Here is a 98,123-nt window from a genome sequence, read left to right as displayed (position 1 = left end):
AATGGACACTTCTCATTTTTAATTTTCTAGGATTTATGCGGAATTCGAGCTGGCCATTGGCTCCATACTTGTCCGTACCAGTGAGTTGAACAGCACCTGGATGAGGATGGGCACCGCCAGCAGGGCAATCACCAGGGGCTGGGCCAGGATGGCTTCGCCCTGGAAGGCGAAGAGCAGCACCAGGGTGGCCAGCAGGGCGGCGATGGACCAGGGGCCGATGCGGGCCATGGCGGCGGCGAAGGCCGCCTCGCCCCGGGCCAGCAGGCGGCGGCGCCAGGCCTGGGCCAGGATCACCGGGATGACGATGTAAAGCACTACCGAGGTGAGCAGGGTGTCCCAGGGCACGGTGATGGCCGAGAGCCCCAGCAGGAAGGCTACCAGGGGCGCGAAGGCGAAGACCATGATGGTGTCGTTGAGGGCCACCTGGGAGAGGGTGAACAGGGGGTCGCCGTTGGACAGCCGGCTCCACACGAAGACCATGGCAGTGCAGGGCGCCGCCGCCAACAGGATGAGGCCGGCGATGTAGCTGTCCAGCTGTTCCGCCGGCAGCAGGGGGGCGAACAGCTGGCGGATGAAGAGCCAGCCCAGGAAGGCCATGGAGAAGGGCTTCACCAGCCAGTTCACCAACAGGGTCACGGCGATGCCCCGGCCGTGCTGCTTGACCTCATGCAGGGCGCCGAAATCCACCTTCACCAGCATGGGGATGATCATCACCCAGATGAGCAGGCCTACCGGCAGATTGACCCGGGCCACCTCCAGCTTGCCGATGGCCTGGAACAGGCCGGGAGCCAGTTGGCCGAGGAGGATGCCGGCGACGATGCAGCAGAATACCCACAGACTGAGAAAGCGTTCAAAGACGCCCATGGGCGCAGGCGTTCCAGCATTCACTTCGCCAGCGCTCACTTCACATGGGACGGACACGGTGGCTCCTTACAGATTCAGGGCAGCCCGCACGGCGGGCACCAGGCGATTGCGGATGTCGTCCCGCACGGCGATGAAACTTTCCAGCGGCTCGCCGTGGGGATCGTGGAAAGGCAGATGCAGCCGGGGCACGGGCCGGGGGAACACCGGGCAGGTTTCCCGGGCGTTGTCGCAGACGCTCACCACCAGGTCGATGGGGGTCTCCAGCAAGCTGTCCACATCCTTGGGATGGAGTCCCGCTGTGGGCAGCCCGGCCAGGCGCAGGGCCTCCAGGGCGCCTTCCGCCACCCGCGGCTGGGGCCGGGTGCCGGCGGAGACGGCATGAACCAGTCCTGCCAGATCATGGTTGAGGATGGCCTCCCCCATCTGGGAGCGGCAGGAGTTTCCGGTGCACAGCACCAGCACGGTCTTGCGTGTCGACATCAGGAGGACTCCCCGGCCCGGGCGCGACGCTTGGCCGTGGTATCACAGCAGGCCGTCTGGGGCAGGCAAACTTCGCCCTGACAGCAGTTGCGGGTGAGGAAGGCGATCAGATCGTCCATGGTGGGGTAGCTGGCGCCATAGCGGATGAAACGCCCCTCCCGCGCTCCGGTGATCAGTCCCACCCGGCTGAGATGGGCCAGATGGAAGGAAAGGGTAGCCGGCGCCATCTCCAGCCGTTCACCGATGGCGCTGGCGACCACGCCCTCGGGGCCGGCTTCCACCAGCAGTCGGAAAATGGCCAGCCGGGATTCATGCCCCAGGGCGGCCAGCAGCTCGGCAGCGTTCAAGGTTTCCATAGTTCGAGTATTGTCGAAATATAAGAGGAAGTCCAGAAGCTGCCTCCCGTCTGACAAAGGGCGGGAGAAAGGGCGGCGAAGGGGGGGAAGGAGCGGGGAGGGGCTGCGGGACTACAGCGGAATGCCCGGGGATTATCTGGAGGGGGCTAGCCGACGCTGGGCTGGAGCGGTTTCGCAGACCTGGCTGATGCCCCTCCGGGACGGGGCCGGAGGACGAGGGGAGATCAGGATTCAGGCCGCGGCGAGCCGCCACAGCGAGGTGATTTCCTTTGCCCGGGCGATGTGCAGCGGGTCGCTGGCGTCCTGGCTTTTCGGGTGGCGGGGGCGGATGTCCCGGCGTTCCAGCACTTGCAGGCCGGCGGCGGCGATCCAGCTGAGCAGTTCTTCCCGGGAGCGCAGGCCCAGGTGTTCGGCCAGGTCGGAAATGATCAGCCAGCCTTCGCCGCCGGGGCAAAGGTGTGCTGCCAGACCGGCGAGAAAGCCCCGCAACATGCGGCTGTCGGGGTCGAAGACGGCGTATTCCACCGGCGAGGTGGGCTTGGCCGGTACCCAGGGCGGGTTGCACACCACCAGGGGGGCTTGGCCGGGGGGAAAGAGGTCCTGGGTCTGCAATTCCACCTGGGGGGCGACGCCGAGGCGTTCCAGGTTTTCCCCGGCGCAGCCCAAGGCCCGGGGGGAAAGGTCGGTGGCGATGACCCGGGCGATGCCTCGCCGGGCCAGCAGAGCAGCGATGACGCCAGTGCCGGTGCCGATGTCGAAGGCTCGGGAATCAGTTGCCAGGGCTGGTGGCAGGGGCGCAGCGGCGAGCAGGTCCAGGTACTCGCCACGCAGGGGGGAGAAGACCCCGTACCAAGGGTGGATGCGCCCACCCAGGGCCGCTACCTCAATGCCCTTCTTGCGCCATTCGTGGGCCCCCACCAGGGCCTGGATTTCCCGCAGGGAAACGACGAAGTCGCCCTCCGCCGGGCCGTAGGCTTCGACGCAGGCCTGGGCCACATCCGGCGCCCGGCGCAGGGGAATGCGATAGTCAGCCGTGACGGGGATCAGCACCATGCCGAGCACCCGGGCGCGCTGGCCCTGGGTCTGGCGGTGCTGGTGGAAGGCTTCCCGGGCGGAGGCGGCGGGCCGGGCCGGCTTCTTGCCGCCGCTGCGGTCCAGGCGCCGGGCCAGGGCCTGCAGCAATTGCCGGGCGTTGTGGTAATCGCCGCGCCAGAGCAGGGCCGTACCTTCGCAGGCCAGGCGGTAGGCCTGGTCCGCCGGCAGGGTGTCGTCCACCGCCTGCACCTTGCGGGGTGGCGGCAGACCCGCTTCGGATTGCCAGCGGGCGCTGTGCTGCTGGCCGTCTTCGTTCCAGGTGAGATCGGTGGCGGGACTCATGGCATTCCTTGGTGGCGGGGAAGTGGGGCGGGCGATCAGGCTGCCTGCTTGTTGCGGGGCTGGGCCGCTTCTTCCCGGGTGCGTTTGGCTTCTTCCAGCAGGTAACGCTGGTAATCCTCCAGGTCGCCGTCGAAGGGGGAAATGCCGCCGCGGGAAACCAGCCAGAATTCGTCGCAGACCGAGCGCAGCAGGGCTCGGTCGTGGCTGACCAGCATCACCGTGCCTTCGAACTCGTTGAGGGCCACGCCCAGGGCTTCCCGGGTGGACAGGTCCAGGTGGTTGGTGGGCTCGTCGAGCAGCAGCAGATTGGGGCGTTGCCAGACGATCATGCACAGCACCAGGCGGGCCTTTTCGCCGCCGCTCATGGTGCCCACGGGCTGCTTCACCATGTCGCCGCTGAAATTGAAGGTGCCGAGGAAGTTGCGCAGGTCCTGCTCCCGGCCGGCCACGTAGCCGCTGCGGCCGGCGGCGATGGTTTCCTTGGCCAGGCGGATCATGTGTTCCAGGGGCGTATCCAGGGGACGCAGCACGTCCAGTTCCTGCTGGGCGAAGTAGCCGATGTTGAGGCCCTTGCCTTCGGTGACTTCGCCGCCCAGGGGCGCCAGGTCCCGGGCGATGGTCTTCACCAGGGTGGATTTGCCCTGGCCGTTGGCCCCCAGGATGCCGATGCGCTGGCCGGCCTGGACGGAGCGGTTGATGCCCCGGGCGATGACCTTGGGGGGCGTCTCGGCGGCAGCGTCCTCCGGGGGCGGGTAGCCGATGCTCACGTCCACCATGGATAGCATGGGGTTGGGCAGGTTCTGGGGCTCCTGGAACTCGAAGGTGAATTCGGCATCGGCCAGCACCGGAGCGATCTTCTCCATGCGCTCCAGGGCCTTGACCCGGCTCTGGGCCTGCTTGGCCTTGCTGGCCTTGGCCTTGAAGCGGTTGATGAAGCTTTGCAGGTGGGCGATCTTTTCCTGCTGCCGGGCCATGGCGGCCTGTTGCAGCAGCATCTGTTCCGCCCGCATGTCCTCGAAGGTGCTGTAGTTGCCGCCGTAGCGCACCAGCTTGGCGTTGTCGATGTGCAGGGTGACGTTGGTGATGGCGTCGAGGAATTCCCGGTCGTGGCTGATGACGATGAGGGTGCCGGCATAGCGCTTGAGCCAGGCTTCGAGCCAGACCAGGGCGTCCAGGTCCAGGTGGTTGGTGGGTTCGTCGAGCAGCAGGATGTCCGAGGGGCACATCAGGGCCCGGGCCAGTTGCAGGCGCATCCGCCAGCCGCCGGAAAAGCTGTTCACCGGCCGGCTCAGCTCCGCCACCTGGAAGCCGAGGCCGAGAATCAGGGCCTGGGCCCGGGCTTCGGCGTCATGGGCGCCGGCATCGTGCAGGGCCATGTAGGCGTGGGCCATGCGCATCCCGTCGTCGCTGGCCTCGGCGGCCGTCACTTCGGCCTGGGCTGCCAGCAGGGCGGTGTCGCCCTGGATGACGAAATCCGTGGCGCTGTCTTCCGTCTCCGGCATGTCCTGGGCCACCTGGGCCATGCGCCACTGGCTGGGCATGGAAAAATCCCCCGCATCTTCGTGCAGGGTGCCGTTAAGCAGGCCGAACAGGGTGGATTTGCCGGCGCCGTTGCGGCCGACCAGGCCGACTTTCTCCCCCGGGTTGAGGGTGACGGAGGTGCTGTCGAGCAGCACCTTGACGCCGCGGCGCAGGGTGACGTTTTTCAGGGTAATCATGGGGCAGGGCTTTCTTGAAGTGGGCGGATGATAGCCACGGAAGGCCCGGGTGCCTATGACTATTTGCGGGAATATGGCCGGAACATGGCCGGAAATGCAGGAATGTGGGGGGGGGCACAGCGCGGCGGCCGGAAAAACAAAACAGCCCGGCCAAAGCCGGGCTGTCGCAGGTCGGGGACGGGTGGGCAGGCTTCAGTGCTTGGCCGCTTCCTTGGGGGCCTCGCCTTCCTTCGGCGCTTCGCCGGCCGGGGCGGCCTCGCCTTCCTTGGGGGCTTCGCCGTCGGCCTTCTTCTTTTTCTTCTTCTTGGCGGCCGGGTCTTCCGGCGGCGGCGCCGGCGGCAACACCGGGGCGATGGTCTCGATCTGGTTTTCCCGCATGTAGACGTCCATCTCGCGCCAGCCGGCGTAGACCGAATCCTTGGGCAGCCAGCTATAGACGCTGTAGCAATCCTCGATGGCCCGGCCGGACTGGCGGCAGGCGCCGCCGACGGCCTTGCCTTCGGCTTCCTGCTTGGCGGCCTTGGCCGCCGGGTCTTCGATACCCAGCTTGCTCTGGATCTGGTCGCAGCCTCCCAGCAGCAGCGGGGAAGCGAGAAGGGCGATGGCGATGGCGATGGCGCTTCTTTTCATGGTCGGCCTTTGTTGTCGTCCCGTGATTCTATCCCAGCCGCTTAATTGGCGAAGGCGGCGATGCCGGTCTGGGCCCGCCCGAGAATGAGGGCGTGGATGTCGTGGGTGCCCTCGTAGGTGTTCACCACCTCCAGGTTGAGCATGTGGCGCACCACGTGGAATTCGTCGCTGATGCCATTGCCGCCGTGCATGTCCCGGGCCGTCCGGGCGATCTCCAGGGCCTTGCCGCAGGAGTTGCGCTTGAGGAGGGAGGTCATTTCCGGCGCATCCTTGCCCTCGTCCTTGAGCCGGCCCAGGCGCAGGCAACCCTGCAGACCCAGGGCGATCTCGGTCTGCATGTCCGCCAGCTTTTTCTGGATCAGTTGGTTGGCCGCCAGGGGGCGGCCGAACTGGGGCCGGTCCAGGGTGTATTGGCGTGCCGCGTGCCAGCAGGCTTCGGCGGCGCCGAGGGCGCCCCAGGCAATGCCGTAGCGGGCCTGGTTGAGACAGGCGAAGGGGCCCTTGAGGCCCTTCACCTTGGGCAGCAGGTTCTCTTCCGGCACGAACACCTTGTCCATGACGATCTCACCGGTGACCGAGGCCCGCAGGCCCATCTTGCCCTGGATGACCGGGGCGGAAAGGCCCTTCATGCCCTTCTCCAGCACGAAGCCGCGGATGTCGCCGCCGTCGTCACCCTGGCCATCCTTGGCCCAGACCACGAAGACGTCGGCGATGGGGGAATTGGTGATCCACATCTTGGCTCCCGTCAGCTCCCAGCCGCCCGGCACCGCCTTGGCGCGGCTCTCCATGGCGCCGGGGTCGGAGCCGTGGTTGGGCTCGGTGAGGCCGAAGCAGCCGATCAACTCGCCGGTCGCCATCTTCGGCAATAGCCGTTCCTTCAGGGCATCGCTGCCGAAGGCCTGAATGGGGTACATGGCCAGGGAGGACTGCACCGAGACCATGGAGCGGTAGCCCGAATCCACCCGCTCGATCTCCCGGGCTAGCAGGCCGTAGGAAACGTAGCTGGCGCCGGCGCAGCCGTAGCCCTGGAGGGTGGCGCCGAGCAGGCCCAGTTCCCCCAGTTCGCGGAAGATGGCCGGATCGGTCTGTTCGTGGCGAAAGGCCTGGACAATGCGTGGCAGCAACTTGTCCTGGCTGTATTGGCGGGCGCTGTCCCGCACCTGGCGCTCTTCGGCGCTGAGCTGGTCGTCCAGCAGCAGGGGGTCTTGCCAGTTGAAACGGCTCATGTCGTTCCCATTCCTCCTTGGTGGAATGGCGATTCTAACCGCATTCCCCCGGGGGTTTGGCGCCAGACCCGGGGCTCAGGGTTGTTCCGCGTGGCGTGCGTGGACCTCGGGGGCCTCGTGGCCCCGGTTGCCGTGGTCGTCATGCTCGTCCGGGTTGCTGTGGCGACGTTCGCCGTGGCGCCGCTCTTCCTCGTGGTAATCCGGGTCCGCCTGCTGGCGGCGGTCCTCGCCGCGCCCCAGCTGGGCGTCCACGTGCCGGGCGGCGACTTCGTCCACCTTGCGCCGGGCCGCATCCTCGCTACGCCGCACTGCGTTGAAGAGCAGCCAGCAGGCCAGGGCATTCACCGCCACGAAGACCGATTCCAGATACAGCAGGGGCACGAAGACCGGCCGCTGGGAGCGGTCGCCGAAGACGAAGTAAAAGCTCTCGAAGCCGGAACTGGCGGCCTGGCGGAGCAGGGATGGATAGGGCTCGAAGGGCGGGAAGAGGAAAACGATGGCCAGGTTTACCGCCGCAAACAGGCCGATGGCCCGGTGGTAGCGGAAGGCCGGGATGTCCTGGGGCTGTTCCTGGCGCAGCAGCAGCCAGGCCACCAGGCCGTTGGCGGCGACGAACATCAGTTGCAGGGCCAGCAGCACCTGGTGGATGGGCTTCTTGCCCAGGTGGGTGAGCAGGGGGTAGAAGCCGTCGAAGGAGGGTAGGGCGCCCCGGGTCAGGGGGACGTTGTTGAAGGGCGGGAAGAGCACCATCACCAGGGCGTCGAGGAGGGCGACGATGAGGACCAGTCTTTGATATTTATTCATGGCTCTTGGCTCTCGCGGGGGGAGGGCGGATTGCCCACCATGCACGGGTCATTATGGTGGCTGGCACCGGGCCTGACAAGGCAATCCCGTAAGGGGGATGGCGTAGTGGCGCGCCTGGGCGGAGATGTCGGTGCTGTCGTCCGGCGGTCATCTTTCCGGCGCTATAATGGCCCGCTTTCGCACTGCTTGAGGATCGGCGATGTCTTTTTCCGCCCTGCGCGCTTCCCAGCGTATTTCCATGATTTCCCTCTCCCTGGCCGCCCTTTGCGCGGTGGCCGCACCGGCCCACGCCGCCAAGGCGGCCAAGGCCCCGGCGGCAGCTCCGGCCAAGGCCGCGCCCCAGCCCCAGGGCCCGATCGAACTGTCCATCTCCCACCAGCTTGACGCCGCCCACGCCGCCCGCCTGCAGGAAGTGCTGGACCGCTTCAATGCCCAGCAGAAGGACTACAAGGTGCAGCTGGTGGCCCGTGGCGAAACCGCCGTGCCCCACCACATGCACCTGGCCGTGCGCGACGAGCTGTCCCAGTTCGTCAGCGGCAAGGAATCCTTCCGCCCCCTCTTTCAGGTCATTGCCGACAGCAAGGAAAAAGTTGATGCCGCCCGTCTGGCGCCCGAACTGCGCAGCGGCGTGACCGACGGCAAGGGCCGCCTGCTGGCCCTGCCCGTGGCTTTCTCCACCCCCGTGCTGTTCTACAGCAAGAGCGCCTTCCGCCGCGCCGGCCTGGACCCGGAAACCCCGCCCAAGACCTGGTGGGAAGTGCAGGCCACCGCCGGCAAGCTCTTCGATTCCGGCCTCAAGTGCCCCTACACCACCTCCTGGCCCACCTGGGTGCACATCGACAACCTGGCCGCCCGCAACAATGTGGAAACCGTGGGCGACAAGGGTGAGATGGCCTTCAACGGCATGATGCAGGTGAAGCACGTGGCCCTGCTCAATTCCTGGTACAAGGCCCGCTACTTCCACACCTTCGGCCCGAAGAACGAGGCGGATAGCCACTTTGCCAGCGGCGAGTGCGGCATGATCACCACCTCCTCCGACCGCTTCGTCGCCTTCCGCGACAACAAGGACCTGGACGTGGGCGTGGCGCCGCTGCCCTATTACGACGAAGCCTACGGCGCCCCGCGCCAGGCCCTCGCCGACGGTGCCTCCCTGTGGGTGGAACCGGGCCGCAAGCCAGCCGAATACAAGGGTGTGGCCCGCTTCGTGGCCTTCCTCATGGCCCCCGACATGCAGGTGGAAATCGCCCGCTCCGGCGGCTATCTGCCCCTCACCGCCGCCGCCCAGTCCGCCGCCAAGAGCAAGCTGCTCAAGGACGACATGCGCAACATCGACGTGGCCCAGGCCCAGCTTGGTTCCGTGGTGCCCCGCACCGCCGTGAGCAAGGCCGCTGCCCTGACCCCGGTGATTTCCCGCATCGAGCCGGTGCGCCGCATCATCGAGGAAGAGCTGGAACAGGTGTGGGCCAACAAGAAGCCCGCCAAGCTGGCCCTGGATAATGCCGTGACCCGGGCCAACGCGATCCTGCGCTCCGGCGCCGCGCCCCGCCTGGCCGAGGCCGCCGCGCCCACCAAGGTGCGCTGAGGCCCCGCCGCCATGGGCGGTACGCCCACTTCAGCAACGCCGGCCCCGGAGGCCGGCGTTGTCGTTTCCACCCTGGGCTATCCCCGCCTCATCGCCCACCGGGGCGGCGGTAGCCGCGCCCCGGAAAACACCCTGGCCGCCATTCGCGCCGGCCATGCTGCCGGGTTCCGTGGCGTCGAGTTCGACGCCATGCTGAGCCGGGACGGCGTGCCTTTCCTCATCCACGACGACACCCTGGAGCGCACCAGCAACGGCCATGGGCCGGTGGCCCAGGCCAGCGCGGCGGCACTGGCCCGGCTGGATGCGGGCAGCTGGCATTCCCCGGCCTTTCGCGGCGAACCCCTGCCGACCCTCGCCGATGCCCTGGCCCTGTGCCGCCAGCTGGACCTGTGGGTCAATTTGGAAATCAAGCCCGGCCCGGGCCGGGAGGCGGAAACCGGCGCTGCCGTGGCTCAGGTGGCCCGGGTGGCGGGGGCATCACTGGTGTGCCGGGTACCTCGGAATATGTCGTCAGCCGAGCCTTGCCCCGCAGCGACAGAGGCGCTCCCGCCCGCCAGGGGCCTGGTGCTCTCCTCCTTTTCCACGGCGGCCCTCAAGTCTGCCCGCCAGGTGGCTCCCGAACTGCCCCGGGCCTGGTTGGTGGAACGGGTGCCCGAGGATTGGCAACAGACCCTGCAAGCCCTCGGGGCCGTAGCCCTGCATTGCCATCATGAGGCGCTGACGCCGGCCCTGGCAGCGGAAATTATCGCTGCCGGATACGCCCTGGCCTGCTATACCGTCAACGAGCAGGCGCGCATGATGACGCTGGCCCAATGGGGCGTCACGGCGCTGTTTACCGATCGCCTCGACCTGGCCGGTGCCTTCTGAAACACCCGCTTACCGTTATTTACTCGTGGCTTACCCCTTGCGGTCCCCCGGCCAGAGCAGAGGGGCGTTAATCGGAGCATGGGGAGCCTTCCCCGCACCCTTCAACCCAAGGAGCGCCATCATGAAAACCCTCAAGCCTTTCATCGCCGCCTGTCTCTTTGCCACCCTCTCCGCCCCCCTGCTGGCCCAGACCGCCATGCCCCGGGTGGAGCAGCGCCAGGCCAACCAGGAACGCCGCATCGAACAGGGTGAGCGTTCCGGCGCCCTGACCAACCGGGAAGCCGCCCGTCTGGAGCGGGGTCAGGCCCATGTGGAGCGCATGGAAAACCGTGCCGCCGCCGACGGCAAGGTGACGCCCCGGGAACGCGCCCGCCTGGACCAGGCCCAGGACCGCGAGAACCGCCGTATCGCCGAGCAGAAGCGGGATCGCCAGCATGACCTCAACCACGATGGCCGCAACGACAACCAGGGCCGCCGGGTCGGCCGCTGGGAGGGCCAGGGCGAAGCCCGCCATGTCGGCCCTCGGGAAGGGCGGGGCCGCCGCTGATGCCGGCCGGGTGATCCCTTCGCCTGCAGTCGTTTGTCCTGGTATTGCCGAGGCCCGCACCACGCGGGCCTCGTGGCTTTGAGGGAGGCATTTTTTGCACCGCGGAAGCGGCCCAGTTCGATGATAAAATGCGCGTTTTTCCAATTCAGCCGCCCTTGCCAAGCGCCGGGGCCAAGGATGCAACGACGATGAAAAGCGCCGAAATCCGCCAGAAGTTTCTCGACTTCTTCGCCTCCAAGGGCCACCAGATTGTTTCTTCCAGCTCCCTGGTGCCCCACGAAGACCCTACCCTGCTGTTCACCAACGCTGGCATGAACCAGTTCAAGGATGTCTTCCTCGGTTTCGACAAGCGTCCCTACACCCGGGCCACCACTTCCCAGAAGTGCGTGCGCGCCGGCGGCAAGCACAACGACCTGGAGAACGTGGGCTACACCGCCCGCCACCACACCTTCTTCGAGATGCTGGGCAACTTCAGCTTCGGCGACTACTTCAAGCGCGATGCCATCAGCTACGCCTGGGAACTGCTCACCGAAGTTTTCAAGCTGCCCAAGGACAAGCTCACCGTCACCGTCTATGCGGAAGACGACGAGGCCTACGACATCTGGACCAAGGAAATCGGCGTGCCCGTGGAGCGGGTCATCCGCATCGGCGACAACAAGGGTTCCCGCTATGCCTCCGACAACTTCTGGATGATGGGCGACACCGGTCCTTGCGGCCCCTGCACCGAAATTTTCTACGACCACGGCGAGCACATCTGGGGCGGCCCTCCCGGATCCCCCGAGGAAGACGGCGACCGCTTCATCGAAATCTGGAACAACGTCTTCATGCAGTTCAACCGGGACGAAGCCGGGGTCATGCACCCGCTGCCCAAGCCCAGCGTGGACACCGGCATGGGCCTGGAGCGCATCGCCGCCGTGCTGCAGGGCGTGCACGCCAACTACGAGATCGACCTGTTCCAGCGTCTGATCGCCGCTGCCGCCCGGGAAACCTCCGGCGCCGACATGGATAGCCCGTCCCTGAAGGTGCTGGCCGACCACATCCGCGCCTGTTCCTTCCTCATCGCCGACGGCGTCATCCCGGGCAATGAAGGCCGGGGCTATGTCCTGCGCCGCATCATCCGCCGCGCCATCCGCCACGGCTATAAGCTGGGTGCCCGTGCTGCCTTCTTCCACAAGATGGTGCCGGACCTGGTGGCCGAAATGGGAGCCGCCTATCCCGAGCTGGCCTCCGGCGAAAAGCGCGTCATGGACGTGCTGAAGCAGGAAGAGGAACGCTTCTTCGCCACCATCGAACACGGCATGGCCATTCTCGAAGCCGAACTGGCTGGCATGGTGGAAGCCGGTAGCACCGTCTTCAACGGCGAGACCGCCTTCAAGCTGCACGACACCTACGGCTTCCCCCTGGACCTCACCGCCGACATCTGCCGCGAGCGCAGCTTCACCGTGGACTCCGCCGCCTTCGATGCCGCCATGGCCCGCCAGAAGGAACAGGCCCGCGCCGCCGGCAAGTTCAAGATGGCCGCCAACCTGGAATACGACGGCCCCGCCACCACCTTCCACGGCTACGACACCCTGGAGTTCAAGGGCAACGTGCTGGCCTTGTACAAGGACGGCGTCGCGGTCAATGAACTGCACGAAGGCGACATGGGCGTGGTGGTGCTGGACAACACCCCCTTCTACGCCGAATCCGGCGGCCAGGTGGGCGACCGGGGCGCGCTGCAGAGCGTGCACGGCATCTTTGCGGTGGAAGACACCCAGAAGATCCAGGCCACCGTTTTCGGCCACCACGGCGTGGTCAAGACCGGCACCCTGACGGTGGGCAACAACGTCACCGCCAAGGTGGACATCCAGGCCCGTGGCCGCACCGTGCGCAACCACTCCGCCACCCACCTGATGCACAAGGCCCTGCGCGAAGTGCTGGGCGGCCACGTGCAGCAGAAGGGCTCCCAGGTGGACCCGGACAAGACCCGCTTCGACTTCGCCCACAACGCCCCCATGAGCGATGAGGAAATCCGCAAGGTGGAAGCCATCGTCAATGCGGAAGTACTGGCCAACGCGGCCACCGAAGCCCAGGTCATGGGCATCGACGATGCCCAGAAGAGCGGCGCCATGATGCTCTTCGGCGAGAAATACGGCGACGAGGTGCGGGTGCTTTCCATCGGCTCCTCCAAGGAACTGTGCGGCGGCACCCACGTCACCCGCACCGGCGACATCGGCCTCTTCAAGATCGTCGCCGAATCCGGCGTGGCCGCCGGCGTGCGCCGTCTCGAAGCCGTTACCGGCGACAACGCCCTGGCCCTGGTGCAGCAGCAGCAGGCCGTGCTGGCCCAGGCCGCCGCCGCCTTCAAGGCCCCAGTAGCCGAGCTGCCCGCCAAGATCGCCCAGACCCAGGAGGCCGTGAAGGCCCTGGAAAAGGAGCTGGCCAAGCTGAAGTCCAAGCTGGCTTCCAGCCAGGGCGACGACCTGGTGAACCAGGCTGTGGAAGTGAAGGGTGCCAAGGTCCTCGCCGCCACCCTGGAAGGGGCCGATGTCACCGCTCTGCGGGAGACCATGGACAAGCTGAAGGACAAGCTCAAGTCCGCTGCCATCGTCCTGGCCTCCAGCGCCGAAGGCAAGGTCACCCTGATCGCCGGCGTCACCGCCGACCTCACCGCCAAGGTCAAGGCCGGCGAGCTGGTCAACCAGGTGGCCCAGCAGGTGGGCGGCAAGGGCGGTGGCCGTCCCGACATGGCCCAGGCTGGCGGCACCCAGCCGGAAAACCTGCCGGCCGCCCTGGCCTCCGTGGCCGCCTGGGTGGAAGGCAAGCTCTAAGCAAGCACGCGTCGTCTTTGCCGTGCCGCTGCTTGTGCATTGGCACCTGAAATGAAAAAGCCCCCGGGGATTTCTCCGGGGGCTTTGTTTTTGGCACGAGGGCCACGGCTTCGGCAGGTCCGGGTGCGCGATACGTCAGGGCGTATTGCTACCGGGGCCAGATACCGGGGGGGACGGCGATGGCGGCAAGGTCGGCGCTGAAGGGGGCGATGCGGTGGATGTATCGGCCCCCGCCGTACCCTCAGCCGGGCCCGCCGTGCTCGTCGGAGTCGTTGGATTGGCTGTATTTGCCGACGGCTGGAAGGCCTGCTGCATCAGGCCGGTATCGCTTTCGCCGGAGAGCCCGCCGGATTCCCGTGGCTCTTGCTCTGCTGGCAACTGGGGCGCCTCCGGCGGCAGGATGGGGGCCGGGGCCGGGGTGGTGGGCGGCGGTGGCGGGGGCGTGGTGCCGGTGAGGCGTTGCCAGACGCGCAGCAGCCAGTCGGGCCAGGTCCATTGGCCCGGGCCTTGCAGCCAGCTTGGGGCGTGGGCGGCCCACCATTGGGGCCACTGCTGCACATTGCGCCAGGCGGTGCTGAAGCCCCCTTCCGGCGGTTCGGCGAAGCGGGCCTTGGGGTCGATGAGGCGGTGGCGCAGGGCCTGCTGCACCACCAGGCCCACCATGGGCAGGGCGCTGTGGGCGCCCTGGCCCCAGTAGTCGCTGCCCAGGGTGATGCGGCTGTCGTTGAAACCGACCCAGGCGCCGGCCACCAGCTCCGGGTGCATGAGGATGAACCAGCCGTCGGCGTTGTCCTGGGTGGTGCCGGTCTTGCCCGCCACGTCGGCGCGGACGCCATAGCGGCTGCGGATGGCGACGCCGGTGCCCCGGTCCACCACATTGCGCAGCACCTCCACCAGGGTATAGGCGGTGCGGGGCGGCATGGCCTGTTCCGGCTCGGCCGGGGTGAACTCCGCCAGCACCCGGCCCTGGCGGTCTTCGATGCGGGTCACCAGCAGTGGCGCCTGGTAGGCGCCGCCGTTGGCCAGGGCGGCGTAGGCGCTGACCATTTCCTTGAGGCTCACCGGGCTGGTGCCCAGGGCCAGGGAGGGCACCGCTTCCAGCTTGCTTTGGCGCACCCCCAGGCTGCGCGCCAGGCGGATCACCCGGGCCGGCCCCACCTGCTGCATGAGCTGGGCGGTGATGCGGTTGCGGGAATAGGTGAGGCCGTCCCGCAGGGTCATGGGCTCGCCGGTGGGGGGCTGGGGGTCGCTGGGGCGCCAGATGTCGCTGCCGCCGAGGGGGATTTCCACCGCCTGATCCACCAGGGTGTCGTCGGGGCGGGCGCCCTGGAGAAAGGCGGCGCCATAGACGAAGGGCTTGAAGGTGGAGCCGGGCTGGCGCCGGGCCTGGGCCACGTGGTCGAAGCCGTCCTGGGCGTAGTCCCGGCTGCCGACCCAGGCCCGCACCTGGCCGTTGCGCGGGTCCAGGGCCAGAAACCCGGCCTGGATCTGCAACTTCTGCCGGCGCAGGGCGGTGATGAAGGCGCTGTCGCCGCGCAGCTTCTTTTGCGCCTGGGCCGCCGTCAGGCCGCCGGCCACGGCATTGCGGTATTCCGGCGTTTCCCGGATCAGGTTGGCCAGGCGGTCGCCCCCCTTGCCGCCGCGGCTGCGCCAGGTGCTGTCGGCCACCGTCTGCAGCAGGGCGGTCTGCCGCGCCACCGCCTGGTTGGCCAGGGCCTGCAGGCGGGAATCCAGGGTGGTGCGAATGATCAGGCCGTCGGCGTAGAGGTTGTAGCCCTCCCGGTCGGCCCAGTCGATGAGCCAGGGGCGCAGCTGTTGCAGGAAGTGGGGGGCCGGGCCAGCCGGTTCGCTCTGACGCTCGAAATCCAGCCCCAGGGGGCGCTGCTCCAGGGCCGCCAACTGGGCTTGCGGCAGTTCGCCGCGCTTGACCATCTGGGCCAGCACCACGTTGCGGCGCTGCTGGGCCCGCTCCGGGTTGAGCACCGGGTTGTAGTAGCTATTGCCCTTCAACATTCCCACCAGGGTGGCGCTTTGCAGCACGTCAAGGCGGCGGGCCGAGGTATCGAAATAGGTGCGGGCCGCCATCTCGATGCCGTAGGCGTTGTAGAGGAAGGGCACCGTGTTGAGGTAGGTCTCGAGGATTTCCTCCTTGCTGTAGAGGGCCTCGATCTTCAGGGCGGTGACGGCTTCCTTGAGCTTGCGCGTCAGGGTGGGGGCCCGGCCGATGTCCTCCGGGTAGAGGTTGCGGGCCAGCTGCTGGGTCAGGGTGGAGCCGCCCTGGCGGTCGCCGGAGAAGGTGCGCAGGGCGGCGCCGCCAGTGCGCCACCAGTCGATGCCGTGGTGTTCGTAGAAACGGTGGTCTTCGGTGGCCACCAGGGCCCGCACCACCAGGGGGGAAATGTCCGCCAGGCGCACCCATTCCCGGTTGCTGCGCTTTAGCTGGGCCAGCTCCCGGCCATCGGCGGAGAGTACCTGGGCCGGCTGTTCCGTCTTGGCCTTGCGCAGGTCGCTGATGCCCGGGGTGAAGGGCAGCAACAGCAGCACGGTGAGCAGCAGGGCCGCGAGCAGCAGCAGGGGCGGCACCGCCAGGGCCAGCAGCCAGCGCTGGCGGCGGCTCAGGGCGGCCAGCTTGGCGACGCAATGGCCGGTAACGCTGGCGGTACGGGCGTGCAGCGGCGCAAAGCGCATCGCCAGAAAGGCCAACAGGCGGGCCAGGGGCCGGGGCAGGGCGGGCATGGTCGGCAGGAGAAAAACGGCAGAGGAAAGCCGGAAGGGGCGGTTTTAACACAAAGCCCCGGCGGCGTCCGTGGCTTTACTGTGTCCACGCCGTAAGGCATCGCCCCGGGGCGTGGCCTGGGCTATGCTCTCGTCTTTGCCTGACTTTGCCGACCCTTCGCCATGCCACTTTCCGCCTTCTCCCGCCGTACTTCCCTGCTGCTCCTGGCCGTCGCCGCCTGCCTGCTGAGCAGCGCTGCCCGGGCCGAGCCCCTGCCCGACCGCACCCCCCTGGAGGCCACCACCGCCCAGGGCGAGCGGGTGCTGCTCCACCCCACCGGCAAGTGGGAATACGTGGACGCCCAGAAGGCCGCCGAAGCCCGCCGGGTGGCGGAGCAATTCCCCGAGAACAAGGTGCGCCCGGTGGATGCCCAGGGCGGCTGGGTGCCCGGCTCCCGCACCCTGATGCCCGGCGACAAGGATTACAACCGCGGCAGCCTGGGGCGGCGCTGATGGAATCCGGCTTCCGCTTCTGTCCCCGCTGCGCCGGCCCCCTGGCGCCCCGCGACATCGGCGGCGCTACCCGCCTGGCCTGTGAGGATACGGCCTGCGGCCATGTCTTCTGGGGTAATCCGGTGCCCGTGGTGGCGGCCCTGGTGGAGTGGGATGGCCACCTCATCCTGGCCCGCAATGCCGCCTGGCCCGAAGGCCAGTTCGGCCTGGTGACCGGCTTTCTCGAACGGGAGGAAAGCCCGGCCGACGCCGCCTGCCGGGAAGTGGCGGAGGAACTGGGCCTGCTGGCCAGCGCCGCCCACCTCATCGGCGTCTACCCCTTTGCCCGCAAGAACGAAGTGATCATGGCCTTCCACGTGCCGGCCACGGGGGAACTGCGCCTCAACGAGGAACTGGCCGAAGTCCGCCTGATTGCGCCGGATCGCCTCAAGGCCTGGGATTACGGCACCGGCCTGGCGGTGGCCGACTGGCTGGGCCGGCGCCTGGCGCAAGTCGGCGGCTGAGGGATTGCGGTAGGCAGCCTGGCCCGGGGTGGCCGGGGTGGCTGCTTGCTTGAGCGGCCGCTTGCACTGATCGTTTGAAGCGGCCGGCCTGCCCCGGGGGGCGGCAACCCGGAGCGTGGCGCCAGCGGGCGGGAATGTACGTGGGAAAGTGATGGGGCGATGCCGGGAAGGTGGTCGGAAGATCGCCAGAAAATGCGCCGGCGACACCGCGCCAATTCCGCCATCAGGAGCCGGGACGAGGAATGCCCCGGGAATTTTGACCTGCATCATATTGAGATCGGTTCTCAACAAGATAAGCTGCGGGCTTCCTTTCAACCCGCCGCGATCCAGCCAGCGACTGTCTGCCAGCCAGGTGCGGGGATTCCTTCCCGGAGCCCGTTCATGTCCCAGCTGTCGCCTCGCCGTTCCCCCTTGTCCATCCTGCGTACCGTCGCCCCTTCCGCCTCTCCGGCCTCGGGGCGGCGAGGCCGTTCTTCGCTGGCGTGTGCTGCGCCGCCTTTCCCCCTGGCGATGCTGGCCCTCAGCCTGGTCTCCGGCCTGGCGGTGGCGGCGGATGGGGAGAGGCCGGCGGGGGCCGAAGTGGCCCTGGCCCCGGTCAGCGTCACCGCCAAGGGCTATGCCGCCGACGAGCTGGAAACGCCCCTCAGCACCCGCTCCCTGGATCGGGAAGCCATCGTCCGCCGCGCTGCCAACAACCCCGGCGAGCTGCTGCGCGGCGAGCCCGGCATGGCTGTGGCCAGCGACGGCGCCCAGGGCCAGAACCCGGTGCTGCGCGGCCTGAAGAAGGAAAGCGTGGTGCTGCTGGTGGATGGCATCCGCCTCAACTCGGCCCAGCCCCAGGGCGCCATTGCCTCCTTCCTCTCCCTCGGCCTGGCGGAACGGGTGGAGGTGGTGAAAGGTCCGTCCTCCGTGCTCTACGGCAGCGGCGCCCTGGGCGGCGTGGTCAATGTGCGCCTGCCCCAGGCCCAGTTCAAGGCCGGCACCAGCGGTTCCGCCCAGGCCTCCTGGGATAGCGCCAGCAACGGCCTGCGGGCCACCGGCGTGGTCAATTTCTCCGCCGGCGACCACGCCCTGATGCTCGGCACCTCCAGCGCCCGCATCGGTGACTATCGCGCCCCCGACGGCAAGGTGGCCAAGACCGGCTACGATTCCGACAGCCTCATCGGCCAGTACCGCTTGCGCATCGACGCCGCCCAGCAGCTGCGGGTGTCGCTGCAGGAGCAGACGGACGAGGATGTCTGGTACCCCGGCTCCACCAAGGCCGCCGCCAATCCCATCCGTTCCACCACCATTTATTCGCCGAAGCAGAGCCGCCGCCTCATGGAAGCCGGCTATTCCCGCCAGGGTTCGGGCGAGGCGCCGCTGAACGTGGATTTCCGCGTCTATCGCCAGGAAATGGAGCGGCAGATCTACTCCTGGGCCAGCGGCATCCGGCGCAACAATGCGGAAACCCAGGTCAGCTTCGTCACCGAAGGCTGGGACGCCAAGGCCGACTGGCTGGTGCATCCCCAGCACCTGCTCTCCTTCGGCATCAATGCCTGGGAAATGGAGGCCTCGCCCAACCGCCGCCTCTTCCAGGGCGGCGCCCTGGTGCGCAACAACCCCTTCGCCGACGGCCGCATCGAATCCCTGGGGGCCTACCTGCAGGACGACATGCGCTTCGGCAAGCTCAACGTGCTGGCCGGCCTGCGCCACGACACGGTGAAGGGCAGCGCCGCCTCCATGAACAACGGCGCCATCAAGAACGGCCTTTCCCGCAGCGACAGCGCCACCTCCGGCAGCCTCGGCGCCATCTATGAAGCGGCGCCCCTGCTGCGGCCCTACGCCAACCTCTCCCGCGCCTTCCGCGCCGGCGAAATGCGGGAACGCTACGAATCCTCCCCTCGGGGCGACGGCTACTATTACGTCGGCAATCCCCAGATCAAGCCGGAAGAGGCCACCCAGTTCGAACTGGGCCTGAAGGGTGCCAGCGCCGATTTCCACTACCAGCTGGCGGCCTACCGCAACCACATCGACAACTACATCACCGGCCGCACGACCGGCGCCGTCATCAGCGGCCTGCCGGTGAAGGCCACGGTGAACCTGGGCCGGGCGGTGATCAACGGCGTCGAGGCTTCCGCTGGCTGGCAGGTGCGTTCCGGTCAGTGGCTGAACGCCGGCTTCTCCCGCCTGCGCGGCGAGAACAAGGATCTGGACGAACCCCTCTTCCAGATGCCGGCGGATGAACTCTCCCTCGGCTGGGACGGCGCCGTGGCCCAGGGCTGGCGCGCCGACGCCACCCTGCGCCTGGTGGCCCGGCAGGACCGCATCGCCACCGTCTTCAGCCGCGGCAGCGAAAATGCCACCGCCGGCTTTGCCACCGCGGACCTGGGCGCCACCTACCGCTGGGCCCGGCAGAGCTTCCGCGTTGCCCTGAAGAACCTGGCCGACAAGCGTTACCACGAACACCTCACCGAGGGCATCAGCGGCGCCGAAATCAAGGCGCCGGGCCGCTCCCTCGTTCTTACCTGGAAAGGAGACTTTTGATGTTCCTGCGCCCCCTCGCCCTGGGCCTGCTGCTGGCCGCCGTTGCCGGCGGCAGCCCGGCCCTGGCCCACGACGACCCCGGCATCGCCAGCACCGACCAGCGCCAGGTGATCCGCCTGACGCCGGCGGAAAAACACTTCCTGCTCTCGGAAATGCGGGGCTTTGTCGCCATCACCCAGAAGATCGTCAGCGCCGCCGCCGCCAACGACCTGGCGGCGGTGGCCGAGGCCGCCCGGGTCGGCGGCCTGAAGGCCCATCAAAAGGATTTCGCCAACCCGGAAAGCCTGGTGCACGGCATCCGCAAGAAGGCCCCGGCGGCCTTCTTCCCCCTGGGCAAGGAAACCCATCTCAGCTTCGACCGCATCGCCGAGCTGGCCACCGAACTGAAAGACCGGGACGTGGTGCTCAACACCCTGGCCGACACCCTCAACAACTGCATCGCCTGCCACAGCGCCTACCGGGTGGAATAGGTGGAACAGGTGGAATCAGCGGAATAGGTGGGTGAGGGTTGGCCGCGGTTCGTTGGCTTCCCCGGGGTTTCCTTGGGGGGCCAGGCCCCTGAGAGGGTATGGCAACGCTTCACCCCGCGGGGTGCTGCCCCTGGCCCATCGCCTGGCTTTGGCAATATCGGCTTTTCAAGGACTGCCCTGGGAGGCAATAGGGACGCCACTCTTCCTCATGACAGCCCGGAGATCGGCCAGGGGCGGGCATGACAGGGCATGTCCGCGCCCCGCCTGGGGTTTGGCCCGGTTTTGGGGCGTTTCCTGGGCCAGGGCGGCCTGTCGGCAACTTGACCGCGTCATGGCCGCCGGAGATACTGCGGCCCGAACTTTTCCTTCCCCCGCGAGACACCATGGCCGCCTCCAAGACACGCATCGACTGGTCCCTTTTCCTGCTGCGCCTGGCGGTGGGGGGCATGGCCCTGCTGGCGGGGTTGGAGCCCCTGCTGGGCGCCCGCATTCCCGGCAGCTTCCAGCAACTGGCCCACTGGGGCCTGCATCTGGCGGAAATGCTGTGCGGTGTCTTCATGCTGCTGGGGCTGTGGATGCCGGTGGCCAGCCTGGGCCTGACCCTCATCATCGGCTGGCCCCTGGTCCATGGCTGGCTCCACGGCGCCCCCTTCTTCGGCAACCTGCATGGCCTCTTCCTGCTGCTGGTGGCCCTGGCCTCGGCCCTGGGCGGTGCCGGCAAGTGGAGCGTGGGCCGGGGCTGACGGGTCCATGAACTGATGGCCGCCGCCCATTGCGGCGATGCCAGGAAAAAGGCCGGGGAAACCCGGCCTTTTTTTGTGCCTGTAGCCCGCGATCCGCCGGCTGGCGCTGTTCCCCCGCGCTTCAAGGCGAGGGCGGGGTGGCGCGCCTCAATACACGTCGCGCCGGTAGCGCCCGGCGGCCAGCAGATCGTCCAGGGCGTCGCGCCCCAGGATGGCGGCCAGGGTGTCGTCCACCGCTTTACCCATGGTGGCGGCGCTGCCGCTGACGTAGAGGGCGGCGCCGTCGGCCACCCAGGTGCGCAGTTCGTCCGCCGCCTGGGCCAGCTTGTGCTGCACGTAGACCTTCTCGGCCTGGTCCCGGGAGAAGGCCAGGTCCACGCGGCTGAGGTGGCCGCTCCTGATCCAGTGGCCCAGGGTTTCCGGGTAGGGCAGGTCGGTGGCGGCCTGGCGCTCGCCGTAGATCAACCAGTTGCGCCCCTGACCCCGGGCTTCCCGGGCCTGCAGCAGGGCCTTGAGGCCGGCCAGGCCGGTGCCGTTGCCGATGAGGATGAGGGGCCGTGCGGCGTTGTCCCCCAGGTGGAAATTGGCGTGGGACTTGAGCCGCAGGGCCACTTGGCCCCCCACGGGCAGGCCTTCGGTGAGCCAGCCGGAGGCCAGGCCGGGGCGCCCGTCCGGGTGGCGCTGCTGGCGTACCAGCAGGTGCAGCTGGCCGTCTTCCGGCAGGGAGGCGATGGAATAGTCCCGGGGCGGGGCGAGGGCGGTGCTGTCGCCGCCGTCGCTGCCATTGCTGTCGCCGCCGTCCATGACCGGCGCCTGCACCTGCACCAGATCCCCCGCCTGCCAGGTGGGCAGGGGCGCGTGGGGCAGGGTCAGGGCCAGGTGGTACACCGGCTGGCCGGTGCTGCCCGGGTTGAGGTGCTGGCGGTGCACCAGGGTCCAGGGAGCAAAGGCGGGGCCGCGCCAGTCAGGTTCCTCGCCGCTGCCTGCTAGGTGGGCGACGCGGTGCTGCCAGTCGCCCAGGGCTTCGGGGTCGCCGTTGTCCACCTCGAGGGGGGCAAACAACCAGGGCGCGCCCCGGGCCGTGAGCCAGGCGGCGAGGCGCCGGCCGAAGCCACAGTAGTGGGTGTAGCTGCTGTCCCCAGGCTGAGCAGGGCGACGTGGAGATGGGGGAAATCGGGCGGGGCCGCTTCGGCCATGAGGCGGCGCTCGAAGAGGGCGCCGTTGTCCGGCGCATCCCCCTCGCCGCAGGTGCTGACGATGAAGAGGGCCTGCTCCGCCGCCGCCAGGTCTTCGGGGCGCAGCAGGTTGAGGGCCAGCAGGCGCACCGGCAGCCCGACGGCTCCCAGGGCCCGGGCCGTCTGGCCAGCCAGGGCTTCCGCCTGGCCGCCCTGGCTGGCGTAGGCCACCAGAAGCGGCTTGCGGGCAGCCCCGTCCTGCGACGCCAGGGGGGCGATGGCAATATGCCGGCGCCGCCGGTGGCGCAGATAGACGGCGGCGCACAGGCCGCCGTAAGCCAGGGTGGCGCCCCAGGCAGTCAGAAGTCGCAGGGTGTCGGGCATGAAAGGGAGCGGAATCGGGGAGGAGAGTGGCTTGCGGGAACGGGGATGCAGGGGGGCTGCTTACCCCGGGCCGCCCTCAACGGCAGGCCCGGAGCATCCGGGGCACAGCAAGCTCGGTGATCGCTGTGCCCTCTGTGGCTGAATGCCTTTGTACGCCCTTACTGAGGCAGCACTTCCAGGGTGGCCGCGTAGGTGACGCGGCGTTCCTTGGCGGCCTTGATGCTGGTCTTGTTGTCCTTCAGTTCTGCTTCCAGCCAATACATGCCGGCTTCGGGGAAGGTGACGCTGAATTTGCCGTCGGCGCCGGCCTTCAGCTTCATTTCGCCCAGCTGGTTGCGGTAGCGGGTGGCGCCCTTGGTGATGGTGACTTCCAGGCCGGAGGCGGGCTTGCCGTCCAGCAGCATCTGGAAGGTGGCAGCTTCGCCGTTCACCAGGTCGTTGGGGTGGGTCACCGGCACCAGTTCCAGGCCCTTGCCGATGGGAGCCAGGGCGGAGGGCTTGCCGACGGTGACGAAGGTCTCGTTGCGGCCGGCCATTTCATTGACGTTCAACTCTTCCGCCTCGGCCGGGATTTCCTTGGCGAAGGCTTCCGCCGTGCCGCGCCAGCGCTTGGGCTCGCCCTTCAGCTTGTAGCTGGCCATGATGCCGGCGTTGACCACGGCGACGCGGTAGGTACCGGCCTGGGTCAGGTTGAGGTCGAAGACACTGCGCAGCTTGCCCTTGGCCAGGTTTTCCGGCGCCAGCTTGCTGCCGTCGGGGGCGGTGACGGTCAGGTTGTCCAGGTTGAGGGCGTTGTGGTTGAAGAAGAAGAGGTCGTTGGCCACGGCCGCATCCACGGTGATCCACTGGGCCTTGGAGAGCACGGTGGAAGAGGGCAGCAGCCAGGCGTTGTGGGCCTGGGCGGCAGGGACGAGGGCGGCAGCCAGGAGGGCGGCGATGGTCAGGGGGCGCAGCAGTTTCATGGGGAATCCTTTGCGGTGGGGATGGGGGAGTTTTAAAAGCTAGCCACAGAGGGCACAGAGATCACCGAGGGGGGCGGAGTGATCCACCCTGCCTCGGGCTCAGGGCTTGAGGTCCAGGGTGATGTGGCCCAGTTCGCTCTGGCCCTGGGCGGTGGCTTGCTGGGCCTGCTTGGGCGGCCACTGGAAGGGGATGTAGAGCAGCTCACGGCCCCCCACTTCCCGGGCGGCTTCGATGCCCAGCTTGTAGTCGCCGGGGGGCAGGTCGCCCAAGGGCGCCTTGCCCTGGGCGAAGCGCAGCTTCTGCTTGCCCACGGTGGGGGTGGCGCCGGTGATGCCGTCCAGCGGCATGGCCAGGTCGCGGCCACCACGGCGCCACCACTGGCGCAGGTCCTTCAGCCACTTGGTGCCTTCGCCGTTTTTCATCTTGGCGTCGTAGAGCACGGCCAGATGGGCGGCCACGGAGTTGTCGGCCCGCTCCACCCACACGGCCACATAGGGGCGGTGGTATTCGGCCACGTTGAGGCGGGGAATTTCCACTTCCACCGCCAGGTCGGCGGCCAGGGTCGGCAGGGCGAGGCCGCAGCCGAGGAGCAGGGAAAGCAGGCGTTTCTTGGCGAACGTCATGGTCGGAGGCTTTCGTGAAGGGTTGGGGGAGGGTCAGTGGATCAGCAGCAGGGCCAGCAGCAGGGGCACCAGGGCGCCGAGGCCCACCAGGGGCCAGGTGCCGGGCCGGTTGCCGGCGTGGTGTTGCAGGATGAGCAGGCCGGTGGCGGAAAAGATCAGGCAGGCGACGGAGAAAATGTCGATGAACCAGCGCCAGGCCCCCCCGGTGTGGCGGCCCTTGTGCAGGTCGTTGAGGTAGGAGATCCAGCCCCGGTCGGTGATTTCCACTTCGGCCTCGCCGCTTTCCCGGTCGATGCGCAGCCAGGCGTCGCCGCCGGGCCGGGGCAGGGCCAGGTACACCTCTTCCGGCGACCATTCGGCGTCCTTTTCGGCGGCTTCGATGGCCAGGGTGGCGGCAATCCAGTCCGTCAGGGAATGGGGCAGGGGCGCCAGCCGGGGCTCGTCGGCGCTGGCGGCCAGGGCCGGGCGCAGGGTGTCGGGTACGACGGCCTGGCGACGGCTGACCTCGGGCTTGCTGCCAATGTCTGCTGCGTGGTTGAGGGTGATGCCGGTGATGGCGAAGAGCAACATGCCCATGAGGCAGACGGCGGAGCTGATCCAGTGCCATTGGTGCAGGGTTTTCAGCCAGCCGGGCCGGCGGGCCGGCGGCGGGCTGGCGACAGGGGTTGTGCGGGTCGTGCGGGGCGTCATGGGGCGCTTACATCTCCGCCCATTGGCGCAGCAGGTTGTGATAGTGGGCGGTGAGGGAGACCACCTCCTCGCTGTCGCCCACCTGCTGGCGGAGCTTCTGGATGGTGCAGTCCAGCTCGAACATCATGGTGCGCTTCCAGTCGTCCCGGATCATGCTCTGGGTCCACAGGAAGGAGCAGATGCGGGCGCCCTTGGTCACGGGCTCGACCCGGTGCAGGCTGGTGGAGGGATAGACGATGGCGTCGCCAGCCGGCAGCTTGGCCTGGTGGCTGCCGTAGGTGTCGTCCACGAACAGGTCGCCGCCCTCGTATTCGTCCGGGTCGGTGAAGAAGATGGTGGTGGAGACGTCGGTGCGGATACCCTGCTGGCTGCCGTGGGGGTAGCGGATGGCGTTGTCCACGTGGTTGCCGTAGAAGCCGCCGCCTTCGTAGTGGTTGAAGAAGGGCGGCAGGATGCGCTGGGGCAGGGCGGCGGAGAAGAAGAGGGGGTTGTTCAGGAGGGCGCCGGTGACGATTTCCCGCAGACGGGCGATTTCCGGGGTGCCTTCCGGCAGTTGCAGGTTCTGCTTGCGTTGGGCCGCCTGAATGCCGGCGGTGGTGAGACCGTCCTGCCAAGTGGCGTTGGCCAGGATGTGACGGCATTCGGCCACCTGGTCCCGGGTCAGCAGTTCGGGGATGTGCAGCATCATGGTGCGGGGCTCCTTGGCGATGGGCTAGGCCCGGAAATGGAAACCGCCCGGTGGCGAGAACGCCGCCGGGCGGGGTGCAGCGCTTAGAACTTGTAGGTGGCGGTCAGCGTGGCCTGGCGACCCGGTGCCACGCCTACCATGTGGGTGGAGTAGGCCTTGTCGTAGTAGGTCTCGTCGAACAGGTTCTGCACGTTGAGGCGCAGGGACAGGGCCTTGTCCACCTGGTAGGTGGCCATGGCGTCGGCACGCCAGTAGGAGGGCACCCACTTGGTGTTGGCGGCATCGCCGTAAATCTTCGAGACGTAGTAGGCACCGCCACCCACGGTCAGCTGGGGCAGCACGCGGTAGCTGGTCCACAGGCTGAGGGCGTGTTCAGGCGTGTTGGGGAACTGGTTCCCCTTGTTCTCCGCATTGGCGTTGTAGCGCCAATTAGTGCCGCTCTTGCTCCAGTAGGAGGGCCCGGTTTCCAGCAGGCTGGAATCCATGTAGGTGTAGCCGCCAAAGACCTGCCACTTGTCGGTCAGGGCGCCGGCAAAGCCCAGTTCGATACCGTTGATGCGCTGCTTGCCAACGGTGGCCATGGTGTTGGCGTCGAGGCTGATCTTGGCGTTGGTCTTCTCGATGTTGAAGAGGGCGGCATTGACCCCCAGCTTGTTGTTGAACAGGTTCCATTTGGTGCCGAACTCGATGCTGCGCACTTCTTCCGGCTCCAGGTCCTTGTTGGTCAGGGAGAGGTTGTCGGAACCGTCGCTGGCGGTGATGCCAGAGGGGTTGGCGGCGGTGGCGTAGTTGGCGTAGATGCTGCCGTTGTCGCGGGGCTTGAAGACCACGCCGGCCTGGTAGCTCATGAAGCTCTTGTCGCTGCGCAGGGTGGCGGTGGTGGGGGCGGCGCCGTTGGTGCTGTAGCCATCCACGCCGGTACGGAACTGGTCGTCACGCAGGCCCAGGTTGAGCAGCCACTGCTTGTTCAGGGTCACCGTATCGAAGACGTAGATGCCGCGGGAGGTGGTGCGAGTGACGGAACCCTGGGGGTTGCGGGCCACGGTGCCGGTCCAGGCATCGCTTGGGTTGGGGTTGCGGATGTTGGCGTTGGAGGTGCCGGTGACCACGTAACCCCGGCTATCCACCTCGTTGTGGGCGAATTCGAGGCCCACGGCGATGTTGTGCTTGATCTCGCCGGTCATGATTTCGCCGACGATTTCGGTGGCGTTCACGATGCCGTCGCTGGTGGAGTAGCGGTTCTTGGAGCTGCGCGGCAGGGTGGTGCCGGTGACGATGGAGGCGTTGGAATCCCCCGGGTTGGTCACCACGTAGTCGTTCAGGGTCTGGGTGAAGCGGGTGGTGTTGCGCAGGGTGAACTTGTCGTTCAGGTCGTGCTCGATCTTCAGGGTCTGGCTATCCACTTCCGTGTTGCGGAAATCCCGGGCGTTGAGGCCATAGAAATTGTCGCGGTTCACGTTGAGGGGGCCGCCGTCGCCGTTGCGGGCCCGGGCCGTGGCGTTGAGGGTGGGGGCCACGGTGGGCGGGGTGGTGGCGGTGGAGCCGCCGCTGCCCTGGGCCACCGTGTTGTACTTGGCGATGGGGTTGTTGTAGGGAATGCCGTAGTCCGGCATGCCTTCGGTTTCGTAGTGGTAGATGCCCAGGCTGGCGCGGGTGGGGGTGCCCAGGCCAACGGCGAGGGAGGCGGAAACGCCTTCCTTCTTGTTCCACACCGCATTGCGGCCGGCCACATCGCTGTCTTCCTTGAGCAGGGAGATGCGGGCGGCCACGTGGTCGCCCAGCTGGCGGTTGAGGTCGGCGGTGGCCCGCTTGTAGTCGGCGGTGCCGACCCCCAGGCTGACGTCGCCGAAGTTGCCCAGGCGGGCGTTCTTGGTGGTCATGTTGATGCTGCCGCCCACGGCGCCGCCGCCGCTATAGGCTGAGTCCGGGCCCTTGACCACGTCGATCTGCTCGACCGCGAACATGTCGCGGGACTGGGAACCGGGGTCCCGCAGGCCGTCGATGAACATGTTGGCCTGGGAGTTGAAACCGCGAATGATGGGGATGTCGCCGGAGGGATTGCCGCCTTCGCCCATGCCGAAGGTGATGCCCGGGGTGGTGCGCAGGGCTTCCTGGAGGGTGGTGGCGTTGGTCTGTTGCAGCACTTCCTTGGTGATCACGGCGACCGACTTGGAAACATCCACCAGGGGCGCGGTGAACTTGCTGGAAGCGGCGGCATCGGCCTTGAAATTGGCTTCGCCGGCAGCGGTCACGCTGACCGTCGGCAGGGTCTGTTCCTGGGCCATGGCGGCGCCGGGAACGGCGAGAGCCAGGGCGGTGATGGCGGCGCTGCGCTTCAGGCGGGGTTGTTGCGTGAGGGGGTGCTTGTGGCTCTGGATATAGGCCATCGGTCAATCTCCGTGGGGATGGGGGAAGTCATGGGGCTGGCTTCCTGACCGACGACGCCGGAGCGTCTAGCAGGTGGCTGGCAAAATTATGGGGAAAATCCCGTAACAAAACTAATGATAATTGTTTTCATTTGTAAGTGGCAAGATGGAATTTGTAAAGAAACGGGCATTGAATCAAGGGCTTTTACGTAAGTTAAAGCTGATTTTTATTGAAATTCAATGCGCTAACGATGGTCTGCGAGTGTTGTGCTCAGCGTGGGAAGTTGCTCTGAAACAACAGGTCAGGGCTGATGCTTGCCAGGTCCCGGCAGCCGCATAGGGCCATGGTGACCTCCAGCTCCTCCCGCAACAGCTTCAGGCAGTGAGCCACGCCCAGGGGGCCGGCAGCGGCCAGGGCATAGACCCAGGGGCGGCCCACCAGCACGGCGCTGGCACCCAGGGCGAGGGCCTTGAAAATGTCGCTGCCGCGGCGGATGCCGCTATCCAGCAGCACCGGCAGCCTCCCTTCCAGGGCATGGACGATGCCGGGCAGGGCCGCAATGCTGGAGGGCAGGGTATCCAGGCTGCGCCCGCCGTGGTTCGAAACGATCAGGCCGTCGGCCCCCAGTTCGGCAGCCTGCCGGGCATCGGCCGGATGGGTGATGCCCTTGAGGATGAGAGGCAGACGGGTCAGCGATTTCAGCCAGACGATGTCGTCCCAGGTCGGGGCACTGGCCATTATGCCGTCGAAGACCACACTCTGGCCCGGCGCCAGGGGCGGCGGAGGCGGGGGCACCATGCCCCGTAGATTGACCGGTTCGACGCCGGTCGGCAGGTGAAAGCCGGCCCGTTGTTCCCGGTTGCGCAGGCCGAAGATGGGCGCATCCACCGTTACCACCAGGGCCTGGTAGCCGGCCGCCTCGGCCCGCTGCACCAACTGCCGGGTGAAGCCCCGGTCCGGCTGAATATAAAGCTGAAACCAGAGGGGGATTTCGGCCTGGGCTGCAATGTCCTCCAGGGAACGGCTGGCCAGGGTGGAGACCGTCATGCCCGCCTGCAGGGCGCCGGCCCCCAGTATGGTGGCCAGCTCACCTTCGGGGTGAAAGAGCCCCTGATGGGCTACCGGGGCCAGAAAGACCGGGTGTTCCCAGGTATGGCCGAACAGCTGCAGCCGGGTATGGCCCCCCGCCACCTGGCCCAGGACCCGGGCATTGAGGCGCAACTGGTCGAAATCCTCCCGGTTCCGGCGAAAAGTCAGTTCGTCGGCGCTGCCACTGTGCAGATAGGCCCAGGCATTGTCGTCCAGACGGTGGCGGGCGTAGGGCAGGTAGTCGCTGACGGCAGCGATGTCCTGGGGAATGCGCTCCAGGAGCGGGGCGTGGAAGGCCATGGCGTTATTCTCGTCAGGGGATTTCAGGGGGCGGCACGGCAGAAGCGTTCGCGGAAGAGAAAGCCCTGGACCAGGTCGAAGCCCAGGCGCCGGGCCAGCTTCAGGTCATTGGGTGTTTCCACGCCCTCGAGCACGGTGCGCACGCCGAGGCTGCGGGCGGCCGGCAGGGTCCAGGCGAGGATGGCGGTACGCCGTTCCCGTTCTGGCGAGTCGGCCAGCCAGGAGCGGTCGAACTTGAGGTAGGCCGAATCGTTGAGGGCGGCGAAAGAGATGAGGCCGCGGGAGGCGGCCAGATCGTCCATGGCCAGGCGGATGCCGGCGGCCTTCAGTTCTTCCACCAGGCGGTGGGAGAGGGCCACGTCGCCCATGTCCAAGTTCTCGATCACTTCCACCACCAGGCGCTTTTCGTAGGGCCGGAATAGCTCGGTGAAGGCATTGTGGCCGGTGGGGGCGTAGCCGGCGGCGAAACTGTCCGGGTCAAGATTGACGAACAGCAGTCCATCCGGCGGGGCCAGGGCCAGTTGCAGGCGCTTGGTCTCCAGCTCGGCGTGGTACAGCAGCAGGGGATTGTGGTGCAGGGCCTGGAAGACCTGGTCCGGTACCAGGGCGCTGCCGTCGGCGGCGGTGAAGCGAGCCAGGGCTTCCCAGCCCAGGGTGTCGCCACTGGTCGGGCAAACCAGGGGCTGGTATTCGACGGCGAAACGGCGGGAGAGGAGGGATTCGAGAATCTGGTGTGGGTGCATGGTGAAGGCTGGCCCGGCGCCGGTGACGCCGGGCCGGAACGGCTACAGTCGGGTGGCGTAGTACTCCACGACCCGCTGCAGATCCAGGGGGAAGGGGGCGGATTCGCCGTCCGGCAGGTGGGTCAGCCGGGCGGTCGTGTGGGCCTCGTCGAAGGCGATCCACTCCGGCCGCTCCAGGGCCGGCTCGGCCAGGGCGGCGCGGATGGCCAGCAGGTTGCGGCTCTTTTCCGTCGGGCCGAAGGCGTCGCCGGCCTTGAGGCGCATGGAGGGAATGGTGGCGCGGCGGCCGTTGAGGGCGATATGGCCGTGGCTCACCAGTTGCCGGGCGGCAGGAATGGTGGGGGCGAGGCCGGCGCGGAAGACCAGGTTGTCCAGGCGACGTTCGAGGAATTCGACAATCTTGCTGCCGGTGGCACCCTGCTTGCGGCGGGCATCGACGACGATGCGCCGCAGCTGGGTTTCGGAAACGCCGTAGTTGAAGCGCAGCTTCTGCTTTTCCATGAGCTGCAGGCCGAATTCGGATTTGCGGCCGGCGGCCTTGCGGGCGCCGTGCTGGCCGGGGGGCTGGTTGCGCTCACCCATGGATTTGCGGGAGAGGCCGGGCAGGTCGGTGCCCAGGGCACGCATGATCTTGAGGCGGGGGCCGGTGTGGCGGGACATAGGTTCTTTCTCCAGGTGGGGCGCGGGGCTTTAGTGCAGGGCAAGGCCGGCGGTGGCCAGGGGCGGGTGGCTGACGGCGATGGAGGCCGGATGGCAGTCGACGGCTTCCCAGCTGTCGAGGGCCTCCAGGAGGACCTCCCGCAAGTGGGGGTTGAGGCCGTCGGCGGCCGCGATGCCGCGCAGATGGCTGCGCAGGGCGTCGGTCTTGGCCGGGGTGGCGCCGCGCAGCGCCGAGGAGGAAAGAAGGTGGATGACGGCAGCCAGCTGCAGGTCCATTGGCATTTCAGGGATGTCCATGGCCATGGAAATACTCCGAAAACAATCGCTGGCTGGCCGGGCCGCAGGGCGCCGGTGGGGCTGGCTGGGTGAAAGAAAAGGACGCTCGTTCCTGCGGAAAAAAGGGAGCTGGCTGGCCCGAGGGTTGGCTGGCCGCAAGAGGGTGATGCGTCGAGAGTGACGGATTCCTTTGGGGTTACTTTGGGGTTACTTGGTGAGGATCAGCTTGTTCTCGCGGGTCAGGCGCAGCAGGTAGCACTGGCCGGCGTGCTCGATGCACACCGTGTTGTTGCCGCGGAAGAGCTGACGGCTGGCCAGCACCGGGGCCTGTCCCGGCGGAGGGGAGTCCACCGTGACCACTGCCAGGGTGGGTTTGATCTCGTTGCCGTGGTTCATGGACGCGCTCCTGGGAGGGTGACAAAACCGAGTTTGACGATGCCGGCTTCCTTGGCCGCCGCCATCAGCTCGGCGACGCGCTGGTAGCGGGTTTCCTTGTCGGCGGAAAGGTGCACTTCCGGCTGGGGCTGCTGGGCGGCGCTGGCGGCCAGACGGCGGACCAGTTCCTCCTGCTGGATTTCGCTCTGGTTCCAGTACAGCTTGCCGGCTGCATCCAGGGCCAGGTTCACTGTATCGGGCTTGGGGTCTGCCGGGGCGGCGCTGGCCTGGGGCAAATCCACCTTGACGGCCTGGGTCATCAGGGGGGCGCAGACGATGAAGATAATCAGCAGGACCAGCATCACATCCACCAAGGGCGTGGTGTTGATGTCGGCCATGGGCTGGGAGGGGCCCGATTCGAAGCCGCCGAATGCCATTTACGCCACCTCTGCCAGCTTGCGGGTCGCTGCAGTGCTGCGACCTTGGGGGACGACGGGGGATTCGGCCATAGGGTGGCCGGTGGTCAGGAAGGTGTGGAGGTCGTGGGCAAAGGCATCCAGATCGCCGCCGATGACGCGCAGGCTGCGGTTGAAGGTGTTGTAGGCCAGCACGGCGGGAATGGCGACGAAGAGGCCGGCAGCGGTCATGATCAGGGCTTCGCCGACGGGGCCAGCCACCTTGTCGAGGCTGGATTGGCCGGTCATGCCGATGGTGGCCAGGGCGTGGTAGATGCCCCAGACGGTGCCGAAGAGGCCGATGAAGGGAGCGGTGGAGCCGATGGAAGCGAGCAGGGTCTGGCCGCCTTCCAGGTGGCTGGAGGTGCGGGCGATGCCCTGGCGCAGGGCACGGGTCACCAGTTCGCTGGCGGAAAGGTGGGAATCCAGGTGGGGCGCGCTACCGGCATGGCTCTGGAAGTGGCTGACGGCCTGGCTGCCGCGGCGGGCCAGTTCGGCAAAGGGTGCGGCCGGTTCCAGGCGCTCCAGGCCTTCCTGCAGGTTGGCGGCGTGCCAGAAGCTATCCATGGCCACCGGCGCCGTGCGGCGCAGGTTCCAGATTTTCCAGCCCTTGCCGAGTATCACCGCCCAGCTGGCCACGGACAGGCCCAGCAGCAGGATGGCGATGGCGTGGGAAACGAAGTCCCCCTGGGCCCAGAAAGTGGCGAAATCGAAATTGGCTTGCATGGGGTTTAGCTTTCCAAACTGAATGAAATGGGAATGACAACCCAGGAGGAGACCGCCTCGCCACCCTGGCGGGCCGGCACGAAGCGCCAGCGCTTCACGGCTTCCAGCGCAGCGCTATCGAGGCGCGGGCTGCCTGAGGTCTGCTTGAGTTCCACGTTGTCCGTATTGCCGTTGGGCAATACGTGGGCCCGTAGCCACACCTTGCCCTGTTCGCCCATGCGGCGGGCGGCCGGCGGGTAGATGGGGCGGGGGTTCTGCAGGTAATCGGCATCAAAACGGGCTTCCACCACCGGTGCCGGCGCGGCGGAGGCCGGTGCTGCGGCCGCCGGGGCGGGCGGTGGCGGTGCCGCCGTGGTGATGGAGGCGGGCGTGGGGGCCGGGGCCGGCTCGCTCTTGGTGGGGCGAGGCGCCGGGGTTTGCTGCTTGACCACGGGTTGGGGCTTCGGCGGGGGCGGCAGCGGCTTGGCCGCGGGTTCGGGTGCTGGCGCCAGAAGGGCGACGCTCAGCACCTGGGGCGGCTCGATAGGCGTTGGCTGTGCCGTGCCGGAAACCCACGCCAGGGCGGCGCCGTGCAGCAGCACGGCGGCTCCGATCCAGTAGCTCCGGCTTTGCCAGTTACTGTCCGAATCACTGGCATATGGCATGGCTGAAACCAGCATGGCGGGTTGCTTTCTGAGAATTGGTGTTAAATAGCAATGGTTCTTATTCTCTAGATAATGAGAATGGCTGTCAACATCGATCGAAGTGCACTGCTTTCTTTCTCGACCGCCCCGCCTATCCTCATGAAACCCTCTGTGGGCGGGTCCCTGACGTATAATTAAGGACTTTTATAAGGAGACTGATTCATGAATATCGAAGCCCTGTCCATTGGTAAGGACATCCCCAACGATTTCAACGTGGTCATCGAAATCCCGGCCCGCGCCCCCGGCATCAAGTACGAACTGGACAAGGATTCCGGCGCCGTGCTGGTGGACCGTTTCATGTCCACCCCCATGCACTACCCCTGTAACTACGGCTTTGTGCCCCACACCCTGTCCGACGATGGCGATCCCGTGGACGTACTGGTGGTCACCCCCTACCCGCTGCACCCCGGCGTGGTCGTGCGCTGCCGCCCCGTCGGCATCCTGCACATGGAAGACGAAGCCGGTATGGACGCCAAGGTCCTGGCCGTGCCCGTTTCCAAGCTGACCTCCCTCTACGACAACGTCAAGGAAGTGGCCGACCTGCCCGACCTGCTGCCGAAGATGATTGGACACTTCTTCGAGCACTACAAGGATCTGGAACCCAACAAGTGGGTGAAGGTGAAGGGCTGGGGCGACGTGGAAGCCGCCAAGAAGGAAATCACCGAAGGCGTGGCCCGTTACGAGGCCTCCGGCGACAAGCCCGCTTTCTGAACGGCATGAGGCCGGGGGGACGCTGGTTCCCCCGCCCTTTGTCTTTTGGTTGTCGCTGTCGCTGTTGTTGTTGCTGCTCCTGTTGTTGTTTCCTGCTGTTGTACTTCCGTTTTTCCCGCCGATTTCCGGCTGCGCCGCGCTACTGCGCCGATTTCGTTCATTTCGCTCATTTCGCCCATGTCCTCCGTGTTTCCCCAGTCCTCCCTGACGGTCGCCGTCCTCCAGTGCAATGCCGTGGTCGGCGATCTGGCCGCCAACCGCGCCCGTCTTGCCGCTGCCGCCCGGACCGCCCTGGAACGGGGGGCCGACCTGCTGCTGACGCCGGAGTTGGGCCTCTGCGGCTATCCGCCGGAAGACCTGTTGCTGCGCCCCGATTTCTACCGGGCTTGCGCCCGCGAACTGCAGGCTCTGGCAGCCGAGGTGCCGGATATCGGCCTGATCGTCGGCCACCCCCTAGAGGCTGACGGCCGCCGCTACAACGCCGCCTCCTTCCTGAAGGATGGGCGCATTCAGGCCACCTACCGCAAGCACCGTCTGCCCAATTACGAGGTGTTCGACGAAGAGCGCTACTTCGATCCAGGCAGCGAGGCGTGCCTCATCGAGGTCAAGGGCTGGACCCTGGGCCTCAACATCTGCGCCGACGTCTGGGAAGCCGGTGCCGCCGAGCAGGCTGCCGCCGCCGGCGCCCAGGCCCTGCTGGTGCTCAATGCTTCCCCCTATCACATGCACAAGGAGCGCGACCGCCTGGCCGTGTTGCGCGACCGGATTGCCGCTACCGGCATTCCCCTGATTTACGCCAATCTGGTGGGCGGCCAGGACGAATTGGTGTTCGACGGCGCCTCCCTGGCCCTGTCGGCTGACGGCAGCGTCGGCGCCAGCCTGCCCCGTTTTGAAGAGGCGCTGGAGCTGGTACAGCTGCAACCTGGTGGCCGGGTCGCCGGCCTGCTGCTGCCCGAACCGTGCGTTGAGGAACAGGTGTACCGCGCCCTGGTACTCGGAGTGCGGGACTACATCGGCAAGAACGGCTTCAAGGGCGCCGTCATCGGCCTCTCCGGCGGCATCGACTCAGCCCTGACCCTGGTGGTGGCTGCCGAGGCTCTGGGGGCCGACAAGGTGCGGGCCATCATGATGCCATCGCCCTACACCGCCCAGATGAGCCTGGACGATTCTCGCCAGCTCGTCGAAACCCTGGGCGTGCGCTACGACGAAATTGCCATTGCCCCGGCCATGGGCGTCTATGGCGAGATGCTGGCCCAGGAATTCGCCGGCACCGCCGCGGATACGACGGAGGAAAACCTCCAGGCCCGCATTCGCGGCAACATCCTCATGGCCGTTTCCAATAAAAGCGGCAGCCTAGTGCTGACCACCGGCAACAAGTCCGAAATGGCCGTGGGCTACTGCACTCTTTACGGCGACATGGCCGGCGGCTTCGCCGTCATCAAGGATCTGGCCAAGACCTTTGTTTACCGCCTGTGCCGCTGGATCAACCGGGAACGGGAGATCATTCCCGACAACATCATCGTCCGCCCCCCTTCCGCCGAGCTCAAGCCGGACCAGAAGGACCAGGACAGCCTGCCGCCCTACGAGGTGCTGGACGCCATCATGGAAGCCTATATGGAGCAGGACCTTTCCCCCCGGGAGATCCTGGCCCTGGGCTACAGCGAGGCCGACGTGCGGCGGGTGGTGCGGCTGCTCAAGATCAGCGAATACAAACGTCGCCAGTCCCCGGTTGGCATCCGCGTCACCCAGCGGGGCTTCGGCAAGGACTGGCGTTACCCGATCACCAACCGTTATGCTGACGAATGGTGAAACCGGCGCACGGTTCCGGCATTCGGTTGGGAATGCCCGGCGGCGGCACAGAATTTAAATAAGGAGAGTCCATGAAAAAGATCGAAGCCATCATCAAGCCCTTCAAGCTGGACGAAGTGCGCGAAGCCCTGTCCGAAATCGGCGTGACCGGCCTGACCGTCACCGAGGTCAAGGGCTTTGGCCGCCAGAAGGGCCACACCGAGCTGTACCGCGGCGCCGAATACGTCGTGGACTTCCTGCCCAAGATCAAGGTGGAACTGATCGTTTCCGACAACACCGTGGAGCCGGCCATCGACGCCATCGTCAAGGCTGCCCATACCGGCAAGATCGGCGACGGCAAGATTTTCGTCATGCCCGTCGAGCAGGTGGTGCGCATCCGTACCGGCGAGACCGACGAAGCCGCCATCTGAACGTTGCCTCGGACAGCGCCGACAACGTGGCCGGCGCCAGGCTTCCTGGTCCTGTACGCATACTGTCTGGCACCTGGCAAAAAGGCCATCCGTGAGGATGGCCTTTTTGTTTTCTACGCTCGTCTTGGTTGTCGCCCTGATTGTCGCCTTGGTCGCCCGCTGAGGCTTGCTGGATGCGCTTCTCTGTGGGGTAGGGCTGGAGAACAAGGCGGGGCGCGGCTTCACGGGGATGAGTAGGCGAGATGCCCCCCCTGCTTGCCTCTCCAGGCAATGCCTGGAAAGCGGAGGACTCGGGGCGACATGCCGTAAAGACAACAGCAGCCGGCCCCGGGCGATGATCCTGCGCCTGCGCCCCGGCATTGCCGGTTGGTGTTCAGACCGGCTTTGGGTTCGACGCCCCGTCGCTGCTGCCGGCGCCGCCTTCCCGGTGGGGATTGCGCAACAGCACCAGCAGGGCGCCGCTGCCGCCATCTGCCGGCTTGGCTTCGCAGAAGGCCAGCACTTCCGGGTGCTGGGCCAGCCAGTTGCGGGTGAGATGCTTCAGCAGGGATTCGCCGCCGGGGGAACTGAGGCCCTTGCCGTGGATGATACGCAGGCAGCGCTGGCCCCGCCGGCCGCAGCGGGCCAGGGCAGCGGTGAGGAATTCCCGGGCTTCATCCCGCGTGTAGCCGTGCAGGTCGATTTCCGTTTCCACCGTGATACGGCCGCGGCGCAGGTCCGCCAGCAGGCGGCCGGGCGCGCCGGGGCGCAGGTGATCACCCTCGGCCGGCGCATCGGCCCGGTCCGACAGGGGCGGCGGTGCGGGCTGCCCGGCCGATGGCTTGGGTATTTCTTCCATCTGGGGCTGGGGCTGGGGCCGGGGGCGTGGCGGCGGCCGGGGGCGGTCGATATCCGCCTGGTTCTTGTCCGGCAGCGGGGTAGTGCCGCCGACAGCGCGGCGAAAGAGGGCGGTCGGGTCGTTGTCCGGCAGATCCGCCAGAAAGGCTTCCAGGGTATCGGGGCCGGCCTTCGCTTCGGCAGCCTGGGCGCGGCGTTTCTGTCGCGACAGCCGGGGGCCGACTTCGGCCCGGCCGCCGTCCTTGATGGGCGTGACGTCGCCGACGCTGGCCTGGAACAGGGCAGCGGGGTCGTTGGGGTCGAAGGCCCGGGGCCGCGGCGGGGTCGGTTCCAGAGTTTCCTCAACCGTGCGGGGCCGGGGGCGGGGTGCCGGTGGGGCCTTCTTCAGCTGGGCCCGGTTGTCCGCCGCCATGGGCGTGGTGCCGGCGAAGGCTTCGGCCAGCAGGCTGGCCATGTCTTCTTCCGCCGCAGCGGGGGCGAGCGGTGTAGCAGCAACCTGGGGTTGGGGCGTGGGGGAGTTCTTGGCGGGCGCCGGGCGGGTTTTCAGGTCCCGCAGGGCCTGAAAGGGGGAGCCGGGCGCCGCCGGGGGGCGGCGCACCATGGAACGATCAGGCCTGGGTGGTTTCCAGGCTGTCTAGGTAGCGTTCGGCGTCCAGGGCGGCCATGCAGCCGGTGCCGGCGGAGGTGCAGGCCTGGCGGTAGATGTGGTCTTGCACGTCGCCGGCAGCGAAAACGCCGGTGATGCTGGTCTGGGTGGCGTTGCCGGCACGGCCGGCCTGGGTCACGATGTAGCCGTTTTCCAGTTCCAGCTGGCCTTCAAAGAGTTCGGTGTTGGGCTTGTGGCCGATGGCGATGAAGACGCCCATCACCGGTACTTCCTTGGTTTCGCCGGTATTCACGTGCTTCACCTTGAGGCCGGTGACGCCGCTGTCGTCGCCCAGCACTTCTTCCAGGGTCGAATCCCACAGCACGGTGACCTTGCCTTCTTCCACCTTCTTCATCAGCTTGTCCTGGAGAATCTTCTCGGACTTGAACTTGTTGCGGCGGTGGATGACGGTGACGTGGCTGGCGATGTTGGCCAGATACAGAGCCTCTTCCACGGCGGTATTGCCGCCGCCGACCACGGCCACGGCCTGGTTGCGGTAGAAGAAACCGTCGCAGGTGGCGCAGGCGGAAACGCCGCGGCCGGCGAACTTCTCTTCGGAAGGCAGGCCCAGGTACTGGGCGGAGGCGCCGGTGGCGATGATCAGGGCGTCGCAGGTGTATTCGCCGGAGTCGCCGATGAGGCGGAAGGGCTTTTCCTGCAGCTTGGCGGTGTGGATGTGGTCGAAGATGATCTCGGTCTCGAAGCGCCGGGCATGTTCCTCGAAGCGCTGCATCAGTTCGGGGCCCTGGATGCCTTCGGCGGCGGCGGGCCAGTTATCCACTTCGGTGGTGGTCATCAGCTGGCCGCCCTGGGCCAGACCGGTAATGAGCACAGGTTTCAGGTTGGCGCGGGCGGCATAGACGGCGGCGGTGTAGCCGGCGGGGCCGGAACCGAGAATGAGCAGGCGGCTGTGGCGCTGGGTGGTCATGGCGTTTCTCTCTTGGGTCGGTTTCAGGTCGGAGGGAAATTATAGCGAAAGCGCCGTTTCTGCACCCAAAGTGTCCGTGACGAATTTGGCATATGGAATTTGGCATATAATTGCGAGCCAATATTGAACGTACAAAGACAACAAGGGCGAATATGCAGGTTGGGAGAGGGCTGAGCCTGGCAACGTTGCGCAACGTACCGATGTTCGAACGGGTGCCTGACACTGAACTGGAGCATCTGGCACGGGTGGCCTGCTACCGCAAGGTACCGCGCGGCACTACCATCGTGCGCGCCGGTGACAGCACGGATTCCTTCTACATTCTCATTTCCGGCAGCATCAAGGTGCTGAACAGCGACGAGGAAGGGCGGGAGGTCATCCTGGCCATTCTCGGTGCCGGCGAGTTCTTCGGCGAAATGGGGGTGATTGACGGTTCTCCCCGCTCCGCCGACGTGCTGGCCATTGAGCCCTGCGAACTGCTGGTCATCGCCAAGCCCGATTTCCGCCGCATGCTCACCGAACATGCGGACGTGGCCCTCTACCTCATGCGCAGCCTGGTGCAGCGCCTGCGTGAGGCCGACCGCAAGATCGAAAGCCTGGCCCTGATGGATGTCTTCGGCCGGGTGGCCAACCTGCTGCTGGAGTTCTCCGAGGTGCAGGAAGGCCGCCGCATCGTCACCCGCAAGCTGACCAAGCAGGACATCGCCAAGATGATCGGCGCCTCTCGGGAAATGGTCAGCCGGGTGATGAAGGACCTGGAAACCTCCGGTTACATCGAAATTCAGGACGGCCGCATCGTCCTCAACGAAACCTGAACGCCCGGTGCCGCTATAATCGGGCGGAAGACCAACTGCTTCCCTGCCCATGGCCGTTCCCCAATCCGCCCGCCGCAACTCCGAAAAAGCCCCCAGCCCCCTGCCGGAAAAGATAGCCATCATCCTGCAGGAATCCCGCTGGCTGGCCCTGGTGGTGTTTGCCGGGTTCCTTTCCCTGGCCCTCTGGGGCTATGACCGGACCGACCCGGGCTGGTCCCACGCCGCCCAGGTAGATGCCCTGCGCAATCCGGCGGGCCGTTTCGGCGCCTGGATTTCCGATCTGCTGCTCTACCTCTTCGGCGCCTCCGCCTGGTGGTGGGTCACCCTCATGCTGGCCCTGGTCTGGTGGGGCTACCGCCGCCTGGATGGGCTGCGGGGCAACGGCGACCGTCGCCCCCTGATCGTTGCCGCCATCGGCTTCCTCATCCTGCTCATTGCCAGTTGCGGCCTTGAGGCCATTCGTTTCTACACCCTGCGCACCCCGCTGCCCCTGGTGCCCGGCGGCATGCTGGGCCTGGAGCTGGGCAACGCCGCGGTCGGCGCCCTGGGCTACACCGGCGCCACCCTGGTGCTGCTCACCGGCGTGGTGCTGGGCTGGAGCCTTTTTTCCGGCATGAGCTGGCTCACTGCTTTCGAGCGCCTCGGCACCCTGGTGGAGGGCAGCTATTTCGGCGTGCGCAGCCTGGTGGAGCGCTGGCAGGACCAGCGCATCGGCCGTGAAGTGGCCCGGGAGCGGGAAGCAGTGGTGGAAGTGGAGCGGGCCCGGGTGGAAGACCACGAGCCCATCCGCATCGAAATCGTCGAGCCGGAAATCGAAGTTTCCACCAAGGTGGAAAAGCGCATCGAACGGGAGCGCCAGACGCCTCTTTTCCCCGAAGCGGTGGAAGGCGGCCAGTTGCCGCCCCTGCACCTGCTGGACCCGGCACCGCCCCAGACCGACATGCCGGCGGCGGATACCCTGGAATTCACCTCCCGCCTCATCGAACGCAAGCTGGCCGACTTCGGCGTCCAGGTCAAAGTGCTGGCAGCCTATCCTGGCCCGGTCATCACCCGCTATGAAATCGAGCCGGCGGTGGGCGTCAAGGGCGCCCAGATCGTCAATCTGGCGCGGGACCTGGCCCGGGCCCTGGCGCTCATTTCGGTGCGGGTGGTGGAAACGGTGCCCGGCAAGTCCTGCATGGCCCTGGAACTGCCCAACCCCAAGCGCCAGGCCGTGCGCCTCTCGGAGATTCTCTCCAGCAAGGCCTATTACGATTCCGCCTCGCCCCTCACCGTGGCCCTGGGCAAGGACATCGGCGGCCAGTCCACCGTGGCCGACCTGGCCAAGATGCCCCACCTGCTGGTGGCCGGTACCACCGGCTCCGGCAAGTCGGTGGGTATCAACGCCATGATTCTCTCCCTGCTCTACAAATCCACCGCCAAGGACGTGCGCCTGATTCTGGTGGATCCGAAGATGCTGGAGCTTTCCATCTACGAAGGCATTCCCCACCTGCTGGCACCGGTGGTGACCGACATGCGCCAGGCTGCCAACGCGCTCAACTGGTGCGTCGGCGAGATGGAAAAACGCTACAAGCTGATGAGCGCCATGGGCGTGCGCAACCTGGCAGGCTTCAACGCCAAGATCAAGGAAGCGGCGAAGAACGAGGTGAAGATTCCCAACCCGCTCTCAATCACCCCCGAATCTCCCGAGCCGCTGACCGAGCTGCCCTACATCGTGGTGGTTATCGACGAGCTGGCCGACCTGATGATGGTGGTGGGCAAGAAGGTGGAAGAACTCATCGCCCGCCTCGCCCAGAAGGCCCGGGCTGCCGGCATCCACCTGGTGCTGGCCACCCAGCGGCCGAGCGTGGACGTGATCACCGGCCTGATCAAGGCCAACATTCCCACCCGCATCTCCTTCCAGGTCTCCAGCAAGATCGACTCCCGCACCATCCTCGACCAGATGGGCGCAGAAGCCCTGCTGGGCCAGGGTGACATGCTCCACCTGACCCCGGGCAGCGGCTACCCCAACCGGGTGCACGGTGCCTTCGTCGCCGACGATGAAGTGCATCACGTGGTGGAATACCTGAAGAAGACCGGCGCCCCCGATTACGTGGAAGACGTGCTCACCGGTGCCGGCAGCGATGACGAGGGCGGCGACGGCGAAGGCGGCGACGATCCCGAAAACGACCCCATGTACGATCAGGCCGTGGAAATCGTCCTCAAGACCCGCCGGGCCTCCATTTCCTTGGTCCAGCGCAACCTGCGCATCGGCTACAACCGGGCTTCCCGCCTCATCGAAGCCATGGAAAAGGCCGGCCTCGTTTCCGCCATGGATGGCCGCGGCGGGCGCGAAGTGCTGGGCCGCAAGACGGAAGAATGATGAAAATCTCCTCCAAGAAGTTCCTCCTGGCTGTACTCCTGTCCGCTTCCCTGCTGCCCGCCGCCGCCCAGGCCGCCGGCGTGGCCAAGCTGAAGAGCTTTCTCGACGGCACTCGTAGTATGCGGGCTGAATTTACCCAGACTGTGGTGGCAAAAAGTGGCCGCAAGCCCCAGAACTCCACCGGCCTGATGATGTTTCAGCGCCCCGGAAAATTCCGCTGGCAGGTGGAAAAGCCCTATCCCCAGCTGATGGTGGGGGATGGTGAAAAATTCTGGATCTACGACCCGGAATTGAAGCAGGTCACGGTAAAGAAGATGGGCAAGGCCCTTGGCGCCACCCCGGCCGCCCTGCTGGCCGGTGATGGTTCCGCCACGCTGGAAAAGAACTTCACCCTCAGCGAAGGCGGGGAGAAGGATGGCCTGGAATGGGCCGAGGCCACGCCCAAGACGGCTGACTCCGGCTTTGAGAAGGTGCGCCTGGGCTTTGCCGGCGACCAGCTGCGGGCCATGGAGCTGCTGGATAGCTTCGGCCAGACCACTTCCCTCGTGTTCTCCCGCAGCGAGCGCAATCCCGCCCTGGCTCCCGGCCTGTTCCGCTTCACCCCGCCTCCCGGGGCTGATGTGGCCGGCGAGTAAGCGCCCGGGCGGCGGCTAGCGCGGGCCGGCCGCCTTCCGTTTTTATTGACGCGTTCAGCCTAGGGCTGGGCCTCATCCATCACGTAGCGTTGTGCCTCACCGTGGGCCAATGCACGCACCTGCCGCCAGCGTCGCCAGAAAACCGCCAAGGGAACCAGCAGGGTGATGGCGACAATCGCGGGCGGGGCATGGAACACATACATCGCCACCACGGGCGCCCCCCACATCAGCCCATCGTACTTTCCCATCGGCACCTGATTGCTGTCGCGCAGAAAGGTGTGGCAGTGGGGGCACTGGGGTTTCATTTTCTGTGGCCAAAACCAGCGCGCCGCTGGGGGCCATCCCACCCATAGGGGCTGCTCGAAACGCTGCGCGCAGCGGGGGCAATGGTGGCGGCCACGGGGTGGCTCCGGCATCAGCGCGCTGTCGCAGCATGAGCAGACATCAAGGGGCGTGGTGAGCGCCCGCCCGCAATTTGCGCAGGCGGCATGGGTATCGTGGGTCATGGCAACTGCTGGAGTGGTATCGCTATTCCGAGTCCCTTGATGCAGACGCGGCGGGGGTGTGCGTCGGCCCTCATTGGGCGCGCTCCTCGAAGCTCGGGGGGCAAGCCGTGCGGCGGGTACGTCGAGCCCGGAAATGCCGGATTGCCACGGAGAGCAGCAGGCCAGCCGAAAGCGGACTCAAGACCCAAAGCAGCAACTGGCACCAAAACAGCCCCAGGCCCAGCCAGGGCAACAGGTTGAAGGTGCCAATGAAACAGGGCTGCAGGCCCTTGAGGCCACCTTGGCAGCCAAAAAACGCGTAAGCCCAGAGGGCAAGCTGCCATCCCCCCAGGGGGACCAGGGTCGGCGCAGCAGCGAGAAGGTAGCGAACAAGCCAAGGCATGGCTCACCCAAACTCAGCACAGCCCAGCCGTGCGACAAGGCTCGGTAGGTAGGGAGAATGCCGGGGGGCAGGCATGGGGCGTTGTCTGGCCGTCGGGTTCAAGGTCGTACCGCTGCATCGCCAATGGAGCATTCCTTCTCGCGAAGGGCAAGGACTCGGCTCGCCAGCCATCCGCTGATAGCGCCGAAAAGGTAGCCGGCCAGCACATCGGCCGGGAAATGAGCGCCGACACTGATACGAGAAACACCAACCCATACCACGCACAGCGCCAGCAGTGCCTTCCACCGCCTTTGGCAATAGGGCCAGAAAACCCAGGCAACGAGCATGGCAAATGCGGAATGTCCGCTGGGGAAGCTATGGGGCTCCTTGAGTTCGGCCAGCACCGCCACACTGCCGCTTGGCAAGGCCATGAAGGGGCGAGGCATGTGGAAAGCGGCTTTGGCGGAAAACACCAAGAGCGCCGTGATCGCGCAGCCCACGACGAAGACAAGCAGCAAATCGGCAACCCGGCGCGCGTCGGGAAGGCGGGCAAGGCGCGGGCTTCGCCGCAACAGCCGGCTACTGACGAGCACCAGCAACAGCGCCAGCGCAATCCACAAGGCATTCCAGACATCGCCCAGTTGCGTGCCGGTCAGCATCAACAGATCAATGACAGGGCCACGGAAACCATTGATGGCGGAGAAAAGCTCGCGGTTAAAACCGCCCCATTCGTAAAGCACGGTAAGGGTCACGCTCGGGCCTTAACGTTGGAGGTAAGCAGATGGCCAACAACGAAATGCTCTGGCGGTCCGATTGACGGACTTGTTATGCATGGTGTGATTGTGCCAAAGCGATGGCTGCCTGAATGGCAGCACGAGCCTGAGGGCTGTTCTTCCAGCAAGTGGAGCCGACGATGGCCGAGGCTTGCGAAACGATGTCCAAAGCGTTGGCTTTGCTCAGGTGGGCCAGTGACTCAAACCCCATTTGTTCGAGGCGGGCCACGACCGTTGGGCCAACCCCCTTTACTCCCAGCAATGCCCGGCGTTCTTCCGGTGGGAATGGCATAGATGTCCTCCAGTGATGCATAGCGAAGTTGAGAAAAAGCCCCTGGTCGTCCGGTCGGAAGTGGGCGTCACGGCCAGCCTTTAGCTAAAGGCGTGCCACTTGCTGCGCGTCCAAGCGACCGAAGGAAGCCAATGATCTGTTCTTCGGTGAATCGCTTCTTCATGTCCAATCTCCTTGTCGAGAAAGATTGGACTCTAAAGTCAGACGCTACTCAATTCCGGGGGGACGTCGCAACGACCAAACTTTCTTTCTCTCCCATTGCGAGGGTTTAGGTCGCCTTTTCGCCAGCAATCTGTTGATTCGACGCCTACTTCGCTAGAGATTTGAGCCGGATCTAGCTCGGGTGCAGCGATTGAGAAATATGCGTACGTTTCGTTTGGCTCGGACATAAATAGAGGTGCCTAACGTGAAGGTAACCGGCCTGCGCGGCTCTTTGCGCAGGTCCGGTTGACCGCCAGGTTAGCCATAGCCGATGGCATAACTGACGTTAGCCCATATTCAACATGTCATTCAACTCAGACCAACGCAAGCAGCCTTCGGCTGCCTTATAGGCCGTTACCGCCTTTGCAAACCGAATACCGTATTTTTCAAAATCACCAATGTCTATTTTATTTTTACCGGCCGCAATAACATCTTGGTAAACCATGCGCAACATTTTTGCTATAAACCATGGGTTTCCCTCGCAGACAGAGTATATAAGATCACAGTTTCCATCAATGAAGTCAATGTCATCAATCTGGTGGGCAGCAAAGCAATTGTCGACGTAATCCTTTACTTCGTTTCTTGAGCCAAAACCAACTAGATTCATCCATAAGCTGAAAGATTTCAATAGGATTTCAGTGTCTACCCTATCTTCAAATCCCTTTTCATTCTTAATATTTTCCGCTGACACAACAAAAGTAATCTTCTTTGACGCTAGCACGTCAATATTTTGTCTCAACAAATCATAATTGGCTTTCGGTGGAAGATGGTTCAATTGATCACACACTACAATTATTTTTGTGTAGCCAAATTCACTTATTACACCCAATATTTCATCGAGTAACGCGAGGAATTCAAAAGGCATCAATGGCTTTCTAACCAAAGATAAGCTATTTGATTCTGTCGTGCTTCCTGATGCGATCATCTTTGCACCAACGGTGCTGGTCTTGCTACCGGACGACGCGATATTTTCGCTTGTCACTACTCTAAATATCCGCTTAAGAGTCTTCTTCGCTGCCGATGTTGCGTCAGTATTTCTCGGGTAACGTAGTGAATCCTCCAATAGTTCTGAGTAACTTTCCTTAAATACGTCAGTCCAAACGGAAGCGCACAATTTATGCGTTAGAACAGCAAGAAAATCCCCATAGATGAAATGAAATAACAAACCATCCGAAATTCTCAATATAAATGTGGTCGATTGTTCTCTGCCAAACTTCTCCAAACTAGTCAGTATCAGGCTACTTTTTCCGATACCGTATGAGCCACTGATGGATATGCTTTCATTGCTATGGCGCAATGCATATTCCATCTTTTCCAATTCAGCCTTTCGCGCAGTAAAAATTGGAGGTGTAACAGGATTATTGTGATCAAAGGGGTTAACTCGATCAATCATTTACGTCCTCTTCGTGAGTGGCTCTGGCTAACTAGTAGTAGACGACAAAAACGTCCAATAAAACGGGGACGTGTCCAATAAGCTGGAAAACCGGACAGCATTTTCCCTTGTGTGGCAATGGATTTGGATATATAACTGTTTATCCATACAGTATTTGGTTACCATGAAACCGGACATTCCTGACAAAGTGGTTGCAGCGGGCCCCCGTTTGGTCGATCAGGTGCGGGCGGCGGTACGCATTCGTCATTACAGCATACGGACCGAAGAGGCCTATGTCCATTGGGTGGTCCGCTATATCCGATTCAATGGCATGCGTCATCCGGGGGAGATGGGCGCGCGTGAGGTGACGGCCTTTCTCTCCCATCTGGCGGTCGAAAGGGATATCGCCGCAGCGACCCAGCAACAGGCCTTGTCAGCCTTGCTTTTCCTGTATCGGCAGGTGTTGGAGCTGGATCTGCCGTGGCTGACCGATCTGGTTCGTCCTAAGAAACCGGCGCGGTTGCCGACGGTTTTGAATCGGGATGAAGTGAAGCGGCTGCTGGACGTCATGCCTGTCGGGCAGGCTTTGATGGCCCGGCTGCTCTACGGGACAGGTATGCGGCTGATGGAGTGCCTGCGACTGCGAGTGAAGGACGTGGATTTCGACCGCGGAGAAATTCTGGTCCGCGAGGGCAAGGGGGCCAAGGATCGGGTCACCATGCTCCCCCGCACGCTGGAGCTTCCCTTGCGGGAGCAACTGGCCAGAGCCAGGACGTTGTTTGAACATGACCGGGAGAATGGCTTTCCTGGTGTGTATTTACCCCATGCACTGGAGCGCAAATACCCCCAGGCGGGAGCGACCTGGCCCTGGTTCTGGGTATTCCCTGCTGCCGGATTGTCGGTGGACCCGCGCTCGGGGATCGAGCGGCGGCACCATGCCCACGAAAAGGCCCTGCAACGGGCCATGAAGGAGGCAGCACGCCGGGCGGTTTTGTCCAAGCCCGTTTCTGTGCATACCCTGAGGCATTCCTTTGCCACCCATTTGCTGGATGCTGGCTACGACATTCGCACGGTGCAGGAACTGCTGGGCCATGCCGACGTTTCCACCACCATGATCTACACCCACGTGCTCAACCGGGGCGGGCGGGGCGTGGCTTCTCCCCTGGACAGGGCATGAAAGGCTGTCGTGCCCTTGAGGTAAACTGCGGCTTTTGCACGGGCAGTCCTGCTGCCGATGGATTCTGAGTGAGCGATCTTTTTTCCCAAGGTACGGTGGATGCCGGGGCACCCCTGGCGGAGCAACTGCGGCCCCGCTCGCCCGACGAGGTGATCGGCCAGCAGCATCTATTGGGGCCGGGCAAGCCTCTGCGTCTGGCCTTCGCGTCGGGCCAGCCCCATTCCATGATCCTGTGGGGGCCGCCCGGGGTGGGCAAGACCACCCTGGCGCGGATGATGGCGACCCAGTTCCACTGTGAGTTCATCGCGCTTTCCGCCGTCTTCTCCGGCATCAAGGAGGTGCGGGAGGCGGTGGCCCAGGCCGAGATGTGGAAGGCCCAGGGCAAGCGCACCATTCTCTTCGTCGATGAAATCCACCGCTTCAACAAGGCCCAGCAGGACGGCTTTTTGCCCTTTGTGGAAAGCGGCCTGTTCACCTTCATCGGCGCCACCACCGAGAACCCTTCCTTCGAGGTCAATTCGGCCCTGCTTTCCCGGGCTTCGGTCTATGTACTGAAGTCCCTGGACGAGGCCGAGATGGGCCAGCTGTTCGATCGGGCCCGAGAAAAAGCCCTGGCGGACCTGGATTTCGATGACGAGGCCCGCACCCGCCTGATCGGCCTGGCCGACGGCGATGCCCGGCGCTTCCTCAACCTGCTGGAGCAGGTGCGCACGGCGGCCCGCACCGCCAAGCTGGCCAAGGTGGACGGGGCTTTCATCGAAGCCACCATGGCCCAGAGCCTGCGCCGCTTCGACAAGGGCGGCGATGCCTTCTACGACCAGATTTCGGCCCTGCACAAGTCGGTGCGGGGCTCCAATCCGGACGGCGCCCTCTACTGGTTCTGCCGCATGCTGGATGGCGGCGCCGACCCCCGTTACCTGGCCCGGCGCATCGTGCGCATGGCCTGGGAAGACATCGGCCTGGCCGACCCCCGGGGCAGCGAGATCGCCATGAACGCGGCCCAGACCTACGAGCGCCTGGGCTCGCCGGAAGGGGAGCTGGCCCTGGCCCAGGCGGTGATCTACCTGGCCTGCGCCGCCAAATCGAATGCTGCCTACAACGCGTATAATGCGGCACGCGCCTTCGTCGCCAAGGACGGCTCCCGCCCGGTGCCCGAGCACCTGCGCAACGCCCCCACCAAGCTGATGAAGGATCTGGGCTACGGCAAGGATTACCGCTACGCCCACGACGAGGCCGAAGGCTACGCCGCCGGTGAGAACTACTTCCCCGACGGCATGGCGCCCGCCACCTGGTATCAGCCGGTGGAGCGGGGCCTGGAAATCAAGATCGGCGAAAAGCTCGCCCACCTGCGGGACCTGGATGCCCAGGCCGCCCGCAAAGGCAAAAAAGGCTAGCCACAGAGGGCGCAGAGGACACCGAGTGTCATGGCAGACCAACTGACCCAGCAGATTATCGGCGCCGCCATCGAGGTGCATCGTCTGCTGGGGCCGGGGCTGCTGGAGAGTGTCTATGAGGAGGCCCTCTGCCATGAAATGTCCCTGCGGGATATTCCCTTTGCCCGGCCAGCGCCTTGATCTGGTGGTGGCCGATGCCGTGGTGGTGGAGCTGAAGTCCCAACGGGCGCTGCCCGAAGCAGTATCGGCCCAGGTCTTGTCCTACCTGAAGGCAACTGGCTTGAAACGTGGTTTACTTATCAACTTTGGCGAGCCCAGGCTTGCCGACGGCGTGAAACGATTTTCTCTGTGATCTCTGTGCCCTCTGTGGCAAAAAGGTTTTGATTCCATGCTCGACATTCAACTGCTCCGCAACGACCTCGATGCCGTGGCTGCCCGCCTGGCGACCCGCGGCAAGGCTATCGACTTCACCCAGTTCTCCGCCCTGGAGGCCGAGCGCAAGACCCTGCAGACCCGCACCCAGGAGCTGCAGGCCAGCCGCAATTCCCTTTCCAAGCAGATCGGCATGTTGAAGGGCAAGGGCGAGGATGCTTCCGAGGTGATGGCCCAGGTGGCCGCCATGAAGACCGAGCTGGAGCAGGCCGAGGCCCGCCTCACCGAGCTGCTGGGCGAGTTCAACGCCATCGTCGCCGCCATTCCCAACCTGCCCAATGAAACCGTGCCGGTGGGCAAGGACGAAACCGATAATGTGGAAGTGAAGCGCTGGGGCACGCCCCGCACTTTCGACTTCGAGGTCAAGGATCACACCGACGTGGGCGAATCCCTCGGCCAGCTGGATTTCGCCGTGGCCGCCAAGATTTCCGGCGCCCGCTTCTCCGTCATGAAGGGCCAGCTGGCCCGCCTGCACCGGGCCCTTGCCCAGTTCATGCTCGACACCCACACCGGCGAGCACGGCTACACCGAGGTCTACACCCCCTACCTGGTGAACGCCGCCAGCCTCTTCGGCACCGGCCAGCTGCCCAAGTTCGAGGAAGACCTGTTCAAGATCGCCCGGGCCGATGCCGAGCCCCTGTACCTGATCCCCACCGCCGAAGTGCCGGTGACCAACATCGTGCGCGACGAAATCCTCGCCGCCGAGGCCCTGCCCCTGAAACTGGTCTGCCACACCCCCTGCTTCCGTTCCGAAGCCGGCTCCTACGGCCGCGACACCCGGGGCATGATCCGCCAGCACCAGTTCGACAAGGTGGAGCTGGTGCAGATCGTGGCCCCCGAGAAGTCCGCCGAGGCCCATGAAGAACTGACCCGCCACGCCGAAACGATCCTGGAAAAGCTGGAACTGCCCTACCGCCGCGTCACCCTGTGCAGCGGCGACATGGGCTTCTCTGCCGCCAAGACCTACGATCTGGAAGTGTGGCTGCCGGCCCAGAACACCTACCGGGAAATCTCCTCCTGCTCCAATTTCGAGTCCTTCCAGGCCCGCCGCCTGCAGGCCCGTTTCCGCAACGAGAAGAACAAGCCGGAGCTGGTGCACACCCTCAACGGTTCTGGCCTGGCCGTGGGCCGCACCCTGGTGGCCATTCTGGAAAACTTCCAGAACGCCGATGGCTCCGTCACCGTGCCGGCCGTGCTGCGTCCCTACATGGGTGGTCTGGAGAAGATCGCCGCCGCTTGAGCGGAGTCGCTTCCTCAATAAAAAAGCCGGGAGTTTCCCGGCTTTTTTATTGCCCTGATTTTGAGATGGCCCTGAGAGGCAAGCAGGACGGGCATCCGCATCATGCCTGCCCGCCACTTGGCGTCCCTATTGCCTCTCCGGTAGGGTGGGGCGGAGATGCCCGTTTTTATTGCCTCTCCGGCCTGTCTTCGGCTCAGTGCCTTTTCTTGCCTTTCTTGTCGCCCTTCCGGTCGGGCGGGGGCAGGGGCGGGAAGTAGGGCGGCTCGTGGCGGTTGAGGATGTCGTAGAAGATGCGGATGTTTTCCACCATGATCACCGCCTCGCCCCCCCGGGCGCGGCCGCTTTTCAGGCGACGGTAATAGTCGGGGCGGGAGAGCAGGGGCAGCACCCGCTTCATCTCGAACCAGGAATCCGGGTCCGCCTCGGTGCTGGGGGCGATGGCCAGGCCGCCCTTCATGTGGCCCAGCCCCAGGTTGTAGGCCGCCAGGGCCATCCAGGTGCGGTCGGGCTCCTTCAGGGTGGCGGGCAACTGGTCGCGGATATCGGCCAGATAGCGGGCCCCGGCGCTGATGCTCTGCTTCGGGTCGAGCCGGTTGCCGACGCCGAGGCGGTCCGCGGTTTCTTCCGTCAGCATCATCATGCCCCGCACCCCGGTGGGGCTGGTGGCCAGCGGGTCCCATTGGGATTCCTGGTAGGCCAGGGCGGCGATGAGGCGCCAGTCGATGCCGGTGCGGGCCTGGGCCGATTCAAAGAGGGGGCGGTAATCCGGCAGCAGGCTGCGGGTGCGTTCCAGGAACTGCACCACGTCCAGCTGCTTGAGGCGGCGCACGTGGCCGAAGTAGCGGTCCTTCAGGCGGGTCAGGGTGCCGTCCCGGTGAATACGGCCCAGGAAGGCTTCGGCCTTGGAAACCAGTTCCGGGTCGGCGTCACTGGGGAACATCCAGGTGATGGGCTGGGCTTCGCCGACTTCAAGGCTGGAGGTGAGCTGGGGGTAGTAGTTCTGGGCGATGTCCAGCACTGGGCCGTCGGTCAGGGCCAGTTCGATGCGCTGTTCGGCCACGGCCTGGAGCAGGTCCAGGTCGCTCCATTCCGGGTGCTCCTGCACCAGCACCGGCGGCGTCAGGGCCGGCAGGCTGGCCAGCAGGTCGGCATGGCGGCTGCGGGCCACCACGTGCACGGTGCGCCCGGCCAGTTGCTCGGTGGTGGTGATGGGCAGGGAGGCTTCGTGCTGCACCAGCAGGTGACTGCTGTGGAAGAAGGGGGTGGTGGTCTGGAATTCGCTGTTGCTGCTGCCCGGGTGCCAGACCAGCCAGGCGGCGGCCATGTGGCCTTTGCCCCGGCGCAGGGCCTGGGGCACTTCCCGGTAGTTGCCCACCACTTCCAGGCGCAGCTTGCGGCCCAGCTCGGCGGCGAAGAGGCTGACCAGGTCGTGTTCGAAGCCCAGGCCGGCATCCGCCTTGTCTTCCTTGGCATCCTTGCCGTCTTTGGCGTCGCCGGTATAGGTCAGGGGGCCGGGGCTGGTCAGCACCACCAGCTCGTCGCTTTCCCGCCATGGCGCAGCCTTCCTTTCCCCACAGGCCTGCAGCAGGGGAAGGGAACACAGGACAAGCAGCAGCCAGCGGACCAGCGGTTGATGCATCCTCGCCTTTCCGGAGAAACCCGGGGAAAAAGTTCCCGGATTGTGCCATGGAGCCGTCAGGCCAAAAAGAGGTCGGACCATGCTAGAATTCGCCTCCCCGGTGAGGTACCGAAGTGGCCATAACGGCGCTGACTCGAAATCAGATGGTCAGGGAAACCTGGCACGTGGGTTCGAATCCCACCCTCACCGCCACCCTCTTGCAGCATCCCGTCTCCGGACGTCGCTAAAGCCCGCGCTCTGCGGGCTTTTTGCTTTTCCGGCGTTAGATTTTCGCCAGCAGGGCATGGTAGCGGGCCAGATCCTCGGCCGAGAAGCAGCAGAAGATCACTTCCTGGAGCGGGTGGTTGTGGTGGGCAAGCCATTCGCTGACGTGCTGTACGGCGATGGCGGCTGCGGCTTCCGGCGGAAAACGGTACACGCCGGTGCTGATGCAGGGGAAGGCCAGGGAAGTGCAGCCCGCATCCGTCGCGATCTCCAGGCAGCGCCGATAGCAGGCGGCGAGCAGGGCGGCCTCGTTCTGCCCGCCGCCGTGCCAGATGGGCCCGACGGTGTGGATGACGTGGCGGGCCGGCAGCCGGAAGCCGGGCGTCAGCTTGGCATCGCCGGTGGCGCAACCGCCGAGGGGGCGGCAGGCGGACAGGAGTTCGGGGCCGGCGGCTCGGTGGATGGCGCCATCCACACCGCCACCGCCCAGCAGGGTGGTATTGGCGGCATTCACGATGGCATCCACCGGCAGGGTGGTGATGTCGGCCTGGCAGGCAGTCAAACGGGTCGGCATGGGCGGAGATCGGGGTTGGGGGCGATGGGGGCGGTGGGCGGAAAAGCCGGGGTGGAGGAGGGCAGCTTAAAGCATCCGTGAAATCCGTGGTCGCCCATGGCAACATGCCCCTTCTCCCGTTGCCTTGATTCGACACCTTCCATGACCACGCCCCGCCTGTTCAGCACTTACGCCGATGTCACGCCCTATGTCACCAAGGATGGTTCGGTCATCCGCGAACTGATGCACCCCCTGGTGCAGGGCAACCAGGCCCAGAGCCTGGCGGAGGCAACGCTGCCCCCTGGTGGCCGCACCCTGCGGCATCGGCATCGCCTGACGGAGGAGCTTTACCATTTCACCGCCGGCCAGGGCGTCATGATTCTGGGCGAGGAGCGTTTTGCCGTGGTGGCGGGGGATACGGTAGCCATTCCACCGGGCACCGCCCATGGGCTGGAAAATCCAGGCCCCCAGCCCCTGGTGCTGCTCTGCGCCTGCACTCCCGCCTATGCCCACGACGACACGGAACTCCTGGAGGTGCAGCCATGAGCGGGGCGTTTGATTTCGATACGCCGGTGGAGCGGCGGGGTAGCGACAGCTTCAAGTGGGGGCGCTATGCCGGTCGGGAGGTGTTGCCCCTGTGGGTGGCCGACATGGATTTCGCCTCGCCGCCGGAGGTGCTGGCAGCGCTGCACGCCCGGGTGGATCACGGCGTCTTCGGTTACGGCGGCCCCACCGAGGCGGTGGTCGAATCGGTACGGGCGGCCCTGGTGCGGGACTACGGTTGGGCGGTGGAGGCGGACTGGCTCGTCTGGCTACCGGGCCTGGTGACCGGCCTCAATGTGGCCTGCCGCGCCCTGGCCGGGCCGGGGGAGGCGGTGGCCACGGCGGTGCCGGTGTATCCGCCCTTTCTTTCGGCGCCGGTCTTGTCGGAGCGGTCCCTGGTACGCGTTCCCCTGGCGTGCCGGGAGGGGCGCTGGGCTTGGGACTGGGATGCCCTGGAAGCCGTGCTGCAGGCCGATCCGCGGCCCCGCCTGCTGCTCCTCTGCCATCCCCACAACCCGGTAGGGCGGGCCTGGCAGCGGGAGGAGCTGGAGACCCTGGCCGATCTGTGCGAACGCTACGACGTGCTGGTGTGTTCCGACGAAATCCATGCCGACCTGCAATTGACGCCTGGGGCCCGGCACCTGCCCTTCGCCTGCCTGGAGCGGGAGGTTGCCCGCCGCAGCGTCACGCTCATGGCGCCTTCCAAGACCTACAACATTCCCGGCCTGTCCTGCGCCTTCGCAGTGGTTCCCGATGGTGCCATCCGTCGTCGCTTCACCCGGGCCATGGCCGGTATCGTGCCCCATGTGAATGTGCTGGGCCTGGCGGCCTGCGCTGCGGCCTATGCCCATGGCGGTCCCTGGCGCAGCGCCCTGCTGGATTACCTGCGGGGCAACCGGGATGCGGTGGCCCAGGCCGTGGCCGCCCTGCCTGGCATGGCCATGACCCTGCCGGAGGCCACCTATCTGGCCTGGATCGACCTGCGGGAAAAAGGGCTGGCCGACCCGGCCGCCGCCTGCGAGGCAGCGGGGATCGGTTTGTCAGACGGTCGGGAATTCGGGGCGCCAGGCTTTGTGCGGCTGAATTTTGCCTGCCCCCGCAGCACGCTGGAGCAGGCCCTGGCGCGCCTGGCTAGGGTTTGAGGGCGGGGTTGAGGCTGTAGGTGCCGGTAATGCTGGCCTGGGCGAGGATGTGCCCGGCCATGGCCTGCCGCGCATCGGCACCGGTAAAGGGGCCATCCAGGGGCAGTTGGGCGACATCCAGGGCAAACAGGGTGAAAATGTAGCGGTGGCGCAACGCGTCGTTCCAGGGCGGGCAGGGGCCGTCGTAGCCGAAGTAGTGGCCGCTCATGTCCCGGTCGCCGGCAAACCAGTGGGTGTAATCGTTGATGCCGTGGCTGGCGCCGTTACGGCTGGCGGGGCCGCTTTTGCCCCGGGGAGTGACGTCGCCGGAGTATTCACCGGCGGCAATCTCCCGGGTGTCCGGGGACAGGTTGATCAGCACCCAGTGGAAGAAATCCACCCGCGGCAGGCTGGCGGGCACGCTGCGTCCTTCCTGATTGACGTCGTCCCCCTGGGAGGGAACGTCTGGGTCGTGGCAGATGAGGGCGAAGGAGCGGGTGCCCTCGGGCACCTCCCGCCATTGCAGTTGGGGATTGCGGTTGCCGCCCAGGCAGACGTGGTGGCTGTCATGGGGAATGCAGAAGGCGAATTCGCCGGGAATGGGGGCGCCGTCCGTGAAGCTCTTGCTTTCCAGTATCACCTCGATCTCCTCCTGTAGGCAGCCGGGCCGCTGGGCGGCCGGCCTTTTATGGAATCCCGGAGCGAGGGGGCGTCTGGCGCCCCGGCCAGTGCGGCCCGTAGCCTATTCGGCCGCCCGGCGCCGGAAGTCCTTCATTCTAAAACCAAGCAGGGCCAGGGTGGCAAAGTAGGCGAAGATGCCGCCGCCCACCAGCAGGGAAAGGCGGATCAATCGTTGCAGGCCGCCGAAGGCCAGCCAGTCCGCTTCCCGGCCCATGCCGAACCAGAGGGCGGCCCCCAGGGCGGCCAGGGCCACCAGCAGCTTGAGCAGGAAACCAGCCCAGCCGGGCCGGGGGGTGTAAATGGCGTGGCGGCGTAAGCCCTGGAAAAGCAGGGCGGCGTTGAGGCAGGCCGCGAGGCCGATGGAGAGGGCGAGGCCAGCGTGGCGCAGGTCGAGGAAAACTACGAAGAGCAGGTTCATGGCCTGGGTGGCGAAGAGGGAGATCAGGGCGATCTTCACCGGGGTGCGGATGTTCTGCCGGGCGTAGAAGCCCGGGGCCAGCACCTTCACCAGGATCAGGCCGGTGAGGCCGACGGCGTAGGCAGCCAGGGCCTCCCGGGTGCGCAGCACGTCGGCGCCGGTGAAGGCGCCATGGTGGAAGAGGGTGGAGATGAGGGGGACACCGAGAATGGCCAGGGCCAGGGCGGCGGGCAGGGTGAGCAGCAGGCAGAGGCGGAGGCCCCAGTCGAGCAGATGGGCGTAGTCCTCAGTTTTGCCATCCGCGTGGTATTTGGCCAGGGAGGGCAGGAGGATGGTGCCGAGGGCAGCCCCCAGCAGGCCGGAGGGGAACTCCATCAGCCGGTCAGCGTAATAGAGCCAGGAGACGGCACCGTTTTCCAGGAAGGAGGCGAAGATGGTGTTGATGAGCAAGCTCACCTGGCTGACGGAAACGCCGAGCACGGCCGGGGCCATGAGCTTGAGGACGCGGCGTACCCCTTCATCCTTCCAGTCCAGGCGGAAGCGGGGCAGCATGCCGATCTTTTTCAGGGCCGGCAGTTGCAGGGCCAGTTGCAGCACCCCGCCGAGGAAGACGGCCCAGCCCAGCACCAGGGCCGGCTGGTCGAACCAGGGCGTGGCGAACAGGGCCAAGCCAATGAAGCTGATATTGAGCAGCACCGGCGTGAAGGCGGGCAGGGCGAAGCGGCTCCAGGTATTGAGCACGCCGCCAGCCAAGGCCACCAGGGACATGAACAATATGTAAGGGAAGGTGATGCGGGTCAGGCTCACCGTCAGTTCGAACTTGTCCGGCTCGGCGGCAAAGCCGGGAGCCGAGAGGTATACAAGAATAGGGGCGCCGGCCACACCCAGGGCGGTGACGACGGTGAGGGCCAGGAACAGCAAGGTAGCCACCCGGTCCACCAGATGGCGGGCTTCCTCGGTGCCGCGACGATTCTTGTATTCCCCCAGGATGGGGACGAAGGCCTGGGAAAAGGCGCCTTCCGCAAACAGGCGGCGCAGCAGGTTGGGCAACTTGAAGGCGACAAAAAAGGCGTCAGTGGCCAGGCCGGCACCGAAGGCTCGGGCGATGACGAAATCCCGGACGAAGCCGAGGATGCGGGAAAGCAGCGTCATGCCGCTGACGGTGACGAGGGCGCGAAGCAGGTTCATGGCTATTGTTATATAGGTGGGCCGGTGGTGGCGTTGGCTGGGGTGGCGCGGATTCGGTCGGACGCTGAAAGCATCGGCGGCGGAAGCGCCTGGAGATGCAAGCGTGCCACCGTCGCAGCCAGGGGGCGAAGGCGCCATATTAGCGGCATCGCCGGTGGAACGCTAAGAGTGGGGAAATATGGGCTTGGCAATATTCCCCTTGCCTTTTTTTTGATCTGCCGGTAAACTCGCGCGCTTTCGATCAACACCGTTTCAGGAAGAATTCCATGGCCAACAGCGCTCAAGCCCGCAAACGCGCGCGCCAGTCCGAGAAGCAACGCGCTCACAATGCCAGCCTGCGCTCCACGCTGCGTACGGCTATCAAGCGCGTCCAAAAGGCCGTTCTGGCCGGCGACAAGGCTGCTGCACAAACCGTTTTCCAGCAATCCGTCGGTACCATCGACCGCATCGCTGACAAGAAAATCATCCACAAGAACAAGGCTGCTCGCCACAAGAGCCGCCTGACCGCTGCGATCAAGGCCCTGGCTGCCTAATAGATCCTCCGGTCTGCGGATGTGAAAAACGGCACCTTCGGGTGCCGTTTTCTTTTGTGTGCTACCGGGGTCCTGGGATGGGTGCTTGAGTATTTTCCTGCGACTGCGGGATGTTCCGGGGTGGGGGGCTGGTGCTGGGTTGTGGCTTGGCCGAGGCAGCTCAGTTGCTGGGGCGTTCCACGCCTTCCACGACCTGCAGCTCATTGTCGTTGGCGAAGTTCAGCATGAACTTGTAAGCCATGGGTTCCAGCCGGCCCAGCTGGGCATCGACAAAAACGGCTTTTTCACCTTGAAAGGTGCAGGGGCCGACGAAAGGGGAGTATTTCATCTTCTTCTCGGCGCCGAAGGCTGACATGACGCCACAAAGGCGTTCCGCCCAGTCGCTGGGACGAAATTTCCGTCCCTCCCGGGTCAGGCCAACGATGACGAAGTTGGGGGCCAGTTCTGTTGTCATGTCTCCACGTATTCTTATCGACTCGCTCGAACCTTGCGGGTGGCGGGCGGGGTGGTGTGGATGTCGGCGTGTTGCCGACTGTTTGGCGCAGGGAGAGTCCTCCCAGCGCCGCGGAGCATTCTAGCAGAAATGCCACGGCCGTCGTGGATCTCGGAAGGGGATTTCGTCATGCGGAAAGCGTGCCTGGGTGTCGGGGCTGATTTTGCTGGGAAGGGTGGCAGAAGGGCGCCACAAAGTGGACTCGGAGCGTTGACCTGGGGCTACTGAGATGTCGGATGTGAGAGCCGGTGTTCGCCAGCTTTGGTTAGATAATGTCTAATAAAAAGAATCTACTACATTGCATTCCTAAATTCTGGTGCATATACTGAAGCTATCCCATTGAATTAAAGGGGCTGAAGGTGACGCCCGTTTTCTTTACCAAATTCAGTTTCCGTATCCGTACCCGCAGTGGCTCGGTGGTGGACAATCTGACCATTCAGGGGCGGGATGAAGGCGAGGCGCAACGCAAGCTGCGCCAGATGTATCGTGATTGCGAAGTGCTGGAAGCGCGTCGCCTGGCAGTGACCGGGCGGGCCGGAGCCAGCTTCGAGGAAGTGGTGGATTTGCTTTCCGGTTGAGGAAGAGATTCCGTCATTGCCAAGGGCGCCATAGGCGCCCTTTTTTTGCGTCTAGCGGGTGGGGTGGTGAGGCATGTCGGGTATTGCGGGTTGTGCTTATCCTGCGGTTGCAGTGCGGGGTCAGAGAAAGCCGCAGGTCCGCAGTTCGTCATGCAGGGCCAGATAGTCCTGGGCGCCGTTGCTGGCAAAGGCGTGGGTGAAGACGTCCCGGTTGAGGGAGGGGCTTTCGGCGACAGCCACGTTTTCAGAGATCGCCGTTTTGCACACTTCCTCGCCAAATGCTTCGGTCAGTCGGCTGCGGATGTCTTCGCTCATGCGGCGGCGGCGGTCGAAGCGGGTGAGGACGTAACGCTGGGCGACCCGGCGCTTGATGACCGGCTCCAGGATGTCCAGGGTGCGGGCCATATGGTGGGCGGCCTGGAGGGAAAGGAAGTCGGTGGAGACGGGGATGAGCACCCGCTCGACGGCAAAGATGGCATTCAGGGAAAGGACGCCGACGTAAGGGCAGCAGTCGATCAGGGTGGTGCGTTCCCCCTGTTCGCTTTCCAGGTGCTCCAGTCCCTGGCGTAGCTTGTTGAGGATGGTGGGGCCCTTGCCGTAGATGGAATCCACCTTGATCAGTTGCTGGTGGGAGGGGATGAGCTGGCCGATGTTCTGCCAGGGAATCTCCAGTTCGGCCAGGGAACGGTGATCCTGGTAAAAGGCAAAGAGGCTGTGCTCCGCTGCGGCAGGGGCGGCGCCGTGGATGCCGGAAAGGTGTCCCTGGGGGTCCAGGTCGAGGAGCAGGGGAGGGCGATTGTGGCGGATGCTGGCCGCCGCAAGATTGAGCGTGGTGGTCGTCTTGCCGACGCCGCCTTTCTGGTTGAATATCGCCAGCCGAGCCATGGTCAGGTCCTGTCTGATCTAGGTTTTACGGTCCTCTCGGGGCCGGTGTCGCCTATACAAGGGCGGGTTTTTCGCTTAATATTCAGCCTTCAGCAACCCCGTACTGTGGCCTTTTTCAATACAGTACTGCTTTGGGTACGGGGGCGCCAACAAGGCGGCGGCGTTTGCCGCCGTTTGTCATTCTCGCGCCCCTCGCCCGTCACTTCAAGGCAAGGTCCATGCCCCATCTGATGAATACCTACGCCCGTCTGCCGGTGGCTTTCAGCCATGGCGAGGGTAACTGGATTTTCGATACCGACGGCAAGCGTTATCTCGATGCCCTCTCCGGCATCGCCGTGAATACCCTTGGCCACAACCACCCCAAGCTGGTGGCTGCCATCGCCGGCCAGGCCGCCCGGGTGTTGCATACCTCCAATCTCTACCGTATTCCCCAGCAGGAAGAACTGGCCGATCGTCTGGCCGGGCTGTCCCGCATGGAAGAAGTGTTTTTCTGCAATTCCGGTTGCGAGGCCAACGAGGCGGCCATCAAGCTGGCCCGTTTCTTCGGCCACAAAAAGGGCGTGGATAACCCGGTCGTCATCGTCATGGAAAAGGCCTTCCATGGCCGTACCCTGGCGACCCTTTCTGCCACCGGCAACCGCAAGGCCCAGGCCGGCTTTGAGCCCCTGGTTTCCGGCTTCGTGCGGGTGCCTTACAACGACCTGCCCGCCATCCGCGCTGTCGCCGAGCAGAATCCCAATGTGGTGGCTGTGCTGCTGGAGATGGTCCAGGGTGAAGGTGGCATCCATGTAGCCGACCCCGAATTCCAACGTGGCCTGCGCAGCCTGTGCGACGAAAAGGACTGGCTGCTGATGTGCGACGAGGTGCAATGCGGCATGGGCCGTACCGGCACCTGGTTCGGCTTCCAGCATTCCGGCATCCTGCCTGACGTGGCGACCCTGGCCAAGGGCCTGGGCTCCGGCGTGCCGGTGGGCGCCTGCATGACCGCCGGCAAGGCGGCCGGCCTGTTCGGGCCGGGCAATCACGGTTCCACTTTTGGTGGCAATCCGCTGGCCTGCACGGCTGCCCTGACCACCATTGCCTGCATCGAAGAAGACCAGCTGCTGGCCAATGCCGTGACCCAGGGCGATGCCATCCGCAGCGGCCTGGCCGAGGCGCTGGCCGGTGTGGCCGGCATTGTCGATATCCGTGGCAAGGGCCTGATGATCGGTATCGAACTGGATCGCCCCTGCGGCGAACTGGTGGCCAAGGGCCTGGCAGCCGGTCTGCTGATCAACGTCACCGCCGACAAGGTGGTGCGCCTGCTGCCGGCGCTGACCTTCAGCGTGGCCGATACCCAGGAGCTGGTGCAACGCCTGGCCGCCCTGATCAAGGAGTTCCTGACGGCCTGAGGCAGTTGGGGAGGGGAGATCGCTATGTCGTCTATCAAGCACTTTCTGCAATTCAAGGACTTCACCCGGGATGAGTTCGACTATCTGTTCGCACGCACCCGCTGGATCAAGGACCAGTTCAAGAACTACAAGCAGTACTGGCCCCTGACCGACCGCACCCTGGTGATGATTTTCGAGAAGGCCAGCACCCGTACCCGCCTTTCCTTCGAGGCCGGTATGCAACAGCTGGGTGGTTCCGCCATTTACCTCAATACCCGCGATTCCCAGCTGGGCCGCGGCGAGCCGGTGGAAGACGCAGCCCAGGTCATCTCCCGCATGAGCGACATCGTCATGATCCGTACCTTTGAGCAGGAGATCATTGAGCGCTTCGCCGCCAACTCCCGGGTGCCGGTGATCAACGGCCTGACCAACGAATACCACCCGTGCCAGATCATGGCCGACATCTTTACCTACATCGAGCACCGGGGCCCCATCCAGGGCAAGACCGTGGCCTGGATCGGCGATTCCAACAACGTCTGCAACACCTGGCTGCAGGCGGCCGAAGTGCTGGATTTCAACGTCCACGTCTCCACGCCTCCCGGCTACGAGGTGGAAGCGGAACGGGCGGGCCTCTACGGCACCGCCAATTTCGAGCAATTTAGCGATCCCATGGAAGCGGCCAAGGGGGCCGACATCGTCACCACCGACGTGTGGACCTCCATGGGTTTCGAAGCTGAAAACGAGGAACGCCTGAAGGACTTCGCCGATTGGCAGGTCGACGGCGACATGATGCGTATCGCCAAGTCCGACGCCATTTTCCTCCATTGCCTGCCGGCCCACCGTGGCGAGGAAGTGACCGCTGAAGTGATCGACGGTCCCCAGTCCGCTGTCTGGGATGAGGCGGAGAACCGGCTGCACACCCAGAAGGCCCTGATGGAGTATCTGCTCCTGGGCCGCGTCAATTCTTAATCTTTGCAGGGAAGCATCATGAGCGACATCAAGAAAGTGGTTCTCGCCTACTCCGGCGGCCTCGACACCTCCGTCATCCTCAAGTGGCTGCAGGATACCTACCAGTGCGAAGTGGTGACCTTCACCGCCGACCTGGGCCAGGGCGAGGAGCTGGAACCGGCCCGCACCAAGGCCCTGAAGTTCGGCATCAAACCCGAGAACATCTTCATCGACGACCTGCGCGAAGAGTTCGTGCGCGACTTCGTCTTCCCCATGTTCCGCGCCAACACCGTCTATGAAGGCGAGTACCTGCTGGGCACCTCCATCGCCCGCCCCCTGATCGCCAAGCGCCTGATCGAGATCACCAACCTGACCGGCGCCGATGCCATCTCCCACGGCGCCACCGGCAAGGGCAACGACCAGGTGCGCTTCGAGCTCGGTGCCTACGCCCTCAAGCCCGGCGTCAAGGTCATCGCCCCCTGGCGCGAATGGGATCTGCTGTCCCGCGAGAAGCTGCTGGCCTATGCCGAGCAGCACGGCATCCCCGTCGAGATGAAGCACAAGCAGGGCGGTTCTCCCTACTCCATGGACGCCAACCTGCTGCACATCTCCTACGAAGGCCGTCACCTGGAGAACCCCGCCGCCGAGGCCGAGGAAGACATGTGGCGCTGGACCGTCTCCCCGGAGAACGCTCCCGATGCCGCTGAATACCTGGACCTGGAATTCGTCCAGGGTGACCTGGTGGCCATCAACGGCCAGAAGATGAAGGCCCACGAACTGCTGGCCAAGCTCAACGAGCTGGGTGGCAAGCACGGTATCGGCCGCCTGGACCTGGTGGAAAACCGCTACGTCGGCATGAAGTCCCGCGGCTGTTACGAAACCCCGGGGGGCACCATCCTGCTGCGTGCCCACCGCGCCATTGAATCCATCACCCTGGACCGCGAAGTCGCCCACCTCAAGGACGACCTCATGCCTCGCTACGCCAGCCTGGTGTACAACGGCTACTGGTGGGCACCGGAGCGCAAGGCCCTGCAGACCCTGATCGACTACACCCAGCAGACCGTGAACGGTTCCGTGCGCCTCAAGCTGTACAAGGGCAACGTCATCGTCGTCGGCCGCGATTCCAAGACCGACTCCCTGTTCGACCCGACCATTGCCACCTTCGAGGACGATGCCGGTGCCTACGACCAGAAGGATGCGGGCGGCTTCATCAAGCTCAACGCCCTGCGCATGCGTATCGCTGCCAACCTGAAGGCACGCAAGGCTTAAGCGGAGAATTCGGTGGAAAACACCCTCTTCGGCTTCACGGAAGCCCAGATTTCCGATTTCGGCGTCACTTTCGGGATCGGGGCTTTCATCATCTACATGCTGTTCATCATCGGCGAACTGGCCTACAAGTCCAAAGCGGGCAAGGTCGGCACGTTCGTGCTCTTTTTCGTTCTGTCTCTGGGGATGCTCGGTTTCATCTCCAAGACCATCATCCAGAAAATTTGGGGTATCTGATGTCTCAATTCGATAACGTTTCCGTCGTCAAGGCCGCCAACGTCTACTTTGACGGCAAGTGTGTCAGCCACACCGTAATCTTTGCCGACGGCTCCAAGAAGACCGTAGGCGTGATCCTGCCCGCCAGCCTGACCTTCAACACCGGCGCGCCCGAAGTCATGGAAACCGTGGCCGGTGCCTGCCGCTATCGCCTCAAGGGCGAGAGTGAATGGAAGACTTCCGGTGCCGGTGAGTCCTTCAATGTGCCGGGCAACTCCAGCTTCGACATCGAAGTCAGCGGCGAGCCCTACCACTACGTCTGCTACTTCGGTTAAGGGAAGCCGGAATGCCGTCTTTCGACTTTTCCTCCGAAGTGGATATGGTGGCGCTGAAGAATGCCATTGATTCCACCGGCAAGAAGATCGTCGGCCGCCATGACTTCAAGGGCACCACCGCCAAGGTGGAGCTCAACGAGAAAGACAAGGTCATCACGGTCTTTGGCGATTCCGACTTCCAGTTGGACCAGATCAAGACCATCCTCTTCCCCGAAATGGAGAAGAAGGAGCCCGATTGCGTCAAGCGCCTGGATCAGCAGGCTGTGCAGAAGGTTTCCGGCGACAAGGTGAAGCAGGACCTGAAGATCAAGATCGGTATCGAAAGCGAGCTGGCGAAGAAGATCGTCAAGCTGGTGAAGGATTCCAAACTCAAGGTCCAGGCTGCCATCCAGGGCGACACGGTGCGCGTCACCGGCGCCAAGCGTGACGTGCTGCAGGAAACCATTACCCTGGTGAAGAAGTCGATTACCGACTTCCCCATCAAGTACGGTAATTTCCGCGATTAAGCTACACCGCGGTCAAGAAAACGGCGCCTGCGGGCGCCGTTTTTTATCTCCTGCTAGTAGCCTCAGCACTTGAGACCGGCGCTCCAGGCGCTGTACAACTGGTCCGCCAGGCGGCGCATGGCTGGCAGGTGCTGTGCCGCTTCCGCCTGCATGAGTTGCGGCGTTTGCACTGACGGCAGGGGCGGCAGCTTGCCGGCTTCCTCTTCCCACTGTTCGCACCAGCTGGCGATCATCTCCGGCGTCATCTCCACATGGCATTGCATGCCCAGGTGGGGGCCGAGGGCAAACATCTGGTTGGCGCAGTAGTCGTTGGTCAGCAGCCGCACGGCGCCTTGAGGCAGGGAGAAGGTTTCCCCGTGCCACTGAAAGACGGGGAATTCTCCCTCCAGCCCGTCCAGCCAGTGGCGGGATGTTTCCCCCACCTCCACCCGGGCGCTCCCCCAGCCGATTTCCTTTACCGGGTTGCGGGAGATGGAACCGCCCAGGGCCTTGGACATGAGCTGGGCACCAAGGCAGTGACCGAGCACCGGAATGCCCTTGTCTGCCGCATCGCGGATCAGGGCACAGGCATCGTCGATCCAGGGTAGCGGGTCATTCACGCTCATCGGGCCGCCCATGAAGCAGAGGCCGGCGTAGGCGTCAGCCAAAGCGGGAATCGGCGCTCCCGCATCGACGGGAATGAGCACCCAGGCGACGCCGTGGCGTTCGAGGAATGTGGCAAAATAGCCCGGACCTTCTGTCGGAAAATGGCGGAATATGGCAACGGGGCGCATGGGAGATCGGGTAATGGAGAAGGTGGAAAAAGGGCGCTGTACGGTGGAAGCGAAGGGCCATTCTAGCGCCCGCTGGCTGGCGTGCCTATGCCTTGCCTGGAGTCTGCCTGCCTTGGCCGTGGAGGTCGGTATTGCCGGTGTTTTTCCCAACAAGGCCCTGCTGGTGATCGATGGCGCCCCGCCAAAAGGTGTGGCAGTCGGCCAGAAAACCGAGCAGGGGGTAAAACTGGTGGCGGTGGAGGATGGTGCTGCCGTGGTCGAGGTGGAAGGCAAGCGCCGTACCTTGCGGGTCGGCCAGAGCGTTGTCTCCCAGCAATCCACCGAACAGAATCCCACCCTGACCCTGAGCGCCGATGCCGCCGGCCATTTCTTCGCCACCGGCACGGTGAATGGCGGTACGGTGCGCTTTCTCGTCGATACGGGGGCCACCATGATTTCCATCGGCGCCTCCGATGCCCGGCGCCTGGGCATTGACCTGCGCAATGCCCAGGTCGGTTATTCCCAGACTGCCAACGGCAACGCCCGGGTTTATCGGGTACGCTTGTCTACCGTGCGCATCGGCGACATCACCCTCAACGATGTGGATGGTCTGGTGCATGAGCACGACCTGCCCATTGCCCTGCTCGGCATGAGTTTCCTCAACCGCATGGAAATGCAGCGGGACGGGCAGCGCATGATTCTAAAAAAACGTTATTGATGCCCCCTGGAGGACCCCCCCCATGCCCCATCGCGATCAGGAAATTTCCCTGCTGCGGGACGAACTTGAAATGCTCATGGGCGAACGCCAACTGCTGCTGCAGATTGTCGGCGCCGCCGCCAGCCTTATCGCTGGTCTGGATAGCAAGCGTTTGCCGGTAGCCGCCGTGGAGGCCGCCGATCTGGTTTCCACGCGTATCAACCGCCTGCCCGAAGAAACCCTGCAGGACGCCTTGCAGGCCGTTCATGCGGAAATCGAGGAGCGTGGTGTCGAAGCCCACTGAACGGCGCCTGGGCATTCTGGGCGACGGCGGGCTGGATCTCGGCCGTCTGCGCGATTGTCTGGCCAGGGAGCCTTTGGCCGTGCCGCCCATCTTGGAGGATGGCCTGGGCAGTGAAACCCTGACCGCGGCTGCCGTCCTCTTTCCCATCGTATTGCGGGAGGCCCAGCCGACCGTCCTGCTGACCCAGCGCACCTCCCATCTGCGGGATCACGCTGGTCAGGTGAGTTTTCCCGGTGGCCGGGTGGAGGCGCTGGACCAGTCCCCCATCCATACCGCCTTGCGGGAGACGGAGGAAGAAATCGGCATGGGCCCCGAGCAGGTGGAGGTCATCGGCTATCTGCCCGAGTACCGCACCAGTACGGGGTTTCGGGTGACGCCGGTTGTCGGCCTGGTGCGCCCGCCCTTCACCCTGCGCCCCGACCCCTTCGAAGTGGCGGAAGTCTTCGAGGTGCCCCTGGCCTTCCTCCTCGACCCGGCCAACCGCCAGCGCCATTCCCGGGAGTGGCGGGGCCAGCTACGCCATTACTTTGCCATGCCCTATGGCGACTATTTCATCTGGGGCGCCACGGCCGGCATGATCGTCTCCCTGGCCGAGCGCCTCGGCTGCAACGGTCCCCTGAGGCCCTGAGCTGCCGGGGCTTGCCCGGCGGCTTGCCGCACCAGGCCCCGCCTAGCCGTTCCCGTCCGTCATCTGCAAGGTGGGGGCGAAATGTGTTATCTTCGTTTGAACTCTCCGGGGCCGGTGTTCAGGCCCTGCCTTCCCACCAACGTCGCGCCTCAATTTCGGGATGAGCCTTTTTTCCCTGATCGCGGCCCTGTTCCTCGAACAGTTCCGGCCGCTGCCCAATCGTCTCCTGCTGGAACCTGTCGGCCGCTATGCCGATTTCCTGGAAGCCCGCCTCAACGCCGGTGAGTCCCGTCATGGCCTGATCGCCTGGTTGGTAGCCGTGCTGCCGCCGGTGCTGCTGGCCGGAGGCGTTTATTATCTGCTCTGCGCCCTGTCGCCGCTGCTTGGCTGGGTGTGGAATGCCCTGGTGCTGTACCTGACCATGGGCTTCCGCCAGTTCAGCCACCACTTCACCGACATCCACCTGGCCCTGCGTATGGGCGATGTGCCCCGGGCCCGCCAGCTGCTGGCCGAATGGCGGGGGCGTTCCGCCGAGGGGCTGTCTTCCAGCGAAGTGGCACGGCTGGCCATCGAGGAGGCTCTGGCAGCTTCCCATCGCCATGTTTTTGCCGTGGTGCTGTGGTTCGTCATTCTGCCCGGCCCCTGTGGCGCCGTGCTGTATCGTCTGGCCGGCATCCTGGCGGAGCGCTGGGGCCGACGGCCGGCGGCGGCCGATGAGGATTTCGGCCAGTTCGGCAAATTTTCGCAACAAATCTTTGCCATCATTGATTGGCTGCCGCTGCGTACCACGGCTTCCGCCTTCGCTGTGGTGGGGAATTTCGAGGATGCGGTCTATTGCTGGCGCACCCAGGCCGGCCAATGGGCCGACCATGAATTGGGTATCGTCCTCTCCAGCGGCGCCGGCGCCCTCGGCGTGCGTTTGGGCCAGCCCCTGGTAGAGGGGGGCGAGGTCACCGACCGGGCCGAGCTCGGCGTCGGTGAGGAAGCGGATGTGGATTTCATGCAGAGTACCGTGGGCCTGGTTTGGCGGGCCCTGGTGCTCTGGTTGCTGTTGTTGCTGTTGATCGGGCTCGCCGTCTGGGTGGGCTGATAAAGCGTCTTAAAACAAGGAGAAGCGCATGAGCAAGGATGTCGTCGTTCTGTCTGCTGTTCGTTCCGCCGTTGGCGGCTTCAATGGTTCCCTGTCCGGCCTGGAACCCGCTGAACTGGGCGGCCTGGTGGTCAAGGAAGCCATCGCCCGCGCCGGCGTGGATCCCAAGGCCGTGACCTTTGCCACCGTCGGCAACTGTATCCCCACCGAATCCCGCTACGCCTACGTGGCCCGCGTCGCCACCATCCAGGGCGGCATGTCCATGGATTCCGTGGCCTTCGCCGTGAACCGCCTGTGTGGCTCCTCCCAGCAAGCCATCGTTTCCTCCGCCCAGGCCGTGATGCTGGGTGATGCCGATTACGCCCTGGCCGGCGGTGTCGAAGTCATGTCCCGCGGCGCCTACCTCATGCCCACCCTGCGCTCCGGCGCCCGCATGGGCGACACCAAGGCTATCGACGCCATGGTTTCCGTGCTGACCGACCCCTTCGGTGTTGGCCACATGGGCATCACCGCTGAAAACCTGGTGACCAAGTGGGGCCTGACCCGTGAAGAGCAGGATGCCTTCGCCCTGGAATCCCAGAACCGCGCTGCCAAGGCCATCGCCGAAGGCCGCTTCAAGTCCCAGATCGTTCCCATCACCCTGCAGAGCAAGAAGGGCGATGTGATTTTCGATACCGACGAGCATCCCCGCGCCACCACCATGGAAGCCCTGGGCAAGATGAAGCCCGCCTTCAAGAAGGACGGTTCCGTCACCGCCGGCAACGCTTCCGGTATCAACGACGCTGCCGCCTTCCTGGTCCTGGCCGATGCCGCCAAGGCCGCTGCTGCCGGTCACAAGCCCATCGCCCGCCTGGTCTCCTACGCCATCGCCGGTGTGCCCAACGAAATCATGGGTGAAGGCCCGATCCCGTCCTCCAAGCTGGCCCTGCAAAAGGCCGGCCTGAGCCTGGACCAGATCGACCTGATCGAATCCAACGAAGCCTTCGCCGCCCAATCCCTGGCCGTGGCCAAGGGCCTGGGTCTGGATCCTGCCAAGACCAACGTGAACGGCGGCGCCATCGCCCTGGGTCACCCGGTGGGCGCCACCGGTGCAGTCATCGTCACCAAGCTGCTGCACGAAATGCAGCGCACCGGTGCCCGCTACGGCATGGCCACCATGTGCATCGGCGGTGGCCAGGGCATCACCACCATCTACGAACGCATCTGATCGTTTCTCCTGCGTTCCCGAAAACCCGGCGTTGTACGCCGGGTTTTTTTTCGTCTGCACCGGTCTGCGCCTGCCTGGATGCGGGGGCGTGCGGGTAATTGCAATAAAATTCAATTAACATACGCGCTCCGCCTTTTCCCGGGGCGGCACTCAGGGAACCCAGGAAAGTACGCATGAAAAAGAATTTGCCCGTCACGCAAGTCGAAGTGCCCTTTATCAAAGGCAAGTACATTGTTTCCAAAACCGATCTCAAAGGCTGCATCACCTACGCCAACGACACTTTTGTCGAACTGAGCGGTTTCACCCGGGAAGAGTTGATCGGCGTCAGCCACAACCTGGTGCGCCACCCCGACATGCCCCCGGCGGCTTTCGCCGACCTGTGGGCCGCCATGAAGGAAGGCCGTCCCTGGCGTGGCATCGTCAAAAACCGCTGCAAGAACGGTGATTTTTACTGGGTCGATGCCCTGGTGGTGCCAGTGCGCAAGAGCGGTCAGACCATCGGCTACATGTCGGTGCGTACCGAGCCTTCCCGGGCCCAGATCCAGTCCGCCGAGGCGCTCTACGCCAAGCTCAATGGCAGCGGTGGCAGCCTGCCCCGGCCCGGCGGCTGGCGCAAGGTGAGCCTGCGCAAGAAAATGGCCGGCCTTACCCTCTTCGTCATGCTGGCCCAGCTGTTGACCAGCATCGGCGTCTGGTTCGGCCAGGGCATGGGATTCACTGCCGAGAACATCGTTGCCCTGGTGCAACTGCTCAGCATCACCGGCCTGCTGGCGGGTGGGGCCCAGATTGCCTTGCAGGGTGGCATCTTCCGCGCCATCGATGACATTGACCGCAGCTTGGACAAGGTGGCCCAGGGCGACCTTTCGGAAAACCTGTGGCATGAGCGCCTGGATGAAGTGGGCCGCCTGCAGGATTCCCTGCTCACCACCCAGGCCCATCTCAAGGTGATGCTGGCGGAGATCGCCGAGGCGGCGGCCCGGGTCAGCGACAACACCACCCAGCTCAATGCGGAGATGTCCAGCGTCTCCGCCCAGTCCGAATCCCAATCCGAATCCGTCGGGCGCATTGCCGCCTCCATGGAGGAGATGAGCGCCGCCGTCGAGCAGGTTTCCGACGACGCCCGGCAGGCGGCCACCGCCGTGGGCGACACCCGGGAGCGCATCGCTGTGGTGGGCCAGCGCATGGCCCAGAGCCGCGAGGCGTCCCGGGAGGTGGTGCAGACGGTGGAAGCCGCCTCCGCCACCATGGCCACCCTGTTCCAGTCCCTCAACCGCATTGGCGTGGTGACCCAGGGCATCCAGGAAATCGCCGACCAGACCAACCTCATCGCCCTCAACGCTGCCATCGAAGCCGCCCGCGCCGGCGAGGCGGGCCGGGGCTTTGCCGTGGTGGCGGATGAGGTGCGCAAACTGGCCGACCGCACCCGCCAGCAGACCGGCGAGATTGCCGGCATGGTGCAGGAAATCCACCAGGTCACCCGCAGCGCTGTCGGCAGCATCGAGGCGGCGGGCAGCCAGGTCGGCCGCAACGATGCCATCATGGACGAGACCGGCATCAGCCTTGAAGAGGTGGTGCGGGACGGCGAACAGATCGACGAGATGGCAGGCCACATCGCCCAGGCCACGGTACAGCAGTCCCAGGCCAGCCAGGATGTGGCCATCAGCGTTTCCGACATTGCCGCCCTGATCGAAGAGAATGCCGGCGCCATCGCCGAAGCCGAGCGCAACGTGGCCCAGCTGCTGGATACGGCCCAGGAACTGCGCAGCCTGATCGGCTACTTCCGCTTCCAGGGCAGTCGCTGACGGCCCTGCACCAAGGCGGCGCATGACACGCCGCCTTGGTGCGTGATTCCGCCGTCAGGCCCTATTTTTGCGCGGGCGGTGGCGAGGAAACCCTGTGGATCAAGGGGTTATGATCCTGGCACAGGCCCTGCTAAATGATGCTTGCCCTTCCTTTTGGCGCAACCATCATGACCCAGCCCAGCTTCTACGACGAGATGTACGGGGCAGACGCCACCGTACGCCCCCACTACCAGACCTATCAGCGCTGGCTTGCCGAAACGGCGGATGAACGCATCGCCCGCAAGCGGGCCGAGGCCGACATCGCCTTCCGTCGCGTCGGCATCACCTTTGCCGTCTATGGCGAAGAGGCCGGCACCGAGCGCCTGATTCCCTTCGACATCCTGCCCCGGGTCATTCCGGCGGCGGAATGGCAGCGCCTCAAGGCGGGCCTCAAGCAGCGGGTGAAAGCCCTCAACCTCTTCCTGCACGACATCTATCACGGCCAGGAAATCCTGCGGGCTGGCCGCATCCCCCGGGAGCAGGTGGAAGGCAATGCCCAGTTCCGCCCGGTCATGCAGGGTGTGGATGTGCCTGCCGGCATCTACGCCCATATTGCCGGCGTCGACCTGGTGCGGGCCGGGGCCGGGGAGTTCTACGTGCTGGAAGACAACCTGCGGGTGCCCTCCGGCGTCTCCTACATGCTCGAAGACCGCAAGATGATGATGCGGCTCTTCCCCGAGCTCTTCTCCCGCCACAAGATCGCCCCGGTGGAGCATTACCCGGACCTGCTGCTGGAAACCCTGCGGGCTTCCGCTCCCAACGGCGTGGCCGACCCCACCGTAGTGTTGCTGACGCCCGGGGCCTACAACAGCGCCTATTTCGAGCACACCTTCCTGGCCCAGCAGATGGGCGTGGAGCTGGTGGAAGGGCGGGACCTCTTCGTGGATAACGACACGGTCTACATGCGCACCACCCAGGGTCCCCAGCGGGTGGATGTGATCTACCGCCGCATCGACGACGACTTCATCGACCCCCAGGTCTTCCGGGCCGATTCCATGCTCGGCGTGCCCGGCATTCTCAAGGCCTACCGGGCCGGCAAGGTGACCCTCGCCAATGCCGTGGGCACCGGGGTGGCCGACGACAAGTCCATCTACCCCTATGTGCCCGAGATGGTGCGTTTCTACCTGGGGGAGGAGCCGATCCTCAACAACGTGCCCACCTACATGTGCCGCAAGCCCGACGACCTGGCCTACACCCTGGCCCACCTGCCGGAGCTGGTGGTGAAGGAAGTCCATGGCGCCGGCGGCTACGGCATGCTGGTGGGGCCGGCCTCCACCCAGGCCGAGATCGAGGACTTCCGCCAGCGCCTCATCGCCAGCCCGGAAAAGTACATCGCCCAGCCCACCCTGGCCCTCTCTACCTGCCCCACCTTTGTCGAATCCGGCGTGGCGCCGCGCCACATCGACCTGCGCCCCTTCGTCCTCTCCGGCAAGGAAGTGACCATGGTTCCCGGCGGCCTCACCCGGGTGGCCCTGCAGGAAGGCTCCCTGGTGGTGAACTCCTCCCAGGGCGGCGGCACCAAGGACACCTGGGTGCTGGAATGAAATGCTTTGCCACAGAGGGCACAGAGAACACAGAGAAAATGCGATTGCATGACCAAGCCAATTTTTCTAGGCAAGGCCTATCTGCTGCGAGCTTGTCCCTCTGTGGCTAATAAATAAGGAGCCGCATATGCTCAGTCGTACCGCCGATCACCTCTACTGGATGGCCCGCTACATCGAACGGGCCGAGAACCTGGCCCGCCTGCTGGACGTCACCTACCAGATGTCCCTGGTGCCCCAGTCCCCCGAAGCGGCGAACCAGAACTGGAACGCCATCATCGTTCTCAACAGCCTGGAGCAGCCTTTCGCCAAGGCCTATGGGGAGCCTACGGCCGAAAACGTCCTGCGCTTCATGGTGCGGGACGAGGCCAACCTCTCCTCCATCTACGGCTGCCTGCGGGCCGCGCGGGAGAACGCCCACGCCGTACGCGGCACCCTCACCACGGAAATGTGGGAAACCATCAACGCCGCCTGGATCGACCTGCGTTCCCAAAGCTTCGAGCAGATCATGGCCGGCGGCATCACCGAGTTCTTCGAGTGGGTGAAACTGCGTTCCGCCCTCACCCGCGGCGTCACCTTCGGCACCCTGCTGCAGGACGAGGCGGCCCACTTCATCCGCATGGGCGGCCTGCTGGAGCGGGCTGACAACACTGCCCGCATCCTCGACGTGAAGTACCACTTCCTCGAGCCGGTGGGGGATGGGGAAGGAGAGGATGGTGGCGTCACCGACTTCTATCAGTGGGCCGCCCTGCTGCGCTCTCTGTCCGCCTTCGAGGTGTACCGCAAGGTCTATCGGGATGCCATCACCCCGGCCCGGGTGGCCGAGTTGCTCATGCTGCGCATGGACATGCCACGCTCCCTGCACCACTGCCTGGACAAGGTGAACCACCTGCTGGGCCTGGTGGCCAACCGCCAGTCCAGCGAAACCCTGCGCCGCGCCGGGCTGCTTCATTCCCGCCTGCACTACGCTCGCATTGACGACGTGCTGGCCGGCGGCCTCCATGAAACCCTGACGGAATTCATGGACGACATCTACGACCTGGGCAACCGTATCTCCCAGGACTTCCTGGTGCCCGCCTGAAAGGGCGAACCGGGGGAGGGCCGGCGGCTTTTGCTGCCGGCGTTTTGCTTTTCACCACCATAAAAATATGGCGACGACACCATGACCTACTGCGTGGCAATGCGGCTCGATGCCGGCCTGGTTTTCCTTTCTGATTCCCGCACCAATGCGGGGGTGGACCACATCAACACCTTCCGCAAGATGAGTACCTGGGAACGCCCCGGGGATCGCCTGCTGGTGCTGATGACCTCCGGCAACCTCTCCATCAGCCAGTCCGTGGTCAATGTGCTCAACGAGCGCCTGGCCGCCACCGACAAGCCCAACCTCTACAACGTGCCCAACATGTTCGAGGCCGCCCGCCTGGTGGGCGACGCCCTGCGTGAAGTGCACCAGCGGGATGCCGCGGCCCTCAAGGAATTCGGCGTCGAGTTCGCCGCCTCCTTCATCCTCGGCGGCCAGATCCAGGGCGAATCCCCGCGCCTCTTCATGGTCTATGCGGCGGGCAACTTCATCGAAGCCACCCACGACACCCCCTATTTTCAGATCGGCGAATCCAAGTACGGCAAGCCCATCATCGACCGGGTGGTAAAAAAGGGCACCAGCCTGGAAGAAGCCTCCAAGTGCGCCCTCATCTCCATGGATTCCACCATCCGCTCCAACCTCTCCGTCGGCCTGCCCCTGGACCTGCTGGTCTACGAAGTCGATGATCTGAAGGTGACCCACCGCATCACCATCGGCGCCGACAACCCCTACTTCAACCAGATTCGCACCCAATGGGGCGAACGCCTGCGCCAGGTCTTCGCCGAACTGCCCGACCCCGCCTGGGATTGAGGCGGGGCCGGCCTTCAGGAGCAGCCGAGGCTAAAGAAAAAGGCACCCGCGGGTGCCTTTTTTGTGGGAGTAGCGCTGGCTCAGGGCTTGTTAACTTCCACCGCCGGATAGACGTAGGAGAACTTCTCGTTGCCCTTGAACAGTTCCAGGACGAAGGGCTGGGCAAGCTTGTAAAGGTCGAGCCGGTTGTAATCCTTGCCCGGCACGGCGCCGCTGTTGAGCAGGGAGGTTTCGATGTTGTAGGCGATGGCGTAGAACTCATCGGCCAAGTCCAGGGCACCCATCAGGTCGGCTGCGCCCAGCAAGCGCTGGGGAACGGCGCTCTTGATGGCCGGCTTGGCGGCAGCGGCAGGCTTGGCAGCGGGCTTTGTCACCGGCTGGGCCACGGTCTTTGCCACGGGCTTGGTGCTGCTTGCTGCCTTGGCTACGACCGGCTTGGCTGCAGGCTTCGTGGCTGCCTTGGCAGCGGGTTTTGCAGCAGGTTTGGCGACAGTCTTGCTAGCGGGCTTTGCCGCGGTGGCAGCGGCTTTAACGGGGGCTTTGGTGGCCATGGCAGTTTTCCTGGTGGTTACTTGCGGCCGAACTTCTCGGCCAGGGCGGTGAGCTTGGCGGCGCGCTGGGCTTCGGCCTGCTTGGCGTCTTCTTCCGCCTTCTTGGCGGCAGCTTCGGCGCGGCGTTGCTCGGCCTGCTTCTTGAAGCGTTCCTTGAGCAAGGTGGCGGCGTGCTGGCGATGTTCTTCGGTCACTTCCCCGGTGGCCTGGCCTTCCAGGTCGTGGCGTTGGGTGGCCTTCTCCATGTTCTTCAGGTAGCGCACCGAGTTGGTATGGCGGAACAGGGCGGTCTTCAGCAGCTTGGCTTCCACCTGGGGGTAGAGGCCGGCCAGCTGTTGGCTGATGCCGATGGCCAGGGGCAGATGGTCACGGAAGACGGCGAATTTTTCGGCCAGTTCGGCGAGCACTTCGCGGGGGGTGCTGAAGACGGGAGCAGTCATGGAAGGAGTGGGTGAAGATGTGCGAAAGGGTGGCAGGTTATCACGCAGGGAAAATGCTGCAACTCCGGGCATTTCAGGCGGGCCGCTCCCGCTCCTGGTGCGCGGGGGGCGCGAAAGCGCCGGGATGGTGCATGGAAGCCCTGGGGGACTGCCCGGAGAGCCAATATCCATGCGCCTTTCAGGGGGATGGGGGTGGCCCGGCTTTTGCTGGAAAGGGGCATTCTCATCCCTCGGGAGCCCGCCCGTGTCCATCCACGTCGCGCTGAACCACGTTACCCATTACCGCTACGACAGGCCCATCGCCCTCGGCCCCCAGGTGATCCGCCTGCGTCCGGCGCCCCACAGCCGCACGCCCATTCTTGCCTACTCCCTCAAGGTGACGCCGGGGGAGCATTTCATCAACTGGCAGCAGGATCCCCAGGCCAACTGGCTGGCCCGCCTGGTGTTCCCCGAGAAGACCCGGGAGTTCAAGGTGGAGGTGGATCTGGTGGCCCAGATGTCGGTCATCAACCCCTTCGACTTTTTCCTCGAGCCCTATGCGGAGGAAGTGCCCTTCACCTACGAGGCCTGGCAGCGCCATGAGCTGGCGCCCTATCTCTACACCCTGCCGGCAACGCCGAAATTCCGGCAGTACCTGGATTCCATTCCCCGGGAGAAGACCCGCAGCGTGGACTTCCTGGTGGCCCTCAACGCCCGGCTGGCTCAGGACATTGCCTACCTGATCCGCCTGGAACCCGGCGTACAGAGCCCGGAGGAAACCCTGACGAAGGGCTCCGGCTCCTGCCGCGATTCGGCCTGGCTGCTCTGCCAGTTGCTGCGCCATCTGGGCCTGGCGGCCCGCTTCGTTTCCGGCTACCTGATCCAGCTCACTGCCGACGTCAAATCCCTGGACGGCCCCTCCGGCCCCGAGGCCGACTTCACCGACCTGCACGCCTGGTGCGAGGTCTATCTGCCCGGCGCCGGCTGGGTGGGGCTGGACCCCACCTCCGGCCTTTTCGCCGGCGAGGGGCACATTCCCCTGGCGGCTTCCCCCGAGCCTTCATCGGCGGCGCCCATCACCGGCGCCCTGGAAAAATGCGAGTGCGAGTTTTCCCACACCATGGGCGTCAGCCGCGTCTGGGAAGCGCCCCGGGTCACCAAGCCCTACAGCGAGGAACAGTGGCAGGAGATCGAAGCCCTGGGCCACACGGTGGATGCCCACCTGGCGCAGCGGGATGTGCGCCTCACCATGGGCGGCGAGCCCACCTTCGTTTCCATGGACGACCCGGACGGCGCCGAGTGGAACAGTGAGGCCCTGGGCGCCAACAAGCGCCTGCTGGCCGCCGATCTCTTCCACCGCCTGCGGGAGAAATACGCGCCCCAAGGTTTCATGCACTTCGGCCAGGGGAAGTGGTACCCGGGGGAGCAGCTGCCCCGCTGGTCCCTCAACTGCTACTGGCGCAAGGACGGTGAGCCCCTGTGGCAGAACCCGGCCCTCTATGCCGACGAAGGGCGGGACTACGGCGTCGATGGCGAGCGGGCCGGCCGCTTCCTCGCCGAAGTGGCCGAGCGCCTGGGGCTGGCGGCCCGGCACGTCTTCCCCGCCTATGAAGATGCCTTCTACTACCTGTGGCGGGAGCGGCGCCTGCCGGCCAACGTCGATCCCTTCGATGCCCGCCTCGACGACCCCCTGGAGCGCGACCGCCTGGCCAAGGTCTTCAACCAGGGCCTGACCCATGTGGTGGGCCAGGTGCTGCCCCTGGCGAAAGCGGGCGGCCAGTGGCAAAGCGGCTCCTGGTTCCTGCGCAATGAACGCTGCTACCTGATCCCCGGCGATTCCCCCCTGGGCTATCGTCTGCCCCTGGATTCCCAACCCTGGGTCAGCCAGGCCGACTACCCCTACCTGCACCAGCCGGACCCGGCCCAGCAGCACCCGCCCCTGGCGAGCCATGCCGCGCTGCGCCGGCAGTGGCAGGGGAGGCCGGAGATGCCCGACCAGCGCCAATCCGCAGGGGCGGATGCCCTGCAAGGCAAGCGGGACGGGCATTCCGGCGATATGGGGTATGTAGATGCAAGCGGGGCGCGCCTTCCCGGGCCATTCGAGTCAGCGGACTGGATCACCCGCACCGCCATGTGCGCCGAGCCGCGCCACGGCGTGCTCTACATTTTCATGCCCCCCGTGGGCAGCCTGGAGGATTACCTGGAAGTGCTGGCGGCGGTGGAAGCGACTGCCGAGGCCCAGGGCCTGCCGGTGATGTTTGAAGGCTACGAGCCCCCCAAGGATGGGCGCCTGGAAGTGTTCCGGGTGACGCCGGACCCGGGGGTGATTGAGGTCAATATCCACCCGGCCCGCTCCTGGGAAGAACTGGTGGAGCGCACCACCCACCTCTACGACGCGGCCCGGGAATCCCGTCTGTCCACCGAGAAATTCATGCTGGATGGCCGCCACACCGGCACCGGCGGCGGCAACCACTTTGTTCTCGGCGGCGCCACGCCCGCCGATTCGCCCTTCCTGCGGCGCCCAGACCTGCTGCGCAGCCTCATCTCTTACTGGCACAACCACCCCAGCCTGTCGTACCTCTTCTCCGGCCTCTTCATCGGCCCCACTTCCCAGGCGCCCCGGGTGGACGAGGCCCGCAACGACAGCCTCTACGAGCTGGAAACCGCCTTCCGCCAGTTCCCCCCGGCAGGCCAGGAGGTTCAGCCCTGGCTCACCGACCGGCTGCTGCGCAACCTGCTCATCGACGTCACCGGCAACACCCACCGGGCCGAATTCTGCATCGACAAGCTGTTCTCCCCCGACGGCCCCACCGGCCGCCTGGGCCTGTTGGAACTGCGGGCCTTCGAGATGCCGCCCCACGCCCGCATGAGCCTCACCCAGCAACTCTTGCTGCGGGGCTTGGTGGCCCGCTTCTGGGAGCAGCCCTACGCGCCCGAGCGCCTGGCCCGCTGGGGCACCGAGCTGCACGACCGCTTCATGCTGCCCCACTTCATCGCCCAGGATTTTTCCGACGTCATGGCCGAAATGCAGGCGGCGGGCTACCCCTTCGACCCCGCCTGGTTCGCCCCCCATCTGGAATTCCGCTTCCCCAAGATCGGCGAATTCTCCAGCCGGGGCGCCACGGTGGAACTGCGCCACGCCCTGGAGCCCTGGCACGTGATGGGGGAGGAGGGCGCTGTCGGCGGCACCGTGCGTTACGTGGATTCCTCCGTCGAGCGCCTCCAGGTCAAGGTCAGCGGCCTGGCACCGGACCGCTACCGTCTCGCCTGCAACGGCCGGGAAGTGCCCCTGCAGCCCACCGGCACCGTCGGCGAGTTCGTCGCCGGGGTGCGCTACCGGGCCTGGCAGCCGGCCTCCTGCCTGCATCCCACCATCGTTCCCCACGCGCCCCTTACCTTCGATCTGGTGGATACCTGGATGGGCCGCTCCCTGGGGGGTTGCCAGTACCATGTGGCCCACCCGGGGGGGCGCAATTTCGAGGCTTTCCCGGTCAATGCCTTCGAAGCGGAAAGTCGCCGCCTGGCGCGCTTCTTCGCCATGGGCCACAGCCCGGGAGCATCGGCCCAGGCCAGGATGCCGGCCACGGCGCCGCGGAACCCGGATTTCCCGTTTACGCTAGACTTGCGGCGCTGAAACATCGAGAGAGGAAGCGCGGCGGGCCCATTCCAGCCGCGCTTTTTTTCGCCGCCTGATTGTCGCTGTCAGCGGCGGCGTTTTTCCGGACTGCCATGGCGCGTACCCTTCTTTCCATTTACCCCGAATCCACCGGACGCTACGACGAAATGCTGGCTGCCGGGGGAAAGGTGCGCCCGCATTGGCAGTCGTTTTTCGACCATCTCGACGGCGCCTCGCCGGAGCAGATGCGCCACCGCCTGGCCTTCGTGCAGCGGCGCATCCAGGAAAACGGCGTTACCTACAACGTTTACGCCGACCCCAAGGGCACCGACCGGCCCTGGGAACTGGACCCGCTGCCCCTCATCATTCCCGCCGAGGAATGGCGGCAGCTCTCGGCCGCCGTGGCCCAGCGCGCCACCCTGCTCAACGCGGTGCTGGCCGACCTCTACGGCCCCCAGGACCTGCTGGCCTCGGGCCTGCTGCCCCCGGCCCTGGTGTATGGCCACAGCGACTACCTGTGGCCCTGCCGCCACGTGGGCCAGCCCGGCGACACCTACCTGCACTTCCTCGCCGTGGATCTGGCCCGTTCGCCGGATGGCCGCTGGTGGGCCATCGCCGATCGCACCCAGGCCCCCTCCGGCGCTGGCTATGCCCTGGAAAACCGGCTCATCGTCTCCCGGGTCTTCCCCGATCTCTTCCGTGATCTCAAGGTGGAACACCTGGCCGGCTTTTTCCGCAGCCTGCAGGAGAGCCTGGCCCATTACGCTCCCGGCGACAGCCAGGGCGAAGCGCCCCTGATCGTGCTGCTGACCCCCGGGCCCTACAACGAAACCTACTTCGAGCACGCCTACCTGGCCCGCTACCTGGGCTTTCCGCTGGTGGAGGGGCAGGACCTGACGGTGCGGGGCGAGACGGTCTTTCTCAAGACCCTCACCGGCCTGAAGCGGGTCCACGCCATCCTCCGCCGCCAGGACGATGCCTTCTGCGACCCCCTGGAACTGCGCGGCGATTCCGCCCTCGGCGTGCCCGGCCTGCTACAGGCGGTACGGGCTGGCCGGGTGCTGGTGGCCAACGCCCTGGGCAGCGGCGTGGTGGAATCGGGCGCCCTGCTGGGTTTTCTGCCCGCCATCAGCGAGCGCCTGCTGGGGGAGCCTTTGAAAATGCCCTCCATCGCCACCTGGTGGTGCGGCGAGGGGCCGGCCCTGGAATACGCCTGCAAGCACCTGGAGCGGCTGGTCATCAAGTCTGCCTTCCCGGGGCGGCGCATCGACCCCCTTTTTGGCGCCGACCTCAAGGCCGCCGAGCGGGAGCAGGTGCGGGCCCGACTGCAGGCCGACCCGGCCGCCTACGTGGTGCAGGAGCTGGTGGAGCTGTCCCAGGCGCCCACCTGGAGCCGCATCCACGAGCGTCGCCTGCTGGCCCGCCCGGTGGGCCTGCGGGTCTATGCGGTGGCCACGCCCCAGGGCTACCGGGTGATGCCCGGTGGCCTGGCCCGGGTGGCCGGCGGCACCTCGGCCCGGGTCATCTCCATGCAGCGGGGCGGTGCCTCCAAGGATGTGTGGGTGCTCTCCGACGAGCCGGTCTCCACCTTCAGCCTGCTGAAGACCTCCATCGGCGCCAAGGACGTGGTGCGGGGCGGCCGCAGCCTGTCTTCCCGGGTGGTGGAAAACCTCTTCTGGCTGGGCCGCTATTCCGAACGCTGCGACCACACCAGCCGCTTCCTGCGGGTGGCCCTGGCCCGCCTGGTCGAAGCCGGCGGCGAGCCGTCACAGGCCTTGCAGTCGGCTTTGGCGGTGGGCGATGCCCTGGGCTTGCTGCCCCCCCGCGAGGTGGCTGAAGCGAAGGGCAGTTTCGTTCCTCTGGCAGAGCGCCTTACCCGCAGCGTCTTTGACGATAGCTGGGCCACCGGCGTGGCGGCCAACCTGCGGCGCCTGCAATGGTCCGCCACCCAGGTGCGGGAGCGCCTTTCCCTCGACCACTGGCACGCCATCAACCGCCTCTCCCTGGAAATGCAGCAGACCCGGGAGACCCGCCCGGAGCCCGGCGAGACCCTGGCCTTCCTCGACCAAAGCCTGCTGGCCCTGGCCTCCCTGGCCGGCTTCACCATGGACAACATGACTCGGGACGAAGGCTGGCGCTTCCATGTAGTGGGCCGGCGTATCGAGCGCCTGCACTTCCTGGCCACCGCTGTCGCCACCTTCCTGGCCATGGAAGGGCCGGAGCGGGCCCAGGGCCAGGGCGGCCTGGAGTGGCTGCTGGAACTGGCCGACAGCAGCATCACCTACCGTTCCCGCTACCTGTCCCAGCCCGAACTGCTGCCGGTGCTCGACTTGCTGGTGCTGGACGAGGACAACCCCCATTCCATCGCCTTCCAGGCCCAGGTGGTGGGCCGCTACCTCAGCCGCCTGCAACGGGAGCTGGGCCAGCCCGAGGCGGCGGAAGGGGAGGGCGATCTGGCTTTCCTGCTGGCGCGCCTGCGGGCCGTGGATCTGGGACGTTTCGCCGGGGATGTCTGCGCCGATTGCATCGGCTGCCAGGCCTGCGACGAACTCGCCGACCTGCTGTGGGCGCTGGCCGCCGCCACCCGCGAGCTTTCCGACCGCCTGGCCATGCGCTACTTCACCCATGTGGGCGATGTCAGCCACCAGATCGTTGCCGCCTGACCATGCAGACATCCCGCCAACCGCCCACCGCGCCCGACCTGCCCGACGACGGGGTGGCCTATCGCGTGACCCACGCCACCGAATACCGCTACGGGGCCGCGGTGGCGCTGTCCCAACAGCTTTTGCACCTGGCGCCCCGGGTCGTGCCCTGGCAGCTGTGCCGCGCCCACCGCCTGGCGGTAGGCCCCCAGCCGGCGCTGCGCCTGGAACGGCAGGACGCCTTCGGCAATCCGGTGACCCATCTGGCCTTCGATAGCCCCCATGACCGGCTGACGGTGCTGGCGGAAACCGAGATTGAGGTATTGCCCCGCTTTTCCCCGGCCCTGCTGCGCCTGGCCGGGCAGCCCTGGGAAGGCTGGCGCGCGGCCCTGGCCTACCGGGGGGCCGAGCCGCCACCGGCAGACCAGTTGGCGGCGGCCCAGTTTGCCTTCGCATCGCCCTATGTGCACACCGGCCCGGCCTTTGCTGCCTACGCCGCGCCTTCCTTCACCCCTGGCCGAGGCCTGCTGGCGGCGGCCAGGGATCTGATGGGCCGCATCTACCGGGAGTTCGAGTTCGATCCCCAGGCCACCACCGTGGCCACGCCAGCGGCGGAAGTGCTGGCGAAGAAGCGGGGCGTCTGCCAGGACTTCGCCCACCTCATGCTGGCCTGCCTGCGCTCCCTCGGCCTGCCGGCCCGCTACGTCAGCGGCTACCTGCTCACCGACCCGCCGCCGGGCACGCCCCGGCTGATCGGCGCCGATGCCTCCCACGCCTGGGTCTCCCTCTACTGCCCCGGCCTGGGCTGGGTGGATCTGGACCCGACCAACGACCTGATTCCCGATACCCGCCACATCACCCTGGCCTGGGGCCGGGATTTCGGCGATGTCTCGCCCATGCGCGGGGTCATTCTGGGAGGCGGTGCCCATGAGGTGGAGGTGGCGGTGACGGTGCTGCCCCTGGCGGAAAGCGATGCATCGGGGGCGGTGGCGGGTACTACGCCGGGCGATGCGCCCCATGACGGTCCAGGCAAGGAAAGCCGCGGCAGGGAGCGCCGCCAGGTGCGAAGCGGCGAGGACGACAGCAGGGCCTAGGCGGCTTGCCTATAATGGCGGTCCAACAACGATAACGGAACGCCCCCATGCCTAACGCCAACGCCAGCTGGCGCACGCCGACCCTGATCCTGGTCTGCGGCTGCATCATCCTCACCCTCTCCATGGGGGTGCGCCATACCGGCGGGCTGTTCCTGCAGCCCATGACCAGCAGCCTGGGCTGGAACCGGGAAGTCTTCTCCTTCGCCATCGCCATCCAGAATCTGGTCTGGGGCCTGGGCTCGCCCTTCGCCGGGGCCTTTGCCGACCGCTACGGCGCCGGGCGGGTGATCGTCGGCGCGGCCCTGCTCTATGTGCTGGGCCTGGCCCTGATGGCCGTTTCCAGCACCAGCATGGCCCTCGACCTGTCGGCCGGCGTGCTGGTGGGCCTGGGCCTTTCCGGCACCACCTTTGCCGTCATCATGGGGGTCATCGGCCGCCACACGACGCCGGAGAAGCGCAGCCTGGCCCTGGGGATCGCCAGCGCCGGCGGCTCCTTCGGCCAGTTTGCCGTGCTGCCCATCGGCCAGACCCTGATCTCGGCCTACGGCTGGCAGTCAGCCTTGTTCCTCCTGGCCTGCGGGGTGGGGCTCATCGCCCCCCTGGCCTACACCATGGCCGACGGCCACAAGCCCGCCGGCAGCCACGGCCAGTCCGCCGGCGCCGCCCTGGTGGAGGCAGGCCGCCACAGCACCTTCCATTACCTGTTCTGGAGCTATTTCGTCTGCGGCTTCCAGACCGCCTTCGTCATGCTGCACCTGCCGTCCTTCGCCGTGGATTCCGGCTTTTCCGCCAATGTGGGCATGACCGGCGTGGCCCTCATCGGGCTGTTCAACGTCTTCGGCTCCTTCCTCTTCGGCTGGGCCGGCGGCAAGGGCAGCAAGAAGAACCTGCTGCTCTTCATCTACGCCGCCCGGGCGGTGGTCATCAGCATCTTCATGCTGGTCCCCCTCTCGGTGGTGTCGATCTGGGTCTTTTCCGCCTGCATGGGCCTGCTCTGGCTGGCCACGGTGCCCCTCACCAACGGGCTGGTGGCGCAGATCTTCGGCCTGCGCTTCATGTCCATGCTGACCGGGATCGTTTTCCTCGGCCACCAGCTGGGCAGTTTCCTGGGGGCCTGGCTGGGCGGGGTGATTTTTGACCGGACCGGTTCCTACGACCTGGCCTGGGCCCTGTCCATCGGTCTATCGGTGCTGGCGGCAGCCTGTTGTTGGCCGGTGCGGGAGCAGGCCATCGAACGGGCCGTGACGCGGCCGGCAGGGGCCTGAAATGGCCCGCCACTGGCGCTGGTTCTGCTGGGGAATGGCGGCGGCCCTGGCCGCCGTGCTGCTGGGCTGGATTTTCGTCAGTTACCAGATGCCCGGCTTGCTGCTGGATCTGGCCAACCTGCGTTACTGCGGCTGAGCCGGCGGCGGGGTGTCCGTGGCGGTGGGCGCCGGGCTGGTCGTTGCAGCCTGGCCGCCTTCGCCTGCCTGGGCCGTCTCTTCGGCTTCTTCCGCCTCCAGTTCCGGCGGCAGGGGAGCGCCCACCTTCTTCATCACCGTTGCCACATGCACATGCAGCAGATCGGCGATGTCCCGGTAGTCGTCCGGCAGGGCGGCATCGTCCCAGCCGTTGGCCGAATGGCGGGCCAGATTCACGGCCAGCAGCACATTGCGCACCCGGGGGTGGGTGGCGTGTTCCTCGTCGGTGAGCTTGAGCATCAGCTCCGGCAGGCTCCAGGCCCGGCACAGGGCCTGCTGCATGGTGGAGAAATGGCCGCCCAGCACCTGTTCCTGGGCCACGGCGGAGCGCAGATTGCGGTCCGCCTTCTGCAGGGCCTTGATCTGCAGGGCCAGCTTGGGGGCGCAGCACCAGAGCAGGACTTCCGCCAGCTCGTGGAGCAGGGTGGCCACCACCACTTCTTCCATGTTCAGGTCGTGGCGCCAGAGGGCCCAGTCGTAGGCGTAGCCCGCGGCCCGCTGGGCGCGGCGGACCACGTTGATGAGGCCGAGCAGGGCCTGGGGCTGGTCCTTCAGGGCGTCTTCGACGCTGGTCAGGTTCTCGAATTTCTTGAAGAAGGGCTCGATGCCCAGCAGCACCACGGCCTGGTCGATGGTGGTGACGTCGTTGCGCAGGCGGGAGCCGCGCAGGGGCTGGATATAGGCCAGCATGCGCACGGTCATCATCGGGTCCTGCAGGATGATGTGGGCGATTTCCCGGCCGCTGACGCTTTCCATGCGCTCCCGGGCATCCGCCAGGCGGCGCACGGTGTGGCGGAGTACCGGCAGTTCCTGCTCCGAGAAGTACAGGACCCAGGAGTCGAGGCTGGGCAGGGCATGATCGAGCATGGCGGTCACTCTTCAAAAGAAACTGTAGGAAAACCCTTCAACTGACTGATTTAACGGCATCCTCAGCCGGGACTTGAATACTAGCCGGGGGGCCAGGGCCGGGCAAGGCATTTTGCCGCGGGGCGTGGGCCTTGCGCCGGGCTGGGGAGGGGGCCGCCCATGGTCTACAATGGCGGCCCGAACCGTTCCGAATGCATCCCATGTCCCAGGCTCCCGAAAAGAATCACCCCACCCGCCTCATCCACGGCTTCCATGCTGTCATCGCCAAGCTGCGCCACAACCCGGATGCGGTGAAGGAGGTGTACCTGGACCAGAGCCGCAAGGACGCCCGGGCCAAGGACCTGCTGCGCCACGCTGAAGCCCAGGGCATCCGCGTCATTCCCGCCGACACCAAGCGCATTGACGGCCTGGCCCCGGGGCAGCGCCACCAGGGCGTGGTGGCCAAGGTGGATGCCAATGAGCGCCAGATCACCCTGGACGACGTGCTGGACACCCTGGAGGAGCCGCCCCTGCTGCTGGTGCTGGACGGCGTGACCGATCCCCACAACCTGGGGGCCTGCCTGCGGGTGGCCGACGCCGTTGGCGCCCATGCCGTGATCGCCCCCAAGGACCGCTCCGTGGGCCTCACCAACACCGTGCTGAAAGTGGCCAGCGGCGCCGCCGAGACCGTGCCCTACATCACCGTCACCAATCTGGCCCGCACCCTGCGGGAGCTGAAGGAACGGGACATCTGGGTGATCGGCACCGCCGACCAGGCTGATGGCGACCTGTACACCGCCGAGTGGCCCCAGGGCACCGCCTGGGTCCTGGGGGCCGAGGGTGAGGGGATGCGCCGCTTGACCCGGGAAACCTGCGACCAGCTGGTGCGCATTCCCATGCTCGGCAGCGTGGAGAGCCTCAACGTTTCCGTCGCCTCCGGCGTCTGCCTCTACGAAGCCCGCCGCCGCCTGCGCGGCTGAGCGGTTGAGCTCGGCCCCGGCCCGTGTTTGACCATTGCCCGCCGCCAAGGCCGGGCATGGCCTGACGGGCCTTGCCCCAGGGGCGCTGCCGGACAGCCTCTGGCGCCCCTTCCCGCTATACTCGGGGCAGGATTTTCTTTCAGGCTCCGCCTCCCTGCCATGCTGCCGTACCGCCCCATCCTCCTGCCGTGGGCCCGCTCGGGTAGGCAGGGTAGTGGGCGCCCGGTGGCTGGCCGCACGGTCTTCCGCGCCACCTCCTCCCGGTGCGCCACGCCACCCACCGACGCCACCCCAAGGGCCTTCGCCGTGCTTTCCCAAGCCGTGCGGGGCCTGAACCGGGGCTGACGCCTCCGCCTCCCCGCACGGCACATTGCCCGGAACCGGCCGGTTCCGCTCAACGTGCAGCCCTGGAGCGCCCGCTCCCTTCCCCCGATTGCCTGCCGCCTCCCCCGGAGGCGGCTTTCCTCCCATCACTTGCCCGGGAGGAGCCCGCTGCCATGGCTGCGACTGCGTCTTCCGCCCGCTTACCTTGCCGGGCCGGAGGCCCGTGCAACGCTTCACGCCTGGATCGCCATGGATATCACCAAACATTTCGTCAAAGCCAAGAGCCCCTGCGCCGACGGCTTTCGCTGGTTTCTTCGCCACCATCAGAACGGCAGCAACTACCAGGAACTCCTCGACGCCCTGGTGGCCGACGGGCGGGTGGACGACGCCTGCTGGCTCCTTTCCCAATTCGGCCCCACTGACGGCCGGCTGGTCCTGGACCGTCTCGACGACCAGGCCCTGGTCTTCGCCGGTAGTGTGGAAGTGCGGGGCAACATCGAGGTGGATTCGGTGCTGCGCGCCGGCCGCAACATCCGCGCCGGCGGCAGCATCCGCGTCGGCCGCGGCCTGATCGCCGGGGAGGATGTGCGGGCCGGCGGCGCCATCCGCAGCCACGGCACCCTGGAAGTGAGCGGCCATCTGCGGGCCGACTGGAATATCGAAGCCGAAGGCCGCCTCTTCTGTGGCGGCGACCTGCGGGCCGGCTGGGAACTGGTGGGGGGCGAGGGCCTCTACCTGGAGGGCAACGCCCAGGCCGGGCGGGATGTGGCGGTGCAGGGGCCGATCCGCTGCGCCCGCAGCCTGCGGGCCGGCGGTAGCCTCCGCGCCGAAGACAACATCCAGGCCGGCCACGGCATTAGCGCCGGGGGCGACATCGACTGCGGCCAGCACCTGGGGGCCGGCTGGGGCATCAAGGCTGGCGGGCGCATTGCCGCCGCCGGGGCCATCCGTGCCGGGGAAAGCCTGGATGCCGGGGAAGACATTGTCGCCGGTAGCGGCTACGGCATCTTTGCCGGCCTCAACGTGCAGATGGACCAGTGGGACAGCAGCGCCCGGGTGCGGGCGGCGGCCCGGCCCGAAGGGCTGATGAGCGGCTGGTGGGCGGGGTCCGAGCCTTGACGGCCCTGACCTGGAACCCGGCCCCGGGGGGAAACGGGGCGGCGGAGCAGGCGCGCATTGCTGGCCTGGCGGGCAGGCCCGCCCGGGGGGCGCCGTGGCTGTTGCCGTTGCTGTCGAAGTGGCTGCCCCCGTGGCTGCCAGGGGGGTCCATCACCCCGCTGCCAGCCTGGCGCCTTTGGGCGCCTCTGGAACTGCGGGTGGATGTGGATCTGCGGCCCCAAACCCTGGAGGCGGAACTGGAATCCCTCTACCGGCAATTGCAGATCCCCGGGGGCAAGCTCCATGGCCTGCCCGCCATGCCGACGGATTTCCCCGGCCTGGTGCTGCGTCTGCGGGAGGCGGATGGAGAGCTTTACGTCTACGTGGAAGACCGGCTGCGCCGCCGCCTGGCGGGCTACACCGTGTTCAACCGGCTGGTGGAAGTGGGCAAGGCCCATGATCCCCTGGTGCGGGCGCCCCATTCCCGCTACGGCGCCGAGTACCAGCGCCAGGGCATTGCCAGCGCCGTCTATGAATGGGCCCTGGCCGCCGGCTGGTGCCTGGTCAGCGGCGCCCGGCAATCCGTCGGCGCCCATGCCCTGTGGCGTTCCCTGGCCCGCCGCCACGTGCTGGGCTATGTCAGCGTGCGGGGCAAGCGCCTGGCCTGGCTGGGCAGTGAAGTGGCGCCCCGGGCCCAGGACGACCTGCAGACCCGCATGGTGCTGCTGGGCCGGGGCTGGGACCTGGCCCGCTTCATCGCCGTGGCGCCGCCCCGGGAGGCAGCCGCCTGAGCGCCCAACGTCAGTCAGGTCAAGAAAGGGGCGAGGCCGGCCATGAAAAACGGCCTGCCGGGAGCGCGTTGCACGCTCCGGGCAGGCCGTCATGGGGGCGGCTAAAGCGTCGGGTGTTTAGACCACGCCCTGGGCCAGCATGGCGTCGGCCACCTTGACGAAGCCGGCGATGTTGGCGCCGGCCACGTAGTTGATGCTGCCGTTCTTGCCCCGGCCGCTGCCGTGGCCGACACAGGCGGCGTGGATGGACATCATGATCTGCTGCAGGCGTTGGTCCACCTCTTCCCGGGTCCAGGAGAGGCGCAGGGCGTTCTGGCTCATTTCCAGGCCGGAAACGGCGACGCCGCCGGCGTTGGAGGCCTTGCCCGGAGCGTAGAGGATGCCGGCTTCGAGGAAGGCATGGACCGCCTCCAGGGTGGAGGGCATGTTGGCCCCTTCCGCCACGCAGCGCACACCGTTTTGCAGCAGGGCGCGAGCGTCGTTGCCGTCCAGCTCGTTCTGGGTGGCGCAGGGCAGCGCCACGTCGCAGGGAATGCCCCAGGGGCGCTGGCCCGGTAGATAGGTGAGGCCGAACTGGCGGGCGTAGTCTTCCACCCGGCCGCGCTCCACTTCCTTGATGTGATGCAGGGCGGACCATTTCTCTTCGGTCATGCCCGCCGGGTCGTGCACCGTGCCGCCGGAGTCGGAAACGGTGACCACCTTGGCGCCCAGGCGCATGGCCTTCTGGGCGGCGTACTGAGCCACGTTGCCGGAGCCGGAAACGGCCACGGTGAGGCCCTCCAGTTCCATGCCGCGGGTGCGCAGCATGTCCTGAACGAAGTAGATGGTGCCGTAGCCGGTGGCTTCGGGGCGGATCAGGCTGCCGCCGTAGTCCAGGCCCTTGCCGGTGAGCACGGAGGAGAATTCTCCTTCCAGCTTCTTGTACATGCCGAACATGTAGCCCACTTCCCGGGCGCCCACGCCGATGTCGCCGGCCGGCACGTCGATGTCGGCGCCGATGTGCTTGTGCAGCTCGGCCATGAAGGCCTGGCAGAAGCGCATCACTTCCATGTCGCTCTTGCCCTTCGGGTCGAAGTCGGCGCCGCCCTTGCCGCCGCCCATGGGCAGGGTGGTGAGGGAGTTCTTGAAGACCTGTTCAAAGGCCAGGAACTTGAGAATGGAGAGATTCACCGAGGGGTGGAAGCGGATGCCGCCCTTGTAGGGGCCGATGGCCGAACTCATCTGGATGCGGTAGCCGCGATTGACATGCACCTGGCCGGCGTCGTCCACCCAGGGCACGCGGAACATGATGGCCCGTTCGGGTTCGCAGATACGCTCCAGCAAGCCCAGGCGGCGGTAGCGGGGGTGCTCCTGGAGGAAGGGCCAGAGGGTCTCCAGCACCTCCTTCACGGCCTGGAGGAACTCCGGCTGTTGCGGGTCCCGGGCCTGCAGCCGGGTGAGGAAGGAATCCAGTGAATCGGTCATGGAAAGCTTTCGGGAAAAAAACGCCCAAGATTATGCACCAAAATGGTGCACTGGCGGGCCGCCTCCGAAAAACGGCATATTCCCTTTGATTTATCAGGGCTTTTCAGCCGGGAAGTTTTTGAGGTGGATCATGTCTTTCGCCGCTTCTCCTGCCCACTATGTGACCCTTCCTCAGCCGGAGAAATTTCCATGTCCTACAAAAATCTCTTTCGCGTCATCGCTTTGCTGGCTTTTTCCCTTTCCGCTACACCGATGATGGCGGCGGAGGATCATCACCACCATCACGGCGCTGCCGGCCCCCGGCTGACGCTCAACAACGGCCAGAAGTGGGCCACCGACGAAGCCCTGCGTCAGGGCATGGCCAACATCCAGAAAGCCATGGGGGAGAAGCTCCAGGCCATTCACGCCAACAAACTGCCCCGCGCCGAATACGCCAAGCTGGCCAGCCGTCTGGAAACCGAGGTGAGCGGCATCGTCAGCCAGTGCCATCTGCCGGAAGAGGCCGATGCCATGCTGCATCTGGTGCTGGCGGAAGTGGGAGGCGGCATCGACGCCATGGCCGGCAAGAACCGCAAGGCCGACCCGCGCCGCGGGGCGGTGCGGGTGCTCGGCGCCCTGCAGGACTACCGCCGCTATTTCGACCACCCGGGCTGGCAGCCCCTGGCCGAATAAGCGGGCGGAATCACCGGCCCGGCGCTCAGGCCTGTCGGCCGGCCGCCAGGGCCGCTGGATCGTTGCTGCATCCCCTGCAATGGGGGAGCGGCCTGATGGCGAGTTGATGGCCGCGATTATCGGGCGCTAGCCGGATTGGTGGATGGGCGGCTAGCCGGAACCGGGCGGATGTTGGTTGACGGCCGCCAGTGGCCGGGTCCGTTGCTCTCCGGCCCTAAGCGCCCAGCCCGTGCAGCAACTGGCGGCCCCAGGGCCAGTCACCCAGGCCGCTCTCGGCATTGATGTGGCCGCAGTAGCCGGCGTCGGCGAAGCGGCTGCCCCACAGCGCGGCACAACGGGCGGCGAAGATCAGGGGACCGTAGGGATCGTCCCGGCTGGCGACCACCAGGCTGGGAAAGGGCAGGGCCTCCCGGGGCAGGGTGAAGCCCCGGGCTTGCGCCGGAAAGGCCGGGCCGGAGGGGTCCGGCGGCGCCACCAGCAGGGCGGCCTGCACCGGCAGCGCGGTTTCCAGGGCCCAGCGAGCCACCAGCAGACAGCCCAGGCTATGGGCCACCAGCAACGGCGCTTGCGGGGCCGCCGCCACCGCCGCTTCCAGGGCGTCGCGCCAGTCCTCGTAGCAGGGGCTGTCCCAATTTTCCTGTTCCACCCGTTGCAGGGCCGGCTCCAAGGCCTGCCAGCGGCTCTGCCAGTGGGCCGGGCCCGAGTTGCCGATGCCGGGGATGATGAGGACGGGAGCAGTCATGGGCAGGCCGTGGCGAAAAGAAATGAAAGGGATGAGGGCGATGAATGCAAAAACGCCCCGGCGGGCCGGGGCGTTGCGGGAAGGCCGATGGCTCAGACTTCCAGGTGCTGGTAGAGCACCGTGGAGAGGTAACGTTCGCCGAAGGAGGGGATCACCACCACGGTCAGCTTGCCCTTGTTTTCCGGCTTCTTCGCCACTTCCAGGGCGGCCCAGACGGCGGCGCCGGAGGAAATGCCCACCAGCAGGCCTTCTTCGGTAGCCAAGCGGCGGGCGGTGTTGAGGGCGTCCTCGTTCTTCACCCGGACCACGCCGTCGTAGACCTGGGTGTTGAGCACGGCGGGCACGAAGCCGGCGCCAATGCCCTGGATGGGGTGGGGGCCCTTGGCGCCGCCGGAAAGCACGGGGGAGGCATCGGGTTCCACGGCGAAGACCTGCACGCCGGGTTTCTTGGCCTTCAGCACTTCGCCGACACCGGTGACGGTGCCGCCGGTACCCACGCCGGCCACGAAAATATCCACCTGGCCGTCGGTATCGGCCCAGATTTCCTCAGCGGTGGTGCTGCGATGCACTTCCGGGTTGGCCGGGTTCTCGAACTGCTGGGGAATGAAATAGCGGGAATCGCTCTCGGCCAGCTCCTGGGCCTTTTTGATGGCGCCGCCCATGCCGTCGGGGCCGGGGGTGAGGATCAGCTCGGCGCCGTAGGCCTTGAGCAGCAGCTTGCGCTCACGGCTCATGGTCTCGGGCATGACGAAGGCGGCCTTGATGCCGCGGGCGGCACAGACCATGGCCAGGCCGATGCCGGTGTTGCCGGAGGTGGGCTCCAGCACGATGGTGTCGGGCTTGATCTTGCCGGCCTTCTGGGCGGCGTCGATCATGGCTACGGCGATCCGGTCCTTGACGCTGTGGGCCGGGTTGAAATATTCCAGCTTCAGGGCCACGGTGCCCTCGATGCCGGCGGCGACGCGGTTCAGTTGCACCAGGGGGGTCTTGCCGACCAGCTGGGTTACATCCTTGGCGATTTTCATGGCGGTCCTCGGGGAAAATGGGGGAATCTGAGGGGGATTGAAATCCGGTTTGGCCTGCAATCTAAACCATGGCGCCCCGCCGGCAAAGAACCGGTGGCTCTAAGGTGATAACGTCCGGTTATTTCGCAGTGCGAGGTTGCGGCGTGGCGGGAACTCTCCCGTCTTCTTTTGATCCAGGTGAAAGACGTTTTGTTGCAGCTGCCCGATGCTACGCCCCATTCATGAGGCCCGCACAGGACCCCGCAGGCCCGTTCGCCTGGCCTTGTTGGCCGGGCGCTTTGCCACCGACTATTTCGCTACTCTTTGCCATTCCTTGTGCTGCACCTTTGCCTGAGGAAAATACGCCCATGCCCTACGCCATCCGCTCCCTCATCGGTCTGTCCATTGGCCTCGTTTTCAGCCTGCTGCTGACCATGTTCCTCGCCCCCGGCGCCCGGGCCGAAGAGGCCAGCCTGTCGCCGGACCAGCCCATCCACGACATTGCCCGCCTGGGCAGCGCGGCGGAAATGCAGAAACTGCTGAAAGCCAACCCGGCCGCCCGGGATGCCCGCACCGCCATGGGCTCCACCCCCCTGCACCTGGCCGCCACCAACCCGGACAGCGGTGTCGTCAAGGCCCTGCTGGCCGCCGGTGCCGACGTCAATGCCCGGGATGCGGAGGGCGCCACGCCCCTGCACATGGCGGCCTACGTCGATAAGTCCGCCAACGCCACCCTGCTGCTGCAGGCCGGTGCCGACGTCAATGCCGTGACCAGCAACGGCCGCAGCGTCACCAGCCTGGGCCGCAAGACCATGGCCAACGAGGCCGTGGGTGTTATTTCCCTGTGGATGCTGAAGGGCTGCAAGCCGGGCATGAAGGGCTGCTGAGGCCGGCACGGCGCCGGTCTGCACGGACAAAAAGCGGTGCCCCTCAGCCAGGGGGCACGCATCAGCAAAAAGGGGCGGCCATCTGGCCGCCCCTTTTCTTTGCACTGGCGTCGCCGCCTGGATCAGTGGAGCGTCGCCAGGTAGGCCAGCAGATCGGCCCGGGCCTTGTCGTCCGCCAGGCCGTCGTACTTCATCTTGCCGCCGGCCACCAGGCCTTTCGGCGCCTTGAGGTAGCTGCCGAGGTTGTCCGCTGTCCAGGTCAGGCCACTGGCCTTGAGGGCGTCGGAGTAGCCGCTGAACTCGGCGATGCTGGCGGACTTGCGGCCGACGATGCCGGCCAGGCTCGGCCCTTTCTTGTTCTTGCCCGGCTTGACGCTGTGGCAGTCGGCGCATTCCTGGTCGAAGAGGTCGGCGCCGATGCCGGGGTTGCCGGCGGCGTAGGCCGCGCCGCCGAGAAGCAGTTGCAGGGCGGCGATGCAGCAGATGCAGGCAAGTCCGGCCCATCCGGGCAGGGAGCGGGGCGATTGGGATTTCATGGGCATGTCCTCAGAAGGCGGTCCAGATGAAGCCGTACAGGGTGTTGTTGTCCTTGGCGTTGCGGCCGGTGCCGTCGTAGTTGTCCTTGGCGCCGTTGAAGCGGTTGTACCAGGTGTATTGCAGGCCCATCCGCACGTTGGCCCAGGGGGCGCCCCAGGAGCTTTCCTTGCCGAAGGGCGTCCAGTCGCCCTGTAGGGTCCAGCCGGAGGAATCAGGCTTGCCGGTGCGGTTGTCACCGTAGAAGGTATTGTCCCGGGCGCCGCTGATGTTGAAGTAGCGCAGGGTGACGCCGTAGGTCTTGGCGTAATGGTAGGAGGCGCTGGCGTTCCACTGGTCCAGGGTCAGGCGTGTGTTGTCGGCGCCGCCGCTGCCGAAGGTGGCATTGAGGGTCTGTCGCTCCCGGATGTAGCTGCCGCCCAGGGCGAAGACGTGCTGCCGGTTGCCCAGGTACTGGTAGGAAGCATCCACGCCGAAGTCGTTGTAATGGTCCGTCGGGCCGCCGCTGCCGTAGTTCCCCAGCTTGGCGTTGAGCCCCACCAGGCCGACGGAGAAGGCATCCCGTTTGTTGTCCTTGAAATAGCCCAGGCGCCAGTAGGGGGCGATGCCCTTCAGCTGCTGGCCCGGGTCCAGCGGGTCGCTGATGACATTGATCCGCTCCAGGAAACGCTTGCCGATGCCGCCGTAGCCGCCCAGCTCCGCGTACAGGCCATTGTCCAGGTAGGCATAGCCGGTGGCGCCGAGCACCGTGTGCTCCAGGCCGCCGTCCAGCAGGGGTGCCGCGCCGGGAGCCGGGGCGAGGTCCGAGGTGCTGTAGGGGAAGCGCCAGGCGGGCAGGGTGTTGAAGGGGTCTTGCAGGGTCGGGTTGTTGTTCAGGGAAACGCCCAGGGTGGCGCTGTGGCTGCCCAGGCTGGCTTCCCCGGCGGCCCGGATATCCACGTGGTCCAGGGCAGCCTTGCGGTCGATGCCCGAATAGGTGATCTGGGAGAAGGAGCCCACGTGCTCCCCCAGCTTGCCGGCAATGAACAGGGACAGCTCCTGCAGGGCCGTATTGTTGTTGTCGCCGTAACGGGGTGCGGCGCCGCCGGGCTGGCCCTTGCCGGTGCTGGTCCAGGTGCCCACCGCCATGCCGGAGAGGGGAATCTTGCCGTCGCCACCGTCGCTGTCGGTGTAGCCGCCGATCTTGAACTTGACGCCATAGGGCGTGAGCTGGGGGCCGAAAGAGCCCATGTGGCAACTGGCGCATTCCTGGCCGGTCTGCCGGCTATAGCTGGGCACGGCCTGGGCGGCGCTGGCCAGGAGCGCCAGGACCAGGGTGGCCAGCAACTGCCGGGTAACGCTGCCGAGGCGTCGGGAAAGGGCGGGGGTCATGGGCATTCTCCTTTTTCTGGGGTCAGGGGTGGGGCCGGCGCAAGGGGCCCAGGGGCAACATGGAATAGAGGACGTTGTCCTTGCGTACGGCGAAGTGCCAGAGGGCGGCGGCCACATGCAGGGCCACCAGGCCCAGCAGCAGGTAGCCGGCCAGGGTGTGCCAGTGGGCGAGGTCGTCCGCCAGGTCACGGTCCCGGCCCAGCAGGGCGGGCAGGGGAATCAGGCCGGCCAGCCGCACCGGCTTGCCGGCGGCGCTGCTCAGGCTCCAGCCCAGCAGAGGTACGGCAAACAGCAGCAGGTAAAGCCCGGTGTGGGCGCCCTGGGCGGCCAGGCGCAGCAGGGGCGACAGGGCCGGGTGGCGGGGCAGGGCGCCCTTCAGGCGCCAGCCCAGGCGCAGCAGGGTGAGCACGAGGATGCAGCTGCCCACGGCACGGTGCAGCTCCGTCAGCAGCTTTTCGGTGCTGCCGTCGTCCGCCAGGGCACGGGCCAGGACGATGGCTGCGGCACCCAGCAGAATGAGGGCGGAGATCCAATGCAGCCGGCGCAGGGCGGCTGGATAAGCCGGGTGGTGGGCGCCGGGAATGGCATCTGGCCCAGTGTCAGGCCAGGCGTCGGGCTGGGAGGGCAAAGCGGTGGTGGCCGGGATATCCATGGCGGCTCCGGGGGATGGGGAAGGCGCCACTCTAGTCGGGCCATGCCTTCGTTTTCCTGTCGCTCCCCGTCAGGAAACTGGCAGTCAGGGAACTGGCGGCTGGCCATGATTAATTGGCGCCTCCCCATTTCCGGACAGCCCTCGATGCGCGTACTCCTGGTCGAAGACGATGCCCTGCTGGCCCAGGGCATTCGCGAAGGGCTGGAGCGGGGCGGCTTCAGCGTGGATCACCTGGCCGCCGCCGAGCCGGCGGAATCGGCCCTCAGCCTGACCCATTACGATCTGGCCATTCTCGACATCGGCCTGCCGGGCATGGATGGCCACGAGCTGGTGCGCCGCATCCGTGCCCGCAAGCTCGGCCTGCCCATCCTCATGCTCACCGCCCGGGATGGCCTGGAAGACCGGGTGCGGGGGCTGGACCTGGGCAGCGACGACTACATGACCAAGCCCTTCCTGTTGCCGGAGCTGCTGGCCCGCCTGCGGGCGCTGCTGCGGCGCAGCCGTTCCGCCCTCTCGTCGGCCCTGCAGGTGGGCGACGTGCAGCTGGACCTGGCACAGCGCACCGCCCGCCAGTCCGGCCGGACCCTGGAGCTGACCCGGCGCGAGTGGGAAATCCTGCAGCAACTGATGCTGGCCAGCCCCCGGGTGGTGTCGAAACGCCAGCTGGTGGAGAGCCTCAGCGAATGGGATCGGGAAATCACCAGCAACGCCGTGGAAATCCACGTCTCCCGGCTGCGCAGCAAATTGCAGGGCGGGGCGGTGGAAATCCTCACCGTGCGGGGCATCGGTTACCGTTTCGACGAGGTGCCCGCCCCATGATCGCCAGCCGCCTCCACCGGGCCCGCCGCACCCTGCGCCAGCGCCTGCTGTTCTTTCTCCTGACGCCCTTGAGCGTGCTGCTCTGCCTCAGCCTGGTGGCCGATTACCAGATCGCCCTGGAACCCGCCCAGGCCGCCTTCGACCATGCACTGGAGGACGACGCAGTGGCCCTGGCCGCCCGGGTTCAGGCCAGCGGCGGGCAGATCAACGTGGAGTTGCCGGAGGTGGCGGAAACCATCCTCCGCTCCGACAGCGCCGACCAGGAATTTCTCTCCGCCTTCGGGCCCGACGGCCGCCTGCTGGCGGGAGATGCCGATCTGCTGCCGGACGGCCTGGATGCCGCCCACCAGCTGCGCCTTTCCGACGCCATGCTGCGGGGCCAGCGCATCCGCAAGGCCAGCTACCGCCTGGAAACCCCCTCCGGCCCCGTCACCGTCACCGTGGCGGAAACCACCCACAAGCGGGAGAGCACCGCCTCCCGCATCCTGGCCGCCATGATCTTGCCCAACCTGCTGCAGATCCTGGCTTCCCTGCTGCTGGTCTATGTGGGGGTGAGAACCGGGCTGATGCCCCTCATCCATCTCGGGGAAGACATTTCCCGCCGCGCCTCCACCGACCTTTCGCCCCTGCCGCGCAACGAGGTTCCCCTGGAGGCCGAGCCCCTGGTCAATGCCATGGATCGGCTGATGGCCGACCTGCGGGATTCGGCCAGTGCCCAGCAGGCCTTCCTGGCCAATGCCGCCCACCAGCTGCGCACGCCCCTGGCCGGCCTGCAGACCCAGCTCGAACTGGCCGTCCAGGAGCTGCCACCAGAGCACCGGGCCCGCATGGAGCGCCTGTGCGGCGCCACCACCCGCCTCGGCCATCTGGCCCACCAGTTGCTGTCCTTCGCCCGCTCCAGCGCCGAGGCCAACATCGCCCATGAATTCCAGCCCGTGGACCTGGCCCGGCTGGTGGAAGAGGACGTCACCCATTGGGTGGACGAGGCCCGCCGTCGGCACATCGACCTGGGCTTCGAAGTAGCGCCGGCCCGGGTACGCGGCAGCCCCTGGCTGCTGCGGGAGCTGCTGGCCAACCTGCTCGACAACGCCCTCAAGTACAACCCCCCGGGGGGCCGGGTGACGGTGCGCTGCGGCCCCGGGGAGACAGGCCCCTTCCTGGTGGTGGAGGATGACGGGCCGGGCATTCCCCCCGCCCAGCGGGCCCGGGTGTTCGAGCGCTTCTACCGCCCGGCGGACAGTACCGGGGAGGGCGCCGGCCTGGGGTTGGCCATCGTCAAGGAAGTGGTCGAGCGCCATGGCGCCGGTGTGGCCATCGAGACGCCGCCGGGCGCTGCTGGGACCCTCCTGCGCATTACCTTTCCGCCTTGCCCGGCGGGGCCGTCCCGCCCCCTTGCGCCATCCTCGGCGACGCTTTCCGCCGTCGCCCCCGGGGCGCTGCCGGGTGGGGCTGGCGATGCTCCTTCCGGCAATTCTTCGGGGCCGATCTAACCTTGATCAAGGAATTGCCCTCCGGCCCTGGGCCATCCTGCGGGGCGAATGGCTTCCTCGCTTGGTCGGGGCCAGGGTTCTTTTGAAGGATGAAAAGCACGATGAAACAGTTTTTACAGCGAATCGCGCGGGTCGGGGCGGCAGCCCTGGCTCTCGGCGTTGCCGGTGCCGTCTCGGCTGCCCCGGCTGCTCCCGCCGAGCCCCAGGCCGGAGCCATGATGATTGAGACTTTCCACGAAACCAAGTGTCAGCCTTGCGATGCCTGGGAAGGTCAGCTGAAGGCTGCCGGCTTCACCGTGCGCCGCAGCGAGGTGCTGAATGTGGCGGCCACCCGCCGCTGGCTGGCGGTGCCGGAGAATTTCGCCTCTTTCGTCACCTCCCGGGTAGGGGGCTACATCATCGAAGGGCCGGTGCCTGCCGCCCATATTCGCCAGTTGCTGAAGGACAAGCCGGTGGCCCTGGGCCTGGCCCTGCCGGGCAATCCGGCCGCTCCCGGCGCTCCCACCCAGCTGATGTTCTGGGGCGGTCGTTCCGACCCCTTCGCCAGCCAGTAGGCGCCGACAGGCCAGGCCGGGGAGGTCTGGCCGGAAAAAAGCCGGAGCCGGGTGGTGAGGCCCGTTCCCGGGCCGGGCATGATGGCCCGGTGGCCCGGTATGCCGCTCAGCCCGACCAGACTGGCCAGTCTGGTCGGCTTGGTTTTAGCCCAGCACTGGCGGGGTGCGGGAGGCCACCATGAGGCGGTTCCAGGTATTGATCTCGCCGATGCACAGGGTGAGCTTGGCGATCTCCTCCGGGCTGAAATGGGCCTGCACTTCGGCATAAACCGCATCCGGCACTTCCTGGGCGACGATCACGGTGACCGCTTCCGCCCAGGCCAGGGCAGCCCGTTCCCGGGGGCTGAAGACCGGGGATTCCTTCCAGGTGGCAGTCAGGTTGATCTGGTGTTCGCTCAGGCCGTACTTGCGGGCCAGGGGAACGTGCATGGCAACGCAGAAGGCGCAGCCGTTGATCTGGGAGATGCGCAGGCGCACCAGTTCCAGCAGGCCCAGGTCCAGCCCGCAGCCCTGAACATAAGTGTGCACGCCGTACATGGCCTTGTAGCCATCGGGAATGAGCTGGCTGACGTCGAATCGTTGTTCCATGGAGTGAAGTCCTAAATCCTGTCGTTGCATGGGGAAGGGGGAAATCCCGCCTCGGGGCGGGAGGCATTCATCCTAGGGTCTGAGTGGTACTATGAAAATGACCATTTACAACATTTTCAGTAGTCCACTTGATTGCTTTGCTGTCTCGAAGCAACGGGACTGCCATCACGATTGAACTCGGGGGCCATGGCATCATGCGGCGCGCACAGGAACTGGAATTGGGGCTGGCGCCCCGCCCCGCCGGAACAACCCTGCAACGCTGGCTGTACGA

Annotated in this window: 98 protein-coding genes, 1 tRNA gene and 1 pseudogene (1 of these 100 only partly in view); 54 read left to right on the top strand and 46 right to left on the bottom strand. The window is 65.9% G+C overall.

The genetic code is table 11. The features are described 5' to 3' along the window. Positions 1-81 precede the first annotated feature (81 nt). The 8 genes and pseudogenes from arsB to AZSI13_RS12480 all read right to left on the bottom strand — a co-directional run. Positions 82-903, bottom strand: a pseudogene (gene arsB / locus AZSI13_RS12515) (ACR3 family arsenite efflux transporter); the annotation flags it as partial. 27 nt (positions 904-930) lie between these two features. Beyond that, the gene (locus AZSI13_RS12510) at positions 931-1,344 is read right to left on the bottom strand and encodes an arsenate reductase ArsC (protein ID WP_109041468.1); all 414 of its coding nucleotides are present in this window, start codon (positions 1,342-1,344) and stop codon (positions 931-933) included. Further along, complete coding sequence (locus AZSI13_RS12505) at positions 1,344-1,700, bottom strand: helix-turn-helix transcriptional regulator (protein ID WP_109041467.1); 357 nt, start codon at positions 1,698-1,700, stop codon at positions 1,344-1,346. Before AZSI13_RS12505 ends, AZSI13_RS12510 begins: the two co-directional genes overlap by 1 nt. 231 nt (positions 1,701-1,931) lie before the next feature. After that, positions 1,932-3,077 carry a class I SAM-dependent methyltransferase gene (locus tag AZSI13_RS12500; RefSeq protein WP_109041466.1) on the bottom strand — a complete coding sequence of 382 codons (1,146 nt, stop codon included), beginning with the start codon at positions 3,075-3,077 and terminating at the stop codon, positions 1,932-1,934. Between the two features lie 35 nt (positions 3,078-3,112). Further along, on the bottom strand, positions 3,113-4,795 hold the full coding sequence (locus AZSI13_RS12495) for an ABC-F family ATP-binding cassette domain-containing protein (RefSeq protein ID WP_109041465.1): 1,683 nt from the start codon (positions 4,793-4,795) through the stop codon (positions 3,113-3,115). Positions 4,796-4,987: 192 nt separating this feature from the next. Beyond that, positions 4,988-5,425, bottom strand: coding sequence for a hypothetical protein (locus AZSI13_RS12490; protein ID WP_109041464.1), 438 nt, complete (start codon positions 5,423-5,425; stop codon positions 4,988-4,990). A 41-nt stretch (positions 5,426-5,466) separates the two neighbouring features. Then, entirely contained in the window at positions 5,467-6,651 is a 1,185-nt protein-coding gene (locus AZSI13_RS12485) for an acyl-CoA dehydrogenase (RefSeq protein WP_109041463.1), read from the bottom strand. Positions 6,652-6,726: 75 nt separating this feature from the next. Next, a complete protein-coding gene (locus AZSI13_RS12480; RefSeq protein ID WP_109041462.1) occupies positions 6,727-7,455 on the bottom strand; it encodes a hypothetical protein in 729 nt (242 codons plus the stop codon). A gap of 199 nt (positions 7,456-7,654) precedes the next feature. Here AZSI13_RS12480 and AZSI13_RS12475 point away from each other — a divergent pair, with 199 nt between their 5' ends. The 4 genes from AZSI13_RS12475 to alaS all read left to right on the top strand — a co-directional run bounded on the left by AZSI13_RS12475 (position 7,655) and on the right by alaS (position 13,261). After that, positions 7,655-9,037 (top strand): extracellular solute-binding protein, encoded by a 1,383-nt coding sequence (locus AZSI13_RS12475; protein WP_109041461.1) that lies wholly within the window; start codon positions 7,655-7,657, stop codon positions 9,035-9,037. Positions 9,038-9,049: 12 nt separating this feature from the next. Further along, a complete protein-coding gene (locus AZSI13_RS12470) occupies positions 9,050-9,904 on the top strand; it encodes a glycerophosphodiester phosphodiesterase family protein (protein WP_109041460.1) in 855 nt (284 codons plus the stop codon). Positions 9,905-10,025: 121 nt separating this feature from the next. After that, complete coding sequence (locus AZSI13_RS12465; RefSeq protein WP_201262370.1) at positions 10,026-10,451, top strand: hypothetical protein; 426 nt, start codon at positions 10,026-10,028, stop codon at positions 10,449-10,451. Positions 10,452-10,639: 188 nt separating this feature from the next. Further along, complete coding sequence (gene alaS / locus AZSI13_RS12460) at positions 10,640-13,261, top strand: alanine--tRNA ligase (RefSeq protein ID WP_109041459.1); 2,622 nt, start codon at positions 10,640-10,642, stop codon at positions 13,259-13,261. Between the two features lie 135 nt (positions 13,262-13,396). On the opposite strand, the gene AZSI13_RS12455 is transcribed toward alaS, so the two are convergent. After that, positions 13,397-15,997: a penicillin-binding protein 1A gene (locus tag AZSI13_RS12455; protein ID WP_235609760.1), complete on the bottom strand. Its 2,601-nt coding sequence runs from the start codon at positions 15,995-15,997 to the stop codon at positions 13,397-13,399. 162 nt (positions 15,998-16,159) lie between these two features. Here AZSI13_RS12455 and AZSI13_RS12450 point away from each other — a divergent pair, with 162 nt between their 5' ends. From AZSI13_RS12450 to AZSI13_RS12430, 5 genes are all read left to right on the top strand, one after another. Continuing rightward, positions 16,160-16,489: a hypothetical protein gene (locus AZSI13_RS12450; RefSeq protein ID WP_235609759.1), complete on the top strand. Its 330-nt coding sequence runs from the start codon at positions 16,160-16,162 to the stop codon at positions 16,487-16,489. Further along, positions 16,489-16,992 carry an NUDIX domain-containing protein gene (locus tag AZSI13_RS12445; RefSeq protein ID WP_109041458.1) on the top strand — a complete coding sequence of 168 codons (504 nt, stop codon included), beginning with the start codon at positions 16,489-16,491 and terminating at the stop codon, positions 16,990-16,992. Before AZSI13_RS12450 ends, AZSI13_RS12445 begins: the two co-directional genes overlap by 1 nt. 381 nt (positions 16,993-17,373) lie before the next feature. Beyond that, positions 17,374-19,518 (top strand): TonB-dependent receptor, encoded by a 2,145-nt coding sequence (locus AZSI13_RS12440; RefSeq protein ID WP_235609758.1) that lies wholly within the window; start codon positions 17,374-17,376, stop codon positions 19,516-19,518. Beyond that, complete coding sequence (locus AZSI13_RS12435) at positions 19,518-19,988, top strand: hypothetical protein (RefSeq protein ID WP_109041457.1); 471 nt, start codon at positions 19,518-19,520, stop codon at positions 19,986-19,988. The genes AZSI13_RS12440 and AZSI13_RS12435 overlap by 1 nt, the downstream gene beginning before the upstream one ends. Positions 19,989-20,371: 383 nt before the next feature. Then, positions 20,372-20,731, top strand: coding sequence for a hypothetical protein (locus AZSI13_RS12430; protein WP_109041456.1), 360 nt, complete (start codon positions 20,372-20,374; stop codon positions 20,729-20,731). 147 nt (positions 20,732-20,878) lie between these two features. Here the strand turns inward: AZSI13_RS12430 and AZSI13_RS18050 are convergent, their stop codons facing one another. The 15 genes from AZSI13_RS18050 to AZSI13_RS12360 all read right to left on the bottom strand — a co-directional run bounded on the left by AZSI13_RS18050 (position 20,879) and on the right by AZSI13_RS12360 (position 32,889). Then, entirely contained in the window at positions 20,879-21,793 is a 915-nt protein-coding gene (locus tag AZSI13_RS18050) for a hypothetical protein (protein WP_235609757.1), read from the bottom strand. Further along, entirely contained in the window at positions 21,718-22,290 is a 573-nt protein-coding gene (locus AZSI13_RS18045; protein WP_235609756.1) for a flavodoxin domain-containing protein, read from the bottom strand. Before AZSI13_RS18045 ends, AZSI13_RS18050 begins: the two co-directional genes overlap by 76 nt. 158 nt (positions 22,291-22,448) lie before the next feature. Continuing rightward, positions 22,449-23,252, bottom strand: coding sequence for a DUF4198 domain-containing protein (locus AZSI13_RS12420; RefSeq protein WP_109041455.1), 804 nt, complete (start codon positions 23,250-23,252; stop codon positions 22,449-22,451). 99 nt (positions 23,253-23,351) lie between these two features. After that, entirely contained in the window at positions 23,352-23,876 is a 525-nt protein-coding gene (locus AZSI13_RS12415) for a DUF2271 domain-containing protein (RefSeq protein ID WP_109041454.1), read from the bottom strand. 33 nt (positions 23,877-23,909) lie between these two features. Beyond that, positions 23,910-24,566, bottom strand: a complete 657-nt coding sequence (locus tag AZSI13_RS12410) for a PepSY-associated TM helix domain-containing protein (protein ID WP_109041453.1) — start codon at positions 24,564-24,566, stop codon at positions 23,910-23,912. Between the two features lie 7 nt (positions 24,567-24,573). Then, positions 24,574-25,254: a Fe2+-dependent dioxygenase gene (locus AZSI13_RS12405; protein ID WP_109041452.1), complete on the bottom strand. Its 681-nt coding sequence runs from the start codon at positions 25,252-25,254 to the stop codon at positions 24,574-24,576. Positions 25,255-25,337: 83 nt separating this feature from the next. Then, positions 25,338-27,641 (bottom strand): TonB-dependent siderophore receptor, encoded by a 2,304-nt coding sequence (locus AZSI13_RS12400; protein WP_109041451.1) that lies wholly within the window; start codon positions 27,639-27,641, stop codon positions 25,338-25,340. A 250-nt stretch (positions 27,642-27,891) separates the two neighbouring features. Continuing rightward, positions 27,892-29,010 (bottom strand): alpha-hydroxy acid oxidase, encoded by a 1,119-nt coding sequence (locus AZSI13_RS12395; RefSeq protein ID WP_109041450.1) that lies wholly within the window; start codon positions 29,008-29,010, stop codon positions 27,892-27,894. A gap of 23 nt (positions 29,011-29,033) precedes the next feature. Further along, positions 29,034-29,753, bottom strand: a complete 720-nt coding sequence (locus AZSI13_RS12390) for an EAL domain-containing protein (protein WP_109041449.1) — start codon at positions 29,751-29,753, stop codon at positions 29,034-29,036. Between the two features lie 42 nt (positions 29,754-29,795). Continuing rightward, positions 29,796-30,413, bottom strand: coding sequence for a 30S ribosomal protein S4 (gene rpsD / locus AZSI13_RS12385; protein ID WP_109041448.1), 618 nt, complete (start codon positions 30,411-30,413; stop codon positions 29,796-29,798). Between the two features lie 30 nt (positions 30,414-30,443). Next, positions 30,444-30,716: a hypothetical protein gene (locus AZSI13_RS12380; protein ID WP_109041447.1), complete on the bottom strand. Its 273-nt coding sequence runs from the start codon at positions 30,714-30,716 to the stop codon at positions 30,444-30,446. A 180-nt stretch (positions 30,717-30,896) separates the two neighbouring features. Next, entirely contained in the window at positions 30,897-31,085 is a 189-nt protein-coding gene (hemP, locus tag AZSI13_RS12375) for a hemin uptake protein HemP (RefSeq protein WP_109041446.1), read from the bottom strand. Beyond that, positions 31,082-31,501 (bottom strand): biopolymer transporter ExbD, encoded by a 420-nt coding sequence (locus AZSI13_RS12370; protein ID WP_109041445.1) that lies wholly within the window; start codon positions 31,499-31,501, stop codon positions 31,082-31,084. The genes hemP and AZSI13_RS12370 overlap by 4 nt, the downstream gene beginning before the upstream one ends. Next, on the bottom strand, positions 31,502-32,245 hold the full coding sequence (locus AZSI13_RS12365) for a MotA/TolQ/ExbB proton channel family protein (RefSeq protein ID WP_109041444.1): 744 nt from the start codon (positions 32,243-32,245) through the stop codon (positions 31,502-31,504). Between the two features lie 5 nt (positions 32,246-32,250). Then, on the bottom strand, positions 32,251-32,889 hold the full coding sequence (locus AZSI13_RS12360; protein ID WP_109041512.1) for an energy transducer TonB: 639 nt from the start codon (positions 32,887-32,889) through the stop codon (positions 32,251-32,253). 201 nt (positions 32,890-33,090) lie between these two features. Here AZSI13_RS12360 and ppa point away from each other — a divergent pair, with 201 nt between their 5' ends. The 3 genes from ppa to AZSI13_RS12345 all read left to right on the top strand — a co-directional run bounded on the left by ppa (position 33,091) and on the right by AZSI13_RS12345 (position 35,858). Continuing rightward, the gene (gene ppa, locus AZSI13_RS12355; protein WP_109041443.1) at positions 33,091-33,639 is read left to right on the top strand and encodes an inorganic diphosphatase; all 549 of its coding nucleotides are present in this window, start codon (positions 33,091-33,093) and stop codon (positions 33,637-33,639) included. Between the two features lie 177 nt (positions 33,640-33,816). Further along, the gene (locus AZSI13_RS12350; RefSeq protein WP_109041442.1) at positions 33,817-35,448 is read left to right on the top strand and encodes an NAD+ synthase; all 1,632 of its coding nucleotides are present in this window, start codon (positions 33,817-33,819) and stop codon (positions 35,446-35,448) included. 71 nt (positions 35,449-35,519) lie between these two features. Beyond that, positions 35,520-35,858, top strand: a complete 339-nt coding sequence (locus tag AZSI13_RS12345; protein WP_109041441.1) for a P-II family nitrogen regulator — start codon at positions 35,520-35,522, stop codon at positions 35,856-35,858. A gap of 373 nt (positions 35,859-36,231) precedes the next feature. On the opposite strand, the gene AZSI13_RS12340 is transcribed toward AZSI13_RS12345, so the two are convergent. Both AZSI13_RS12340 and trxB read right to left on the bottom strand, forming a co-directional pair. Beyond that, the gene (locus AZSI13_RS12340; RefSeq protein WP_235609755.1) at positions 36,232-37,296 is read right to left on the bottom strand and encodes a Smr/MutS family protein; all 1,065 of its coding nucleotides are present in this window, start codon (positions 37,294-37,296) and stop codon (positions 36,232-36,234) included. A 7-nt stretch (positions 37,297-37,303) separates the two neighbouring features. Then, the gene (gene trxB / locus AZSI13_RS12335) at positions 37,304-38,269 is read right to left on the bottom strand and encodes a thioredoxin-disulfide reductase (RefSeq protein ID WP_109041440.1); all 966 of its coding nucleotides are present in this window, start codon (positions 38,267-38,269) and stop codon (positions 37,304-37,306) included. A gap of 212 nt (positions 38,270-38,481) precedes the next feature. Between trxB and AZSI13_RS12330 the strand changes: the two genes are divergently transcribed. The 3 genes from AZSI13_RS12330 to lolA are packed head-to-tail and all read left to right on the top strand — an operon-like array spanning position 38,482 to position 42,078. Next, positions 38,482-39,081 (top strand): Crp/Fnr family transcriptional regulator, encoded by a 600-nt coding sequence (locus tag AZSI13_RS12330; RefSeq protein ID WP_235609754.1) that lies wholly within the window; start codon positions 38,482-38,484, stop codon positions 39,079-39,081. 49 nt (positions 39,082-39,130) lie between these two features. Then, a complete protein-coding gene (locus tag AZSI13_RS12325) occupies positions 39,131-41,443 on the top strand; it encodes a DNA translocase FtsK (protein ID WP_109041438.1) in 2,313 nt (770 codons plus the stop codon). Further along, a complete protein-coding gene (gene lolA, locus AZSI13_RS12320; protein WP_369406667.1) occupies positions 41,440-42,078 on the top strand; it encodes an outer membrane lipoprotein chaperone LolA in 639 nt (212 codons plus the stop codon). The genes AZSI13_RS12325 and lolA overlap by 4 nt, the downstream gene beginning before the upstream one ends. Positions 42,079-42,137: 59 nt before the next feature. On the opposite strand, the gene AZSI13_RS17605 is transcribed toward lolA, so the two are convergent. From AZSI13_RS17605 to AZSI13_RS17320, 3 genes are all read right to left on the bottom strand, one after another. After that, positions 42,138-42,383 (bottom strand): hypothetical protein, encoded by a 246-nt coding sequence (locus AZSI13_RS17605; RefSeq protein WP_165833486.1) that lies wholly within the window; start codon positions 42,381-42,383, stop codon positions 42,138-42,140. Between the two features lie 681 nt (positions 42,384-43,064). After that, a complete protein-coding gene (locus AZSI13_RS12305) occupies positions 43,065-43,697 on the bottom strand; it encodes a phosphatase PAP2 family protein (protein ID WP_109041435.1) in 633 nt (210 codons plus the stop codon). 800 nt (positions 43,698-44,497) lie between these two features. Then, positions 44,498-45,604, bottom strand: coding sequence for a hypothetical protein (locus AZSI13_RS17320; RefSeq protein WP_133247312.1), 1,107 nt, complete (start codon positions 45,602-45,604; stop codon positions 44,498-44,500). A 163-nt stretch (positions 45,605-45,767) separates the two neighbouring features. Here AZSI13_RS17320 and AZSI13_RS12290 point away from each other — a divergent pair, with 163 nt between their 5' ends. From AZSI13_RS12290 to serS, 5 genes are all read left to right on the top strand, one after another. After that, positions 45,768-46,760, top strand: a complete 993-nt coding sequence (locus tag AZSI13_RS12290) for an integron integrase (protein WP_109041432.1) — start codon at positions 45,768-45,770, stop codon at positions 46,758-46,760. Between the two features lie 68 nt (positions 46,761-46,828). Then, the gene (locus AZSI13_RS12285; RefSeq protein ID WP_165833484.1) at positions 46,829-48,154 is read left to right on the top strand and encodes a replication-associated recombination protein A; all 1,326 of its coding nucleotides are present in this window, start codon (positions 46,829-46,831) and stop codon (positions 48,152-48,154) included. Positions 48,155-48,184: 30 nt separating this feature from the next. Further along, entirely contained in the window at positions 48,185-48,334 is a 150-nt protein-coding gene (locus tag AZSI13_RS18230; protein WP_197739024.1) for a GxxExxY protein, read from the top strand. After that, positions 48,315-48,506 carry a GxxExxY protein gene (locus tag AZSI13_RS18225; RefSeq protein WP_197739025.1) on the top strand — a complete coding sequence of 64 codons (192 nt, stop codon included), beginning with the start codon at positions 48,315-48,317 and terminating at the stop codon, positions 48,504-48,506. The genes AZSI13_RS18230 and AZSI13_RS18225 overlap by 20 nt, the downstream gene beginning before the upstream one ends. 36 nt (positions 48,507-48,542) lie before the next feature. Then, positions 48,543-49,826, top strand: coding sequence for a serine--tRNA ligase (gene serS / locus AZSI13_RS12275; RefSeq protein ID WP_109041431.1), 1,284 nt, complete (start codon positions 48,543-48,545; stop codon positions 49,824-49,826). A 193-nt stretch (positions 49,827-50,019) separates the two neighbouring features. Here the strand turns inward: serS and mltF are convergent, their stop codons facing one another. Continuing rightward, positions 50,020-51,465, bottom strand: coding sequence for a membrane-bound lytic murein transglycosylase MltF (mltF, locus tag AZSI13_RS12270; RefSeq protein ID WP_165833482.1), 1,446 nt, complete (start codon positions 51,463-51,465; stop codon positions 50,020-50,022). A 99-nt stretch (positions 51,466-51,564) separates the two neighbouring features. On the opposite strand from mltF, the gene AZSI13_RS12265 reads away from it, so the two are divergent. Then, positions 51,565-51,657 (top strand) — tRNA-Ser (locus tag AZSI13_RS12265). Between the two features lie 70 nt (positions 51,658-51,727). Here AZSI13_RS12265 and AZSI13_RS12260 read toward each other — a convergent pair. Continuing rightward, positions 51,728-52,243: an O-acetyl-ADP-ribose deacetylase gene (locus AZSI13_RS12260; protein WP_109041429.1), complete on the bottom strand. Its 516-nt coding sequence runs from the start codon at positions 52,241-52,243 to the stop codon at positions 51,728-51,730. 141 nt (positions 52,244-52,384) lie between these two features. Between AZSI13_RS12260 and AZSI13_RS12255 the strand changes: the two genes are divergently transcribed. Beyond that, positions 52,385-52,768 (top strand): cupin domain-containing protein, encoded by a 384-nt coding sequence (locus AZSI13_RS12255; protein WP_109041428.1) that lies wholly within the window; start codon positions 52,385-52,387, stop codon positions 52,766-52,768. Further along, a complete protein-coding gene (locus AZSI13_RS12250) occupies positions 52,765-53,907 on the top strand; it encodes a MalY/PatB family protein (protein WP_109041427.1) in 1,143 nt (380 codons plus the stop codon). Before AZSI13_RS12255 ends, AZSI13_RS12250 begins: the two co-directional genes overlap by 4 nt. On the opposite strand, the gene AZSI13_RS12245 is transcribed toward AZSI13_RS12250, so the two are convergent. Both AZSI13_RS12245 and murJ read right to left on the bottom strand, forming a co-directional pair. Then, positions 53,897-54,526 carry a YbhB/YbcL family Raf kinase inhibitor-like protein gene (locus AZSI13_RS12245; RefSeq protein WP_109041426.1) on the bottom strand — a complete coding sequence of 210 codons (630 nt, stop codon included), beginning with the start codon at positions 54,524-54,526 and terminating at the stop codon, positions 53,897-53,899. The two genes, AZSI13_RS12250 and AZSI13_RS12245, sit on opposite strands and share 11 nt — an antisense overlap. Before the next feature lie 102 nt (positions 54,527-54,628). Further along, positions 54,629-56,173: a murein biosynthesis integral membrane protein MurJ gene (murJ, locus tag AZSI13_RS12240; protein ID WP_109041425.1), complete on the bottom strand. Its 1,545-nt coding sequence runs from the start codon at positions 56,171-56,173 to the stop codon at positions 54,629-54,631. A gap of 266 nt (positions 56,174-56,439) precedes the next feature. On the opposite strand from murJ, the gene rpsT reads away from it, so the two are divergent. Next, entirely contained in the window at positions 56,440-56,706 is a 267-nt protein-coding gene (gene rpsT, locus AZSI13_RS12235; protein WP_109041424.1) for a 30S ribosomal protein S20, read from the top strand. A gap of 160 nt (positions 56,707-56,866) precedes the next feature. Here rpsT and AZSI13_RS12230 read toward each other — a convergent pair whose 3' ends face one another. After that, entirely contained in the window at positions 56,867-57,160 is a 294-nt protein-coding gene (locus AZSI13_RS12230; RefSeq protein ID WP_109041423.1) for a DUF3579 domain-containing protein, read from the bottom strand. 398 nt (positions 57,161-57,558) lie between these two features. Here AZSI13_RS12230 and AZSI13_RS12225 point away from each other — a divergent pair, with 398 nt between their 5' ends. Further along, complete coding sequence (locus AZSI13_RS12225; protein WP_109041422.1) at positions 57,559-57,777, top strand: hypothetical protein; 219 nt, start codon at positions 57,559-57,561, stop codon at positions 57,775-57,777. 120 nt (positions 57,778-57,897) lie between these two features. Here the strand turns inward: AZSI13_RS12225 and AZSI13_RS12220 are convergent, their stop codons facing one another. Next, a complete protein-coding gene (locus AZSI13_RS12220) occupies positions 57,898-58,662 on the bottom strand; it encodes a ParA family protein (RefSeq protein WP_109041421.1) in 765 nt (254 codons plus the stop codon). A gap of 218 nt (positions 58,663-58,880) precedes the next feature. On the opposite strand from AZSI13_RS12220, the gene AZSI13_RS12215 reads away from it, so the two are divergent. From AZSI13_RS12215 to AZSI13_RS12190, 6 genes are read left to right on the top strand one after another with little or no spacing between them, the layout of a single operon-like run. Further along, positions 58,881-60,053: an aspartate aminotransferase family protein gene (locus tag AZSI13_RS12215; protein ID WP_109041420.1), complete on the top strand. Its 1,173-nt coding sequence runs from the start codon at positions 58,881-58,883 to the stop codon at positions 60,051-60,053. A 24-nt stretch (positions 60,054-60,077) separates the two neighbouring features. After that, positions 60,078-61,001, top strand: a complete 924-nt coding sequence (gene argF, locus AZSI13_RS12210) for an ornithine carbamoyltransferase (protein ID WP_109041419.1) — start codon at positions 60,078-60,080, stop codon at positions 60,999-61,001. A gap of 18 nt (positions 61,002-61,019) precedes the next feature. After that, positions 61,020-62,249: an argininosuccinate synthase gene (locus AZSI13_RS12205; RefSeq protein WP_109041418.1), complete on the top strand. Its 1,230-nt coding sequence runs from the start codon at positions 61,020-61,022 to the stop codon at positions 62,247-62,249. Between the two features lie 12 nt (positions 62,250-62,261). After that, positions 62,262-62,483, top strand: coding sequence for a DUF2788 domain-containing protein (locus tag AZSI13_RS12200; RefSeq protein ID WP_109041417.1), 222 nt, complete (start codon positions 62,262-62,264; stop codon positions 62,481-62,483). Next, positions 62,483-62,797, top strand: a complete 315-nt coding sequence (locus AZSI13_RS12195; RefSeq protein ID WP_109041416.1) for a pyrimidine/purine nucleoside phosphorylase — start codon at positions 62,483-62,485, stop codon at positions 62,795-62,797. Before AZSI13_RS12200 ends, AZSI13_RS12195 begins: the two co-directional genes overlap by 1 nt. Positions 62,798-62,808: 11 nt before the next feature. Continuing rightward, on the top strand, positions 62,809-63,303 hold the full coding sequence (locus AZSI13_RS12190) for a YajQ family cyclic di-GMP-binding protein (RefSeq protein ID WP_109041415.1): 495 nt from the start codon (positions 62,809-62,811) through the stop codon (positions 63,301-63,303). A gap of 62 nt (positions 63,304-63,365) precedes the next feature. On the opposite strand, the gene AZSI13_RS12185 is transcribed toward AZSI13_RS12190, so the two are convergent. After that, positions 63,366-64,076 carry a type 1 glutamine amidotransferase gene (locus AZSI13_RS12185; protein ID WP_109041414.1) on the bottom strand — a complete coding sequence of 237 codons (711 nt, stop codon included), beginning with the start codon at positions 64,074-64,076 and terminating at the stop codon, positions 63,366-63,368. 118 nt (positions 64,077-64,194) lie between these two features. Between AZSI13_RS12185 and AZSI13_RS12180 the strand changes: the two genes are divergently transcribed. The 9 genes from AZSI13_RS12180 (at position 64,195) to AZSI13_RS12140 (ending at position 73,254) form a co-directional block, all read left to right on the top strand. After that, the gene (locus tag AZSI13_RS12180) at positions 64,195-64,773 is read left to right on the top strand and encodes a TIGR02281 family clan AA aspartic protease (RefSeq protein ID WP_235609766.1); all 579 of its coding nucleotides are present in this window, start codon (positions 64,195-64,197) and stop codon (positions 64,771-64,773) included. A 22-nt stretch (positions 64,774-64,795) separates the two neighbouring features. Further along, entirely contained in the window at positions 64,796-65,056 is a 261-nt protein-coding gene (locus tag AZSI13_RS12175) for a hypothetical protein (protein ID WP_109041412.1), read from the top strand. A 73-nt stretch (positions 65,057-65,129) separates the two neighbouring features. After that, a complete protein-coding gene (locus tag AZSI13_RS12170) occupies positions 65,130-65,684 on the top strand; it encodes a CoA pyrophosphatase (RefSeq protein ID WP_235609765.1) in 555 nt (184 codons plus the stop codon). Between the two features lie 160 nt (positions 65,685-65,844). Beyond that, positions 65,845-66,774, top strand: coding sequence for a CobD/CbiB family protein (locus AZSI13_RS12165; protein ID WP_109041410.1), 930 nt, complete (start codon positions 65,845-65,847; stop codon positions 66,772-66,774). 28 nt (positions 66,775-66,802) lie between these two features. After that, positions 66,803-67,981, top strand: a complete 1,179-nt coding sequence (locus AZSI13_RS12160; RefSeq protein ID WP_109041409.1) for an acetyl-CoA C-acyltransferase family protein — start codon at positions 66,803-66,805, stop codon at positions 67,979-67,981. A gap of 173 nt (positions 67,982-68,154) precedes the next feature. Then, positions 68,155-69,783 carry a PAS domain-containing methyl-accepting chemotaxis protein gene (locus AZSI13_RS12155; RefSeq protein WP_109041408.1) on the top strand — a complete coding sequence of 543 codons (1,629 nt, stop codon included), beginning with the start codon at positions 68,155-68,157 and terminating at the stop codon, positions 69,781-69,783. A gap of 167 nt (positions 69,784-69,950) precedes the next feature. Further along, on the top strand, positions 69,951-71,366 hold the full coding sequence (locus AZSI13_RS12150; protein WP_109041509.1) for a circularly permuted type 2 ATP-grasp protein: 1,416 nt from the start codon (positions 69,951-69,953) through the stop codon (positions 71,364-71,366). Between the two features lie 127 nt (positions 71,367-71,493). Beyond that, positions 71,494-72,444, top strand: a complete 951-nt coding sequence (locus AZSI13_RS12145; protein ID WP_109041407.1) for an alpha-E domain-containing protein — start codon at positions 71,494-71,496, stop codon at positions 72,442-72,444. An 81-nt stretch (positions 72,445-72,525) separates the two neighbouring features. Further along, on the top strand, positions 72,526-73,254 hold the full coding sequence (locus AZSI13_RS12140) for a proteasome-type protease (RefSeq protein ID WP_109041406.1): 729 nt from the start codon (positions 72,526-72,528) through the stop codon (positions 73,252-73,254). Between the two features lie 80 nt (positions 73,255-73,334). On the opposite strand, the gene AZSI13_RS17740 is transcribed toward AZSI13_RS12140, so the two are convergent. Continuing rightward, complete coding sequence (locus AZSI13_RS17740) at positions 73,335-73,805, bottom strand: hypothetical protein (RefSeq protein WP_201262368.1); 471 nt, start codon at positions 73,803-73,805, stop codon at positions 73,335-73,337. Between the two features lie 17 nt (positions 73,806-73,822). Continuing rightward, positions 73,823-74,245, bottom strand: coding sequence for a ProQ/FINO family protein (locus tag AZSI13_RS17735; protein WP_109041404.1), 423 nt, complete (start codon positions 74,243-74,245; stop codon positions 73,823-73,825). A 244-nt stretch (positions 74,246-74,489) separates the two neighbouring features. Here AZSI13_RS17735 and AZSI13_RS12120 point away from each other — a divergent pair, with 244 nt between their 5' ends. From AZSI13_RS12120 to AZSI13_RS18220, 5 genes are all read left to right on the top strand, one after another. Next, complete coding sequence (locus AZSI13_RS12120) at positions 74,490-77,858, top strand: DUF2126 domain-containing protein (RefSeq protein ID WP_109041403.1); 3,369 nt, start codon at positions 74,490-74,492, stop codon at positions 77,856-77,858. Positions 77,859-77,953: 95 nt separating this feature from the next. Further along, positions 77,954-80,503: a circularly permuted type 2 ATP-grasp protein gene (locus AZSI13_RS12115; protein ID WP_109041402.1), complete on the top strand. Its 2,550-nt coding sequence runs from the start codon at positions 77,954-77,956 to the stop codon at positions 80,501-80,503. Between the two features lie 2 nt (positions 80,504-80,505). Next, a complete protein-coding gene (locus AZSI13_RS12110) occupies positions 80,506-81,576 on the top strand; it encodes a transglutaminase family protein (protein ID WP_109041401.1) in 1,071 nt (356 codons plus the stop codon). Between the two features lie 47 nt (positions 81,577-81,623). After that, positions 81,624-82,841 (top strand): MFS transporter, encoded by a 1,218-nt coding sequence (locus AZSI13_RS12105; protein ID WP_109041400.1) that lies wholly within the window; start codon positions 81,624-81,626, stop codon positions 82,839-82,841. A 1-nt stretch (position 82,842) separates the two neighbouring features. Then, the gene (locus AZSI13_RS18220; RefSeq protein WP_268807529.1) at positions 82,843-82,977 is read left to right on the top strand and encodes a hypothetical protein; all 135 of its coding nucleotides are present in this window, start codon (positions 82,843-82,845) and stop codon (positions 82,975-82,977) included. Here the strand turns inward: AZSI13_RS18220 and AZSI13_RS12100 are convergent. Further along, positions 82,965-83,903: an HDOD domain-containing protein gene (locus AZSI13_RS12100; RefSeq protein ID WP_109041399.1), complete on the bottom strand. Its 939-nt coding sequence runs from the start codon at positions 83,901-83,903 to the stop codon at positions 82,965-82,967. The two genes, AZSI13_RS18220 and AZSI13_RS12100, sit on opposite strands and share 13 nt — an antisense overlap. Before the next feature lie 200 nt (positions 83,904-84,103). Between AZSI13_RS12100 and rlmB the strand changes: the two genes are divergently transcribed. From rlmB to AZSI13_RS12085, 3 genes are all read left to right on the top strand, one after another. Continuing rightward, positions 84,104-84,862 carry a 23S rRNA (guanosine(2251)-2'-O)-methyltransferase RlmB gene (gene rlmB, locus AZSI13_RS12095; protein ID WP_109041398.1) on the top strand — a complete coding sequence of 253 codons (759 nt, stop codon included), beginning with the start codon at positions 84,104-84,106 and terminating at the stop codon, positions 84,860-84,862. A 573-nt stretch (positions 84,863-85,435) separates the two neighbouring features. After that, positions 85,436-86,305 (top strand): hypothetical protein, encoded by an 870-nt coding sequence (locus AZSI13_RS12090; protein ID WP_109041397.1) that lies wholly within the window; start codon positions 85,436-85,438, stop codon positions 86,303-86,305. After that, entirely contained in the window at positions 86,302-87,075 is a 774-nt protein-coding gene (locus AZSI13_RS12085; RefSeq protein WP_201262367.1) for a hypothetical protein, read from the top strand. Before AZSI13_RS12090 ends, AZSI13_RS12085 begins: the two co-directional genes overlap by 4 nt. Positions 87,076-87,192: 117 nt before the next feature. On the opposite strand, the gene gdhA is transcribed toward AZSI13_RS12085, so the two are convergent. Continuing rightward, positions 87,193-88,539 (bottom strand): NADP-specific glutamate dehydrogenase, encoded by a 1,347-nt coding sequence (gene gdhA, locus AZSI13_RS12080; protein WP_109041396.1) that lies wholly within the window; start codon positions 88,537-88,539, stop codon positions 87,193-87,195. A gap of 189 nt (positions 88,540-88,728) precedes the next feature. On the opposite strand from gdhA, the gene AZSI13_RS12075 reads away from it, so the two are divergent. Beyond that, entirely contained in the window at positions 88,729-89,211 is a 483-nt protein-coding gene (locus tag AZSI13_RS12075) for a hypothetical protein (RefSeq protein ID WP_109041395.1), read from the top strand. A 214-nt stretch (positions 89,212-89,425) separates the two neighbouring features. Here AZSI13_RS12075 and AZSI13_RS12070 read toward each other — a convergent pair whose 3' ends face one another. Further along, entirely contained in the window at positions 89,426-89,953 is a 528-nt protein-coding gene (locus AZSI13_RS12070; protein WP_109041394.1) for an alpha/beta hydrolase, read from the bottom strand. Positions 89,954-90,045: 92 nt separating this feature from the next. After that, on the bottom strand, positions 90,046-90,978 hold the full coding sequence (gene cysK / locus AZSI13_RS12065; protein WP_109041393.1) for a cysteine synthase A: 933 nt from the start codon (positions 90,976-90,978) through the stop codon (positions 90,046-90,048). Positions 90,979-91,325: 347 nt separating this feature from the next. Between cysK and AZSI13_RS12060 the strand changes: the two genes are divergently transcribed. Beyond that, a complete protein-coding gene (locus AZSI13_RS12060; RefSeq protein WP_109041392.1) occupies positions 91,326-91,844 on the top strand; it encodes an ankyrin repeat domain-containing protein in 519 nt (172 codons plus the stop codon). A gap of 122 nt (positions 91,845-91,966) precedes the next feature. Here AZSI13_RS12060 and AZSI13_RS12055 read toward each other — a convergent pair whose 3' ends face one another. Genes AZSI13_RS12055 through AZSI13_RS12045 form a run of 3 tightly spaced genes read right to left on the bottom strand, consistent with a single transcriptional unit; the run spans position 91,967 to position 94,401 of the window. Further along, complete coding sequence (locus tag AZSI13_RS12055; RefSeq protein ID WP_109041391.1) at positions 91,967-92,380, bottom strand: cytochrome c family protein; 414 nt, start codon at positions 92,378-92,380, stop codon at positions 91,967-91,969. 10 nt (positions 92,381-92,390) lie between these two features. Beyond that, on the bottom strand, positions 92,391-93,749 hold the full coding sequence (locus AZSI13_RS12050; protein WP_109041390.1) for a cytochrome C: 1,359 nt from the start codon (positions 93,747-93,749) through the stop codon (positions 92,391-92,393). Between the two features lie 22 nt (positions 93,750-93,771). Beyond that, positions 93,772-94,401: a cytochrome b gene (locus AZSI13_RS12045; protein WP_109041389.1), complete on the bottom strand. Its 630-nt coding sequence runs from the start codon at positions 94,399-94,401 to the stop codon at positions 93,772-93,774. Positions 94,402-94,545: 144 nt separating this feature from the next. On the opposite strand from AZSI13_RS12045, the gene AZSI13_RS12040 reads away from it, so the two are divergent. The 3 genes from AZSI13_RS12040 (at position 94,546) to AZSI13_RS12030 (ending at position 97,264) form a co-directional block, all read left to right on the top strand. Next, positions 94,546-95,220, top strand: a complete 675-nt coding sequence (locus AZSI13_RS12040) for a response regulator transcription factor (protein ID WP_109041388.1) — start codon at positions 94,546-94,548, stop codon at positions 95,218-95,220. Further along, positions 95,217-96,710: a sensor histidine kinase gene (locus AZSI13_RS12035; RefSeq protein WP_109041387.1), complete on the top strand. Its 1,494-nt coding sequence runs from the start codon at positions 95,217-95,219 to the stop codon at positions 96,708-96,710. Before AZSI13_RS12040 ends, AZSI13_RS12035 begins: the two co-directional genes overlap by 4 nt. 101 nt (positions 96,711-96,811) lie before the next feature. Next, a complete protein-coding gene (locus AZSI13_RS12030) occupies positions 96,812-97,264 on the top strand; it encodes a DUF411 domain-containing protein (RefSeq protein ID WP_201262366.1) in 453 nt (150 codons plus the stop codon). Positions 97,265-97,408: 144 nt separating this feature from the next. On the opposite strand, the gene AZSI13_RS12025 is transcribed toward AZSI13_RS12030, so the two are convergent. Continuing rightward, complete coding sequence (locus tag AZSI13_RS12025) at positions 97,409-97,852, bottom strand: carboxymuconolactone decarboxylase family protein (RefSeq protein ID WP_109041386.1); 444 nt, start codon at positions 97,850-97,852, stop codon at positions 97,409-97,411. Between the two features lie 194 nt (positions 97,853-98,046). On the opposite strand from AZSI13_RS12025, the gene AZSI13_RS12020 reads away from it, so the two are divergent. After that, positions 98,047-98,123, top strand: the 5' end (the start) of a protein-coding gene (locus tag AZSI13_RS12020) for a PLP-dependent aminotransferase family protein (protein ID WP_109041385.1). It continues 1,447 nt past the right edge of the window; 77 of the gene's 1,524 nt are visible here — the first part of the coding sequence; the start codon lies at positions 98,047-98,049; the stop codon falls past the right edge of the window.

It is taken from the genome of Azospira sp. I13 (assembly GCF_003112695.1).
In the GTDB taxonomy this organism is placed as follows: Bacteria; Pseudomonadota; Gammaproteobacteria; order Burkholderiales; family Rhodocyclaceae; genus Azospira.
This window is presented reverse-complemented; position numbering and strand designations above follow the sequence as displayed.

Coding starts and splice junctions, on each gene's coding strand:
- AZSI13_RS12510 (WP_109041468.1), bottom strand. CDS start 1,344: ATGTCGACACGCAAGACCGTGCTGGTGCTGTGCACCGGAAACTCCTGC.
- AZSI13_RS12505 (WP_109041467.1), bottom strand. CDS start 1,700: ATGGAAACCTTGAACGCTGCCGAGCTGCTGGCCGCCCTGGGGCATGAA.
- AZSI13_RS12500 (WP_109041466.1), bottom strand. CDS start 3,077: ATGAGTCCCGCCACCGATCTCACCTGGAACGAAGACGGCCAGCAGCAC.
- AZSI13_RS12495 (WP_109041465.1), bottom strand. CDS start 4,795: ATGATTACCCTGAAAAACGTCACCCTGCGCCGCGGCGTCAAGGTGCTG.
- AZSI13_RS12490 (WP_109041464.1), bottom strand. CDS start 5,425: ATGAAAAGAAGCGCCATCGCCATCGCCATCGCCCTTCTCGCTTCCCCG.
- AZSI13_RS12485 (WP_109041463.1), bottom strand. CDS start 6,651: ATGAGCCGTTTCAACTGGCAAGACCCCCTGCTGCTGGACGACCAGCTC.
- AZSI13_RS12480 (WP_109041462.1), bottom strand. CDS start 7,455: ATGAATAAATATCAAAGACTGGTCCTCATCGTCGCCCTCCTCGACGCC.
- AZSI13_RS12475 (WP_109041461.1), top strand. CDS start 7,655: ATGTCTTTTTCCGCCCTGCGCGCTTCCCAGCGTATTTCCATGATTTCC.
- AZSI13_RS12470 (WP_109041460.1), top strand. CDS start 9,050: ATGGGCGGTACGCCCACTTCAGCAACGCCGGCCCCGGAGGCCGGCGTT.
- AZSI13_RS12465 (WP_201262370.1), top strand. CDS start 10,026: ATGAAAACCCTCAAGCCTTTCATCGCCGCCTGTCTCTTTGCCACCCTC.
- alaS (WP_109041459.1), top strand. CDS start 10,640: ATGAAAAGCGCCGAAATCCGCCAGAAGTTTCTCGACTTCTTCGCCTCC.
- AZSI13_RS12455 (WP_235609760.1), bottom strand. CDS start 15,997: ATGCCCGCCCTGCCCCGGCCCCTGGCCCGCCTGTTGGCCTTTCTGGCG.
- AZSI13_RS12450 (WP_235609759.1), top strand. CDS start 16,160: ATGCCACTTTCCGCCTTCTCCCGCCGTACTTCCCTGCTGCTCCTGGCC.
- AZSI13_RS12445 (WP_109041458.1), top strand. CDS start 16,489: ATGGAATCCGGCTTCCGCTTCTGTCCCCGCTGCGCCGGCCCCCTGGCG.
- AZSI13_RS12440 (WP_235609758.1), top strand. CDS start 17,374: ATGTCCCAGCTGTCGCCTCGCCGTTCCCCCTTGTCCATCCTGCGTACC.
- AZSI13_RS12435 (WP_109041457.1), top strand. CDS start 19,518: ATGTTCCTGCGCCCCCTCGCCCTGGGCCTGCTGCTGGCCGCCGTTGCC.
- AZSI13_RS12430 (WP_109041456.1), top strand. CDS start 20,372: ATGGCCGCCTCCAAGACACGCATCGACTGGTCCCTTTTCCTGCTGCGC.
- AZSI13_RS18045 (WP_235609756.1), bottom strand. CDS start 22,290: ATGCCCGACACCCTGCGACTTCTGACTGCCTGGGGCGCCACCCTGGCT.
- AZSI13_RS12420 (WP_109041455.1), bottom strand. CDS start 23,252: ATGAAACTGCTGCGCCCCCTGACCATCGCCGCCCTCCTGGCTGCCGCC.
- AZSI13_RS12415 (WP_109041454.1), bottom strand. CDS start 23,876: ATGACGTTCGCCAAGAAACGCCTGCTTTCCCTGCTCCTCGGCTGCGGC.
- AZSI13_RS12410 (WP_109041453.1), bottom strand. CDS start 24,566: ATGACGCCCCGCACGACCCGCACAACCCCTGTCGCCAGCCCGCCGCCG.
- AZSI13_RS12405 (WP_109041452.1), bottom strand. CDS start 25,254: ATGATGCTGCACATCCCCGAACTGCTGACCCGGGACCAGGTGGCCGAA.
- AZSI13_RS12400 (WP_109041451.1), bottom strand. CDS start 27,641: ATGGCCTATATCCAGAGCCACAAGCACCCCCTCACGCAACAACCCCGC.
- AZSI13_RS12395 (WP_109041450.1), bottom strand. CDS start 29,010: ATGGCCTTCCACGCCCCGCTCCTGGAGCGCATTCCCCAGGACATCGCT.
- AZSI13_RS12390 (WP_109041449.1), bottom strand. CDS start 29,753: ATGCACCCACACCAGATTCTCGAATCCCTCCTCTCCCGCCGTTTCGCC.
- rpsD (WP_109041448.1), bottom strand. CDS start 30,413: ATGTCCCGCCACACCGGCCCCCGCCTCAAGATCATGCGTGCCCTGGGC.
- AZSI13_RS12380 (WP_109041447.1), bottom strand. CDS start 30,716: ATGGCCATGGACATCCCTGAAATGCCAATGGACCTGCAGCTGGCTGCC.
- hemP (WP_109041446.1), bottom strand. CDS start 31,085: ATGAACCACGGCAACGAGATCAAACCCACCCTGGCAGTGGTCACGGTG.
- AZSI13_RS12370 (WP_109041445.1), bottom strand. CDS start 31,501: ATGGCATTCGGCGGCTTCGAATCGGGCCCCTCCCAGCCCATGGCCGAC.
- AZSI13_RS12365 (WP_109041444.1), bottom strand. CDS start 32,245: ATGCAAGCCAATTTCGATTTCGCCACTTTCTGGGCCCAGGGGGACTTC.
- AZSI13_RS12360 (WP_109041512.1), bottom strand. CDS start 32,889: ATGCCATATGCCAGTGATTCGGACAGTAACTGGCAAAGCCGGAGCTAC.
- ppa (WP_109041443.1), top strand. CDS start 33,091: ATGAATATCGAAGCCCTGTCCATTGGTAAGGACATCCCCAACGATTTC.
- AZSI13_RS12350 (WP_109041442.1), top strand. CDS start 33,817: ATGTCCTCCGTGTTTCCCCAGTCCTCCCTGACGGTCGCCGTCCTCCAG.
- AZSI13_RS12345 (WP_109041441.1), top strand. CDS start 35,520: ATGAAAAAGATCGAAGCCATCATCAAGCCCTTCAAGCTGGACGAAGTG.
- AZSI13_RS12340 (WP_235609755.1), bottom strand. CDS start 37,296: ATGGTGCGCCGCCCCCCGGCGGCGCCCGGCTCCCCCTTTCAGGCCCTG.
- trxB (WP_109041440.1), bottom strand. CDS start 38,269: ATGACCACCCAGCGCCACAGCCGCCTGCTCATTCTCGGTTCCGGCCCC.
- AZSI13_RS12325 (WP_109041438.1), top strand. CDS start 39,131: ATGGCCGTTCCCCAATCCGCCCGCCGCAACTCCGAAAAAGCCCCCAGC.
- lolA (WP_369406667.1), top strand. CDS start 41,440: ATGATGAAAATCTCCTCCAAGAAGTTCCTCCTGGCTGTACTCCTGTCC.
- AZSI13_RS17605 (WP_165833486.1), bottom strand. CDS start 42,383: ATGAAACCCCAGTGCCCCCACTGCCACACCTTTCTGCGCGACAGCAAT.
- AZSI13_RS17320 (WP_133247312.1), bottom strand. CDS start 45,604: ATGATTGATCGAGTTAACCCCTTTGATCACAATAATCCTGTTACACCT.
- AZSI13_RS12290 (WP_109041432.1), top strand. CDS start 45,768: ATGAAACCGGACATTCCTGACAAAGTGGTTGCAGCGGGCCCCCGTTTG.
- AZSI13_RS18230 (WP_197739024.1), top strand. CDS start 48,185: ATGGCAGACCAACTGACCCAGCAGATTATCGGCGCCGCCATCGAGGTG.
- serS (WP_109041431.1), top strand. CDS start 48,543: ATGCTCGACATTCAACTGCTCCGCAACGACCTCGATGCCGTGGCTGCC.
- mltF (WP_165833482.1), bottom strand. CDS start 51,465: ATGCATCAACCGCTGGTCCGCTGGCTGCTGCTTGTCCTGTGTTCCCTT.
- AZSI13_RS12260 (WP_109041429.1), bottom strand. CDS start 52,243: ATGCCGACCCGTTTGACTGCCTGCCAGGCCGACATCACCACCCTGCCG.
- AZSI13_RS12255 (WP_109041428.1), top strand. CDS start 52,385: ATGACCACGCCCCGCCTGTTCAGCACTTACGCCGATGTCACGCCCTAT.
- AZSI13_RS12250 (WP_109041427.1), top strand. CDS start 52,765: ATGAGCGGGGCGTTTGATTTCGATACGCCGGTGGAGCGGCGGGGTAGC.
- murJ (WP_109041425.1), bottom strand. CDS start 56,173: ATGAACCTGCTTCGCGCCCTCGTCACCGTCAGCGGCATGACGCTGCTT.
- rpsT (WP_109041424.1), top strand. CDS start 56,440: ATGGCCAACAGCGCTCAAGCCCGCAAACGCGCGCGCCAGTCCGAGAAG.
- AZSI13_RS12230 (WP_109041423.1), bottom strand. CDS start 57,160: ATGACAACAGAACTGGCCCCCAACTTCGTCATCGTTGGCCTGACCCGG.
- AZSI13_RS12220 (WP_109041421.1), bottom strand. CDS start 58,662: ATGGCTCGGCTGGCGATATTCAACCAGAAAGGCGGCGTCGGCAAGACG.
- AZSI13_RS12215 (WP_109041420.1), top strand. CDS start 58,881: ATGCCCCATCTGATGAATACCTACGCCCGTCTGCCGGTGGCTTTCAGC.
- argF (WP_109041419.1), top strand. CDS start 60,078: ATGTCGTCTATCAAGCACTTTCTGCAATTCAAGGACTTCACCCGGGAT.
- AZSI13_RS12205 (WP_109041418.1), top strand. CDS start 61,020: ATGAGCGACATCAAGAAAGTGGTTCTCGCCTACTCCGGCGGCCTCGAC.
- AZSI13_RS12195 (WP_109041416.1), top strand. CDS start 62,483: ATGTCTCAATTCGATAACGTTTCCGTCGTCAAGGCCGCCAACGTCTAC.
- AZSI13_RS12190 (WP_109041415.1), top strand. CDS start 62,809: ATGCCGTCTTTCGACTTTTCCTCCGAAGTGGATATGGTGGCGCTGAAG.
- AZSI13_RS12185 (WP_109041414.1), bottom strand. CDS start 64,076: ATGCGCCCCGTTGCCATATTCCGCCATTTTCCGACAGAAGGTCCGGGC.
- AZSI13_RS12175 (WP_109041412.1), top strand. CDS start 64,796: ATGCCCCATCGCGATCAGGAAATTTCCCTGCTGCGGGACGAACTTGAA.
- AZSI13_RS12165 (WP_109041410.1), top strand. CDS start 65,845: ATGAGCCTTTTTTCCCTGATCGCGGCCCTGTTCCTCGAACAGTTCCGG.
- AZSI13_RS12160 (WP_109041409.1), top strand. CDS start 66,803: ATGAGCAAGGATGTCGTCGTTCTGTCTGCTGTTCGTTCCGCCGTTGGC.
- AZSI13_RS12155 (WP_109041408.1), top strand. CDS start 68,155: ATGAAAAAGAATTTGCCCGTCACGCAAGTCGAAGTGCCCTTTATCAAA.
- AZSI13_RS12150 (WP_109041509.1), top strand. CDS start 69,951: ATGACCCAGCCCAGCTTCTACGACGAGATGTACGGGGCAGACGCCACC.
- AZSI13_RS12145 (WP_109041407.1), top strand. CDS start 71,494: ATGCTCAGTCGTACCGCCGATCACCTCTACTGGATGGCCCGCTACATC.
- AZSI13_RS12140 (WP_109041406.1), top strand. CDS start 72,526: ATGACCTACTGCGTGGCAATGCGGCTCGATGCCGGCCTGGTTTTCCTT.
- AZSI13_RS17740 (WP_201262368.1), bottom strand. CDS start 73,805: ATGGCCACCAAAGCCCCCGTTAAAGCCGCTGCCACCGCGGCAAAGCCC.
- AZSI13_RS17735 (WP_109041404.1), bottom strand. CDS start 74,245: ATGACTGCTCCCGTCTTCAGCACCCCCCGCGAAGTGCTCGCCGAACTG.
- AZSI13_RS12115 (WP_109041402.1), top strand. CDS start 77,954: ATGGCGCGTACCCTTCTTTCCATTTACCCCGAATCCACCGGACGCTAC.
- AZSI13_RS12110 (WP_109041401.1), top strand. CDS start 80,506: ATGCAGACATCCCGCCAACCGCCCACCGCGCCCGACCTGCCCGACGAC.
- AZSI13_RS12105 (WP_109041400.1), top strand. CDS start 81,624: ATGCCTAACGCCAACGCCAGCTGGCGCACGCCGACCCTGATCCTGGTC.
- AZSI13_RS18220 (WP_268807529.1), top strand. CDS start 82,843: ATGGCCCGCCACTGGCGCTGGTTCTGCTGGGGAATGGCGGCGGCCCTG.
- AZSI13_RS12100 (WP_109041399.1), bottom strand. CDS start 83,903: ATGCTCGATCATGCCCTGCCCAGCCTCGACTCCTGGGTCCTGTACTTC.
- rlmB (WP_109041398.1), top strand. CDS start 84,104: ATGTCCCAGGCTCCCGAAAAGAATCACCCCACCCGCCTCATCCACGGC.
- AZSI13_RS12090 (WP_109041397.1), top strand. CDS start 85,436: ATGGATATCACCAAACATTTCGTCAAAGCCAAGAGCCCCTGCGCCGAC.
- gdhA (WP_109041396.1), bottom strand. CDS start 88,539: ATGACCGATTCACTGGATTCCTTCCTCACCCGGCTGCAGGCCCGGGAC.
- AZSI13_RS12075 (WP_109041395.1), top strand. CDS start 88,729: ATGTCCTACAAAAATCTCTTTCGCGTCATCGCTTTGCTGGCTTTTTCC.
- AZSI13_RS12070 (WP_109041394.1), bottom strand. CDS start 89,953: ATGACTGCTCCCGTCCTCATCATCCCCGGCATCGGCAACTCGGGCCCG.
- cysK (WP_109041393.1), bottom strand. CDS start 90,978: ATGAAAATCGCCAAGGATGTAACCCAGCTGGTCGGCAAGACCCCCCTG.
- AZSI13_RS12060 (WP_109041392.1), top strand. CDS start 91,326: ATGCCCTACGCCATCCGCTCCCTCATCGGTCTGTCCATTGGCCTCGTT.
- AZSI13_RS12055 (WP_109041391.1), bottom strand. CDS start 92,380: ATGAAATCCCAATCGCCCCGCTCCCTGCCCGGATGGGCCGGACTTGCC.
- AZSI13_RS12050 (WP_109041390.1), bottom strand. CDS start 93,749: ATGACCCCCGCCCTTTCCCGACGCCTCGGCAGCGTTACCCGGCAGTTG.
- AZSI13_RS12045 (WP_109041389.1), bottom strand. CDS start 94,401: ATGGATATCCCGGCCACCACCGCTTTGCCCTCCCAGCCCGACGCCTGG.
- AZSI13_RS12040 (WP_109041388.1), top strand. CDS start 94,546: ATGCGCGTACTCCTGGTCGAAGACGATGCCCTGCTGGCCCAGGGCATT.
- AZSI13_RS12035 (WP_109041387.1), top strand. CDS start 95,217: ATGATCGCCAGCCGCCTCCACCGGGCCCGCCGCACCCTGCGCCAGCGC.
- AZSI13_RS12030 (WP_201262366.1), top strand. CDS start 96,812: ATGAAACAGTTTTTACAGCGAATCGCGCGGGTCGGGGCGGCAGCCCTG.
- AZSI13_RS12025 (WP_109041386.1), bottom strand. CDS start 97,852: ATGGAACAACGATTCGACGTCAGCCAGCTCATTCCCGATGGCTACAAG.